General features: G+C 28.6%; 120 protein-coding genes and 1 pseudogene (2 of these 121 only partly in view). 71 read left to right on the forward strand and 50 right to left on the reverse strand.

The genetic code is table 11. The features are described from left to right. Positions 1 to 197, reverse strand: partial view of a DNA repair protein RadA gene (gene radA, locus CRV03_RS00850; protein ID WP_129083246.1) — the start only. Its footprint begins 1,153 nt before the window's first position; 197 of the gene's 1,350 nt are visible here — the first part of the coding sequence; its start codon is at positions 195 to 197; its stop codon lies beyond the left edge, outside the window. A 372-nt stretch (positions 198 to 569) separates the two neighbouring features. On the opposite strand from radA, the pseudogene CRV03_RS00855 reads away from it, so the two are divergent. The 4 genes and pseudogenes from CRV03_RS00855 to CRV03_RS00870 form a co-directional block, all read left to right on the forward strand. After that, positions 570 to 2,360, forward strand: a pseudogene (locus tag CRV03_RS00855) (methyl-accepting chemotaxis protein); the annotation flags it as partial. 84 nt (positions 2,361 to 2,444) lie between these two features. Beyond that, positions 2,445 to 3,572, forward strand: a complete 1,128-nt coding sequence (locus tag CRV03_RS00860) for a DUF3095 domain-containing protein (RefSeq protein WP_129083248.1) — start codon at positions 2,445 to 2,447, stop codon at positions 3,570 to 3,572. Then, positions 3,569 to 4,126: a YqiA/YcfP family alpha/beta fold hydrolase gene (locus CRV03_RS00865; protein WP_129083249.1), complete on the forward strand. Its 558-nt coding sequence runs from the start codon at positions 3,569 to 3,571 to the stop codon at positions 4,124 to 4,126. Before CRV03_RS00860 ends, CRV03_RS00865 begins: the two co-directional genes overlap by 4 nt. 9 nt (positions 4,127 to 4,135) lie before the next feature. After that, positions 4,136 to 4,549: a PACE efflux transporter gene (locus CRV03_RS00870; RefSeq protein ID WP_129083250.1), complete on the forward strand. Its 414-nt coding sequence runs from the start codon at positions 4,136 to 4,138 to the stop codon at positions 4,547 to 4,549. Between the two features lie 32 nt (positions 4,550 to 4,581). On the opposite strand, the gene CRV03_RS00875 is transcribed toward CRV03_RS00870, so the two are convergent. From CRV03_RS00875 to CRV03_RS00900, 6 genes are all read right to left on the reverse strand, one after another. Beyond that, the gene (locus tag CRV03_RS00875) at positions 4,582 to 5,571 is read right to left on the reverse strand and encodes a c-type cytochrome (RefSeq protein WP_129083251.1); all 990 of its coding nucleotides are present in this window, start codon (positions 5,569 to 5,571) and stop codon (positions 4,582 to 4,584) included. Positions 5,572 to 5,651: 80 nt separating this feature from the next. After that, positions 5,652 to 6,788 (reverse strand): HAMP domain-containing sensor histidine kinase, encoded by a 1,137-nt coding sequence (locus CRV03_RS00880; RefSeq protein ID WP_129083252.1) that lies wholly within the window; start codon positions 6,786 to 6,788, stop codon positions 5,652 to 5,654. Then, positions 6,772 to 7,437 (reverse strand): response regulator transcription factor, encoded by a 666-nt coding sequence (locus CRV03_RS00885; protein ID WP_129083253.1) that lies wholly within the window; start codon positions 7,435 to 7,437, stop codon positions 6,772 to 6,774. Before CRV03_RS00885 ends, CRV03_RS00880 begins: the two co-directional genes overlap by 17 nt. Further along, positions 7,434 to 8,324, reverse strand: coding sequence for a cache domain-containing protein (locus CRV03_RS00890; protein ID WP_129083254.1), 891 nt, complete (start codon positions 8,322 to 8,324; stop codon positions 7,434 to 7,436). The genes CRV03_RS00885 and CRV03_RS00890 overlap by 4 nt, the downstream gene beginning before the upstream one ends. 25 nt (positions 8,325 to 8,349) lie before the next feature. Next, positions 8,350 to 9,399 (reverse strand): signal recognition particle-docking protein FtsY, encoded by a 1,050-nt coding sequence (gene ftsY / locus CRV03_RS00895; RefSeq protein WP_129083255.1) that lies wholly within the window; start codon positions 9,397 to 9,399, stop codon positions 8,350 to 8,352. Between the two features lie 3 nt (positions 9,400 to 9,402). Then, on the reverse strand, positions 9,403 to 9,954 hold the full coding sequence (locus CRV03_RS00900) for a TlpA disulfide reductase family protein (protein WP_129083256.1): 552 nt from the start codon (positions 9,952 to 9,954) through the stop codon (positions 9,403 to 9,405). Between the two features lie 59 nt (positions 9,955 to 10,013). Here CRV03_RS00900 and CRV03_RS00905 point away from each other — a divergent pair, with 59 nt between their 5' ends. Further along, positions 10,014 to 10,550, forward strand: a complete 537-nt coding sequence (locus CRV03_RS00905) for a 5-formyltetrahydrofolate cyclo-ligase (RefSeq protein ID WP_129083257.1) — start codon at positions 10,014 to 10,016, stop codon at positions 10,548 to 10,550. A 9-nt stretch (positions 10,551 to 10,559) separates the two neighbouring features. Beyond that, positions 10,560 to 12,104, forward strand: a complete 1,545-nt coding sequence (rny, locus tag CRV03_RS00910; protein ID WP_129083258.1) for a ribonuclease Y — start codon at positions 10,560 to 10,562, stop codon at positions 12,102 to 12,104. 18 nt (positions 12,105 to 12,122) lie between these two features. Here the strand turns inward: rny and CRV03_RS00915 are convergent, their stop codons facing one another. From CRV03_RS00915 to CRV03_RS00925, 3 genes are all read right to left on the reverse strand, one after another. Continuing rightward, positions 12,123 to 12,611: a DUF2062 domain-containing protein gene (locus CRV03_RS00915; protein WP_164968589.1), complete on the reverse strand. Its 489-nt coding sequence runs from the start codon at positions 12,609 to 12,611 to the stop codon at positions 12,123 to 12,125. Positions 12,612 to 12,703: 92 nt separating this feature from the next. After that, on the reverse strand, positions 12,704 to 13,306 hold the full coding sequence (locus CRV03_RS00920) for a hypothetical protein (RefSeq protein WP_129083260.1): 603 nt from the start codon (positions 13,304 to 13,306) through the stop codon (positions 12,704 to 12,706). Between the two features lie 71 nt (positions 13,307 to 13,377). Then, positions 13,378 to 13,947, reverse strand: coding sequence for a hypothetical protein (locus CRV03_RS00925; protein ID WP_129083261.1), 570 nt, complete (start codon positions 13,945 to 13,947; stop codon positions 13,378 to 13,380). Between the two features lie 117 nt (positions 13,948 to 14,064). Here CRV03_RS00925 and rsmD point away from each other — a divergent pair, with 117 nt between their 5' ends. The 3 genes from rsmD (at position 14,065) to CRV03_RS00940 (ending at position 17,271) form a co-directional block, all read left to right on the forward strand. Next, the gene (gene rsmD / locus CRV03_RS00930) at positions 14,065 to 14,661 is read left to right on the forward strand and encodes a 16S rRNA (guanine(966)-N(2))-methyltransferase RsmD (RefSeq protein ID WP_129083262.1); all 597 of its coding nucleotides are present in this window, start codon (positions 14,065 to 14,067) and stop codon (positions 14,659 to 14,661) included. A gap of 3 nt (positions 14,662 to 14,664) precedes the next feature. Next, the gene (locus CRV03_RS00935) at positions 14,665 to 15,465 is read left to right on the forward strand and encodes an ABC transporter permease (RefSeq protein ID WP_129083263.1); all 801 of its coding nucleotides are present in this window, start codon (positions 14,665 to 14,667) and stop codon (positions 15,463 to 15,465) included. 99 nt (positions 15,466 to 15,564) lie between these two features. After that, positions 15,565 to 17,271 (forward strand): Na+/H+ antiporter NhaC family protein, encoded by a 1,707-nt coding sequence (locus tag CRV03_RS00940; protein WP_258238961.1) that lies wholly within the window; start codon positions 15,565 to 15,567, stop codon positions 17,269 to 17,271. Between the two features lie 23 nt (positions 17,272 to 17,294). On the opposite strand, the gene CRV03_RS00945 is transcribed toward CRV03_RS00940, so the two are convergent. Together CRV03_RS00945 and CRV03_RS00950 are read right to left on the reverse strand one after the other, a co-directional pair. Continuing rightward, on the reverse strand, positions 17,295 to 18,116 hold the full coding sequence (locus tag CRV03_RS00945) for an SDR family NAD(P)-dependent oxidoreductase (protein ID WP_129083265.1): 822 nt from the start codon (positions 18,114 to 18,116) through the stop codon (positions 17,295 to 17,297). A 95-nt stretch (positions 18,117 to 18,211) separates the two neighbouring features. Beyond that, positions 18,212 to 20,473 carry an EAL domain-containing protein gene (locus CRV03_RS00950; protein WP_129083266.1) on the reverse strand — a complete coding sequence of 754 codons (2,262 nt, stop codon included), beginning with the start codon at positions 20,471 to 20,473 and terminating at the stop codon, positions 18,212 to 18,214. Between the two features lie 142 nt (positions 20,474 to 20,615). Between CRV03_RS00950 and CRV03_RS00955 the strand changes: the two genes are divergently transcribed. After that, on the forward strand, positions 20,616 to 21,386 hold the full coding sequence (locus CRV03_RS00955) for a TIGR02757 family protein (protein ID WP_129083267.1): 771 nt from the start codon (positions 20,616 to 20,618) through the stop codon (positions 21,384 to 21,386). Here the strand turns inward: CRV03_RS00955 and CRV03_RS00960 are convergent. The 4 genes from CRV03_RS00960 to abc-f are packed head-to-tail and all read right to left on the reverse strand — an operon-like array spanning position 21,351 to position 26,174. Continuing rightward, positions 21,351 to 22,445: a glycoside hydrolase family 3 N-terminal domain-containing protein gene (locus CRV03_RS00960; protein ID WP_129083268.1), complete on the reverse strand. Its 1,095-nt coding sequence runs from the start codon at positions 22,443 to 22,445 to the stop codon at positions 21,351 to 21,353. The genes CRV03_RS00955 and CRV03_RS00960 overlap by 36 nt on opposite strands. Then, on the reverse strand, positions 22,429 to 23,691 hold the full coding sequence (locus CRV03_RS00965; protein WP_129083269.1) for a GGDEF domain-containing protein: 1,263 nt from the start codon (positions 23,689 to 23,691) through the stop codon (positions 22,429 to 22,431). Before CRV03_RS00965 ends, CRV03_RS00960 begins: the two co-directional genes overlap by 17 nt. Before the next feature lie 32 nt (positions 23,692 to 23,723). Beyond that, entirely contained in the window at positions 23,724 to 24,167 is a 444-nt protein-coding gene (locus tag CRV03_RS00970) for a GatB/YqeY domain-containing protein (protein ID WP_129083270.1), read from the reverse strand. Positions 24,168 to 24,218: 51 nt separating this feature from the next. Then, positions 24,219 to 26,174: a ribosomal protection-like ABC-F family protein gene (abc-f, locus tag CRV03_RS00975; RefSeq protein WP_129083271.1), complete on the reverse strand. Its 1,956-nt coding sequence runs from the start codon at positions 26,172 to 26,174 to the stop codon at positions 24,219 to 24,221. A gap of 176 nt (positions 26,175 to 26,350) precedes the next feature. Between abc-f and CRV03_RS00980 the strand changes: the two genes are divergently transcribed. The 3 genes from CRV03_RS00980 (at position 26,351) to CRV03_RS00990 (ending at position 29,360) form a co-directional block, all read left to right on the forward strand. Continuing rightward, on the forward strand, positions 26,351 to 27,133 hold the full coding sequence (locus CRV03_RS00980) for an AraC family transcriptional regulator (protein ID WP_129083272.1): 783 nt from the start codon (positions 26,351 to 26,353) through the stop codon (positions 27,131 to 27,133). Positions 27,134 to 27,228: 95 nt separating this feature from the next. Beyond that, entirely contained in the window at positions 27,229 to 28,044 is an 816-nt protein-coding gene (locus tag CRV03_RS00985) for a FecR domain-containing protein (protein ID WP_129083273.1), read from the forward strand. Positions 28,045 to 28,058: 14 nt separating this feature from the next. Then, a complete protein-coding gene (locus tag CRV03_RS00990; RefSeq protein WP_164968590.1) occupies positions 28,059 to 29,360 on the forward strand; it encodes a porin family protein in 1,302 nt (433 codons plus the stop codon). Here the strand turns inward: CRV03_RS00990 and CRV03_RS00995 are convergent. The 4 genes from CRV03_RS00995 to CRV03_RS01010 are packed head-to-tail and all read right to left on the reverse strand — an operon-like array spanning position 29,357 to position 35,999. Beyond that, complete coding sequence (locus tag CRV03_RS00995; protein ID WP_258238962.1) at positions 29,357 to 31,537, reverse strand: CHASE2 domain-containing protein; 2,181 nt, start codon at positions 31,535 to 31,537, stop codon at positions 29,357 to 29,359. The genes CRV03_RS00990 and CRV03_RS00995 overlap by 4 nt on opposite strands. Then, on the reverse strand, positions 31,537 to 33,885 hold the full coding sequence (locus CRV03_RS01000; RefSeq protein WP_129083276.1) for an HD domain-containing phosphohydrolase: 2,349 nt from the start codon (positions 33,883 to 33,885) through the stop codon (positions 31,537 to 31,539). Before CRV03_RS01000 ends, CRV03_RS00995 begins: the two co-directional genes overlap by 1 nt. A gap of 52 nt (positions 33,886 to 33,937) precedes the next feature. After that, complete coding sequence (locus CRV03_RS01005; protein WP_129083277.1) at positions 33,938 to 34,822, reverse strand: cation diffusion facilitator family transporter; 885 nt, start codon at positions 34,820 to 34,822, stop codon at positions 33,938 to 33,940. A 1-nt stretch (position 34,823) separates the two neighbouring features. Continuing rightward, positions 34,824 to 35,999 (reverse strand): pyridoxal phosphate-dependent aminotransferase, encoded by a 1,176-nt coding sequence (locus CRV03_RS01010; RefSeq protein WP_129083278.1) that lies wholly within the window; start codon positions 35,997 to 35,999, stop codon positions 34,824 to 34,826. A gap of 30 nt (positions 36,000 to 36,029) precedes the next feature. Between CRV03_RS01010 and CRV03_RS01015 the strand changes: the two genes are divergently transcribed. Beyond that, a complete protein-coding gene (locus CRV03_RS01015; protein WP_129083279.1) occupies positions 36,030 to 36,671 on the forward strand; it encodes a M48 family metallopeptidase in 642 nt (213 codons plus the stop codon). On the opposite strand, the gene CRV03_RS01020 is transcribed toward CRV03_RS01015, so the two are convergent. After that, positions 36,655 to 37,071 carry a DUF721 domain-containing protein gene (locus CRV03_RS01020; protein WP_129083280.1) on the reverse strand — a complete coding sequence of 139 codons (417 nt, stop codon included), beginning with the start codon at positions 37,069 to 37,071 and terminating at the stop codon, positions 36,655 to 36,657. The two genes, CRV03_RS01015 and CRV03_RS01020, sit on opposite strands and share 17 nt — an antisense overlap. 98 nt (positions 37,072 to 37,169) lie before the next feature. On the opposite strand from CRV03_RS01020, the gene nadB reads away from it, so the two are divergent. The 3 genes from nadB to guaA all read left to right on the forward strand — a co-directional run bounded on the left by nadB (position 37,170) and on the right by guaA (position 41,683). Then, on the forward strand, positions 37,170 to 38,618 hold the full coding sequence (gene nadB / locus CRV03_RS01025) for an L-aspartate oxidase (RefSeq protein WP_129083281.1): 1,449 nt from the start codon (positions 37,170 to 37,172) through the stop codon (positions 38,616 to 38,618). A 2-nt stretch (positions 38,619 to 38,620) separates the two neighbouring features. Then, positions 38,621 to 40,015: a sodium:proton antiporter NhaD gene (gene nhaD, locus CRV03_RS01030; protein WP_129083282.1), complete on the forward strand. Its 1,395-nt coding sequence runs from the start codon at positions 38,621 to 38,623 to the stop codon at positions 40,013 to 40,015. A 132-nt stretch (positions 40,016 to 40,147) separates the two neighbouring features. Next, entirely contained in the window at positions 40,148 to 41,683 is a 1,536-nt protein-coding gene (guaA, locus tag CRV03_RS01035) for a glutamine-hydrolyzing GMP synthase (protein ID WP_129083283.1), read from the forward strand. Positions 41,684 to 41,842: 159 nt separating this feature from the next. Here guaA and CRV03_RS01040 read toward each other — a convergent pair whose 3' ends face one another. Then, the gene (locus CRV03_RS01040; RefSeq protein ID WP_129083284.1) at positions 41,843 to 42,013 is read right to left on the reverse strand and encodes a phage integrase N-terminal SAM-like domain-containing protein; all 171 of its coding nucleotides are present in this window, start codon (positions 42,011 to 42,013) and stop codon (positions 41,843 to 41,845) included. Positions 42,014 to 42,323: 310 nt separating this feature from the next. Between CRV03_RS01040 and CRV03_RS01045 the strand changes: the two genes are divergently transcribed. The 12 genes from CRV03_RS01045 to CRV03_RS01100 all read left to right on the forward strand — a co-directional run bounded on the left by CRV03_RS01045 (position 42,324) and on the right by CRV03_RS01100 (position 52,024). Then, the gene (locus tag CRV03_RS01045) at positions 42,324 to 43,598 is read left to right on the forward strand and encodes a hypothetical protein (protein WP_129083285.1); all 1,275 of its coding nucleotides are present in this window, start codon (positions 42,324 to 42,326) and stop codon (positions 43,596 to 43,598) included. Between the two features lie 143 nt (positions 43,599 to 43,741). Beyond that, complete coding sequence (locus tag CRV03_RS01050; RefSeq protein ID WP_129083286.1) at positions 43,742 to 43,987, forward strand: type II toxin-antitoxin system Phd/YefM family antitoxin; 246 nt, start codon at positions 43,742 to 43,744, stop codon at positions 43,985 to 43,987. Then, positions 43,981 to 44,250, forward strand: a complete 270-nt coding sequence (locus CRV03_RS01055) for a Txe/YoeB family addiction module toxin (protein ID WP_129083287.1) — start codon at positions 43,981 to 43,983, stop codon at positions 44,248 to 44,250. Before CRV03_RS01050 ends, CRV03_RS01055 begins: the two co-directional genes overlap by 7 nt. A 36-nt stretch (positions 44,251 to 44,286) precedes the next feature. Further along, positions 44,287 to 44,913 carry a pseudouridine synthase gene (locus CRV03_RS01060; RefSeq protein WP_129083288.1) on the forward strand — a complete coding sequence of 209 codons (627 nt, stop codon included), beginning with the start codon at positions 44,287 to 44,289 and terminating at the stop codon, positions 44,911 to 44,913. A 35-nt stretch (positions 44,914 to 44,948) separates the two neighbouring features. Beyond that, positions 44,949 to 45,461 (forward strand): hypothetical protein, encoded by a 513-nt coding sequence (locus tag CRV03_RS01065; protein WP_129083289.1) that lies wholly within the window; start codon positions 44,949 to 44,951, stop codon positions 45,459 to 45,461. Between the two features lie 13 nt (positions 45,462 to 45,474). Beyond that, positions 45,475 to 46,419 carry an NAD(P)-dependent oxidoreductase gene (locus CRV03_RS01070; protein ID WP_258238963.1) on the forward strand — a complete coding sequence of 315 codons (945 nt, stop codon included), beginning with the start codon at positions 45,475 to 45,477 and terminating at the stop codon, positions 46,417 to 46,419. Between the two features lie 100 nt (positions 46,420 to 46,519). After that, a complete protein-coding gene (locus CRV03_RS01075) occupies positions 46,520 to 46,912 on the forward strand; it encodes a hypothetical protein (RefSeq protein WP_129083290.1) in 393 nt (130 codons plus the stop codon). Positions 46,913 to 46,968: 56 nt separating this feature from the next. Continuing rightward, a complete protein-coding gene (locus tag CRV03_RS01080; RefSeq protein WP_258238964.1) occupies positions 46,969 to 47,286 on the forward strand; it encodes a hypothetical protein in 318 nt (105 codons plus the stop codon). Between the two features lie 4 nt (positions 47,287 to 47,290). Next, entirely contained in the window at positions 47,291 to 49,801 is a 2,511-nt protein-coding gene (gene hrpB / locus CRV03_RS01085) for an ATP-dependent helicase HrpB (RefSeq protein WP_164968591.1), read from the forward strand. A 45-nt stretch (positions 49,802 to 49,846) separates the two neighbouring features. Continuing rightward, the gene (pnuC, locus tag CRV03_RS01090; protein ID WP_129083293.1) at positions 49,847 to 50,425 is read left to right on the forward strand and encodes a nicotinamide riboside transporter PnuC; all 579 of its coding nucleotides are present in this window, start codon (positions 49,847 to 49,849) and stop codon (positions 50,423 to 50,425) included. After that, entirely contained in the window at positions 50,397 to 51,179 is a 783-nt protein-coding gene (locus tag CRV03_RS01095) for a choline kinase family protein (protein ID WP_129083294.1), read from the forward strand. Before pnuC ends, CRV03_RS01095 begins: the two co-directional genes overlap by 29 nt. Then, the gene (locus CRV03_RS01100; protein WP_258238965.1) at positions 51,164 to 52,024 is read left to right on the forward strand and encodes a DMT family transporter; all 861 of its coding nucleotides are present in this window, start codon (positions 51,164 to 51,166) and stop codon (positions 52,022 to 52,024) included. Before CRV03_RS01095 ends, CRV03_RS01100 begins: the two co-directional genes overlap by 16 nt. Before the next feature lie 38 nt (positions 52,025 to 52,062). Here the strand turns inward: CRV03_RS01100 and CRV03_RS01105 are convergent, their stop codons facing one another. Beyond that, positions 52,063 to 52,281 carry a cold-shock protein gene (locus CRV03_RS01105; RefSeq protein WP_129083295.1) on the reverse strand — a complete coding sequence of 73 codons (219 nt, stop codon included), beginning with the start codon at positions 52,279 to 52,281 and terminating at the stop codon, positions 52,063 to 52,065. A gap of 225 nt (positions 52,282 to 52,506) precedes the next feature. On the opposite strand from CRV03_RS01105, the gene CRV03_RS01110 reads away from it, so the two are divergent. Both CRV03_RS01110 and CRV03_RS01115 read left to right on the forward strand, forming a co-directional pair. Continuing rightward, positions 52,507 to 53,073, forward strand: a complete 567-nt coding sequence (locus CRV03_RS01110) for a pentapeptide repeat-containing protein (RefSeq protein WP_129083296.1) — start codon at positions 52,507 to 52,509, stop codon at positions 53,071 to 53,073. Positions 53,074 to 53,114: 41 nt separating this feature from the next. After that, positions 53,115 to 53,570, forward strand: a complete 456-nt coding sequence (locus tag CRV03_RS01115) for a cupin domain-containing protein (protein WP_129083297.1) — start codon at positions 53,115 to 53,117, stop codon at positions 53,568 to 53,570. Positions 53,571 to 53,596: 26 nt separating this feature from the next. On the opposite strand, the gene CRV03_RS01120 is transcribed toward CRV03_RS01115, so the two are convergent. Beyond that, complete coding sequence (locus CRV03_RS01120; protein WP_129083298.1) at positions 53,597 to 54,601, reverse strand: AraC family transcriptional regulator ligand-binding domain-containing protein; 1,005 nt, start codon at positions 54,599 to 54,601, stop codon at positions 53,597 to 53,599. An 82-nt stretch (positions 54,602 to 54,683) separates the two neighbouring features. Here CRV03_RS01120 and CRV03_RS14350 point away from each other — a divergent pair, with 82 nt between their 5' ends. Beyond that, entirely contained in the window at positions 54,684 to 55,112 is a 429-nt protein-coding gene (locus tag CRV03_RS14350) for a CopD family protein (RefSeq protein WP_129083299.1), read from the forward strand. Here CRV03_RS14350 and CRV03_RS01130 read toward each other — a convergent pair. Both CRV03_RS01130 and CRV03_RS01135 read right to left on the reverse strand, forming a co-directional pair. Beyond that, on the reverse strand, positions 55,099 to 55,491 hold the full coding sequence (locus tag CRV03_RS01130; protein ID WP_129083300.1) for a hypothetical protein: 393 nt from the start codon (positions 55,489 to 55,491) through the stop codon (positions 55,099 to 55,101). The two genes, CRV03_RS14350 and CRV03_RS01130, sit on opposite strands and share 14 nt — an antisense overlap. 121 nt (positions 55,492 to 55,612) lie before the next feature. Next, complete coding sequence (locus CRV03_RS01135) at positions 55,613 to 57,241, reverse strand: autotransporter outer membrane beta-barrel domain-containing protein (protein ID WP_129083301.1); 1,629 nt, start codon at positions 57,239 to 57,241, stop codon at positions 55,613 to 55,615. Between the two features lie 158 nt (positions 57,242 to 57,399). Between CRV03_RS01135 and CRV03_RS01140 the strand changes: the two genes are divergently transcribed. Continuing rightward, positions 57,400 to 58,092 (forward strand): alpha/beta fold hydrolase, encoded by a 693-nt coding sequence (locus CRV03_RS01140; protein WP_129083302.1) that lies wholly within the window; start codon positions 57,400 to 57,402, stop codon positions 58,090 to 58,092. Between the two features lie 13 nt (positions 58,093 to 58,105). After that, positions 58,106 to 59,344 (forward strand): DEAD/DEAH box helicase, encoded by a 1,239-nt coding sequence (locus CRV03_RS01145; protein WP_129083303.1) that lies wholly within the window; start codon positions 58,106 to 58,108, stop codon positions 59,342 to 59,344. A 9-nt stretch (positions 59,345 to 59,353) separates the two neighbouring features. Here the strand turns inward: CRV03_RS01145 and CRV03_RS01150 are convergent, their stop codons facing one another. Genes CRV03_RS01150 through CRV03_RS01170 form a run of 5 tightly spaced genes read right to left on the reverse strand, consistent with a single transcriptional unit; the run spans position 59,354 to position 64,104 of the window. Then, positions 59,354 to 59,641 carry a peptidylprolyl isomerase gene (locus tag CRV03_RS01150; RefSeq protein ID WP_129083304.1) on the reverse strand — a complete coding sequence of 96 codons (288 nt, stop codon included), beginning with the start codon at positions 59,639 to 59,641 and terminating at the stop codon, positions 59,354 to 59,356. Positions 59,642 to 59,688: 47 nt separating this feature from the next. Beyond that, positions 59,689 to 60,477, reverse strand: coding sequence for a CbbQ/NirQ/NorQ/GpvN family protein (locus tag CRV03_RS01155; RefSeq protein ID WP_129083305.1), 789 nt, complete (start codon positions 60,475 to 60,477; stop codon positions 59,689 to 59,691). 1 nt (position 60,478) lies between these two features. Beyond that, complete coding sequence (locus CRV03_RS01160) at positions 60,479 to 62,257, reverse strand: nitric oxide reductase activation protein NorD (protein ID WP_129083306.1); 1,779 nt, start codon at positions 62,255 to 62,257, stop codon at positions 60,479 to 60,481. A gap of 9 nt (positions 62,258 to 62,266) precedes the next feature. Beyond that, positions 62,267 to 63,652, reverse strand: coding sequence for a cbb3-type cytochrome c oxidase subunit I (locus CRV03_RS01165; protein WP_129083307.1), 1,386 nt, complete (start codon positions 63,650 to 63,652; stop codon positions 62,267 to 62,269). 5 nt (positions 63,653 to 63,657) lie between these two features. Next, the gene (locus tag CRV03_RS01170; RefSeq protein WP_129083308.1) at positions 63,658 to 64,104 is read right to left on the reverse strand and encodes a cytochrome c; all 447 of its coding nucleotides are present in this window, start codon (positions 64,102 to 64,104) and stop codon (positions 63,658 to 63,660) included. Positions 64,105 to 64,248: 144 nt separating this feature from the next. Between CRV03_RS01170 and CRV03_RS01175 the strand changes: the two genes are divergently transcribed. The 4 genes from CRV03_RS01175 (at position 64,249) to CRV03_RS01190 (ending at position 67,224) form a co-directional block, all read left to right on the forward strand. Beyond that, entirely contained in the window at positions 64,249 to 64,662 is a 414-nt protein-coding gene (locus tag CRV03_RS01175) for an Rrf2 family transcriptional regulator (RefSeq protein ID WP_129083309.1), read from the forward strand. A gap of 33 nt (positions 64,663 to 64,695) precedes the next feature. Continuing rightward, complete coding sequence (locus CRV03_RS01180) at positions 64,696 to 65,787, forward strand: PQQ-dependent sugar dehydrogenase (RefSeq protein ID WP_129083310.1); 1,092 nt, start codon at positions 64,696 to 64,698, stop codon at positions 65,785 to 65,787. A gap of 98 nt (positions 65,788 to 65,885) precedes the next feature. Continuing rightward, positions 65,886 to 66,446, forward strand: coding sequence for a DJ-1/PfpI family protein (locus CRV03_RS01185; RefSeq protein ID WP_258238967.1), 561 nt, complete (start codon positions 65,886 to 65,888; stop codon positions 66,444 to 66,446). Between the two features lie 43 nt (positions 66,447 to 66,489). Continuing rightward, the gene (locus CRV03_RS01190; RefSeq protein ID WP_129083312.1) at positions 66,490 to 67,224 is read left to right on the forward strand and encodes an IclR family transcriptional regulator; all 735 of its coding nucleotides are present in this window, start codon (positions 66,490 to 66,492) and stop codon (positions 67,222 to 67,224) included. 6 nt (positions 67,225 to 67,230) lie between these two features. Here the strand turns inward: CRV03_RS01190 and CRV03_RS01195 are convergent, their stop codons facing one another. The 3 genes from CRV03_RS01195 to CRV03_RS01205 all read right to left on the reverse strand — a co-directional run bounded on the left by CRV03_RS01195 (position 67,231) and on the right by CRV03_RS01205 (position 69,364). Beyond that, positions 67,231 to 68,082 (reverse strand): YitT family protein, encoded by an 852-nt coding sequence (locus CRV03_RS01195; RefSeq protein ID WP_129083313.1) that lies wholly within the window; start codon positions 68,080 to 68,082, stop codon positions 67,231 to 67,233. Between the two features lie 86 nt (positions 68,083 to 68,168). Then, positions 68,169 to 69,047 carry a hypothetical protein gene (locus CRV03_RS01200; RefSeq protein WP_129083314.1) on the reverse strand — a complete coding sequence of 293 codons (879 nt, stop codon included), beginning with the start codon at positions 69,045 to 69,047 and terminating at the stop codon, positions 68,169 to 68,171. 116 nt (positions 69,048 to 69,163) lie between these two features. After that, positions 69,164 to 69,364, reverse strand: coding sequence for a DUF2892 domain-containing protein (locus CRV03_RS01205; RefSeq protein ID WP_129083315.1), 201 nt, complete (start codon positions 69,362 to 69,364; stop codon positions 69,164 to 69,166). 148 nt (positions 69,365 to 69,512) lie between these two features. On the opposite strand from CRV03_RS01205, the gene CRV03_RS01210 reads away from it, so the two are divergent. Beyond that, positions 69,513 to 69,800, forward strand: a complete 288-nt coding sequence (locus CRV03_RS01210) for a hypothetical protein (RefSeq protein ID WP_129083316.1) — start codon at positions 69,513 to 69,515, stop codon at positions 69,798 to 69,800. A gap of 21 nt (positions 69,801 to 69,821) precedes the next feature. Here CRV03_RS01210 and sfsA read toward each other — a convergent pair whose 3' ends face one another. Continuing rightward, entirely contained in the window at positions 69,822 to 70,526 is a 705-nt protein-coding gene (gene sfsA, locus CRV03_RS01215; RefSeq protein ID WP_129083317.1) for a DNA/RNA nuclease SfsA, read from the reverse strand. A gap of 88 nt (positions 70,527 to 70,614) precedes the next feature. Here sfsA and CRV03_RS01220 point away from each other — a divergent pair, with 88 nt between their 5' ends. The 5 genes from CRV03_RS01220 (at position 70,615) to CRV03_RS01240 (ending at position 74,534) form a co-directional block, all read left to right on the forward strand. Next, positions 70,615 to 71,100: an RNase H family protein gene (locus tag CRV03_RS01220; protein WP_129083318.1), complete on the forward strand. Its 486-nt coding sequence runs from the start codon at positions 70,615 to 70,617 to the stop codon at positions 71,098 to 71,100. Next, positions 71,097 to 71,576: a transcription elongation factor GreA gene (greA, locus tag CRV03_RS01225; protein WP_129083319.1), complete on the forward strand. Its 480-nt coding sequence runs from the start codon at positions 71,097 to 71,099 to the stop codon at positions 71,574 to 71,576. Before CRV03_RS01220 ends, greA begins: the two co-directional genes overlap by 4 nt. Continuing rightward, entirely contained in the window at positions 71,563 to 72,474 is a 912-nt protein-coding gene (locus CRV03_RS01230) for a class I SAM-dependent methyltransferase (RefSeq protein ID WP_129083320.1), read from the forward strand. Before greA ends, CRV03_RS01230 begins: the two co-directional genes overlap by 14 nt. Before the next feature lie 46 nt (positions 72,475 to 72,520). Beyond that, the gene (locus CRV03_RS01235) at positions 72,521 to 73,762 is read left to right on the forward strand and encodes an OFA family MFS transporter (protein ID WP_129083321.1); all 1,242 of its coding nucleotides are present in this window, start codon (positions 72,521 to 72,523) and stop codon (positions 73,760 to 73,762) included. A 64-nt stretch (positions 73,763 to 73,826) separates the two neighbouring features. Further along, the gene (locus CRV03_RS01240; protein WP_129083322.1) at positions 73,827 to 74,534 is read left to right on the forward strand and encodes a ZIP family metal transporter; all 708 of its coding nucleotides are present in this window, start codon (positions 73,827 to 73,829) and stop codon (positions 74,532 to 74,534) included. A gap of 14 nt (positions 74,535 to 74,548) precedes the next feature. On the opposite strand, the gene CRV03_RS01245 is transcribed toward CRV03_RS01240, so the two are convergent. From CRV03_RS01245 to CRV03_RS01255, 3 genes are all read right to left on the reverse strand, one after another. Continuing rightward, complete coding sequence (locus CRV03_RS01245; protein ID WP_258238968.1) at positions 74,549 to 76,933, reverse strand: bifunctional diguanylate cyclase/phosphodiesterase; 2,385 nt, start codon at positions 76,931 to 76,933, stop codon at positions 74,549 to 74,551. A 286-nt stretch (positions 76,934 to 77,219) separates the two neighbouring features. Next, positions 77,220 to 77,900 (reverse strand): SDR family NAD(P)-dependent oxidoreductase, encoded by a 681-nt coding sequence (locus CRV03_RS01250; RefSeq protein WP_258238969.1) that lies wholly within the window; start codon positions 77,898 to 77,900, stop codon positions 77,220 to 77,222. Continuing rightward, a complete protein-coding gene (locus CRV03_RS01255; protein ID WP_129083324.1) occupies positions 77,900 to 78,409 on the reverse strand; it encodes a hypothetical protein in 510 nt (169 codons plus the stop codon). The genes CRV03_RS01250 and CRV03_RS01255 overlap by 1 nt, the downstream gene beginning before the upstream one ends. A gap of 82 nt (positions 78,410 to 78,491) precedes the next feature. On the opposite strand from CRV03_RS01255, the gene CRV03_RS01260 reads away from it, so the two are divergent. Next, a complete protein-coding gene (locus tag CRV03_RS01260; RefSeq protein ID WP_129083325.1) occupies positions 78,492 to 79,649 on the forward strand; it encodes a hypothetical protein in 1,158 nt (385 codons plus the stop codon). On the opposite strand, the gene CRV03_RS01265 is transcribed toward CRV03_RS01260, so the two are convergent. Then, entirely contained in the window at positions 79,626 to 81,257 is a 1,632-nt protein-coding gene (locus CRV03_RS01265; RefSeq protein ID WP_129083326.1) for a murein L,D-transpeptidase, read from the reverse strand. The two genes, CRV03_RS01260 and CRV03_RS01265, sit on opposite strands and share 24 nt — an antisense overlap. Before the next feature lie 166 nt (positions 81,258 to 81,423). On the opposite strand from CRV03_RS01265, the gene CRV03_RS01270 reads away from it, so the two are divergent. After that, positions 81,424 to 82,077 carry a hypothetical protein gene (locus tag CRV03_RS01270; protein ID WP_129083327.1) on the forward strand — a complete coding sequence of 218 codons (654 nt, stop codon included), beginning with the start codon at positions 81,424 to 81,426 and terminating at the stop codon, positions 82,075 to 82,077. On the opposite strand, the gene CRV03_RS01275 is transcribed toward CRV03_RS01270, so the two are convergent. Beyond that, positions 82,074 to 82,727: a tRNA-uridine aminocarboxypropyltransferase gene (locus CRV03_RS01275; RefSeq protein ID WP_129083328.1), complete on the reverse strand. Its 654-nt coding sequence runs from the start codon at positions 82,725 to 82,727 to the stop codon at positions 82,074 to 82,076. The two genes, CRV03_RS01270 and CRV03_RS01275, sit on opposite strands and share 4 nt — an antisense overlap. Before the next feature lie 110 nt (positions 82,728 to 82,837). On the opposite strand from CRV03_RS01275, the gene proV reads away from it, so the two are divergent. From proV to CRV03_RS01295, 4 genes are all read left to right on the forward strand, one after another. Further along, complete coding sequence (gene proV, locus CRV03_RS01280) at positions 82,838 to 84,055, forward strand: glycine betaine/L-proline ABC transporter ATP-binding protein ProV (RefSeq protein ID WP_129083329.1); 1,218 nt, start codon at positions 82,838 to 82,840, stop codon at positions 84,053 to 84,055. Next, positions 84,048 to 85,061 (forward strand): glycine betaine/L-proline ABC transporter permease ProW, encoded by a 1,014-nt coding sequence (gene proW, locus CRV03_RS01285; RefSeq protein ID WP_129083330.1) that lies wholly within the window; start codon positions 84,048 to 84,050, stop codon positions 85,059 to 85,061. The genes proV and proW overlap by 8 nt, the downstream gene beginning before the upstream one ends. Positions 85,062 to 85,071: 10 nt before the next feature. Next, positions 85,072 to 86,049, forward strand: a complete 978-nt coding sequence (proX, locus tag CRV03_RS01290) for a glycine betaine/L-proline ABC transporter substrate-binding protein ProX (protein ID WP_129083331.1) — start codon at positions 85,072 to 85,074, stop codon at positions 86,047 to 86,049. Positions 86,050 to 86,129: 80 nt separating this feature from the next. Beyond that, positions 86,130 to 86,468 (forward strand): MerR family transcriptional regulator, encoded by a 339-nt coding sequence (locus CRV03_RS01295; RefSeq protein WP_129083332.1) that lies wholly within the window; start codon positions 86,130 to 86,132, stop codon positions 86,466 to 86,468. 3 nt (positions 86,469 to 86,471) lie between these two features. Here the strand turns inward: CRV03_RS01295 and CRV03_RS01300 are convergent, their stop codons facing one another. Together CRV03_RS01300 and CRV03_RS01305 are read right to left on the reverse strand one after the other, a co-directional pair. Further along, positions 86,472 to 86,993 carry a HugZ family protein gene (locus tag CRV03_RS01300; protein ID WP_129083333.1) on the reverse strand — a complete coding sequence of 174 codons (522 nt, stop codon included), beginning with the start codon at positions 86,991 to 86,993 and terminating at the stop codon, positions 86,472 to 86,474. Further along, positions 86,942 to 87,991: a hemolysin family protein gene (locus CRV03_RS01305; protein WP_129083334.1), complete on the reverse strand. Its 1,050-nt coding sequence runs from the start codon at positions 87,989 to 87,991 to the stop codon at positions 86,942 to 86,944. Before CRV03_RS01305 ends, CRV03_RS01300 begins: the two co-directional genes overlap by 52 nt. Before the next feature lie 175 nt (positions 87,992 to 88,166). On the opposite strand from CRV03_RS01305, the gene CRV03_RS01310 reads away from it, so the two are divergent. Then, on the forward strand, positions 88,167 to 88,529 hold the full coding sequence (locus tag CRV03_RS01310) for a hypothetical protein (protein WP_129083335.1): 363 nt from the start codon (positions 88,167 to 88,169) through the stop codon (positions 88,527 to 88,529). A gap of 32 nt (positions 88,530 to 88,561) precedes the next feature. On the opposite strand, the gene uvrA is transcribed toward CRV03_RS01310, so the two are convergent. After that, positions 88,562 to 91,375, reverse strand: a complete 2,814-nt coding sequence (gene uvrA, locus CRV03_RS01315) for an excinuclease ABC subunit UvrA (protein WP_129083336.1) — start codon at positions 91,373 to 91,375, stop codon at positions 88,562 to 88,564. Positions 91,376 to 91,524: 149 nt separating this feature from the next. Between uvrA and CRV03_RS01320 the strand changes: the two genes are divergently transcribed. Next, entirely contained in the window at positions 91,525 to 92,238 is a 714-nt protein-coding gene (locus tag CRV03_RS01320) for a metallophosphoesterase (RefSeq protein ID WP_129083337.1), read from the forward strand. A 63-nt stretch (positions 92,239 to 92,301) separates the two neighbouring features. Then, positions 92,302 to 94,842 carry an aconitate hydratase AcnA gene (acnA, locus tag CRV03_RS01325; RefSeq protein ID WP_164968592.1) on the forward strand — a complete coding sequence of 847 codons (2,541 nt, stop codon included), beginning with the start codon at positions 92,302 to 92,304 and terminating at the stop codon, positions 94,840 to 94,842. On the opposite strand, the gene CRV03_RS01330 is transcribed toward acnA, so the two are convergent. The 7 genes from CRV03_RS01330 to CRV03_RS01360 all read right to left on the reverse strand — a co-directional run bounded on the left by CRV03_RS01330 (position 94,835) and on the right by CRV03_RS01360 (position 100,974). After that, complete coding sequence (locus CRV03_RS01330; protein ID WP_129083339.1) at positions 94,835 to 95,569, reverse strand: sulfite exporter TauE/SafE family protein; 735 nt, start codon at positions 95,567 to 95,569, stop codon at positions 94,835 to 94,837. The genes acnA and CRV03_RS01330 overlap by 8 nt on opposite strands. A 3-nt stretch (positions 95,570 to 95,572) precedes the next feature. Next, on the reverse strand, positions 95,573 to 96,286 hold the full coding sequence (cysE, locus tag CRV03_RS01335) for a serine O-acetyltransferase (protein WP_375137083.1): 714 nt from the start codon (positions 96,284 to 96,286) through the stop codon (positions 95,573 to 95,575). Positions 96,287 to 96,347: 61 nt separating this feature from the next. Further along, on the reverse strand, positions 96,348 to 98,153 hold the full coding sequence (speA, locus tag CRV03_RS01340) for a biosynthetic arginine decarboxylase (protein WP_258238970.1): 1,806 nt from the start codon (positions 98,151 to 98,153) through the stop codon (positions 96,348 to 96,350). 2 nt (positions 98,154 to 98,155) lie between these two features. Beyond that, positions 98,156 to 99,373: a histidine--tRNA ligase gene (gene hisS / locus CRV03_RS01345; RefSeq protein ID WP_129083342.1), complete on the reverse strand. Its 1,218-nt coding sequence runs from the start codon at positions 99,371 to 99,373 to the stop codon at positions 98,156 to 98,158. Continuing rightward, positions 99,366 to 99,932 carry a dTMP kinase gene (tmk, locus tag CRV03_RS01350; protein ID WP_129083343.1) on the reverse strand — a complete coding sequence of 189 codons (567 nt, stop codon included), beginning with the start codon at positions 99,930 to 99,932 and terminating at the stop codon, positions 99,366 to 99,368. The genes hisS and tmk overlap by 8 nt, the downstream gene beginning before the upstream one ends. Further along, a complete protein-coding gene (gene coaD, locus CRV03_RS01355; RefSeq protein WP_129083344.1) occupies positions 99,923 to 100,417 on the reverse strand; it encodes a pantetheine-phosphate adenylyltransferase in 495 nt (164 codons plus the stop codon). The genes tmk and coaD overlap by 10 nt, the downstream gene beginning before the upstream one ends. 2 nt (positions 100,418 to 100,419) lie before the next feature. Beyond that, entirely contained in the window at positions 100,420 to 100,974 is a 555-nt protein-coding gene (locus CRV03_RS01360; RefSeq protein WP_129083345.1) for a UbiX family flavin prenyltransferase, read from the reverse strand. Positions 100,975 to 101,199: 225 nt separating this feature from the next. Between CRV03_RS01360 and CRV03_RS01365 the strand changes: the two genes are divergently transcribed. From CRV03_RS01365 to CRV03_RS01450, 18 genes are all read left to right on the forward strand, one after another. Continuing rightward, the gene (locus CRV03_RS01365; protein ID WP_129083346.1) at positions 101,200 to 101,841 is read left to right on the forward strand and encodes a recombinase family protein; all 642 of its coding nucleotides are present in this window, start codon (positions 101,200 to 101,202) and stop codon (positions 101,839 to 101,841) included. 24 nt (positions 101,842 to 101,865) lie between these two features. After that, the gene (locus CRV03_RS01370; protein ID WP_129083347.1) at positions 101,866 to 102,528 is read left to right on the forward strand and encodes an HPP family protein; all 663 of its coding nucleotides are present in this window, start codon (positions 101,866 to 101,868) and stop codon (positions 102,526 to 102,528) included. Positions 102,529 to 102,601: 73 nt separating this feature from the next. Beyond that, positions 102,602 to 103,201 carry a hypothetical protein gene (locus CRV03_RS01375; RefSeq protein ID WP_129083348.1) on the forward strand — a complete coding sequence of 200 codons (600 nt, stop codon included), beginning with the start codon at positions 102,602 to 102,604 and terminating at the stop codon, positions 103,199 to 103,201. Positions 103,202 to 103,284: 83 nt separating this feature from the next. After that, on the forward strand, positions 103,285 to 103,734 hold the full coding sequence (gene rplI, locus CRV03_RS01380; protein ID WP_129083349.1) for a 50S ribosomal protein L9: 450 nt from the start codon (positions 103,285 to 103,287) through the stop codon (positions 103,732 to 103,734). Continuing rightward, positions 103,734 to 104,270: an ATP-dependent protease subunit HslV gene (hslV, locus tag CRV03_RS01385; RefSeq protein ID WP_129083350.1), complete on the forward strand. Its 537-nt coding sequence runs from the start codon at positions 103,734 to 103,736 to the stop codon at positions 104,268 to 104,270. The genes rplI and hslV overlap by 1 nt, the downstream gene beginning before the upstream one ends. Before the next feature lie 6 nt (positions 104,271 to 104,276). Further along, positions 104,277 to 105,605, forward strand: a complete 1,329-nt coding sequence (hslU, locus tag CRV03_RS01390) for an HslU--HslV peptidase ATPase subunit (protein ID WP_129083351.1) — start codon at positions 104,277 to 104,279, stop codon at positions 105,603 to 105,605. Positions 105,606 to 105,680: 75 nt separating this feature from the next. Continuing rightward, the gene (locus CRV03_RS01395) at positions 105,681 to 105,986 is read left to right on the forward strand and encodes a hypothetical protein (RefSeq protein WP_129083352.1); all 306 of its coding nucleotides are present in this window, start codon (positions 105,681 to 105,683) and stop codon (positions 105,984 to 105,986) included. Between the two features lie 2 nt (positions 105,987 to 105,988). Beyond that, complete coding sequence (locus tag CRV03_RS01400; RefSeq protein WP_309109181.1) at positions 105,989 to 106,771, forward strand: TatD family hydrolase; 783 nt, start codon at positions 105,989 to 105,991, stop codon at positions 106,769 to 106,771. 37 nt (positions 106,772 to 106,808) lie between these two features. After that, on the forward strand, positions 106,809 to 108,209 hold the full coding sequence (locus CRV03_RS01405) for a lytic transglycosylase domain-containing protein (RefSeq protein WP_129083354.1): 1,401 nt from the start codon (positions 106,809 to 106,811) through the stop codon (positions 108,207 to 108,209). Then, entirely contained in the window at positions 108,196 to 109,002 is an 807-nt protein-coding gene (locus CRV03_RS01410; protein WP_309109178.1) for a septal ring lytic transglycosylase RlpA family protein, read from the forward strand. Before CRV03_RS01405 ends, CRV03_RS01410 begins: the two co-directional genes overlap by 14 nt. 9 nt (positions 109,003 to 109,011) lie before the next feature. Continuing rightward, complete coding sequence (gene hisB, locus CRV03_RS01415) at positions 109,012 to 109,584, forward strand: imidazoleglycerol-phosphate dehydratase HisB (protein WP_129083355.1); 573 nt, start codon at positions 109,012 to 109,014, stop codon at positions 109,582 to 109,584. Next, on the forward strand, positions 109,581 to 110,078 hold the full coding sequence (locus tag CRV03_RS01420) for an HAD family hydrolase (RefSeq protein ID WP_129083356.1): 498 nt from the start codon (positions 109,581 to 109,583) through the stop codon (positions 110,076 to 110,078). The genes hisB and CRV03_RS01420 overlap by 4 nt, the downstream gene beginning before the upstream one ends. Continuing rightward, the gene (locus tag CRV03_RS01425; protein ID WP_129083357.1) at positions 110,069 to 110,599 is read left to right on the forward strand and encodes a hypothetical protein; all 531 of its coding nucleotides are present in this window, start codon (positions 110,069 to 110,071) and stop codon (positions 110,597 to 110,599) included. The genes CRV03_RS01420 and CRV03_RS01425 overlap by 10 nt, the downstream gene beginning before the upstream one ends. Positions 110,600 to 110,613: 14 nt before the next feature. Continuing rightward, complete coding sequence (locus CRV03_RS01430; RefSeq protein ID WP_129083358.1) at positions 110,614 to 111,102, forward strand: LptA/OstA family protein; 489 nt, start codon at positions 110,614 to 110,616, stop codon at positions 111,100 to 111,102. Then, positions 111,102 to 111,704 carry a ribosome biogenesis GTP-binding protein YihA/YsxC gene (gene yihA / locus CRV03_RS01435; protein WP_129083359.1) on the forward strand — a complete coding sequence of 201 codons (603 nt, stop codon included), beginning with the start codon at positions 111,102 to 111,104 and terminating at the stop codon, positions 111,702 to 111,704. Before CRV03_RS01430 ends, yihA begins: the two co-directional genes overlap by 1 nt. Beyond that, positions 111,694 to 112,155 carry an N-acetyltransferase gene (locus CRV03_RS01440; protein WP_129083360.1) on the forward strand — a complete coding sequence of 154 codons (462 nt, stop codon included), beginning with the start codon at positions 111,694 to 111,696 and terminating at the stop codon, positions 112,153 to 112,155. The genes yihA and CRV03_RS01440 overlap by 11 nt, the downstream gene beginning before the upstream one ends. Continuing rightward, positions 112,152 to 114,275 (forward strand): ATP-binding protein, encoded by a 2,124-nt coding sequence (locus tag CRV03_RS01445; protein ID WP_129083361.1) that lies wholly within the window; start codon positions 112,152 to 112,154, stop codon positions 114,273 to 114,275. The genes CRV03_RS01440 and CRV03_RS01445 overlap by 4 nt, the downstream gene beginning before the upstream one ends. Before the next feature lie 81 nt (positions 114,276 to 114,356). Beyond that, a protein-coding gene (locus tag CRV03_RS01450) for a hypothetical protein (RefSeq protein ID WP_129083362.1) crosses the window boundary here: on the forward strand, positions 114,357 to 115,343 show its 5' portion. The gene runs 15 nt beyond the window's last position; the window shows 987 of its 1,002 coding nt (coding positions 1-987); it begins with the start codon at positions 114,357 to 114,359; its stop codon lies off the right edge, out of view.

Genomic DNA, 115,343 nt, shown 5'->3' on the forward strand with positions numbered 1-115,343 from the left:
TGTTTAATATCTGTAATAGGAGTTGCTTTAGAACTTGTGTTTATAACTTTAGAAGTTTGTTTTAAAACTTCTTGTTGTTCTTGGTTTAATTCCATAAAACTATCCCATGACCCACAGTTAGGGCATTTGCCAAGCCACTTTGTACTTTGTTCTCCACATGCTTGACACTCAAAAAGTGATGTTTTCTTTTTTGCCATTAGTAATTCCTTCTTAAATCTAAATGCAATTATAGTTAAGTTTTTTTAAGAAAAGAAAAAATATTTCAAACTGTAATAAAAAAAGTATTAATGTTATTAATTAAACAAAATTGTTATTAAAATAAATATGTAACATAATAGTAATTTTTTGCAAGCTTATAAATCAAATTATTATTGAAAAATTAAGTAAAAATTTATTTACTTTTAAAAAATTTGTTTATATTATGTTACGTATAAGAAGGAGTGATGATGTTTAAAAGTATTAAGTTGAAATTGATGGCGCTAGTTATTCTTCCAGTAACAATAGCAATATTAATTACCACTGTTATTACTATTAACTTAACGTATAAGAATAGTGGTAAGACAATTCAAGAGTTTGATAGTTCTATTGTTGGGGAAAAGAAAGAACTATTAAAGAATCAAATATTGACTGCATATACAATAATTGATTCTATTGTAAAGAACTCTACAGATAAAGAAGAGGCAAAAGCAAAAGTTATTGATGTTATTTCAAAAGCTAGATTTTTAAATGGTAGTGGGTACTTTTTTGCTTATGAAAAAATTGGTAATGATTACTATTTTGGTTTTCATGGAACAAAGCCTGAATTAAACGGTAAAAAAACAGATGTAATGAAACCAGATATTAAAGGTTTTGCATTTAGAAAAGCTTTAATTGACACAGGTAAAGATGATTCCAAATTTGTTGAATACTATTATAAAAAGCCAAAGACTGATGAAGTACTAAAGAAAATGGCATTTTCTAAATATATTGAAGAATTAAATTGGACTATTGTTACAGGTATTTACGTAGATGACATTGAAAAGAAGATTGCAAGAATAGAAAAGGGAATTGATGATGATGTAAACTCTTTAATTTATACTCTTGTTAGTATTATCATTGTAATTGTGCTTATTTTAATTGCAGTTGTTTCGTATATTTCAAAAATCTCTATTGTTGACCCTCTAGAGACGTTTGAAAGAGGACTATTATCATTTTTATCATTCTTAAATAAAGAGAAAGATGATGTTGAACTTATAGAAGTTACAACGAAAGATGAAATAGGAAAAATGACTGTAAAAATCAATGAAAACATCAAAAAGATTAGAGAAACAATCAAACAAGATGAAAGAGTAATTGAAGATGTTTCAAGAATCGTAAGTGAAGTTAGTGCTGGAATGTTAACAAAAAGAGTTGAGGCAAAAACTTCAAATACAGTAATAAGTGAGTTAACAAACAATTTAAATGAAATGATTGCAAGTTTAAATAGTACAATTTCTCATACAATTGATGTATTAAAAGCATATGAAAAAAGAGACTTTACTAAGCAAACTTCTTTATCATGTAAAGGGCAGTTATGTTCACTTATGAGTGGAGTTGACAATCTTGGTAAAGAGATTTCACATATGTTACAAGAGAATCTAGATACAGCAAATATGTTAAATAGTAGTTCTGATAATCTAACTTCAAATATGGAGAGATTAACAGTAAGTGCAAATCAACAAGCGGCTTCTTTAGAAGAGAGTGCAGCAGCCTTAGAAGAGATTACTCAAACTATGAGAGAAAATACAAATAATATAAATGAGTTATCAGCAAACTCAGTTTCTCTAAGAAATGAAGTAAATAAAGGTAAAGAGTTATCTAAACAAACTAGTTCTTCTATGGAGTCTATTAACTCACAAGTTGAAGCTATTATTGAATCAATTACTATTATTGATCAAATCGCTTTCCAAACAAATATTCTTTCACTTAATGCAGCTGTTGAAGCTGCTACTGCTGGTGAAGCAGGAAAAGGCTTTGCAGTTGTTGCAGGTGAAGTAAGAAACTTAGCAAATAGGTCGGCTGAAGCAGCTAAAGAGATTAAAGATTTAGTTGAAAGTGCAACTGCAAGTACAAACGATGGAAGAAAAATTGTTCAATCTATGTACGAAGGTTATGAGCAACTTAACAGCAATATTTTAAATACAACAAGTATTGTTGACACCGTTACAACTAACTCAAAAGAGCAAATGCTTGGAATTGAGCAAATTAATAGTGCAGTTTCACAACTTGATAAAACTACACAAGAGAATGCAGAGATTGCTTCTGAAACAAATGATGTTGTTAAAAATGTTAAACAAATGGCAACTGAAGTTGTAGAAGAAGTTAGACGATCTAAATTCTAAAAGAAAAGGGCTTTCCTTTTCTTTTGATACTTCTTTATAATTGATATTCTTGTAAAATATTATATTAATTAAAAGAAGTAAATTATGAATGATAACTTTTACAAAGATTTAAAACTACTAAAAGATTTTTCTAAAATCTCCGACACTTCTGTTTATAAAAAACTCCCTGATTCTTGGTATGTTCTCGTAAGTGATGTAACAAACTCAACAAAACAGATTCAAGAAGGTAAATATAAGCAGATAAACATGGTTGGAGCCTTAACTATTATCTCAATATTAAATTTAAGAGAGAACCTTGATATTCCTTATATTTTTGGTGGAGATGGCTCTTTTTTACTTATTCCAAAATCTTTATTAGACGAATCAAAGCAAGCACTTTTAGCTGTAAAAGATTTAGCAAAAACTTCTTATGGTTTAGATTTAAGAGTAGGTGTTGTTCCTGTAAAAAAGATATATGAACTAGAAAAAAGTTTATATATTGCAAAATATGAAGTTTCAAAGGATTATTATCAATCAATAATAAAAGGCGGAGGTTTAGATTTAAGTGATAAACTTCTTAAGCAAAATGAAGATTTTTATATAAAAGATAAAAAAGATGAAAAATTTGTTTTAGATATATCTGGCTTAGAGTGTAGATGGGAAGCTATAAAAACACCCAAAGATGAAAATTTAACAATTTTAATTAAAGCTTTTGATGAAAGTTTATATGATACGGTTTTAGAAAAACTTGATGAGATTTTAGGTTCTAATGAAAAAAGAAACCCTATTTTAAAAGAGAGCTTGATTTTAAGTTTTCAAGATAAAAATCTTGATATTGAAGCTTCGTTATTTTCACAAAGTTTTTTAGGTAAGTTCTTAATAAGACAAAAGTTGAAGTTACTAAATCTTATTGGAAAACTTTTAATGAGATTTGATATTGATAAGTGGGGAAGATACAAACAAAGAATAGTTTCCACAACAGATAATGAAAAGTTTGATGATATGCTAAGAATGGTAGTTTCTACAAGTTTTAAGCAAACAAAACTTTTAGAAGAGTATTTACAAAAAGAGCAGGAAAAGAAAAAGCTAGTTTATGGAATACATAAATCTGACTCATCTTTGATGACTTGCTTAATCTTTGAAAGACATGGAAAACATGTACACTTTGTAGATGGTTCAAATGGTGGTTATGCATTAGCAGCTAAACAGTTAAAATTAGGAGAACAAAAATGACAATTATTTATATCCATGGCTTTGCAAGTAGTGGACAAGGAGGAAAAGCATCTTTATTTAGAGAGTATTTTGAAGAAGAGTTAATTGCTCCATCATTATCTCATATTCCAAAACTTGCAATTGATACTTTAGAGCAGTTAATAGAAATATTATTAGAAAAAGATGAAACTGTAGGTTTAGTAGGTTCTTCTTTAGGTGGATATTATTCAATATATTTAGCTAATAAATATGATTTAAAAGCTGTATTAATTAATCCAGCAATCTATCCATACAAAACTTTAGATAAAGTTGGTATAACAATGAACTATTATGATGGTTCTTCTTTTGAAGTAACAAATGAACATATCCAAACACTAAAAGGTTTAGAAGTTCAAGAAGTTCAATCACAAGAAAATTTTATGACTTTATTACAAACAGAAGATGAAGTATTAGATTATAGTGAAGCAGCTGAAAAATTATCAGAGTCAGAACTTGTAATAGAAGAGGGTGGAGATCACTCTTTTGAAAATATAGAGAGTTATTTTAGAAAGATATATTCTTTTTTAGATAGTTAGAATAATAATATGAGTTTTAAAGAGAGGTTGATTCACTCTATACTGTTTGAGATTTTGTTAGTTATAATTTTTACTCTTATTCTCAAACTTATTACAAAAGATAATATTACAACAGTTTTTACTTTAACTATTTCTCTTACAGCAATAGCTGTGATATGGAACTTTATTTATAACTGGATTTTTGATAAGTTTGTTACTGGACCAAGGGAAGATAGAAGTTTTAAAACAAGATGTATCCATGCAATTCTTTTTGAGTTTGGATTATTGTTCCCTACAATTCCTGTAATTGCTTATTCTTTGAAGATAGGGATTATTGAAGCATTTATTTTAGATATAGGTTTTGTAGCATTTGTTTTAGTATTTACTGTTATTTATAATTATATCTACGATAGAGTTAGATTAGTTTTTATCAAAAGTAGTTAAGAAGTTAAAACTTCTTAACTCTTTTGGAGTATTTATTTTATAATTTTTCCATATGGTCCAAATTTATGGTCAAAGTTTTCCATATTTGGTCTATAAACATCTGGAGCTTTTACAACATCATCTGGGAAATCTGAAGTTCTGTTGATTTTCTCAGGTCTATAGTGACTATCTTGGTTCATATATGCTGCTACATCATAAGACTCTTTATCTGTTAAGATTGGGTTCTCTTTTGTTGCACCTAATGGCATATTTGCTTTAATAAAGTCTGCTGCTTTTAGGATTCTATACATTCCTGCACCTTTATTATATGTATCATCTGTACCCCATAATGCAGGGAACATATAACCATTTGCTAAACCTTCATTTTTAACACCTAAACCATCTGCACCATGACAAGAAGCACAGTGTTTTGTATAAACTTTTTTACCATTTTCTACATCTGCTTTAGTTGTTTTAACCATTTTTCTATCTACTTTAGTAAGTCTTCTTCCATCAACTTTAGCTCCACCTACAGGATAACCTTGACTTAGGAAGTGCATATAAGCTTTCATAGCTTTCATCTCTTTACCTTCAGCAGGAAGAGGGTAACCATTCATACTTCTTTGCATACAACCATTGATTCTAGCAGTTAAAGTACCAATTCCATCCTCTCTTGGTCTATATTGTGGAAACTCACCATAAGTTCCAATAAAAGGAGCTGAATATTTTTTTGTACCAGCATCTAAGTGGCAGTTTTGACATGAGTTATTATTTCCAGCAAATCTCATACTCATATCTTCTACTTCAGGTCCAATATATTTATATGTATGAACAATAAGCTCTTTACCATATCTTACTAACTTACCATAATCATTGTCTGGTAGTTTGTCTATATCTGGAACTTTGTATTCCATCTTTGGTTTTTCAAAACCTCTATCACTTCTTTTTTGTAACTCTTTTTTATCAAAAGCTAAAGCATTTGAAGAAAACAGTGTTGCAATCAGTGTTGAAACAAGAATAAGTTTTTTGTTGTTAAGTTTCATAAGTAACTCCTTTTTAAATCTGCATAATTGTACAAATATAAAGTTACTTTTATGTTTACTTTTAATAATATAGTTTAAGTTTAATTAAAGAAATTGTATTTAAAAATTGTTCCATCTTCTTTTGTAGATTCTAAGAAAATATCTATATTATTTATTTTACAAATATTTTTTACAATATTTAGTCCAATACCAAAACCTCCCTTTATATGGTTCTCTTTTTGGTATCTATCAAAGATATTTTTCTTGTTTTTTATAGGTGGTGCAAAGTTTCTTACACTAAATACTATTTGTTCATTTTCTTTAAATAAGTTAATAGTTATATCTGTGTCATTAAATGAATACTTAATAGCATTTGAAAGAGTGTTATCTATTATTCTTAATAAATGTGTTCTATTTATTAAAAGTGTTAAGTTATCTTCTATATTTAATTTTAAATTTATATTTTTAGGATTTGCTATACTTTCAAATTGGTCTACTCTTTGTTTTAAAAGATATGAAAAGTCTATTTGCTCTTTATTGTATTTAACTGTTTTTTCTTTTATTAAGTATTCAATATCTTCATATACTAAAAATAGATTTTTTGTTGCATTTATTGACCTTTGAAGTTCTTTTGAACTCTTGTTCTCTTCTTTACTTTCTAACATCTCTAAATTTAGCTGGATAATTCCAAGGGGTGTTTTAAGTTCATGCATTGCATCATTAAAAAAAGCATCTAAATATTCATTTGCTTTTTTATATGGTTCAATACTTGCTTTAATGATTAAATAAATAGAGATAAATATAAAAAGACCAATACATATAGATAAGATAAGTATTTTTAAATAAACCTCTTCATAGGAAATTTTTTTTGAAACCTTTAGATATTTTGCCTTTAATCTATTACTTGATAATTCAACTTCTAGACTTAAAAGCTTTGAGTTTTCATCTAAGTTTAGATTTCTTGTTTTGTAAATAATTTGTTTTTTATCTGTTAATAAAGTTGCTTCATATTTAAAAGATTTTGGAAAAATAAAAGTATCACTTTTTGAGTTTGAAAAGTCATAGATAGTTCTTTGTACTTTTTGAGCATACTCAATAAGAACTCTATTTTGATTGTTTTTATAACTTTCAAGTTCTAAGTTTGTATAAAAATATGTGGGAATAGCAATAAAGATAAAGAATATCGCAGTATAAAAAAGAGATATTTTTAATATAAAGTTTTTACTCTTCTCTATCAATTTTATATCCTATACCTCTTTGGTTAACAATAAACTCTTTAGAGGTTTTATCTCTAATTTTTTTAATACAAACCCTAATATCAGCTTCACAAATATATTTATCATCCCATACTTCACTTCGAAGAGTTTCTATACTTATGTATTGATTTTTGTTTGAAACTAAACAAAAAACTACATCACTCTCTTTTTTTGTAAGGTTTATAACTTCACTATTTCTTCTTAGCTCTTTTTTTAAAATGTCATAGGTGAAGTCTGGTTTTAGTTTTATCTGTTCTTTTGTCTCATTTGTATAAAAAAGTTTTATAAGTTGTTCAATTCTATATTTTAACTCTTTTGGTGAAAAAGGTTTTTTAATATAATCATTACAACCAAGCTCATATCCTAAGCTTAGATTATTTATGTCTGTTAAAGAAGTTATATAAATAACAGGTGTATTGTCACCATTTTCTCTTATTGTTTTAACTAGTTCATATCCACTTAAAGTAGGAACTCTAATATCAAGAATTAGAAGGTGGTATTTGTTCTCATGGATTGCACTTAATGCTTCTTCTCCATCTTCAAAGTCATCAATATGGTAGTTTAAAGACTCTAAATACTCTTTGATACTTTGTCTATAATCTAAATCATCTTCAAGTAATAAAAGTCTCATCTTATCTTCACCTCAGAGTTAATATTCACAGTTTCATAGTCAAAACTATTGTTGATATTTATGTGTTTGTTGTTTTTTATTCCAGTTAAAATATATCCTAAATGATTGTTTTGTAAATCATAATAAGAAAAATATGCAAAAGAGAAATTCTTATTTGATATATATCCATAATCTTTTAGGCTATCAAGATTTAACTCTTCTAGGTAGTTAATATTTGTATTATTTACTAAAACATAGTTTGCTATTTCATCATTATTTTTAAGTTCATTTGCAATATTTAAATATTTTTTATTTAATAAAACAAATAGTTTATAGCCTTTTTTCTTTAGTTCTTTACTTAAATACTCAAAGTTAATTATTGCCTCAATTGAACCAATATATTTATTGTTTTCTATAATAGGTGAGATTGCTTTTATATTAAGTCTTTTTCCTAGTTCAATTGAAACAATTGGTTGTTTTAGCTCTTTTACTTTTACTAAACCTTGCCTAAATGAGGCTAGTGGAACATCTTTTATATCTATATCCCAACTTCTTAAATATGTAGTTAGGTTTTCATTATGGATTTGTACTTCAAAATTACTATCTTGTAGCTGTTTTAAACTTTTTATTTTTCTATTTACAACTTCAAAACTCTCTTCTCTATTTTGGCTTTGAAAACTATTTATTATCTCTTTATCTTCTGATAATAAAATAGCCAAAGATAGGGCATATCTTTTTTGTTCTTCAAAAAGGTTTTTTGTAGTTGTTAAAGAGTTTTCAAGATTATTTAAAAGATTATTACTATTGTTTATATTGTTTAGAAAATAAAAGATTAAGATAATAAAAAAAGAGGTGATAAAAAGTATTATAAATAAATACTTGTTAGGTTTTGAGTTTAAAGCTCTCAAGGTTCACCTCTTTAAAGAGTATTAATTATTGTTCAGTAGTGTAGATCTCATCTAATAAAGAGTCTACAAAATCATCTGGGCTGAACTCGATTAAGTCATTTTGTTTTTCTCCAACTCCTACGTAGAAAATTGGAAGTTCTAATTGATTTGAGATTGAGAATAGTGCACCACCTTTTGCAGTACCATCAAGTTTTGTTACAATAATTCCATCAACACCAACCATTTCATTAAAGGCTTTTGCTTGTGCAATTGCAGTATTACCTTGCGTTCCATCTAAAATCATAAGTTTTTGGTGAGGAGCACCTTCTTGTGCTTTACCACATACTTTTACAATCTTCTTAAGCTCATTACTTAAGTTAGTTTGTGTTTGAAGACGTCCAGCTGTATCAATAATAACATTATCAATATCTTTTGCAACAGCAGATGAAATAGTATCATATGCAACTGCACTAGCATCGTGACCTTGTTTTGTTTTGATAATTGGAACATCAATTTTTTGTGCCCAAGTTGCAAGTTGTTCAATAGCAGCAGCCCTAAATGTATCTCCTGCTCCTAAGATAACTGATTTTCCTTCATTTTTAGCCCTATTAGCAAGTTTTGCGATAGTTGTTGTTTTTCCTGCTCCATTAACTCCAATGATAAGTCTAACAAAGGGTTTAGGAAGATTTGAAAGGTCAACATCTGGTGCATGTTCAAAAAGCATTACAAGTCTGTGTCTTAACTGTTTTCTTGTAATCTCTTCAGGAAGACCATCCATTGCTTTTTCAATGATTTCGTATTCCATATCAGCTTCGATTAACATCTCTTCAATATCTTCAAAGGCAATTTTCTCTTTTCTTTGAGGAACAACTGATTTGATATTTTCAAATGTTTTTGATAAGGCTTTACTAAAGAAACCTTTTGATGAAGTCTCTTCTTTTGGCTTTTCTTTAGCTTCTTCTTTTACTTCTTCAACTTTTTCTTCAATAACTTCTTTAGGGTTTTCTTCTAAAGGAGTTTCCTTTTCTTGTTCTTGAAGAACTACTTCTTCTTCAACTTTTTCTTCTTCTTTTTTCTTTTTAAAAAAACTAAACATTAACTATTTTCCAAGTGCATTATCAATATCTAATTCCATCATCTCTTCTGGAACTACACCAACATATTTTTGTACTACTTTACCACTTGGGTCGATTAGAAACATTGTAGGAATACTCTGTACTGGACCAACTAAGTTTGCAATTTTGAAGTTATCTTCACTGTTTGTAATAGGATATCCTATTTCATACTCTTCAATAAATCTATTTAATTCTTCTTGGCTTAATAAAGTACCATCTTTCTTTCCTAAGTTAAAACCAACGATTTCAAGTTGCCCTTTATACTTCTTCTTTAAATTATTTAAGTGCGGAATTTCAGCTCTACATGGAGGACACCAAGTAGCCCAAAAGTTTAATAAAACAGCTTTACCTTGTAACTCTTGTATTGAAACTTGTTTATCTTTTACGTCAATGTTTAAACTATTTAAATCATTCGTTTGTAGTGTAAATTTTGTTTGCTTTTCTTTTATAATTTCTTTTTTTTCATCTTTTGAACCACAACCAGTAAACAAAAGTGTAACAGAAATTATTAAAAATGCTATTTTTTTAAACTGCATTTTAATTCCTTATTGGTAGAATATTTAAGGTAAGAATTTTACCCAAGTAAGGCTTAAATATGAAAGAAAATCACAAAAGTGATTTCAGAAAATCATGTATTAAAAGATTAGAGTTTTCAAGCCGCTTTTTAAAGTTATATAAAGATAAAAAGACAGTAGAGAAATTAGAAAAATTTATAGAATTATATAATTTCAAAAATATATTGTTATATATTCCAATGGATATGGAAGTAAATGTACTTCCTTTGATTAATAAGTTAAGAAAGAAACAAATTAATGTTTTTGTTCCTTTCATGTACAAGGACAGTTTTAAATTAGTAAAGTATAGATTGCCATTACAAAGAAAGAGGTTTGGTATTAGGGAACCAAATAACTCTTTTTGTGTTCATCCAAAAATAGATTTAGCCATTGTCCCAGTTGTGGGAATGGATAAAGAGTGGAAAAGAATTGGTTTTGGTAAAGGAATGTATGACAGATTTTTTTATAGGTTAGATTATAAACCTACTATTGTTTTTACTCAACTAACACTTTGTAAAGCGAATAAAACACTAAGTAATAAATACGATATTCAAGCTGATTTTGTAATTACAAATTAAGGTTTTGATATGGAATTAGTAGTAGTAGGTATTGTAGTTGCAATTATTAGTGTTGCGATTACGATATTCGTAGTAAAAAAAATAAATAAAGCAAAATTTGATATTTATATTGAACAAGCAAAGGCAAAAGCTAAAGTTATTGAACACGAGGCTAAAGTAATCTTAAAGGATGCCCAAATTAAGGCAAAAAGAGATTATGATAGAGAGTTCAAAGCTGCTAAAAGAGAGTATGACGATATGCTTTCTCAGATTGAAAGAAAAGAGAAAGAGTTAAATCATCATTTAGAGAGTGAGCTTAAAGCTATAAAAGAGCAAAAGGCTGAAATAGTTGAGAAAAATGAGAAGATCACAACTATTAAAGATGGTCTAAAAAGACAACAAAAAACTTATGATGAAAAAATTACTAAAGCTATTAAAGTTTTAGAAAATGCTTCTGGTTTAACTGTTGATGAAGCAAAAGAACTTATGCTTGAAAAAGTAAAAGAAGACAGCAGGGCTGAAATTGCTTCTATTTTTAGAAAAAGATATAAACTTGCAGAGCAAAACAGTAAAGATGAGATTAACAATATGTTCTCACAAGCTGTTACAAGATATGCAGGTGAGTTTGCAGCTGAAAGGCTTATCAATAATATCCCTATTAATGATGAAGAAACAAAAGGAAAGATTATTGGTAAAGAAGGGCGAAATATTAAAGCCCTTGAAATGTTATTAGGTGTTGATATTATTATTGATGATACACCAAATACAATTACTATTTCATCTTTTAACCTTTATAGAAGAGCAATTGCTACAAAAACTATTGAAGAGTTATTAGAAGATGGAAGAATTCAACCTGCAAGAATCGAAGAGATTTATAATAAAGTAAAAACAGAGTTTGATAATAACATCCTAAAAGAGGGTGAAGATGTAGTAATGGAGCTTGGAATTAAATCAATGCATCCAGAGCTTATCAAACTTGTGGGAAGACTAAGATATAGAGCTTCTTATGGTCAAAATGCATTAAAGCATACATTAGAAGTTGCAAATTTAGCTGGATTAGTAGCTGCACAAATGGGTGGAGATGCAATTTTAGCAAGACGTGCTGGACTTTTACATGATATTGGAAAAGCTTTAACACATGACATGCCAGGTAGTCATGTTGATTTAGGTGCTGAAATCTGTAGAAGATATGATGAACCAGATACAGTTATTAATGGTATTTATGCTCACCATGGACATGAAGAACCTATCAATGTAGAATCTGCTGCTGTATGTGCTGCTGATGCGCTAAGTGCAGCTAGACCAGGTGCTAGAAGAGAAGTATTAGAAAGCTTCTTAAAAAGAGTAGAAGAGGTTGAAAATATCTCTACTTCTAAAACAGGTGTTATTAATGCTTATGCAATTAATGCTGGACGTGAAGTAAGAGTTATAGTAAAAGCTGAGTTAGTAAATGATGATGAAGCAATTTTACTTGCAACTGAAATAGCACAAGAGATTGAAGAAAAAGTTCAATATCCTGGAGAAATAAAAGTAAATGTAATTAGAGAGCTTAGAGCTTCTTCTTACGCAAGATAGGAAAGAGTTTACTCTTTTCTATTTCTTTCTTTGTTTTTTAACACTCATAATCCAAAAATAGTTTACAAATATTGCACAAATAATACTTGAAAATACTCCAAGAACTAAAGCTCCTGTCCAAAGGGATAAAGCAATTTGTTCAAAATTATCATACATAGAATCAAAGTTAAACTCTACAGGGTTTGTATTTCCTAAAATTAAATTTCCAAGTTTATATTCAAAATAGAAAAGTGGTGGCATTGTAAAGGGATTACTAATAAATATAAGAGCAAAACTAATAGGCAAGTTTACACTAAAATAGATAGCTAAAAAAGTTGATAATACCATTTGCAAGGGCATTGGTAAGCAAGCTACAAAAATACCTATTAAAACTCCACCTACAACTTTTCTTCTAGATAGACTCCATAATTCTCTTTTATGTAAAAAATTACCAAATATTTTTAAGAATTTTTGTTCTTTTATTTTTTCGTGTGTAGGAAGTACTTTTTTTAATTTCTTTCTTGGCAAAGAAATCCTTAATTATAATATTTGGTGAATTTTATCAAAGTAATTGTATTTTTTACATTATATAAACTATTAAAACCCTAGCTTTATATAAATTAAAGGTATAAAAACAGTACTACAAGGGCTATTCCAAATAGTGTTAAATATATGCCTCTTTCTTTGAAACCATACTTTCCTTTAACCATAAAAATTGCAGAAATAGCAAGAAATAGTAAGATTACAGAATATGCAAGTGCTAAATATGACCATTTATCTTGACTTGATGATTTGTGAGCTTTTACTAAACTATTTATAAAAGTAGGGTAGCCACTAATTGAATATATAATTTCTCCAGAATTTTTATAGTAAGTAATAAACTTCATATCTTTTTTTCTTGAGATTTGATATTTGATAAATTCATTGTTGTTTTCTAGTAGTTCAAATTTATTTAATACAGATTTTTTAATAATATGAGCAGGAAGGTTTTTCTTTTGTTCATTTTCACTAAAAGCAAGAATTATTTCACTTTGTAACTCTTTTTCTTGAATATTCTTTTCAATAGTTGCATTTAAAATATACTCTTTTTCAAAAAGGTGTAAATCTCTAACTGAAAGAATAATCCCTGAAATTGAATAAACAATTGTTATACCAATAACTAAATAACCTAAGTCTCTATGCCAATTTCTAAATATGGTGGAAAGCTTTTTTTTCTTTTTCATTATAACTCCAAAAAAATATTTTTTGGAATTATATTATTAGAAGTTAAACCTAAGTTTAACAGTAAGGTATTTTATGCTTTTTTTAGCTCTTGTATTAAAAGTAGTTCTTCTTGAGTATTGATATGTTGAGTATCATCTTTTTTTAGTTTTTTAAGTTCTACTATTTCAGCTGATAACTCTTCTAATTTTAGAATTGATTCTTTAAGAGCCCCTGATAATTCACTACCTTTACCTAAATTATCTTTCTCTTCTTTAATTTCATCTGCATCTTTTATATCAGAGCCATTTACAGACTTTTTAAACTCGGCAATCATTTTTTCAAGTTCATCTAGTAAGTTTTCAATAGCTTTTACATCACCAGTTCCATTTTCTTGCTCTTCTTTTATTTTTTCAAGAATAGCTTCTTTTAACTTTTCAATCATTTCAAGTTCATCTTTTGTGAAACCAGTTTTTAATAGTGAAATAATATCTTCTACAAGTTCTCTTGTTGATTTTTCAACTTTTAGTGGTTTTATTTCTTCTTCTTTTGATTGTGTATTTGAAAGTTCATCTTTAAAGATACTATTTTCAGTTGAAGTTTCTTTTTTAGATTCATTGTTAGTAAAATAATAGTTATTTTGTGTTGCAGGTACTACAATCATAATATTTCCTTAAATAATATAGATTATTATAATAAAATTAATATTAAAAACATAATAAAACAAATGCTTAATTAACTTTTACTATAATACAAAAAAAATTTTAAAAATAAGAGTATTATGAAAAACAATAAACCAACTACAAAAATTATTGCAGGAAAATATAAAGGAAAAGTATTAGAACTACCTTCACTTGATGTTACAAGAAGTTCTAAGGCAAGATTAAAAGAGTCACTTTTTAATGTTTTACAATTTGATATTATCGATAAAGTATTTGTTGAAAGCTTCGCAGGAAGTGGAAGTATTGGACTTGAAGCCATTAGTAGAGATGCTAAGAAGGCTTATTTTGTAGAACTTGATAAAAATTCATATAGATGCTTAACAAACAATTGTAAAGCAGTAGAACCTCAAAAGTGTCAAACTTTTTTTGGAGATACATTTTCTCAAACTCCTGCTATTTTAGATAGTCTAAAAAACAGTGAAGATGAGATTGTATTATATGTTGACCCTCCCTTTGATTACAGAGATGGAATGGAAGAGATTTATGAAAAATCTTTTGATATGATTAGAAATATTGTAAATGAAAATATTTATTTAATAGTAATTGAGCATGTCTCAACTCTTGAAATTCCAGAGACTTTAGGTAAATTTACTCTTCAAAGAACTAAGAAGTTTGGTAAAAGCTCTTTATCTTATTTTGAAAGTAGTGAAGCTTAGATTATGGCAAAGGTGGCATTTGGATTACTAGTATCATTAGTTTTATTGGTATTTTTTCTGCCATTTTTTTACACTGTATCTGCTTATGAATTAAACCCTTCAAAAATACTACTTGCTCCTTCTTTTGAACATATTATGGGAACAGATAGATTAGGAAGAGATATTTTTGCAAGGGTTTTACAAGGTGGACAAACTTCACTTATAATAGGTTTTTTAAGTGCAAGTATTGCTTCACTTATAGGACTTTTTATTGGTATAAATGCTGCATTTTTTAAAGGTAAAGTTGATAAGGCAATAATTATTCTAATAGACCTTTTTCTAACTTTTCCAACTTTCTTTTTACTTCTTGCATTGGTTGCTTATATTCAAGCTTCTATTTTAGTTTTAGTAATAGTTATTTCAATAACTGGCTGGATGGGAATGGCAAGACTTATTAGAAGTGAGAGTTTTGCAATAGGAAATCAACCTTTTATCAAGATTTTGAAACTTGCAAATGTACCTAAGACAAAAATCATATTTAAATATTTTGCTCCACTTTTAGCACCTATTTTTCTTATTTCCTTTACTTTTGGAGTAGGTGGTGCAATTTTAGCTGAGTCAGGACTATCTTTTTTAGGACTTGGTGTAAATCCTCCACAAATGTCTTGGGGTAGTTTACTTAGTGATGGAAAAGCTGTTATGGATATTGCTTGGTGGGTTAGTTTCTTTCCTGGACTTATGATATTTTTAATAACTTTTTGTTTAATGCAAATATCTGATTACTTACAACAAAAATTTAATACAAAAGAGATACAAAGTACATAAAATACTTTTTTGTAGATTATTGTAATATTTTCTGAAACTTTTTTGTAACTTTCAAATAATTAATGCTATAATTCCCGACTTTTTTACTAAAGGATTACTTTGAGTAGTACTATAAAATCATTATTAATATTAGCTATTTTACCGATAGCTCTCTTTGCTGAAGGAAAAGATAATGCTGTGACTTATGGTGCTTTAACACTGCTTCCACCGTTGGTTGCAATTGTTTTAGCCTTTGTTACTAGAAATGTTATCTTCTCACTTTTTATGGGTATATTTACTGGAACATTTATGGTAAATATTGGTGGTGCAAATATCTTTGCAAGTTTCTTTAATGCATTTGTTGATATGTCTGGAAAAATGGTTGGTTCTATGGCAGATTCTTGGAATGCAGGTATTATCATGCAAGTACTTACTATTGGTGGTATGATTGCTGTTATTACTAAAATGGGTGGTCCAAGAGCAATTGCTGAAAAACTAGCTGAAAAAGCTAAAACTCCTGCAACAGCACAGTTTTATACTTGGGTAATGGGATTTTTTATCTTCTTCGATGATTATGCAAACTCTTTAGTTGTAGGTCCAATAATGAGACCAGTAACTGATAAATTAAAAATTGCTAGAGAAAAATTAGCATTTATTATTGACTCTACTGCTGCTCCTATTGCAGGATTAGCATTAATTTCAACTTGGGTTGGATATGAGCTTTCTTTAATCAAAGATGCTTATGAAACAATTGGTCAACCTGAAGTAAATGCTTTCGCTGTTTTTGTTGAAACTCTTCCTTATAGATTCTATAACATCTTAATGTTAGCATTTGTATTTATATCTGCATTATCATTAAGAGAGTTTGGTCCTATGCATACAGCAGCTAAAAGAGCTTATGAAAAAGGTGAAGTAACAAATCCAAAAACTGACTCAACACTTATGAATCAAGAAAACTCTTTCATGATGCCAAAAGAGGGAGTTAAATACTCGATTTTCAATGCAATTATTCCAATTGCAGTTTTAATCGTAGTTGCAATTGTTGGTTTTTATATCAATGGTGTAAGTGGATTAGAAGGTGATACTTTAAAAGCTGTTCAAGCTGATCCATACTCTTTTGCTTCAATTAGAGAAGCTTTTGGTGCAGCTGATGCATCTATTGTTATTTTTGAGGCAGCATTATTAGCTTCTTTAGTTGCTATTGGTATGGGATTACAACAAAAAGTATTCTCTTTACATGAAGCAATTGAAACTTGGGTTTATGGGGCAAAAGCACTTGTAATTACAGCTGTAATTTTAATCCTTGCTTGGTCTTTATCTGCTGTTATGAAAGAACTAGGAACTGCACAGTATCTTGTAACAATGTTATCTGATTCTACTCCACAGTTTATTTTACCAACTATTATTTTTGTACTTGGTTCTATTATCTCTTTCTCAACTGGAACTTCATATGGAACAATGGGTATTTTAATGCCTTTAACTATTCCATTAGCAAGTGCAATTGGAATTCATACTGGACTAGAGGGAACTGATTTACACAGTTATATTGTATTAAATGTAGGGGCTGTATTAACAGGTGCTATTTTTGGAGACCATTGTTCTCCAATCTCTGATACATCTATTTTATCATCTATGGCATCTTCTTGTAATCATATGGACCACATCTCTACGCAGTTACCATATGCGTTATTTGTAGGTTTTGTAGCGATTGTTTGTGGATATTTACCAGCAGCATTTGGTGTGTCTGTTTATGTATTGCTTCCTCTTGGATTAGCAATCATTTATTTAGTAATAAGATTCTACGGAAAACCTTATATGAACAACTAATAAAAAAGAGGGAAACCTCTTTTTTATATTCTATTTAAAAGCTTATCAAGTAAGCTTGTACTTAATACTCTTTTTGCAAAACCTAAAATATAAGTAGCCTTTGTAACATAATATCTTGGTTTTGGTTTTTGTGTCTGCATAATTTTTAATACAACATTTGCAACTGAAGTTGCTGGAAGATTAAAAGGTGTTGTATCTTTATCATTTTCAAGCCTATCTTTTAACTCTTTTTTATATGTAGGAGTAAAGAAGCTATTTTCTATATCTACATTTTGATTAAACTTTTTAAGAGCATTTTCTCTAAACTTTGAAGTTACAGGTCCTGTGTTTATTGTAGAGATATAAATATTATTATCACTAACTTCTTGTCTCATAGTATCAGCAAGTCCTTCAATAGCATATTTAGAAGCATTGTATGCACCTCTAAATTTTAGTGAAATAATTCCCAATACAGAAGAGTGCTGAATAACCTTTCCGAAGCCTTGTTTTCTAAAGATTTTCATAGCTTGGATAGTAGCTTCATGTAGTCCAAAAAGGTTTGTTTCAAACTGTTCTTTTAATGTTTCAGTTGTGATATCTTCAACAGCTCCTGGTTGTCCATATCCAGCATTGTTAAAGATAGCATCTAGTTTTTTATCTTTTTCTAAAATATATTCTAAAGCTTTTGTAATATCTTCTTTGATAGTCACATCTACTTTTAGTGCATCAAAGCCTAGCTCTTTTAGTTTTTGTACATCTTCTTTTTTTCTAGCACTTGCATAAACTTTGTAGCCGTTTTCTTTTAAAGTAAGTGCTGTTTGAAATCCTATTCCAGTGGAACATCCTGTTATAAAAATATTTTGCATTTATTGTCCAATTTTTAGTTTTAAAGAGGCATTATATCAAAAAGTGATTTTTAGTAAATGAAAGAAAAAGGCTACTTTCAAATGTAGCCTTAATTTTAGTGATAGTTTTTAATATATGCTAATAAGTCCTCTTTTTTTAGTGGTTTTGAGTATAAGTATCCTTGGAATAAGTCACAATCTAAATTTGTAAGTTTTTGTTCTTGTTCTTTTGACTCAATACCTTCTGCAACAATTAGCATATCAAAGTTTTTTCCAATAGAGATAATACTTTCTACCATACTTTCAGAGGATTTATCAAAAAGAATATCATCAATAAAGCTTTTATCAATCTTTAGTTCATCTACGGGAAGCTTTTTAAGAAGGCTTAGTGAAGAGTATCCTGTACCAAAATCATCTAAAGAGATTTTTACATTTTGTTTTTTTATCTTATTTAATAGGTTGATGATAAAATCTAAGTCTTCGATAAATACATTTTCTGTAACTTCAAGGGTGATTTTAAGTCTATCAAAATTGATTTTTTCAACTATTGCAAAAAGGTTTTCATAAAAGTTTGGTTCCATAAACTGTTTTACAGAGATATTTATAGATAACTGAAATTTTTTATTTATCTGTTTTTGAATAGTTTGGATATCACTTAAAGAAGTTTTGATAATATGCTCTCCAAGTTTTGACATTAGTCCACTTGCTTCTGCTATTTTTATAAATTGGTCAGGTGGAACAAAGCCAAGTTTTTCATTTTCCCACCTAACTAAAGCTTCTACTCCATAAAGTTCACCTTTTTTATCTATTTGTGGTTGGTATGCCATATAGATTTCACTATTTTCAACGGCAGTTTTTAGTTCATGTTCAATCAGGGATGATTTTAGATATTTATGCTTGATAGAATCTTCAAAGATACAGTAAGTATTTTTCTCTTTTTTTGCCTCATACATAGCTATATCTGCATATCTTTTTATTTCATCAAAGTTTTTTCCATCGATTGGGTATTGAGATATACCAATACTTGCTCCTAAAATAAACTGGTAATGGTCAATTGGGTAGGGCTCTGAAACTCTTTGGATAATGTCACTTGCTAGTTTTTTTATTTTATCTTTCTTTGTCTCAAATACAATAAGAATAAATTCATCTCCACTATACCTAACTAACACATCTTTTGGTTTTTTGAAGCTTTGTAGTCTTTGGGATATTTTTTTTAGTACTTCATCCCCATAGTTATGTCCATAGTTGTCATTTATACTTTTAAAGTTGTCCATATCAATAAATAGAAGACTAAAACTTTTGTTTTTGTAGGCTTTGAAGTCTTTTTCAAAGATATTTGATAGGTATAATCTATTATGCAAGTTTGTCAAGTAATCATGGGTAGCTTGATGATATAAGGCTTTTTGTTTTTGTTTTTCAAAGTTATCAATTATTCTAAATAAGTAGTATAGAACAAGCATTAAAACAAAAAAAGTAACGGCAAATATAATCGACTCTTCAATAATATCCTTATAGAAGTTTTCCATTTTATTTTGATTTACTATCCACAGTTTATATCTTTTTATATATTTTAAAGTAGATAAGACTTCACTTTTTTGGTGATGTCTAACTAGGTTGATTGAAATAGCTCTTTCTTCATTTTTTATTTCTTCAATTGAAGTTTTGTATTTCTTTTCTACACTTCTTTTTATAAGCTCAATATTTTCTTTTGGAATAGGGAAATTATATACTTCTAGCTTACTATCATCTCTGATTTCAGTTATTTGATTGTAGTAGTCTAGTTCTCTAAAGACAAGTGTTGATTTAGGAATTGTATTAAATGCTTTATTTACATTTATTCCTGCTGTCATAACCGCAATTGTGTTTCCACTTTTATCTTTTATAGCTTTTCTTATTGGTATTACTAGAGATTCTAAAACTTTATGATAATAAGTCCTTCCAATTACCATATAGTCTTTGTCTAAAGCATATTTGAAAGACTCTTTTGTCTCTTTTTTTTCTAATAAGTTTGGTAGTTTTTTAATATCTTTTAGATTGCTACTTGTAACATATAATTCTCCGTTTGCTTTTGCTAAACCAAATGCAGCAATAGGGGAGTCAAGGATTAAAAGGTTATCTAAAATCTTTCTTGATTTATCTAAAGACTTATAGTTTTCATTTTGTGTTAATTGTTCCCCTAATATATCTAGTAACATCTCTTGTTGTATAAAAGTTGAATAAATAGCAGCACTGCTTGTTTTTAAAAGAGCTTTTTGTTTTTGAATATACTCATTTTCTATATGTTTTGATGTACTGTATATTGAAGTGATTAAAATAGCTAGACCTATTATAATTAGGAAATAAAATAGTGACCATATATTTTTTTTCAAGATAGCCATAAGGTGGTCCTTTAATATAGTTATAGATTATATATTATTCCATATTTTATTACAAATAGCTTTTAGAACTTGTATATTTTTAGGCTATTTATTATCAATTTATACTTTTTTGATATGATAAACAAAAATTTCAAGAGAGATAATGAATTCAATAAAAGAACTTTTAGATAAAGAAGTTTGTAATAGAAATAATAATTGTGAGCTTTCATATGAAAGACCAGATCCACTTTTAGTAGCAAGTAGATATAAAGATGAATATATAATACTTTTATGTGCCTTGTTTGGGTATGGGAAAGCTTCATTGATAGTAAAGTTTTTAGATAGTTTAAACTTTGACTTACTAAATGAAAAAGAAGAAGTTATAGATAAAGAGCTTGAAAGTTTTTATTATAGATTTCAAAATAGTGAAGATGTAAAAACTATTTTTAGAACCTTTAGACGTATGAGACAAGAAGATAGCTTAAATGATATATTCTTTCAAAGTTACAAAAAAGAGAATAATATATTAGAAGCTCTTGATTCTCTTATTTTAAAAATACATAAAATAGCAAACTATAGTTCTCAAGGTTTCACTTTTTTAGTTTCAAGTCCATTAAAAAGAGATAAACAAGGACAGATAAAAGAGATAGGAAATGCTCCATACAAAAGATGGATGATGTACTTAAGATGGATGGTTAGAAATGATAATCTTGACTTAGGTTTGTGGAAAGGTATAGATAAAAAAGATTTAATTCTTCCCCTTGATACACACACTTTTAAAGTATCTCAAAAACTTGGATTACTTGATAGGAAAACTTACGATTTAAAATCAGCTATTTTAATTACTGAAAAGTTAAAAGAGTTTGATAATCTTGATCCTATAAAATATGATTTTGCTTTATACAGGATTGGGCAAGAAAAGATTATTGATTAGTCTATTTGATTCAATAATCTTTGAAAGGGGTATTCTCTTTTCTTCTATTAACTCATAGGTTGTATTAACTATTGTTTCAAGCTCTGTATCTCCAAGCTGATTTCCAAAGACTAAAATATTTACTCCTGAGTTAATAGCTAGTTCTAATGTCTGTTTTAAAGTATAGTGATTAGCTATTGCTTTCATCTGTAAATCATCACTTACAATAAGACCTTTAAAGTTAAGTTTCTCTCTTAAAAGTTTAGTATTTATATTATAAGATAAAGTTCCAGGATAATCTTTATCAAGATGCTTATTAAAAACATGGGCAGTCATTATAAAATCAACTTTGTTTTTGGCTATTAGTTTCTTATATGGAGTTAACTCTTTTTTGCTCCAAGTATTTGAAATATCTACAAACCCTTTGTGTGAATCAGCCTTTGAAGAACCATGCCCTGGAAAGTGTTTTAAAACAGAATATATACCATTTCTCTTTTGCTCTTCTATAAATATTTGTGCTATATCTACAACTTCTTTAGTATCTTTTGAGTATGACCTTTCAAGTTTATTTATTACATAGTTGTCTTTGTTAATATTCAAATCAACTACTGGTGCAAAGTTTAGATTAAAGCCATACTCTTTTAACTCATCTGCTAGGTTTGAGTAAATAGTTCTTATTTCATCTTTTGATTTTTTAGCAATCACTTTTGCAGTAGGGTAAGAAGTAAAACCATTATTTTTATTTAGTCTTTGAACCTTACCACCTTCTTGGTCAATAGAAATAAACATTTTATAGTCTGAATATTCTTGAATACTTGAAGTTAATGCTTTAAGTTGAGTAGGGTTTTGTATATTTTTTATTTCATTAGTTTTATAATTTTTACTAAATAAAATTATACCACCAAGGTTATATTTTTTAATATCGTTTTTTAATTGAGTATCTAAAGAAAAACTATCAAAACCTAAAATAATAGTTCTTCCTATAAGTTTTTTTATCTCTTCCTCTTTGTAGTTTTCTTTTGCAACTAAAGAAGAGAATAAAAAAGAGACTACAAAAAGAAGTTTAAATAACTGTACCATCTTCAATTATAATCTTATTTCTTCCACCTTCTTTTGCTTCATATAAAAGTACATCTGCTTTTTGAATAGCATTTTCATATGATAGGTGGTTGTTTCTAATAGCAACTCCTGCAGAGAAAGTTACATGAATCTTATCTTTTTTATAAATAAAGTCATTGTCATTGATGATTGTTTTTATTCTTTTTAAATATTTAAGAAGTTCTCTTTTTAGATTGAAGTGAACAATTGCAACAAACTCTTCACCACCATATCTTCCTACAACATCAAACTCTCTTGTGTTTTTATTTAAAACCTTTGCAAAAGTAGAAAGTATAATATCTCCTGCTTGGTGTCCATAGTTGTCATTTATTTTTTTGAAGTGGTCTAAATCAAAGAATATAATTGCATATTGTGTATTATTTCTATCAAATTCACTCTCTATTTTTTTGATAGCTTCTTCATAGGCTCCTCTAGTTAAAACACCTGTTAAGTGGTCTTTCGTACTTTTCTCTTTTGTTTTATCTAGCTCTTGTTCAAGTTTTTTTATCTTTTGTTCTAAAGCTTCAACTTCTGTTCTTCCTGAGTTTAACTTTTCTCCAACATTAGACATCTCACTTTCAATAGTTAGTGCAGCATCAATAAGTTTTGTTTGAAGTTCTGTAAGCTCTTCAAAACCAGTTGATTTTTGCATATCAATTGATTCAATTTGAGTTTTGATATTAGAAACTTCTTGTGAACCTTTTCCACTACTATGAATAGCATCATTAAAGTACTGTCCCATAAGTGTAAGTAGTTTAGCAATATCAGAAGTCTTTTGTTTAACTACTTTTTTATCAGCTTCAAATCTTTTTGTAATAAACTCTTGCATCTCTTTTTGAATATCTTCTTCAAATAATAAAGCAGGGGAGTTTCCTATTTTTATAGAGAAGTTTTTTAGGTTTTCATCTACATCAATACTAATTGATGGTGTAACTGCTTCTTGGAATAGCTTGGCTAAAGTATTTACATTGTCCTTTGATACTCTATTTAGTAAAATAGGAATCATATCTTCAAAAGTTTGTATACCTTTTGCTTCAATCTCGATTTGTTCATTTTTACTAAGTTTGCTAACTAGCTCTTTAAACTGCTCACACTCTGTAACTGACAGATTGTAAGTTTTAGAAACCTTGCAAAACTCTTTATGATATTCATTTGGAGTAGCATCAATACCTTTTTTCTTTAGGTTAATTAATGCGTCTTTTACAATGCTATTTATATTTTTTTCCATAAGTACTATTCCTAAAAGTTTTTACTACAGTTTTACCCTAATAGTTTCTTTGTCATTTCATTAATTCTTTTTCCATCAGCAACACCAGCAAGTTTTTTAGATGCAGTTCCCATAACTTTACCCATATCTTTAATTGTAGTTGCTGCTACTTCAGCAATAATCTCTTTCATTGCTGTTTCTAAGTCTTCATCTGATAATTGTTGTGGCATATACTCTTTGAAAACATCTACTTGCTCTTGCTCTTTTTCAACTAAATCTTCTCTTGATGCTTCTTTATACTGAGCAATTGCTTCTTCTCTTTGTTTAATTCCCTTTTGAATAAGCTTTAAAATATCTTCATCATTTAACTCTTTTCTTTCATCTACTTCAATTTGTTTTATCATTGTATTAATAGATCTAATTGAGTCTCTTTTTACTATGTTTTTTTCTCTCATAGCTAATTTTAAATCATCTTTTAATTTTTGTTTTAAACTCATAAAATTCCTTTATCAATTATTTATTTATCATTATATCTTAACTATTTTGAACTACTTGTTAAAACTTTCAACAAGCTCTTCAAGCTCTAGGAACCTTTCAACTTTTTGTTCATATATCTCTTCTGCTTCTTCTAGCTCTTTTGAAACAGCTACTATTCCTTTTTGTTCATAGCAAGAAGGATTTGCAAGACATTCATTTATCTTTTCTATTTGCTCTTCAAGCTCTTCTATCTCTTTTGGTAAAGAGTCATAATCTCTTTGGTCTTTATATGATAGTTTTGTTTGCTTTTTTTCTTTATTTGTTAATTTAGTATTTGTATTACTTTCTTGTTTTGAGTTCTCTTTTTCTAAAGACTCTAACTCTCTTAACTCTTTTTCTATTTCTAAGTACTCAGTATAAGGCTGATAGCTTTCTTCAACTAATCCATCTCCTTTAAATACAAATAGTTTTTTAGCAATTTTATCCACAAAATATCTATCGTGAGATACAAAGATAAGTGCTCCTTGGAAGTTTTGTAAATACTCTTCTAAGATGTTAATTGTAGGGATATCTAAATCATTAGTTGGCTCATCAAGGATTAAACAGTCAACATTTTTAGTAAATAAAAGAGCTAAGGCAACTCTATTTTTTTCTCCACCACTTAAAACACCAATTTTTTTGTCTAAATACTCTCTTGGGAAAAGGAAGTTTTTTAAATATCCAAATACATGCATAGTTCTTCCATCATCTAAAACAACTCTATCCCCACCATTTGGGCAGAAAGTTTCCATAAGGTTTTTAGAATCATCTAACATATCTCTTTGTTGGTCAAAGTAGCCAATATTAAAATCACCTTTTTTAAGTTTTCCACTATCAATTTCAAGTTTTTCCATAAAGATTTTAAGTAGAGTTGATTTTCCACTTCCATTTGGTCCAACAATTGCAATAGTATCTTTTTGTAAGATTCTTGTAGTAAAGTCTTTGATTAACTCTTTATCACCTAAAGTTTTATAGATATTATCTAACTCATAAAGCATTTTCTTTTTATTTCTTTGTTTCTCTTCGTTGTTAAATGCTTTTTGTTCCCTTTGTAGTTCTAGGCTCATCTTTTTAATAGCTGCAGGATTTGATTTTGCTTTTTTCTTTAAATCAAAGTATTCTGCTTTTCTTCTTTCATTTCTTTTTCTTCTAGCAGTAACCCCTCTTTGCATCCAGTGAGCTTCTCTTTTTACAAGTCGAAGAAGGTTTTCATGGTCTTTTTGCATATTCTCAAGCATTTGTTGCTTTTGTTCTAAATATGAAGAGTATCCACCATCAAATCTTTTTAGATTTCCACCTTCAACTTCTACAACTGAAGTTGCAATATTATCAATAAAATATCTATCGTGTGAAATGAAAAGTAGAGTAAAATTGTTTTTTAAAAGAAGACTCTCTAAGAACTCAACCATATAGACATCAAGGTGGTTTGTAGGCTCATCAAGGAGTAGAATATCAGGTTTTTTAAGAAGTAAACCAGCTAAACTTACTCTTCTTTGCTCTCCTCCACTTAAAAGATTTACATCTTTGTGTTCATACTGTTTTAATTGAAACTCTTTTAACACTCTTTCAATAGTATTATCTAAATCCCAAGCATTGTGGAAGTCAATAAAAGTAGCAAGTTGACTTTGTCTTTTTATTAACTCTTGATTTTCATAATCTGTTGCTAGTTTTAAAGTTAATTCTTCATACTCTTTTTTTGCATCTTTTATCTCTGCAAGTTGTGCTTCAATGGCATCTCTTACTTTAAGACCTGCTTTAAACTTTGGTTGCTGGTCAAGCATCTCTATTTTTAAAGACTTGTCAATAGATATCTCGCCATGGTCAGGTTCAACTTGATTCGTAATGATTTTAAAAAGTGTTGATTTTCCTTGTCCATTTTGACCAATTACAGCTATTCTTTGACCTTCTAGTAAAGTGAAGTTAGCATCTTTAAGTATTGTTTTTACATCATATTGCTTTGAAATGTTTTGTAAGTCTATTAACGCCATAAGCTTATATTTCTCCTAAGACTTTTTAAGTTTTAAGTCTGTTTAATAATCTATTTAAAGGTAGATATAATATCTAAAAAGTAGTTAAAATTGTATATTATGAAGCTTTGCAATAATATACTATGAGAAGAAAATAAAATTTAGTAAAATACAAAAAACAATTAATAAGTATAAAGATGGATAAATTTATATATAAAAATAGTGAATTAGGTATAACAGCATTATCAGCAAAGATGAACAAATTTTCTTATAAAAAACATGCCCATGAAGAGTATGCTCTAGGAGTGACACTTAGGGGTGTTCAAGAGTATAAGTTAGAAGGTTGGTCAAAGGCTTCTTATGCAAATGGTGTAATGCTTTTTAATCCAGAGCAAGTGCATGATGGAAAAGCAGGGCACTATAAAGAAGGTATTGATTATGTCATGCTTTATATCAAACCAGAACTATTTTTAGAAGGTGTTAATCAAAAAGATATAGTGACTTTTTCTGAGCCAATTGTTTACAAAGATAAATTGAAAGTAGATATTTTAAATTTATCAAAAGCAGTTTTAAACAACTATGATGATGCTTTGTGTAATGAGTTATATTTAGAATTAGTAGATAACTTTTCATCAAAAGAGCTTTTTTTAAATAATTATAAAAATGAAAATCAACTTATTAAAAAAGCAAAAGAGATGATATATTATGAATTAGACAATGTTTTATATTTGGAGGATATTGCAAAGAAACTAAGCCTTTCAAAGTTTGAATTTATAAGACTTTTTAAAGCAAATACAGGAATAACACCATATCAGTTTTTTCTAAATGCAAAAGTAGTTCACTCAAAAAAATATTTGGAAATCACAAAAGATATTTACGCTGCAGTAGTTGAGTTTGGTTTTACTGACCTTTCTCATTATAATCGTAATTTTAAAAAAGTATATGGACTCACTCCCTTACAGTATATCTCTCAGCTTTAAGAATAATCGTTAAATTAATTATAAAATAACCTATGAAATTTTTATTTTTTGAAAAAATTAGATAAAATAATGTATTTATTTAAAAAGGGCACAAAGTGAAAATTATAATAGGACTGATGTTACTATTTATTTCAGCTTTTGCAAACATTGGTAAAATCTCAGCAGTTGTTGGAGATGCCAATGTTAAAAGAGGAAATGATAGTATAACGGCAAAAGTGGGTGTAGTCTTGGAAGAAAAAGACACTATATACACGCAGAAAAATGCAAAAGTACAAATTGTTTTTAATGATAAAACAGTTGTTACTATTGGAAAGAACTCTGCATTAGATATAAATGAATATGTCTATGATACAAATAATCCAAAAAACTCAAAAACAGACTTGAATTTTTTTAAGGGTGCATTTAAAACAATCTCTGGAAATATAGGGAAAATAAATAGAGAGAAATTTAAACTAAGAACAAAAAATGCAACAATTGGTATTCGAGGAACTATTATTTTAGGTAATGAAGAGATTATAAGTTGTCTAAGAAATGAGATTATAATAATTAGCAATAGAACAGGTGAAAGTGTATTTGTTCCTCAAGGTCATTTTGTAGAACTATTTAAAAAGGGTGCGCCAGTTAGTAGGTTAGAAGTAAAACCATTTAATGAAGACGCTCTTGATAAATTAGATGAAGGCTTTAAACTAGAAAGAGAGCAACTTTTAAAAGCTAATCCAACTAATAAAATAAAAAGAGAAATAATACCATCTTCATTTGATAATACAATACCTATTCAAGATATAGTAGAACAACAAAGTTTTGAAGACAATAGAGATGTATTGGATGTAGATATTGATGAGAAGGTTGAAGAAATCCAAAACCAAACTCCTGTAGAAAATCAAGATCCTGTAGAGAATCAGAGCCCTTAATGATGAGATTACAAATGAAAAAAATATTAATTATAAGTTCACTTCTTTTTACTTTTGCAAATGCAAATACAAACCAAAGTTATGATAGTGCATTAAAAAGTTTTAAAGAAGGAAATTATCAAAAAGCTTATGAGATATTAGATTCTTTAGCTTATGAAAAATCAAAGAATACTCTTGTTAACTTTTATTTGGGAAGAAGTGCTTATGAACTTGGTAATTACGAGTATGCATCAAGTGTTTATGAAAGAATTTTATTTAATGAACGAAATAATGCTGAGGTTAAAATTGAGTTAGCACAAACATATTTAAAGATGAAGTTATATGAACAGGCTTTAAATGAGTTCAAGTCTGTATCTAATGAAGATATACCTCTTAATCTTAAAGAAGTAGTAAACAAAAAGATAAAATCCCTTGAATCAACTAATAAAAACTCTACTTTAAATACTTCTCTTCTATTTGGAATTATGTATGACTCAAATGTAAATTCAAGTTCGGATTCAAAAACTTTTGATATCTATAGTCCTGTTTTAGATACAAATATCACAGTTGATAATAATTCAAAAGAGCAGTCTGCTACTATTTTTCAAGTTGCAGTACCTATATTACATAGATATAGAATATCAGATGATTTTATATTAAATACAACTATAGTTCCTTTATTTATGAAGTATAATAATTTTAAAGAGAAAGATTTACATGTATTATCTTTAAATGTTAGCCCAACAGTTTATAAAAGTGATTATAGTTATTCATTGGGTGTTTTATATGATTTAGTTTATTCTGGACATGAAAAATACCAAAGTAATTATTACTTAAATCCTAGCTACAAAAAGATTTTATCTGAAGACTTACTTTATACTACCTCTTTAAAACTAGGTAAGGTTAACTATACAGGGGAAAAAGAAAGAAGTTCCAATCATTACTCTTTTTTAAACTCATTAAGATATTCAAGTGAACAATTTGGTATTTTTAACTTTAGTCTTCTTTTAGGAAAAGAGTTAAGATTATATACTGAAAGAACAGATGTATCTAGAGAATTTTATTCTTTATCTCTTCAAAATAGTTATAATATTTTTGATGACTCAATTCTTAGAACATCAATCTCTTATAAAAAAACTGATTACTTAGATGATGATATAAATTATCAATCAAAAAGAGAAAATAAAAGCTACAACTATTCTGTATCGCTTCATAAACCTATTTCTGAAAGTTTATTTTTAAAAGTGGGTGGAAAAATAATAGACCTTAACTCAAATCATGATTCATACGAATATGATAAATATATCTTAAATACAAACTTGTCTTATAGCTTTTAAGCTTTGGTATTGTGTTTATAAACTCCATCAAAATCTTTTGGTGGAGCTAACATAAACTCTTTACATCTTTTTATATATATTTTATATATCTTTTTGTTTGTTTTATTTTCATTGTTTTCTAACTTTTCAAATATCTCTAGTGCTTCTTTAAAGTTTGAGTTTTTATATAGTTCTATTGCTTTGTGGTGTAAGTCTAACTCTTCTTGTAATACTTTATCTGCATTTCCAAAATCAATAACTTGCCAAATCTCTACAGGTCTGTTTTTGCCTTTTACTTTTACATAATCTAAGAATCTAAAGATATACTCTTTTTCTAGTTTTTCTTTTGTAAAGTTTGAGATATTTAGTTTTGAATCATAATATTTACAAAGAGATTCTAATCTTGCACCTAGATTAATTGTATCTCCAATAACAGTATAGTCACTTCTTAAAGAACTTCCCATTTCTCCAACAATAGCAAGACCAGTATTTAATCCAATACCAATATCTACTAAAGGTTTATTCTCTTCTTGAAGTTTTTTATTTAGAGGTTCAAGCTCTTTTATTTGATATAAAGATGCACTTACAGCTTTATCAGCATGGTTTTTCACCTCTGCTGGAGCATTCCAGTAAGCCATAATTGCATCACCAATATATTTATCAATAGTTCCTTCATATTTTGTAATTATATTACTCATAGGTTCCATATACTGATTTAGGTATGAAATAAGTTTTTTAGCATCATTCATCTGTTCTGAGATATTTGTAAAACCTCTTACATCACTAAAAAAGACTGTTACTTCTTTTTCCATAGCTTGAAACTCATTACTATCAATATTTTTAAGAAGGTTGTCCATTACCTCTTTTGATACTTTTGATGCAAATTTCTTTTTTATAGCTTCCTCTTGCTTTATCTCATAAAAGTAGTCAAATAAGGTTGTAATAACAGCTGCAAAAATAATTGTAGCCAATGGAAAAAATATATTTAGAACAATCCCTTGGGTGAATAGAACATAATAACTAAATACTCCAAAACTACATAGTAAAAAAATAGTACCTATAGGTTTAAACCAAAAAGCAGTATAAGTAATCATAAGTACAGTGATAATAGAAAGGAAAAATATTAAAGTGATATTTGCCCCATCTATCCAAGAAGCTTTATAAATAAAATCACCTTTTATAATATTGTCAATAACGTTTGCATGAACTTCAACTCCTGGGTAAATAGATTCAAAAGGAGTCGCTCTTAAATCAAGCAATCCTGCTGCAGAAGTTCCTATAAGTGCAATTTTACCTTTTAACTCTTTTTTATCAATTTTATTTTCATAAATATCAATTGCAGAGTAGTATTTGAAATTACCTTCTTTACCTCTAAAGTTAACTAAAATTCTTCCATGCCTGTCAGTTGGAATTTGTAAATCTCCTAAAGAGATATTTTCAATTCCTTGCTCATCATAATTAACAACTACTTTATTTGTTTGAGTTATTACTCTTAAAATCTCTAAGGATAATGAAGGATAGATAACATCATCATAAGAGATAACAAGGGGTACACTTCTTACAATTCCTGAGTTATCAGGGATATTATTAAAAAAACCACTACTATAAGAGTTGTTTTGTAAAATTGGGATATTTAAGATTGTTCCATGGGCTTTAATTAAAGACTCAACTCCTAGTTGTTTATTTCTTTCAACAATTATGGCTGGTATTTCAGGTGAACCTTGAGCTAAGTGTTCTTTGTCTTCTAATTCAAAAATATACCCAAGTACTGTTGGGGTTGTAGCAACTGTTTTTGCAAACTCTAAATCATAGTTTGGAATGTTTTCTTTTTTGATATTGTATTCTTCAAATATTTTGTGGGGAGAACTATTATCTTCTTCTGCAAAAACAATATCAAAAGCTATTAGTCCTATTTCATTTTGTGTTAGGTTTTCTAATATTTTAGTAATTTTATTTCTTTGCCAAGGCCATTGACCTAGTTTACTCAACGATTTTTCATCTATGTCTATGATAATTACATTATCTGTATTTGGAATTTCACCTCTTATGTTAAAAAGAGTATCTCGTAATCTATTATCAATAGAATCAGGTAGTTTAGGCAAGAAAATATAAATTGAAGAAGAAAAAACTGCAATAATAATTGATACAAAAAAGTATAGTAAAAATTTCTTTATTGCTTTTTTTCTATATTTATTCATTAAAATAAAAGTTTACATTCATCAACTTGATAATCAAAAAGTTCTTCTTTCGCATACTTTAGTAAAACACTATTTTCATGGAAGAATTTTAAAAGCTCTCCATCTATTTCTCCATCTTTTGCCATAAAAGAGAGTATTTTAAATACTTCAGATAGTTTTTTAGCATCTTTATAAGGTCTATCATTAGATGTTAATGCTTCAAAGATATCAGCTAAAATCATAATTCTATCTTCTAAGGCTAATTGAGATTCATCTAATCCTCTTGGATATCCTTTTCCATTTAGTTTTTCATGGTGGTTTGCAGCTATATTTAATACATCTTTATATTTTTTTGGGAAAGGTAACGATGATAACATATCAAGTGAAAGCTGGGCATGATAGTTCATTATTGATTTTTCATCATTTGTAAGAGTTCCTTTTTTTATACATAGGTTAAACTCTTCATCTTCAGATAAGAAGTTTATCTCTTTTCCTTCTTTTTTGTATTTATATTGAGCTATTAATTTAACTCTTTGAACATCTTCATCTTTCATGAACTCACCACCAATATTAGCTTTTTTTAGAAACTTAATATCATCATCGAAGTTCTTGATATTTTTATCATACTCTTCTTTTGTAATTTCATTTTTAAGAAGTTTTATCTCTTCATCTCTTTTTAAAATTTCAATTCTTTCTTCTATAAACTCAATTCTATCTATCATTTTCTCTAGTTTTGTTGATTTGTCAATAACAGATTCAGGCATAGAGATTTTACCAATATCATGCATCCATGCTGCAAGTTCAATTTGTCTAAAATCATTTTCACTATAACTAACATCTTTATAGATAGTTTTATCTTCATGTATTGCTTGAGCAAGATAGTTTGCAACTTTTGCAACTCTTCCAATATGATTTCTAGTATGTTTTGATTTTGCATCAATTGCATGTGCAATAGTTGCCACAAAAGCATTTAAAAAGTCTTCTAAACTATTTATTAGAAAACTATTTGTTAAAGCCATTGCTGCTTGTGAAGCTAAGGCTTTAATTACTTTTTCATCTTCCTCATTAAAAGGAATTTTTGATTTTGAGATTTTTGTTTTGTTTATAAGTTGAAGTACTCCAATTACATCTTCTTCATGATTTACTAATGGAATTACAAGCATTGATTTTGATTCATAACCAGTTGTTTTATCAAAATCTTTAGTTCCTTGGAAGTTATACTCTTCATTATTGTAAACATCTGGAATATTGATAATTCTATTCTCTAAAGCTGCAACTACTGCAACCATACTTTTATTTTTTGAGCCATCATTTAAATATAAAGGCAAAGAATCCCATGTTAGATTATCTTTTGTTCCTCCCATAAAAATATTTAATGGATCATTTTGAACTACTTTAAACTCTAATGACTTTTTATCCCTTGATAGAATATATAGTGTACCTGCTTCACAGTGAGTTAGTTCTCTTGTAAGAGTAAGAATCATTTCAAAAAGTACACTTTTATCAAGTTCACTTGAAAGTTGAAGGTTTATATCCATAATTCTTTCAAATTTATTTTGACTTATAATATCAGACTCAATTTGTTTTGTGTCAATATGAATTATATCACCTTCGTTTAGTATTTTCCCACCATTTTTTAATATTTCATACTCATTGATTTCTTCAACCATCTTTTCAAAATATGAGGGTTTAATATGATATAAGAATATTTGTACATCATCTCTTTTTAGATTTTTTAAATCCTCTTTTAATAGCTTTGGAGTTAGATGCATACTTGTTTGAGCTAGTTGTTCTAAATAAGAAGGGAATGAACACTCTACGATAAGACATTTGATTTTACTGTTATTATTTATAGTTTCCCACATTTTAGGATTTGAGTACGTGTCACCACTTATTAGATAACCTGTATCATCATCTTTTATAATTTGATATCCATATGCACCAGCTATATGGTTAGCTTTTATTGCAGTTATCTCATAGTTTTCTATTTTTATTGTTTCATCTTCATGGATTTCAATAAACTCTAAAGCTTTTTTATTACTATTAAGAAGATTAATTTTTGTAAAATCTGGCCAAATTTTATCATTAAAAGTATGTTCTTTTAAAGAGTTTAATGTCTCTTTTGAACCATATACTTTTAGGGTCTCTTCTCTTTTTTCATAAAAGCTTTCTATAATAAAAGGTAAGTCAGTTATGTGGTCAGAGTGAGAGTGAGTAATAAAAATGTGATTTATTAAAAGAGTTTCATCGCTTAATGAGTTGATTACATTTCCAGCATCAACTACAATACTTTTAAAAACTTGAAAAGAGGTAGTTCCTTTAAGTTTTGTTTTACTACCACTTGCTCCAAGTATTTTTAAGTAGTTCATTTAAAATCCTTATGAATGAAGAAATCATTTACTTTTTTATTTTATAAGTATACTATTTTTCTTCATTGATTTCAAAGTCATCATAAGGATCCATATGAATATTTATAATCCAGTCTTTTTTAGGGTCTAGTTTTTTGATTTTATCTTCTATTTTATCAGATACTCTATGGGCATCCATAAGAGTAATTACACAATCAAATACTAAATGAACTTCTACGAAAGTTTGGCTTCCTGCTTCTCTTGTTTTAAGTAAGTGGTGTGTATTTACTTTCTCTTCATTTTTAATAATTTGAACTATCTCTTTTACTATTTCTTCATCAACAGCTCTATCAAGTAAAACTAAAACACCATCTTGAATTAGCTCATAAGCAGAATAGATAATAAAAAGTGAAATACCTCCACCAACAATTACATCAATTAGTTCAATTCCAGTGAAGTTTACTAAAATAAGAGATACAAAAACAGCTGCATTTGTATAAACATCTGTTTTATAGTGTAGGGCATCAGCTTTGATAACCATACTTCCAGTCTGTTTTGCTACACGATTTAAATAGATAACTAAACTTACTGTAATAACAATTGAAATAGTCATTACAATTAATGACATCTCTAAGTATTGTGATGTTTCACCATTGATTGCTTTTTTAATTGCTTGGTAAAGTAAAAATAGACCAGAGATACAAATAATAGTACCTTCAATAACAGAAGCTAGGGCTTCAATTTTTCCTCTTCCATAGTTAAAGTGTTTATCAGCAGGTTTTTCAGAGTTACTAATCGCAAAATAGTTGAAGATAGATACAAACATATCAAGTACAGAGTCAATGGCAGAAGCAAGAACAGCAACTGAACCACTTGCAATTCCTACTACTAATTTGATTAGTGTAAGAATTGCTGCAACGCTACTTGATACAACCGTTGCTTTTTTTTGTGGGGTCATATTAAGAGTAATTTTCCTCTACAAACTTTTTAATTCTTCTAATACCTTCTTCGATAGTAGCTAAATCAGTTGCAAAAGAGAATCTAAAGTAACCTTCTGTTCCAAATGCAAGACCTGGAACAACTGCTACACCTTCTTTTTCTAATAAATCAGCAGAGAATTTCATTGAGTCTCCACCAATTTCTTTAATGTTTACAAAAAGATAGAAAGCTCCTTGTGGTACAACACAAGAGATTCCATTGATTGCATTGAAAGATTCAACTGCAACATTTCTTCTTTTTTCAAACTCTTTTCTCATAACTTCGATATCAGCATCTGCACTTCCATCTAAGGCTGCTACTGCTGCTTGTAAAGTTACTGAGTTAACATTTGAAGTTACTTGACCTTGAAGTTTAGTCATAGCTTTTACTAATGCTTTATGAGGAGTTGCGATATATCCGTATCTCCAACCTGTCATAGCAACAGCTTTACTAATACCATTAATAGTTACTGTTCTTTGGAACATATCATCACTTACAGAAGCTACTGCTGTGAACTCTTTTCCATCATACATGATTTTTTCATACATTTCATCAGTAAATACTAAAATATCAGTACCTTTAAGTACTTCTGCTAAAGATAATAACTCTTCTTTTGAATATACTGCACCAGTTGGATTAGATGGAGTATTTAAAAGTAAGATTTTTGTTTTATCTGTAATTGCTGCTTTTAATTGTTCAGCAGTGATTTTGAACTCTGTTGAGTCGTCTGTTTCAATAAATACAGGAACTCCATCAGAGAACTTTACTTGCTCAGGATAAGTAACCCAGTATGGAGCTGGAATAATTACTTCATCACCTTCTTCGATAAGACATTGAAATAGGTTAAATAAAGAGTGTTTTGCTCCATTAGATACGATGATTTCATCTAGCTCGTAATCTAATCCGTGGTCCTTTTTTAACTTCTTGATAATTGCTTTTTTCGTTTCAATGGTACCTTCTACAGCAGTGTATTTTGTGTGACCGTCTTTGATTGCTTTGATAGCAGCTTCTTTGATAACTTCAGGTGTGTCAAAATCTGGCTCACCCGCACTAAAACTTAAAATGTCTTTACCTTGTGCTTTAAGCTCTCTTGCTAAAGCTGTAATTGCCATTGTAACTGATGGCGATAGGTTTTCCATTCTACTTGCAATTTTCATTTTATGTTTGTCCTTTAGTAAATTTAAAGTATGATTATAACTACAGTTTACTTAGAAAGTGGTCAGTTTAAGGTGATAGAAGAGTTTAAAGTTAAAATTAATTATGAAATTTATAATGTTATAGTCAAGAAGAAAATATCAAATAAACACGTATATCTCAGACTTAAAGATAAAAATCTATTAGAGATATCATCTAATAAATATTTTTCAAAATTAGATGCAGTTGATTTAATAAATAGACAAAAAGAGTGGATAGTAAATAGAAGAGATGTTTTTTTACGAAAAGAAAAAAATAAAAACAGTTATTTATTGTTTGGAAAAAGATACTCTTTAGAAGATATCAAAGAAGAAGAATTAGATAAATTATATAAAGAAAAAGCTCAAAAAATAATTCCAAAATTAGTAGAAGAGTTTGCAACTAAAATGAATCTTTATCCAACTTCAATAAAGTATAGAAAAAACAAAAGAACCTGGGGCTCTTGTAATTATAAAAATGGATTAAATTTTAATATCTTACTTACGCAGTTTCCCCTTGAAGTAATTGAATATGTAGTAATACATGAATTAGCTCATATTGAACATAAAAATCATTCAAAAGCTTTTTGGGCTTTAGTTAAAAGATATTGCAAGGATTATAAGCAAAGAGAAAAGCTTCTTAAGAGTTTTTTATAATAGCTCTTATCTCTTCTACTTTTTCATGAAGTTTTTCATCAGTAATATAGTTTGTAAAAATCCCATGTGAACGCTCTGTAAAAAAAGACTTTTCTTCCTTTTTTACTTCTTTTTTCTCTCTTTTATTTGTAACGAAAAACTTTAATTGACTCACTTCAATTAGGGGATATTTTTTTAATAGTGTATTTATTAAATCTTTGTTATACTCAAACTCCATTTTATAAACAGGATGGGTTAATACAAAATACAAGATATCAGCTTTTACATAAGCGAATTTAACACCTTTTTTTAAACTTGGTGGTAATAAATCGATAAAATCTTGAATAGTTTTTTGTGTATTAATCTTTCTGAATTCAGGACTTTTCTTAAGATGACTAAGTATTTCGTTAATTTTTTTCATACGCTAATTATAGCAGGAGTTTTATTATCTTTTAGTGGGTGTGGTTATAAAGCACCTCCAACTTATGTTGAAGACAATAAACAAGAAGTATCAAAATAATGGTTTATGACTATATTATTATAGGAACAGGTGTTGCAGGATTAAATGCTGCAAGACTGATTCCCAAAGACAAAAAAGTTTTAGTACTTTGTAAAAAATCCCCTTGGAACTGCAATACATTTTGGGCCCAAGGTGGTGTTGCTACTGCTGTCGATAAAGATGATATAGAACCACATATAAAAGATACACTTACCGCAGGAGTTAATCAAAACAGTAAAGAAGCCGTTAGGGTTTTAAGTGAAAACTCAAGGGCTTGTATTGATGATTTAATCAATGCCGGATTACAGTTTGATTTAAATGACAATGGTGAACTAGCTTTTACAAAAGAAGCAGCACATAGTAGAAATAGAATTTTACATGCAGATGGAGATGCTACAGGTAGAATGGTTCACCTGTTTTTACTTTCAACTTGTGATCATGAAATAAGAACAAATGTCGTAGTAAATGATTTACTTATTGAAGATGATATTTGTTATGGGGTTCAATTTTTCACCAATGAAACAGACCAAGAAATAGTTTATGCTCACAATACTATCATAGCAAGTGGAGGTGTTGGTTCAATATATAAATACCATACAAACTCTACTGCTATTGCAGGGGAGATTCAAGGTTTATGTGTTGAAAAAGGACTTAAACTAAAAGATATGGAGATGATGCAGTTTCATCCAACAGTTGTAAAAGGAACTCATTTTGCTAGAAAACCACTTTTAAGTGAAGCTTTAAGAGGTGAGGGTGCTTATATTGTTGATGAAAATGATAGAAGATTTTTATTTGATTATCATAAAGATGGTGAACTAGCTCCAAGAGATGTAGTTAGTAGGTCAATTTTTGATTATCATAAAAAAACAAACTCTTCTATATATTTATCATTTGATAAGTTTGAAAAAAACTTCTTCAAAAAAAGATTTCCAAATATTTACTCAAACCTAAAAGATTTAGGTTTTGAACTTCCTTTTGAGAAAGTTCCTATTTCTCCTGCTTTCCATTATGCAATGGGAGGAGTTGAGACAGATATAAATGCAAAAGTTCTAGGAATGAAAAACCTATATGCAGTTGGTGAAGTAGCTTGCAATGGAATTCATGGAGCAAATAGACTTGCATCAAACTCTTTACTTGAAGGAATTGTATTTTCTAAAATTGCAGTTGAATTGAGTTTAAAAGAAGAGTTTAAAATTGATGAAACAAAATATACAAAAAATATAAAAAAATATATAAGAAACAAAGAGATAGATAAAGAAATAAAAAACTCTTTAAGAAAACTAATGTGGGATAACGCTGCAATAGTAAGAGACAGAGATTCACTCAAAATTACACTTGAAAAAATAGATAAATTTTTAGAAGAAAATGTAGGAAGACTGCTATATTTAAGACTACTTACGGCAAAATCTATTTTAAAAGCTGCAATTGAGAGACAAGTCTCGATTGGAGCTCATTTTATTAAGGAGTAACAATGTTGAAATTGTTGATGGTGTTGGTTCTGTCATCTATAACATTATTTGCTGCAAGTGGTCCTTCGGGAGCAGGAGCAGTTGCACCTGACTTAACTATGACATGGGTTGGGTTTGCGTGTTTATTTATTTTTGTTGTCGGTTATTATTTTGTAGCAGCTGAAGAAAAGTATGAGATTGATAAAGCGAAACCTGCTTTATTTATTGGTACTTTTATGTTTATGTTAGTTGCTTTATATTATGCGCTAAATGGTCTAGACTTAGGTCTTGTACACACTGAAGCACAACACTTAATTTTAGAAATTGCAGGAATTTTCTTCTTCCTATTTGTTGCTATGACTTATATTGAGTCATTAATTCATATGGGTGTATTTGATAGATTAAAATATAATCTTGTATCTAAAGGTTATAGTTATAAGAAAATGTTCTGGGTAACTGGTTTTATCGCATTCTTCTTATCTCCTATCGCAGATAACTTAACTACTGCATTAATTCTTTCTACAGTATTAATTACAATTGAAAAAACAAGAAAAGATTTCTTAGTTCCAGGTGCTATTAATATTGTTGTTGCAGCAAATGCTGGTGGTGCTTGGTCTCCATTTGGTGATATTACTACACTTATGGCGTGGACTGCAGGTAAGGGAACATTTACAGACTTTTTATTCTTATTCCCAGCTTCTGTAACTGGTTATTTAGTAACAGCTTATTTATTAGCTAAGTTTGTTCCTGATGATAAGCCTGAATTTGATGCATCTAAAGAGAAAAAACCAGAAATGGCTGAAGGTGCTAAAGTAGTTATGGGACTTGGTGTATTTACAATCTTTTGTGCTGTAATGTCTCACCAAGTATTACACTTACCAGCTATGTGGGGTATGATGTTCGGTCTTTCTTTACTTAAAGTTTATTCTTATGGTTTAAAAAGAAAATATGGTACTGATCACTTCAATATTTTCCACTCAATGGCTAAAATTGAAAACAATACATTAATGTTCTTCTTTGGTATTTTAGCAGCAGTTGGTGCTTTATATTTCATCGGATGGTTAGGTTTAGCAGTTGTTGTTTACCAACCAGATGTATTAGGTCCAACTTGGTCAAATATCGGTGTAGGTTTCTTATCAGCTATCGTTGATAACGTACCAGTTATGTCAGCAGTACTTAAAGCTAGTCCAGAAATGGGACTTGACCAATGGATGCTTGTAACACTTACAGCAGGTGTTGGTGGTTCTATGATTTCATTTGGTTCAGCAGCAGGTGTTGGTGTAATGGGTAAATTACATGGAATTTATACTTTCGGTTCACACATGAAATTAGCGTGGACTATTGTAATTGGATACTTTGTATCTGTTGCAGTTTGGTACTTACAATACGAAGTTTTAGGTTTCTATCACATCGGATAACTACCAAATATAATTGTATGAAGGTTTTCCCTTCATACAGTTTTCTCTTTATTTTTTTCTCTCCTATTAATTAATTTCAAATCACACTTTAGATATAATCGCGGATACTTTAAAAACAAAGGAATCTGTTTAATGAAACATGTACCAATAGTTGTATTAGATTTTGGTAGTCAATATACACAAATTATTGCAAGAAAACTTAGAGAAGCAGGTGTTTATTCTGAAATTGTACCTTACAATGAAAGAATTGAAGATATTCTAGCAAGAACACCAAAGGGTATTATCCTTTCAGGTGGACCAGCTTCAGTTTACGCAAACGATGCATATCACCCAGATGAAGAGATTTTTAATCTAGGTCTTCCTATTTTAGGAATCTGTTACGGTATGCAGCTTATTTCTCAATTCTTTGGTGGAAGTGTAATTCCAGCTGATCATCATGAATATGGAAAAGCAAAATTAACTTTTGAAAGTCAAAGTGATATTTTCAAAGATACTACTGATGGACAAACTGTATGGATGTCTCACGGTGATAAAGTTGACCAACTAGCTGATGGTTTTGAAGTTATTGGTACATCTGAAAACTCTCCATTTGCAGCAATTGCAAATTTAGAAGAAAGAATTTATGCATTCCAATTCCACCCAGAAGTTTACCACTCAGAACAAGGTGCAAAAATCCTTAAAAACTTCGCAAAACATATTTGTGGTTGTGAATCAACTTGGAATATGGGTTCATTTGCTAAAGAGCAAATCAAAAAAATCCAAGATACTGTAGGAAGCAAAAAAGTACTATGTGGTGTATCAGGAGGAGTTGATTCTTCTGTTGTTGCTACACTTTTAGCTGAAGCAATTGGTGACCAACTAATTCCAGTATTTGTTGACAATGGATTATTAAGAGCAAATGAAAGAGAACAAGTTGAAGCTATGTTTAAATCTAGAGGTGTAGATTTAATCACTGTTGATGCATCGGAAGAGTTCCTTTCAAAATTAGCAGGTGTTACAGACCCTGAAACAAAAAGAAAAATCATTGGTGAAACTTTCATCAAAGTATTTGATGAAGAAGCTAAAAAACACGATGGAATCGAGTTCTTAGCACAAGGTACACTTTATACAGATGTTATTGAGTCTGTATCAGTTAAAGGACCTTCAAAAACTATCAAATCTCACCACAATGTAGGTGGATTACCTGATTGGATGACATTTGAATTAATCGAGCCATTAAGAGAAATCTTCAAAGATGAAGTAAGACTTTTAGGATTAGAGCTTGGATTACCAAAAGATATGATTGGAAGACATCCTTTCCCTGGACCAGGACTAGCTATTAGAGTTATGGGTGATGTTAATAAGCCTGATTTAGAACTTCTTAGAAAAGCTGATACTATCATGTTAGATGTATTACATGCAACTGGATTGTATGATAAAACATGGCAAGCATTTACAGTACTATTAAACGTAAAATCTGTAGGTGTTATGGGTGATAACAGAACTTACGATAACACTGTATGTGTTAGAATCGTAGAAGCTACTGATGGTATGACTGCTACATTTGCACATATTCCACATGATGTTTTAGAAACAATTTCTAGAAGAATTATCAATGAAGTTGATGGGATTAATAGAGTGGTGTACGATATCAGCTCAAAACCACCAGCAACTATCGAGTGGGAATAAAATAAAACAGTATCTTTTTAATTAATACTGCATCATAAAATAAAATTAGCGTCGGTCATTTACTACTAGTAAACTCCCTCGCTAATTTTTTTCTCTTCTTTGTCTAAATCAAAAATCTACTGCTTTATTCAAGGTTAGAATAATTTTCTAACGAAAGTTTTAAAAAGCCAATGGACTTCTTATTTCAATTTTCCCCATATCCTTTGGATGTCGTTTTTTGTGATAAAGAATATATCTTTTAGCCCAGCCAATATAACTTTGCTCTGTTTTTATACTGTAATGTTTAAATCTTATTTTATCATTCATAATGTCTAGTAGTTTCTTACCCATTTTTTACTCCTGATATATTTAACATTTTGCTAAACTATTACGATTTTTAATCAATAGTATAACATTTTGATAAGCTATTACTGATATACATTAATAGTCTAACATTGAAAATTATATCAGATATATAAATTATGATAAAAAATATTATATATAGTAATATATTATTTAAAAAAATCCTAGAAATAGCTTATTTAAGGCCTTTATATCAATTTAGTATCTTATCATAAAAAATGTAGTACTATTAGGTGATTTTATATATTATTTATATATAATGCAGTATTAATAAATAGTTAGCCTATGAAGGGAAAATATGTCAAACGAATTAGTACCACTAGAAAGTGAAATGCAAATATTATTTAAAAAGTCTTTATCAAATGTTAGAGATGAAATTAAAGATAATACCTATATTGAAGAAGCACTAAGAGTTTTACCTGCAAAAGGTTACAGAAGTGCAATAGGTTCATTTTGGAATGCAGTTGTTGATGATTTAACCAATAAGATTATTCACAGAAGTTTATCCTTATTTAATAAAACCAATAACTTTAGAAGAGAAATTAAGTCGTATGATGACTTTTATAGTAATGTTAATGATGATGAGCTTATAGACGGTGCATATAAAATTGGAGTAATTGGACTTGAAGCATCCAAAATATTAAAACATGCTAAAGAAACAAGACATATATTTTATGGTCATCCTAAAAGTTCAGAACCATCTATTATAAAAGTTTTAGCGATGTTTGAAGATTGTATTAAATATGTTTTAAATGAACCATATCCTCCAAAAATTATTGATATTAATGATTATTTAGAGACAATGAATTCTGTTGATTTTGATAGGAATGAAATTGCTGCATCTAATGCTATAGAAGAATTACCTGAAATTTATAAAAGTGAGTTAATTAATAGAATATTTCAATCGTATATTATTGATGAGACATCAACAGAATTTAGATCTAATATTGAATTCATAGCTCCTATTTTATGGAAAGTTCTACCCAAAGAACATAAAAGTCAGATTATAAGAAAGCTTGATGGAATTATTTCTGAATCTATTCAAAATAAAACCAAACGAGCATTTAAATTTGTTCAAATTGTTGATGGACAAATCTATTTATCTGCAAGTTCACGTAACTATATTATTAAACCTCTTGTCAATAATTTAAAAGATAGTTTAGATAGTTGGGAAAATGAAACAAAATATGTGAGTTTATTAAAACCTTATGCATCTTATATCCCAAATGATTTATTAAATGATTATGTTTCTGCACTTACACATTCATATGTTGGATATACTGGCAACAGTAGACAATTTGCTAGAAGTGATTTTTATGCTGATGGTGCTGTTTCAAATATTAAGGATATGTTTGCTCTATTTGATGATAATGCTTCAATCGCTTTTATTGATACAATAAAAGAAAGTAACCTATTACAAAGTAGAATACAAACACCAAGTAAATTAAATAGATTAAGAACATTAGGAAATATAATTTCTGAAAAGGTATCAACAACTTTTAATGAATCTCAGTTATTAGATAAATTAATTGATACAAATAAAGAAAAAGAATTTTTTGATGCTATTAAATAGCTAAGGCTAACAAAGCCTTGGAGAGAAATAAATTACCCTCGGCTAATTTATTTCTCAAGTCAACCGTTATCACAAAAATTATCATATATTGACAAAACGTACGATATTGAGTACAATATATAAAATAAATAAAAGGGTTAACTATGACAAGAGTTATGTCAGTAAGTCAAGTTAGGGCAGATATTTACAATGTTATGGATGAAACAGCACAAAGTCATGAGCCTATACTAATTACAGGAAAAAGAAACAATGTAGTTATGCTCTCACAAGAAGACTGGAATGCTATAGAAGAAACATTATACTTAAACTCTATCCCTAAGATGGCTTCTTCAATTCAAGAGTCAATGAATGCTTCTGATGAAGAGTTTAGTGAAGATATTGAATGGTAGAGTATAAAATACTTTATAGTAAATTAGCATTAAAAGATGCTAAAAAACTATCAAGTGCAAATTTAGACAAAAAAGCAAAAGAACTTATAAAAATCATCAAAAAAGATCCATTTCAAAAACCACCTCCTTATGAAAAGCTAGTTGGTAATCTAAGTGGTTCATATTCAAGAAGAATAAATATTCAACATAGACTTGTATATGAAGTAAGAGAACATGATAAAGTAATAAGAATATCTAGAATGTGGACACACTATGGAGAATAAGATATCAATTTTTTGCTTTGATAAAAAGAATTATAAATGACTACAATTAATCAAGAAAATTTAACAAAACAATATCAATCATCTCAAAAGCACCACCACTTCAAAATGTTCAAACCATGGGGCTGTGTAAGTCAGTTTAGACCAAAGCCTAAAAAGAGTAAGACTTTGTTGGGTGATTATTATGATTTCCCTGAGGATACTATGGCTATTGGTAGATTAGATATGGATTCAGAAGGTTTACTATTACTTACTACAGATGGTATGGCAAGTTACAAAGTACGAGATAAAAGTGTTGAGAAAGAGTACTATGTACAAGTAGATGGAATCATTACAGATGAAGCAATAGAAAAAATGCAAAATGGTCTTGAAATTGTAGTAAAAGGTAAGACATATATGACGCTTCCTTGCAAAGTAAGAAAAATAGAAGATGAACCACCTTTACCACCACGTTGTAGAAATATACGAAAGTCAAGACATGGACCAACTTCTTGGGCATCAATTATAATCAATGAAGGCAAAAACAGACAAGTAAGAAAGATGACAGCAGCAGCTGGATTTCCTACTTTAAGACTTGTAAGAGTACGAATAGGAAATATACATATCGAAAACCTCCAACCAAGTGAAGTAATAGCTTTAGACAACCTAAATGAAGCACTTACTTGATAAAATATCATTTATGATTTTAAAGGACTTTACAAATGCAAGAAAATGAACTAAAAGCTTTTATAAAACAAAACTCACACTTGATATTTGAATACACGAACAAAGAGCTCCTAAAAGATATAGGAGCTATGTCTTCTAGTTTTTTTGTAAGATTAGTTGATGAATACTTTAAAAAAGAAGACAAAAGAATCTCTTGTGATAACTTGACACCTGATATTTTAGGGTATTTTCTTATAGCAGAAGTTTTAGGAGAGGCTAAACAGGCCTTTCCTTTCTTTAGAAAAGATACTTTGACTTTAGATTATATATTTAAAGACGCAAAGGTGTATTTTAACCATGTAAAATTCACTATAGAAGATGATACCTTTTCTATTTATTTAATACAAACAAAAGCAGGGGTTACTACACTAGAAGAAGAGATTATCAAGTATTCAAAGAAGTTTCCTATGAGAATAACTGGCTTAGAAGAGTTTATAGCTAAAAATAGTGATAAAGCATTAGATGAAAGTTTAGTGAAACTAAAAGAAGATATAGAAAAGATTTTATAAAGTAGGAGTATTTGTGAAAAAGATAATACCTTTTGTAAGTGCTTGTGATGAAGAGACTACAAATCTATGGCTAGAGCATTTACAAGAACAAATGAGCGAATACAAAATAGTACTTTTTGAAGAGTTATCAGAAGAACAAAAACTATCTTCTACTGTAGCAATAGTAGCAAACCCAAATCCAAAAGACATAGCTCAACTTAAAAACCTAAAATGGATACAAAGCTTATGGGCTGGAGTTGAAAAACTTCTTCAAGACCTTTCAAACTCTTCTTTTAAAATAGTTCGTATGACTGATCCTCAACTTGCTAAAACTATGGCTGAATCAGTTTTAGCATGGAGTTTATATTTGCATAAAAATATGCCACTATATTTAAAACAACAAAAAAAAAAGCAATGGAAACAGCATATAGAAACTTTGCCAGAAGAAAGAAATATATTAGTTCTTGGTTTAGGCAATTTAGGAAAAGAAAGTGCAAAGAAACTAAAAGAGAATGGTTTTAGTGTATCAGGATGGGCAAGAAGTAAAAAAGAGATAGAAGGTGTTGAAACTTTTTATGGAAATGACGGTTTAACACAAGCTTTAAAAAGTGCTGATATCGTAGTTTGTCTTTTACCTCTTACAGATGAAACAAAAAACTTACTTGATAAGTCAAAGCTAGACTTATTGCATAAGAAAGTTTCTCTTATAAACTTTGCTAGAGGGCCAATTATAGATTATGAATACTTAGCTAAAAAATTAGATAACAAAGAACTATGTCATGCTGTTTTAGATGTATTTGATATAGAGCCACTATCAACTAGTTCTTATCTTTGGCAAAATGAAAATATAACAGTACTACCTCATATCTCAGCACCTACAAATATGAAAACAGCTTCAAAGATAGCTTTAAAAAATATTTCAGAATACTTTGAAAAGGGTATCCTTCCCACTTTTGTAGATACAAATAAAGGTTACTAAAAAGGGAATAAACCCTTCTTTAGATATAATATATTATAAAAAATAGATTCACTATTAAAATAATAAGAATAATTTATAAAATAAAATTTCAAGGAATAAAATGAAAATAGCAATACCAGTAAAAGATGAAAATTTAAGCTTTTTCCCAAATGCAGGACATACTCCTAAGTTTGCTGTATATACAATGAGTGGTTCAGGAATGTTCAAATCGTTTAATCTAGATGAAATAAAACAAAACCCTAGAAGTGATATCGACCATAGTAATCCAGAAGAAGACCATGACTGTGACCATTCACATGATGATGCTGAACATATTGAACAACACAATAAAATGGGAAGAGCTTTAAAAGAGTGTGATTATATTGTAGTTAAAAAAGCTTGTAAAAATACTGCAAAGTCATTTACAAGTGAAGGAATAAAACTTGTGAAATACAATGGTGATTCTTTTGAGTCAACTAAGATTTTAAATGAACTATCTTCAAAGTTTGTATAAACAATAAATTATAGATAAGAAAAATAGTGAAAATCTCATATCACCGTAGACGTAAAATGAAAACTAGAAGAATAGCCTTACGAGAGCTACTTGAAAGAGGAATTGAAGACCCAAAGGATTTAGCAAAAGAGCTTAATGTAACAGTTCCTACTATCAAAAGAGATTTAGAGGCTATGGAAACTATGAGTGAGGAGGATTTCACTTTTCAAAAAAGACAAACTCCCCAAGAGATACTTGATAAAAAAGATGAAATCTTGCGAATGTTAGATGATGAAGAGTACTACACAGAAAATGGCGATATAAATATAAGTAAGATAACACAAGAACTAAAGACAAGCAGAGCTACTGTTATGTCTGTATTAAATGGTGAGTGATTTATTGAACTTGCCTATCTATGATGTTTTAGATGACATCAAACAAACGCTAAATCAAAACTCAACACTTATACTAGAAGCACCACCAGGAGCTGGAAAAAGTACAGTTGTGCCAATCTCACTTTTAAAAGAGTCTTGGCTTGAAGATAGAATGATAATTATGTTAGAACCAAGACGAGTAGCTGCAAGAATGGTAGCCCAACAAATGGCAAGACTACTAGGGGAAGAAGTAGGGCAAACTGTTGGTTATCAAGTTAGGATGGATAGTTGTAAATCAAAGCAAACAAAACTTCTAGTTGTAACAGAAGCAATACTTGTGCGAAAACTACAAAGTGACCAAGCTTTAGAAGATGTAGGTTTAATTATCTTTGATGAGTTCCATGAAAGAAGTATTCATACTGATTTATCCCTTGCTTTATCTCTGCAAGTACAGGAGCTACTAAGAGAGGATTTAAAACTTCTTATTATGTCTGCAACTTTAAACTCACAAGAACTAACAAAACTATTAGGTGATGATGTTCCCACTGTAAGCTCAAAGGGTAAAAGCTATGAAGTAGAAGAGGCGTTTTTAGATGCAAATATCAAACAGCCTGATTTTAAAACTATAAATACCGTTTTATTAAATACTATACAAAAAGCAGTAAATGAAGATGATGGTGATATTTTAGTTTTTCTATCAGGAGCTAAAGAGATAAATAGTTTAGAAAAGCTTCTAAATGAAAAACTAAAAGATAGAGAAATAGAAGTCTTACCTTTGTATTCAAGTTTGAGTAAAGAGAAACAAGATAAGGCTATACTGAAGTCAAAATCAAATAAAAGAAAAATCATCCTTTCAACAAATATTGCTCAAACCTCTTTAACAATAGAGGGTGTAAAAGTAGTAATAGATACAGGTTTAGAAAAGCAATCTTTTTATAACTACTCAAATGCAATGAATCATTTAGAACAGGTTTTTATCTCACAAAACTCAGCTACTCAAAGAGCAGGTAGAGCAGGAAGACTAAGTAATGGAAAGTGCTATAAGTTATGGCATAAGGGTAAGATACTGCAAGAGTCAAGTAAACCTGAGATATTAAGGACAGATTTGAGTTCCTTTTTACTTGAGGTTTCTCTTTGGGGTGAAGATATAAGTGAACTTAAACTATTAGATACTCCTTCACAAGAAGTTTTAGAAAGTACAAGAATAGTTTTACAAGAATTAAAAATGCTTGATGAGAAAAATGAGATAACAACTATAGGTAAAAAAGCATTAGCTTTAGGAGTTCATCCTAGGTTTGCATATATGATTTTAAGAGCAAATGAAATAGGCTTTGCCTATGAGGCTTGCCTTTTAGCTTCACTTTTAGTTGAAAAAGATATCTTTAAAAGCAGTTTCCAAGATACAAATATATATTCAAGGTTTGTACACTTACATGAAAATGATATAGATAGCTCATTTATAAATAAACATAGAGCAAAAAACATTTTAGCAGGGGCAAAGTTTCTATTTAGCAAGTTAAAAGCAGTACATAGTATAGAAAAGCCAAATAAAAGAATAGATGAAGAGATTGTAGCTCTTTTAACTCTTTTTGCTTATCCTGATAGACTTGCAAAGCAAAGAGGCAAAAATGATAATAGATACAAACTATCTAATGGTAAGGGTGCAATTTTAAATAGTGAAGATACACTATTTAATGAAAGCTTTTTAGTAGTACCAAGTCTAAATGCAAAGAGCAAAGATTCATATATAAGTCTTGCATCAAGAATATCATTAGATACTATTTTAAAAGAGTTTAAAGCTGATATAAATATCAAAAAGAGTATCACCTATAACAAGGACAATAAAAAGTTTGATATAAAAGAGCAATACTTTTTTTATGAGTTAGAACTTTTTTCAAAACCTATAAATGATGAAAATCAAGACTTTTCAAGCTTGCTTTGTTCTCTTTTGAAAAAAGAGGGATTAGAGCTTTTAACTTGGAATAAGAAAGCAGAAGCCTTAAGACAAAGAATAAACTTTATAAATGAAAATAGTGATTTAGAGTTTCCAAGTTTCAAAGAAGAGGATTTAAAAGAAAATATTTTTACCTGGTTAGAGCCATATTTACACGATATCAAAACAGTAAAAGAATTAGAGTCTTTAGATACATACTCTATACTACTTGGATACATTCCTTGGGATAAACAACAATTTTTAGATACTCTTGCCCCAACTCATATAAAAGTGCCTAGTGGTTCAAATATCAAAATAGACTATAGTGATAGTGACACACCTGTTTTAGCAGTAAAGATACAAGAGATGTTTGGTATGCATGAAACTCCAAAGATACTTAACAATAAAATAGCTTTGCAAGTTCATCTTTTAAGTCCTGCATTAAGACCTATTCAAATAACTTATGATTTGAAAAGCTTTTGGGAAAATTCATATGCTGAGGTTAAAAAAGAGTTGTTTTCAAAATATAAAAAACATTATTGGCCTGATAATCCTTTTGAAGCTATTGCTACAAATAAAACTAAAAAGAATATGAAGGGATAAGATATCTTAGAATTTTTACAAACAATTATTAATTCACTAAATATGATGACTACCTATGAAGCTATAGCTATGCTTTTAGCAATAGCTTATATACTACTTGCTGTAAGACAAAGCCTTTGGTGTTGGCCTGCTGCATTTTTCTCAACACTTATTTATACAATACTATTTTTTGATGTCTCTTTACTTATGGACTCAGCTTTAAATGCATACTATCTTATCATGGCAGTTTATGGTTGGTTCTCTTGGAAATATGGTGGAAAACTACAAGAGCAAGAGCTTGAAGTATCAAGTTACGGTTTAATAAAAAATATAAAAATCATATTTGTATTAACTTTGATATCTTTAGCTTTTGGTTATGTAATGGCAAACTACACAAGTGCAGATTTTGCATATATTGACTCTTTTACAACTGTATTTGCTGTATTTACAACATATATGCTTGCAAAAAAGATATTAGAAAACTGGATTTATTGGATTGTTATTGATGTAGTTTCTATTTATATCTATATTCAAAAAGGACTTAATCTTACAGCTGTTTTATTTGTGATTTACACAGTTTTAGCCTTTGTAGCTTTTAAAAAGTGGAAAGAAGAGTATGACAAAAAAGCAACTACAACAGCATAATATCTTTGAAAATGAAAAGCTTTTAAGTCTTAAACTACTTAAAAATCAGGGCTTTTGTAATACAAACTATCTACTAAAAACTTCAAAGAAGAAATACTTAGTAAGAGTTTTTAAAAATGATTCTACAGTAAATATAAGTAGAGAGTTTGAGTTTAAAGTTCAAAAAAAAGCTTTTAATAAAGGTATAGCAGGAAAGCCACTATTTTTAGATAGAAATAAAACTTTTATGGTGTGCGAGTATTTAAAAGGAGAACATAAATATAATCTATCAAAAAAAGAACTAAAGAACTTAGTTAAAACAATAAAAAAGTTACATAGTATAAAGGTACATACAAAAGAGCTTGATTTAAAAGAAGAGTTAAAAAAATATAATCATCTAAGCAGTAAAAAAGCTAAAAAGAGTATATTAGCCTTAAATAAAGAGATAAAAAATTTAACAGCTTATAAAAAACAGCTAGTTTGCTCTCACCATGATTTAAATCCAAAAAACATACTTTTTAATAAAAACAGAATCAAATTTATTGATTGGGAATATACATCAATTAGTGATTGTTTTTTTGATTTAGCAACTATCTGTTGTGAATTTGATTTAACTAAAAAAGAAGAAAGAATTTTACTCAAAACTTATTTTAGAAAAATAGTAAAAAAAGATATAAAAAAACTTGATTGTTACAAGAATATCTATAATCAAATATGTAAATTGTGGTTTATAAGCTTAGAATATAATCAAGGAATTAAATGTCAGAAAAATTGAAATCTATAGATAGAGGTGTATTGTTTATGCTTTTAAGTTCTCTTTTTGGAGCACTTAATGGAGCAATAGCAAAAATATTATCTGATTCTATGGATCCTGTAGAGGTGGTTTTTTATAGAAACTTACTAGGAGGTTTGATTGTTTTATATAGTTTACAGAAAATAAAAGTCTCTTTTAATCCTTCAAAAATTCACCTACTTTTCTTAAGAGGACTGTTTGGTGGAACTGCAATGGTTCTTTTCTTTTATACTATTTCTACAATTCCACTTGGAGAGGCAGTTGTTTTAAATAAGACATCGCCATTTTTTGTAACTATTCTTGCATACTATCTTATGAAAGAAAAAGTTAATTTACCTACATTCTTTGCTCTTATTATAGGTTTTGTAGGAGTTATATTTATTATGAAACCCTTTGGTATAGAGATATCAATAGACCATATTTTTGGTGTTTTAAGTGGATTTTTCTCAGCTGCTGCATATGCAACTATTAAGAAAATCAAAGATATTTATGATGCTAGAGTAATCATGCTTTCTTTTATGGGTGTTGGAATGCTTATTCCTTTAGGATTGTTTTTATTTACTCCCTATGTACAGTTTCAAATACATACAGACCCTTTTATTTGGTCATTAATTGGTTTTATGGCAATTATATCTACAGGCTCACAATGGTTTTTAACAAAGGCATATAGTTTAAGCAAGGCTAGTATTATTGGGGTTGTTAGTTACACAAATATTCCATTTGCATTAGGATTTGGGGTTATGTTAGGAGATAAATTTCCTGATATTTATACGTTTGTTGGTATTGTTTTGATTGTAGTTGGGGGAATTTTAGTTAGTAAAAAGTAGATTTTATAAAGTAGCAAAAGCTACTTTATAGTTTGGTATTATAAAACAGTAACGTTTTCTGCTTGAAGACCTTTATCAGATTCACCAATTTCAAATGAAACTTCTTGACCTTCTTCTAAAGAAACTCTTCCATATCCTGGGTTGTTGATTTGTCTAAAGTGAACAAATACGTCTTTTCCACCATCTTTTTGTTCGATAAAACCGAAACCTTTTTCACTGTTGAACCATTTTACTGTTCCGTTTACTAATGTTGCCATTGTAATTCCTTTTTGTTTAAATCATTTCTAAAAGCATAATATGAGGTTCTCTATAGGTTGGATGTACTGTATAACGAAGGCTATCAATATAACGCAGACTAAAGATGTAACTCGAACCATCTTTTTTAATTGCGTGCATTATACTGTACTTTTCTGGTATTTAATCTTAAAGTAAAATTTATTTTTCAATATAATGATGATAAAATCTAAATTAAAAAGAAAAACATGTTTAAAACTGACGATTATTGGGAAGAAGAGTTTACTGAATATAAATCAAAAGAGATGTATAAAATCTATTTTGATAATTGTACATTTATAAAATGCGACTTCTCTAAAGCACTTATTCACTCTTGTAAGTTTACTGAATGTACTTTTATAAATTGTGATTTATCTTTAATTACTTTAAAGTCTTCAACTTTCAATGATGTAAAGTTTGAAAATTCAAAACTTATAGGTGTCTCATGGAGTTCTTGCCAAGAACCTTTTGATATTAGTTTTGACTCTTGTAATATTTCACAAAACTCTTTTCATCTTTTAGACTTAAGAAAAATAGTATTTAAAAACTCTCTTATTAAAGATAGTGGTTTTGAGGAATGTAACCTAGAAGGTGCCATTTTTGATAACTGTGACTTGGAGCTTTCTTCATTTATAAGTAATAGTTTAATAAAAGCAAACTTTGAGACATCAAGAAACTATTTTATAGATCCTAAATCAAATGATTTAAAAGATGCAAGTTTCTCTTTACCTGAAGCACTTAGCTTTTTATCTTTACTTCCAATCAAAATTAAATAAATTTAGATAAAATAATCTAAATAAAAATAAAGGCTAAAGTTATGAAAAAAGTTATTGAAATATCTGAAAATAAAAACTATAGTGCTGTTGATTTAGGTGATTTAAATAAACTTATGGAGTACTCTTTAATTCATCCTATAAATAAACAAGAAATAGAAGGAAAAGTATTTTTAAAAGATTCTACAAAATCAAGTGGTACTGAGATATCTTTTAACTCTTTGCCTGCAAATACAGCTCAGCCGTATTTTCATATTCATAATAAAAATGAAGAGACATATATTATTTTAAAAGGACATGGCTTTTTTCAAGTAGATGATGACTGTTTTGAAATAAAAGAGGGGAGTACAATTAGAGTTGCGCCTAAAGGTGTAAGAGGTATAAAAAACTCTTCTGATGATATTATGATTTATTTAGTAGTTCAATCAAAAGAAAACTCTTTAGAAGAACATACTACAGCTGATGGAACAAGAGTTCCTTACGAAGCAAAGTGGCAATAAGTAAAAATTATTTTCTAGTTTAGTACTTAATATTTTATACAGTCATTTGAACTTTTTTCAAGCTCTTTTTTGTATTGCTTAGGTGTTTGATTAAACCATTTTTTAAAACTTCTAAAAAAAGAGTTTGTTTCTTTATAGCATAAGTAAATAGAGATAGTAGTTGTATCAAGTCCCTTTTTTAAGTAATACAAGCAAAGTTTCTTTCTAATATCTTCAACTATATGAGAGTAACTTATTTTTTCTTTTTTTAATCTCTTTTGTAAAACTCTTGGGTGTAAATCAAGTTTTTTAGAAATAGTCTCTAAAGATATATCAAGTTCCATGATAGAAGAGAAAACAAGAGCAGATATTTTTGTTTTATAGCTTTCTTTGTTTAGATTTAAATTTAGTAGCTGTTCTAGCTCATTTTTGTAGTATTCAAATTCATTTTTATTTGCTGAAATTAGATTGATATTTTCAATATCTTTATCAAAATATATTGCATTTTCATCTTGTGAAAAGTTGACTTTTATATTTGAGATATACTTTGTATCAAATAGCTTATCTTGCATTAGATTTATATATTTGGGAACTATCTCTTTAGAACTTAATTTATTAAGTAAGTGTAAAAAAGCAAATAGATGAATAAATATTTTGTTGTGTTCAATATTTAAAAGACCTTCTTCTTTTGAGTTTGTATAAATACTTAACTTATAGTATTCATTAGTTTCTAAAAGTGTAGGTTTAATACTATTTCCTATTAGACAATAGTACGTGCTAAGAAGTTTTAAACTATGAGCTATAGAGGATGAATTTAATACTAAGTATCCTAAAATTCCTAAATCTTTTGGTTTTGCCTGTTTTGATAGTTCTATCAAGATTTCATAGCTTTTATATTCTTGAATACAAAAATTTAATAAATCATTAACTTCTTTGATATCTATTTTATTAATATTATTTTCTTTTAAATATTTTTCTTTATCAAAAATGTATTTTGATTCTAAAAGATTAGAGATTAGGTTAAAAAGTATTAAAGGAAAGTTTGCATTCAAAAAGTGCCTTTGTTCGTGAAAAGATATAAACTATATTTAGTTTTGATTGTACAATAAAAAAATTAAACAAAAAGGATTTAAAATGCACTATTATGAGTTTATAAAGGCATTTCATTTAATCAGTATTATTATTTGGTTTTCAAGTAGTATTTATCTACTAAAAACTCTTTTTTTTCATAAAAATTTACTTGAGATAAAAGAGTTGCAAATAATAAAAAAGCTAAAGCAAAAAGAGATTTTTATTTATAGATATGTTTCCTCTTTGTCTTTTGTTTTTGCCGTGATTTTTGGGATTGTATTAATTATACAGAATAGTGCTTTATTGCAAAGTGGATATTGGATATATACAAAGTTCTTTTTTATCTCTTTACTTGCCATAGCCCATCATTATATTCGTGTTTTCATGGATGAGCTATTTTCTACTAAGTTAAAATATTTTGAGTATTTGATTCTTTTTATTGTGTTAGTTTTATCAATAGTGCTTTTTCTAACTATTACTAAACTTTTTTAAAAATCATTTTATAGTTTTTATAGAAGTTTATATTTTCCATTAAAAGTAGAGCAATTACACCCATAACCCAATATAAAAACCATAATGAAATCATACCTTCAAAACTTCCTTCACTAAAGTAGTCAACTACTTGAAAGATAAGGAAAAACATAACAATAGATTTAAAAGATAAGTTTGAGTTTTTATTAAAGTCTATTAACTCATAATCTTTTAATTTAATTTTGAAAAATATGAAAGCAAGTGATAATGGGATTAATCCTAAGATAAAAAGATATTCACCTTTTATTATTTCTAATGTTTTTTCTTGTCCAAATACAAAAAAGTATGTGCTAAGGATTCCTATTAAGGCTAGTGGAAATAGTATTTTTGGGTTATTCAATTTTTTGTCCTAATTTTTATTTGGAATTCTATCAAAATAGGAATTAAAGACAAAGTTTTATTAAACCTATTTTAATTAGGATTGATATTAAAAGCTAAGCTTGATAGCTTAGCTTTTTAGGTTAAAATTTATAAGTATATTTAGCAGAGATTACATGGTTTGTGTAATCACTACCTTCTCCTTGAAAGTTGTAAGAGAAGTTAATATTCGTTAAATCATTAATATTATTTTCATATCCAATACCAAGGTCATAACTAAATCTACCATTATCAATACCTTCTGTTTCAAAAGATAAACCAGAAGCACCTTGATAAGAAGAAGATACAATATTATTATCATCTTTTAAGTCATAACCAATATTTATATTTCCAAATAGATTTGAGTTTTCATTTAGTTTATAAAATCCAAGAGCTCCTACACCTAAGATAAGCTCATTTGAAGTAAATTTATCAACCTCTAAATTTAAAGCATCAGCTCCACTTTCACTATAATTTGGAGATTCAAAATGTCTATATGTAGTTGATACTAAAGGTTGTAATAGAAGTTTTTCATTTACTCTATAATCTCTTAATAGTCTTAAATCTACAGATGCTACTTTTGAAGTATAATCAGCTTTTGCATTAGTACCCATAAACTCGATACCTCTATTACTTGTTGTATCTTGCCAAGAGTATCCTACTTGATAAAGAAGATTTGTTTTATTATCAAAAATAGGTGTGTTTCCATAAACAATTAAACTATAAACATCAATATCAGAAGTTTGAGAAACATTGTTTACTTCGACATCAGCGTTAGTATAGAAGAAACCAAATCCAATTTGTTTGTTTTCAGCATATTCCCCATCAAAACCAAATCCAATACCATAAGTATCAATATCAAAACCATTTACACCATCTTTATCATCTTGAGAACCTTTAGAACCATAAGGTTTAACCCAAATGTTCTTTTCAGATAACATCTCATCCCCAGAGTTTAGACCACCAGCATTTAGGTTTACATTTTGTCTTTGAGAAACGATATTTGAAACATTGTTAGAGATTTGATTAGAAGCAGTAAAACTTGATGTTGTAGTTTGAGGAGTAGTACTATCAACAGCTTTTGCAACTGCACTATCAGATGAAAGATTATTAATTGCAGTAATGACATTTTGCATTCTAGTATAACCACTAGAACTATCTAAAACACGTGCAGCATCTTGAGCAGGTTGTTTTCCTCCTCCTAAAATAGTAGAGTTTAAAATTGAAGAAGCTGCTTCTAGATCAGTTGTTAACGTTGTTATTATAACCCCATCTGGACCTGTCACTAAAAATTCAACAGTACCTGTTTCTGGACTAAATGAAGTCGTAACAAGATAATAAGTTGTATCTGCACTTAATACTACATCATTTAGTAATGCATGTAAACCTGTTCCCCCATCATCATTACCAACAATGAAATTATCCCCAGGATTGTCTTTGTCAAATGATGAGTATAACAATAAGTAAGGATCCCCAACGGTACCTCCAATTGTAGCAAAATCATACGTACCTGCAGTTGTAACATATATAGATTGAGCAAGGTAACTATACAGTGTTGAAGTTTGAGTAGTACCACTTGCAGATGGTCTGTAGAATTGATTTGACTCATACAGTGTTGCTGAACTTGCAGTATTTACAGCAAGAGGACCTGCATGTAAATTTTGTGTTGCTATAACTGATGAAAACAGTATAGTACTGGTCAGAAGTGATAGTTTTGTTTTTGTTGTTTTCATAATTCTTCCCTTTTTTCTTTATTATAGTAAGTGAAAGTCAAATGAAAGTCGTAATTAAATAATTTTTTAAATTTTATTATCTAATTAATTTAAAAATTAAAATTTAAAAAACCTTATTATGCTAATATATCCTTTTTATTTATGAAGGACAATATTATATGAAAGAGAAGATATATTTAATTCCTGGTCTTATGACAGATGAGAGACTATGGAGTAAGTTAACACCTTATTTAGATGAAAAATATGAATTAATACATTTACCAATACCTTATAGTGAAGATTTTGATGAAATTAATAAAATATTAGATGAACAAATAGAAGATGAAAAAATCAACTTATTAGGTTTTTCTTTAGGTGGTTATATAGCTTCATATTATGCAGTTTCAAATCCAAAAAAGATTAAAAGACTATTTTTATTAAGCTCAACTCCTAGTTCAACAGAGCAAAAAGATGTTCCACGAAGAGAGAAGAAACTAGAAGAAGCTAGAGAAGGTAAGTTTACTTCTTTAGATGAGAAAAAAGCAATTGATCTTTTAGAAGTAAAAGATGATGAAGAGTTGGTTCGTATAGTATGTGATATGTTTAACGAGCTTGGAAATGAAGCTTTTACTCCTCAACTAGCCCTTACACTAAAAAGAGAAGAGTTATTTGAAAAATTAAATGAACTTGATATACCAACATATCTTTTTTATAGTTTAGAAGATAGATTGCTAAATCATACTTCAGTAAAAGCTTTAGAAGGTGTTGAACATGATTTTAAAATTAACTATAGAGTTGGAACAAGCCATAATATCTCTTTGGAAGTTCCAAGGGAGTTAAGTTTTCATATAGAAAACTGGATGAAAATTTAAAAGGAAATAATAGATGACATTTAGTGATTTTGGTTTAAAAGAACCAATAAACAAAGCCCTTGAAAATATAGGTTTAGAAGAACCAACTCAAATTCAAGAAAAAGTAATACCTTTAGTTTTAGAAAAACTTGATGTTATGGCTAAAGCACAGACAGGAAGTGGAAAAACAGCAAGTTTTGTTCTTCCTATTTTAGAAAACTTTTTAAATAATTCATATGAAGGTAAAGCTAAAGTAAGAACTTTAGTTCTTGCTCCTACAAGAGAACTAGCACTTCAAGTATCAAAGACTTTTGAAGATTTAAGTAAATATATTAAAAGAAGACCCAAGGTTGTAACTCTTATTGGTGGAGATGATATTTCTCAACAGCTTCTAGATGTACAACAAGGAAGAGATATCGTTGTTGCTACTCCTGGAAGATTACTTGATATTATTTCTAAGAAGCAGATTAATTTATCTTTTGTAGAGTATTTAGTTCTTGATGAAGCTGATAAGATGCTTGATTTTGGTTTTCAAGAAGAGTTAGATTTATTATTAGAGCAAATTCCTTCAAAAAGACAAAACTTACTTTTCTCTGCAACTTATCCTGAAAAAGTATTAGAAATCGCTTCAAAGATTACAAAAGAGGCAAAAGAAGTTTTTCTAGAAGAGAGTCAAACTGTTGAACTTATAAATCAAAGAGCAATAAAAGTAAATAGTGAAAATTGTTCAGCTCTTTTAAGGCATTTACTTAAAAAAGAGAAGTTTGAAAAAGTATTAGTTTTTATGGCTACAAATAGAGCAGCAGATAATTTAGCAGCAAAATTTAGAAAATATGGCTTTAATGCAGAGTCTTTCCATGGGCATTTAGACCAAGAAGAGAGAAACTATACTTTAGAGGATTTTAAAAACAAAGAGATAGATATACTTTTCTCTTCTGATATTGCTGCAAGAGGTTTGCATATTGATGATATTACTTGTGTTGTAAACTATGATTTACCTAGGTCTCCTGCTGATTATGTTCATAGAATAGGAAGAACAGCAAGAGCTGGTAAAAGTGGAAATGCAATATCTTTTTTAACTTTAGAAAACTATGAGCATTTTAAACTTATAGAGAAACGTTCAAATATCAATCTTGAAAAAGAAGAGATAGAAGGTTTTGAATTAAAAGGTACACCTCAAAAGAAGAAAAAGGGTGAAGCTCCTGTAAAAGGGAAAAGAAAAAGTAAAAAAGATAAATTAAGAGAAGCTAGAGCTAAGAAAGAGAACTCATAAGGTTCTCTCTTAATTTCTAGCAAGTACTTCTATTAAGTGATATCCAAACTCTGTTTTTACAGGACCCACTACTTTATTAAGTGGAGTTTTTTTAGTGAAAACTACTTCATCAAACTCTTTTACCATATCACCTTTAAAGAAACTTCCTAAAAAACCTTTTCTTTTACCTGTCGGACATTTAGAGTACTTTTTTGCGGCTTTTTCAAATATAATATCACCTTCTATTAGTTCTTCTTTTATTTTTTGTGCAAGTTTTTTATTTCTAACTAATATATGTCTAGCTGTTGCAGATGCCATATAAGTACTCCTTTGTTTTATGGAATTTTAACATAAAGAGCTTATGTCTAATCCTTTTTTATAAAGTGCAAAGATATTAATCGTTCTAAAACATCAATGACTTCTTTATCATCACTTAGTGATTCAACTATACAATGAATACAAGCCTGGTATTCATCAAAGCCTTTTTTAATAAGTTTAGCTGCATATACTAAAAGTCTTGTGGATACTGCTTCTTGTATATCTGTATCAGTTAACTCTCTTATTTCATTTGCAATATTTACAAGTTTTGTAGCTATTTTCTCATCAATACTACTCTCTTTTATAATAATTTGCTTCTCTTCTTCTTTTTTAGGATAATCAAAACTTAAAGAGATAAATCTTTGTTTTGTACTTGGTTTCATCCCTTTTAAGATATTTTGATAACCAGGATTATAAGAGACAACTAACATAAAATCAGGATGAGCTTCTATTGTTTCACCTGTTCTATCTAAAGGAAGTACTCTTCTGTAATCTGCAAGAGAGTGTAAGATAACAGTTGTATCTTTTCTTGCTTCAATTATCTCATCAAGGTAACAAATTCCTCCATATCTAACTGCTTTTGTAAGAGGTCCATCTTGCCAATATGTACCATTTTCAGATATTAGATGTCTTCCTAATAAATCAGAAGAAGTTAAATCATCGTGGCAAACAACAGTATAGACTTCTCTATTTAGTTTTTCTCCCATTGCTTCAATAAATCTTGTTTTTCCACAACCCGTTGGACCTTTTATTAGTACTGGTAAGTTCATCTTTTCAGCAGCTAAAAAAAGTTGCGTTTCATTGTTTTGTTCTAAATAGTAAATATCCTTAGACATTTTAATCCTTTGTTAAATTCATATATATTTCTGGTAAAATTTTTGGAAGTTTTTTTACATTTCTAATTACGGTAAAACCATTTTTTCCAAAAAGGTAAGTAAGGTAGCTTTTTGCTTCTAAATCAATAGTTATGCAAAATGGTACAATTCCTTTTGCTTTTACTTCATTGATGGCTTTTTTAGTATCTTCTATTCCATATCTTCCATCATATTTATCTACATCATTTGGTTTACCATCACTTATTATTAGAAGTAATCTATTTTTTGTTTTTTGAGTTTCTAATATTTTAGTTGACTGTCTTATTGCTGCACCTAGTCTTGTGTAGTATCCTGGTTTTATGTAATCAATTCTTCCTCTTATAGTATCGTTATACTTTTCTTGGAAGTTTTTGATTAAATGAAACTTTACATCTTTGTTTTTTAATGATGAAAAGGCATATATGCTAAAGTTATCTTGTAGTCTTTCTAATGCTTCAGAAAATACAATAAGTCCATCTTTTATCATATCTATTACTCTAAGTTCGGAACTAATACCAGCTTCTGTTGATAACGAAGTATCAGCAAGAATCAGGGTACTCATATCTCTTGTATTTTTTTGAAAGCTTTCAAAAAAGTTTTGTTTATCTACACTTTTATCTTTTGAACTTTTATAATCAATCCATGTGTTTAGATTTATTTCATCACCACAATCAAGATTACTTCTTTTTATCTTATCTAGTTGCATTAAATCTAGTTCATGTTGAACCTGATTTGTTATCTTGTTCAGTCTTATAGGAAGTTTTATAGCTTTTATATTTTTTGTAAATATTGGATTTATATTAACAAAATTTTCTAAATATTTCTGTTTTTTATAGTCCCATTCATCTAATGAAAAGTTTGATTTTATAGGATACTCTTCAATTGCATCATTTTCAATATCTAAATCCATTTTTATTCTTGCGTTTAGATTTGCTTTTTTTCTTCCAATTGTTATTTCATCTAAATCCTGTGCATTGAATAGGGCATTTTCATCAAAACTATCATCTTCACTTCTATCAACATTTACTCTTTCTAAAATACTCATTAGTCCTTCAGGTAAAAATACCAAAAGCCCATCAGTTTTTGATTTATCATCAATTTTCTCAACCTTTTTTTTCATAAGTAAGGTTTCTGTTTTATCTTTTTGTTCTTTATTTCTATAAGGTTCATCTTCTTCAAATTTTTCAATAGTTTTTTTCATTTTTAAAGATGGATAAATCCACATGTAAAAAGGTTGTATTTCTAAAATATTTTTAGCACTATTTTTATCTAACTCTTTTATAAATTCTAGTTCTTCATATTGTTCAAAGATTTCATTTGAACAGTTATAATAAAACTCTTGAAAACCTTCATATTTAGATAATAGATATTTTGTTGTTTTAATATTACTAGAGATGATGTTCTTTTTATTTACATCTATATTACTCATCATTGCAATAAGCCAAAAATATAGAAGTTGATTTGATTTTTCATCTTTAAAGTATGAAATAGAAGGAGGGAGGTAAAGAGCCTCTTCATCTTGCCATGGAAGATAAAACTCTTTTCCTACTCCAGAAATCTTTTCGCTTAGACTTCTTCTTTTTTTAAAAATGGAACGTTTATCAGTTATATAAAGTTCTTTTGTTTTATCACCTCCTAAAAGGTGATAAAAAATTCTTAATGCTTTTTTATTGTCTTCAAAGAAAACCGTTTGTTCTTCAAAGTTTTTTCTTGCTTTTTTAGTAATATATTTATCCCAAACTTTTCCGATATACTCTTCCATTTTTCTTCTTTAGGCTATTGATTCTTTTGGTTCTTTTATAAAGAAACTATATAGGTAAGTTAAAAGCCCAATTACAGTCATAACTCCAAATAAAACTCTTACTTTATACACAGGAATCAGATGCTCTTGTGTTGACATAAAGTTTAGAGCTTCTCCTGATTGGGGCCATCTTTGAAGAACAATTTGCCAAACTCCAGCAACTGTTAAAGCAAGAGTTAAACCTAACATTCCTATAACCATTAGCCAAAAAGATACTCTTTCAACTTTTTGTGCTTTTAAAGAATTACCTTTTAACCTACCTCTCATTATAGGCATTGAATAAGAGATTATTGTAAATGCAATCATTATATAAGCACCAAAAAATGCTAAGTGACCGTGAGCTGCTGTTAATTGAGTACCATGTGTGTAGTAGTTTACAGGAGCTAATGTATGAATAAATCCCCAAACTCCAGCACCTAAGAAGGCAATTACAGCAGTTCCTTTTGCCCATGTAAGAGCTATTTTGTTTTCATGGAAAACTCTTCTTTGTCTTTCCATTGCAAAGGCGTATAGAACCATTAAGAAAAATGGTAATGGTTCAACAGCTGAAGCAATAGAACCCAACCATAACCAATAATCAGGAGTACCAATGTAGAAGAAGTGATGTCCTGTACCTATAATCCCTGATACTAAAGTCATTGCAATAATTAGATATAGCCATTTGTCAATATGCTCTCTATCTACCCCTGTTACTTTAATTAGAACAAAAGATAAAATAGCACCAAGGATTAATTCCCAAACACCTTCAACCCATAAGTGAACAACAAACCACCAGAAGAACTTATCTTCAGCAAGATTTGCAGGAAGATAAAATGCAAATAAGAATAAACCTGCTAGACCTAAAAGACCTGTTAATAAAACTACTGTAATAACTGTTTTTCTACCTTTTAGTACTGTCATTGCAATATTAAAAACAAAAGAAATAGCAACAATTACTATTCCTATTTTTATAATTGTAGGTTGTTCTAAGAACTCTCTTCCCATGGTAGGAAATAGATGATTATATGTAATCTCTGTTAATGTTGCATATGGAACTAGTAAATATCCAAGTATTGTAATTACACCTGCAACTGCAAATACCCAAAAGGTAATTATTGCAAGTTTTGGACTCCATAATTCTCTTTCTGATTCTTCTGGTACTAAATAGTATGCAGCTCCCATAAAAGCAAAAAGAATCAATACAATTAGTAGGTTTGTATGTACCATTCTTGCAACATTAAAAGGAATTAGAGGAAATAAGAAATCTCCATTTATATACTGTAATCCTAAAACTAAACCAAAAAGCATCTCTCCTGCTAATAGAAGTAGTGCAAAAATAAAATATGGCTTTGCAACCATTTGTGAACTATATTTCATCTGTATTATCCTTCAATGTTAGGTGGCCATTCATTATCATCAATCCTTGATGTCCAAATTAGAAAATTTGCTAAATCTTCAACTTCTTTATCTGTAAGGTTAAATTGAGGCATTTTTCTTCTATTTTTTATATCTAAAGGTTGTGAAGCCATCCATGAGCTAAGGTATGTTTTAAAAGTTTTTTCATCTTTTAATCCTCTTCTATCAAATACATTTGCAAGTTCAGGAGCATAATAAGCACCTTCTCCCATAATTGTATGGCAACCAACACAGTTGTATTTTTCCCATACATGCTTCCCATCAGCTACTGATTGTGTAAGTTTATCTTCATTTGTAAGTTCAGGAAATTTCTTTACTGTATCAACTGTAAGTCCTACAAAGAGTAATATAAAAAACAAACTTCCACCAAAGTAAATATTACGAGCCATGTTTTTCGTAATTTTTTCAGTCATTCTAACTCCTTTTTAAATTCTACCTTGAGGTAGTATTTTGGAATATTATCATTGAATATTTAAATTCTACCTTAAAGTAGAATTTAAAATGTTTTTTATGGTTTAATAGAAAATTATGTAAAATGAGAAAAGTAAAGGGAATAAATGCAACTACACAACACAACAAAATATGCAATAAGAATATTATGTTATATCGCTGATAATGGAAATGAAAAACTATATAGTGCAAAAGAGTTATCAGAGATATTAGGTATTCCTTATAAATTTTTAACAAAAATAATGATTGAACTAGTAAATGCAAAGTTTGTTAACTCAATAAAAGGTAGAGAAGGGGGATATGAACTAATAGCAGATCCTTCTAAAACTAGTATTAAAGATATTTTGGAAACATTTAAGGACTTAGAAGAAGACAATACTTGTATCTTAGGGATAGGTCATTGTGATTGTAATAACAAGTGTGCATTACATGATAAATGGGTTGAGCCTAGAGCTTTAATTAGAAAAATGTATGAAAATACTACCTTAGAAGATATCAAAGATAAAGATTTTAAGTTATAATATAAAGTATTATTAATTAAACAGGAGTTTACTATGATAAGAATTTTTGTTTTAATGGTTTTTTTATTACCAGGTATTTTGTTTTCAAATACTAATAATTTTGAATATAAATTAGAAACAGTTGTTTCTAACCTTGGTAAAGTATGGGGTATGACTTATCTAAATGAAAAAGAGGTTTTATTTACTCAAACAAATGGTGAGATAGGAATATTAAACCTAGAGAAAAAAGACATCAAATATTTATTAAATACACCAACTGTTTATCATAGAGGACAGGGTGGTTTATTGGATGTTCAAAAGAGCCCAAATTTTGAGAAAGATAGAACACTTTATTTTACATATGTAAAAGAAGTGAAGAAAAAAGGTGTAACAACTTTAGCAAAAGCAAAACTTATAAATAATGAACTTCAAGACTGGAAAGATTTACTTATAACCAAATCTGCAAGTAATACTTCAAGGCACTTTGGAAGTAGAATAACCTTTGATGAAGAAGGACACTTATATTTTACTGTTGGAGATAGAGGTGTTAGACCAAATGGACAAGACTTAACAACCCATGCAGGAACAGTTATAAGACTAAACCTTGATGGTACTATTCCTAAAGATAATCCTTTTATAGAAAATCCAAATGCCTTAGATGAAATTTACTCATATGGACATAGAAATATTCAAGGAATTTTTTATGATAAGAAAACTAAAAGATTATGGGCAATAGAACATGGTCCTAGAGGTGGAGATGAGATTAATTTAATAGAAAAGGGTAAAAACTATGGTTGGCCTGTTATCTCTTTTGGAAAAGAGTATTGGGCTCCTATTTCTGTAGGAGAAGGAACTCATAAAGCAGGTATGGAACAAGCAAAAAAGTATTTTATACCTTCTATTGCACCTAGTTCTTTAATAGTTTATTCTGGAAGACTGTTTAAAAGCCTAGAAGGAAAACTTTTATCTGGAGCACTAAAACTTACTCATCTAAATATTATAACTATGAATGAAAACAATGAGTTTGTAGAAGAAAAAAGAGTTTTAAGCGAGTATCATCAAAGAATAAGAAATGTTATAGAGTCTCCTAAAGGAGAACTTCTTCTTTCAACTGACAGTGGTAAATTTTATATTTTGACTAAGTAGTTTCATATAGTGAAACTACTTGAGATTAATATATTTTACATATATATTATTAACTCTAGTTGTATTAATATTTTCTAAACTTAATCAAGGAGTAGATGATGTCAAAAAGAATTTTAGTATTAGCAGGTGATTTTGTAGAAGATTATGAATTAATGGTTCCTTTCCAAGCACTATTAATGTTAGGTCATACTGTTGATGTAGTTTGTCCAGATAAAAAAGCAGGAGAGCAGATTAAAACTGCTATTCATGATTTTGAAGGTGATCAAACATATACAGAAAAGCCAGGACATAATTTTACATTAAATGCAACATTTGATGAAATTGATGAGACAAGTTATGATGCACTTGTAGTTCCAGGTGGTAGAGCTCCTGAGTATATTAGACTTAATCAAAGAGTATTAGAGATTGTAAAAGATTTTAACAATAAAAATAAACCAATAGCTTCAATTTGCCATGGTATTCAAGTTTTAGTTGCTGCTGATGTAGTTAAAGACAAAACTTGTTCTTGTTATCCAGCTTGTGCACCTGATTTAAATATGAAAGGTGGTACGTGGATTGATATTGGTTTTGAAGCTGCACATGTAGATGGAAATCTAGTTACTGCTGCTGCTTGGCCTGCACATCCAGCTTGGCTTGCAAAATTTAATGAACTTTTATAAAACTTGTGCAAAACTATTAAATTAGTTTTGCATAAGGACTCAAATGTCAACACAGCTACAATCTTTAACAAAAGGTTTACAAGTTTATAAAGAGATAGTAAACTATGGAAAACCTATTTTAGCTTCAACTCTTTGTGATAGATTAGATATAAATAAAAGTACTATGTCTAGGATTTTACAAACCTTAAAAGATGAAAATTATATTACTTATTTAGATAACTCAAATGAGATTATTCCAAAGTCTTTAGAGAATAAAACTACTCAAAAAACAAAGATACAAATCTTAGTAGAGAAAACAAAACCTATTTTAGAAAATGTTTATGAGCTCACAAAAGAGTGCGCTTATTTTGGGGTTTTTGATGATTATAAAGTTTTATATGTAAATCAAATTGATAAATCTAATAGGAAAATAAAAACAAGAAACAGTATAGGTCTTCAAGCTCCTTTACATACAAATGCTTTAGGTAAATCAATCTTAGCCTTTGGAAACTATGATTTAGAACTTATAAAACTAAATCAATATACTCACAATACAATTACTGATATGAGCTTTTTAGAACAGGCAATTGAAGAAGTAAAAGAGAATGGCTACTCAATTGATAATAGTGAATATCAAGACAATATGTCTTGCGTAGCAGTTCCTTTATTTAACCATGAAAATATATTAATAGGTGCGGTTGGTATTTCTGGAACTAAAGAAAGGCTTTCTATAGAAAAACTTAACTCTTTAGGAAAAGATATTTCAAGGTTAGTTGAAAGTTATAAAGTTGTTTGCTAAAGAGTGTTAGTGTCCTCGTCCTAACATCTCAGTAGCTTCTGTAATGATTAAAAATCCTTCTTCTGGGTCTGTTTCTTTAAGCATTTGTCTTAAAACTTGAAGTTTGTTTACCTCTACAATTAAAAGAATCATTCTTTTATCTTGTCCTTCAAAAAGTCCATCACCTTTTATAATAGTCCCTTCAGGTCCCAGTTGTTCAGTGATTTGTTTTTTTAATTCATCTGTTTTTTTACTTACTAGATAAACAACTTTTTTGTTTAACCTTCCTGTTAAGATGGTGTCTATTATTCTCGTTGTTACATAGATACTTACAATACTGTATAAAACTCTTGCTACATCATCAAAGATAAATAAAGAAGAAAGAATAATAAGTGAATCAATTACAAGTATTACTGTTCCTGGCTTGATTTCACTTTTTGAAGCAACTATTCTAGCAATAATAGTAGAACCACCTGCACTAGAGTTTCCTTTTATAACAAGTGCAAGTCCAACTCCAATAAAGATACCACCAAAAATAGAAGCAAGAGGCATCTCTAAAACAAAAGGTTTTAACATAATAACTTTATCAAAAAAGTCAATTGCAAGGGAGATTATTAAAATAGTGATGATAGTTCTAATAGCAAACATTTTACCAAGGTATTTCCAACCTATAAGTACTAAAGGAAGGTTAACAGCAGCTATAAGTGTACCTATTGTAAGTGGTGTTATATAGTGTAAAAGTAGGGCAAGACCTGCTGTTCCACCTGTAATTATCTTATTTGGAGAGAAGAAGCCTACTATTCCAATAGCTAGAATAATAGATGCAATAAAAATATATGCATAGTTTTTTAACTCTTGATTAAAATTGAATTCTTTCATTAATATCCTAATTTTTTAATGGAAGAATAGCAACTTTTTAGTAACAAAAAGTTTATTAGTGCAATTAATATATAATTTTTTAGTAACTATCTAGGTCTAAATTTAAGTAAATCCTCTAAATAGTTTTCATAATTATATTGATAAGTAGTTAGGTTTATTTTTATAATTAACTCTTCATGTGTATTAAAAATAACATCAATAGTATATGAAGGTTTTAAAAAAGGTGTTGTATTATACTTTGATTTTAAAGATAATACAGTTTCTCTAAGTGTCTTAAAATCTACATCTTCTATAGTATTTATATACTCAACAAGCTCTTGCTTTGTTTTTTCTATATATTTTTCCACATCATAATTATTATTTACTTTATATTTAAACTCAACATAGTCTAAATCAGGGATTGCTTTATGAATAATCTCTTTTTCATTTAATACTTTATTCTCTAGTGATAAAAGCTGTCCTGTCATTTCATTTTTATAAATTGTTTTAAATAGATTTACCTTTGATATTTTACAAACCTCATTTGGTTTTTCTTTAAAGTAAAACTCCATTCCTTCATAAATAGTTGTTAAAATAGAAGACTTATAGGCTAAACCTAAAAAGATATTATTTAGCTGTTCTTTTATTGAAAATAGAAGTATTAATATTAGTGCTGATAAAACAGGAATTACAACTGCAAGATTATTATTTGAAATAATTAAAAATGAAATAAACAAAAATATTGCAATATAGAGCTTTGAAAGGTTTTGTCTTTTTATATTTAGGTTTGCTTCAAGATTTATTCTTTTTAATTCTATTTGTGTTTTATTGATTTTACTTTTATGATATCGATTTAAAGCAATGATATTAATAATATAAACTATTAACATTGTAATTGTTAATAATATAAGCCTACTATAGTCGAAGTTATTTAATAAACTAAGTAGATTTTCTAAATCAGTAAATAGATTTTTAAGCATGTTCATTTATATATTTCCATTAAATTATTTTAAAAGCGTATTATACATTAGTTTTTTAAATAAATGAAAAATATTAAGAAAAATTAGAAGATAAAATAAAAAGTAGACCTGAGTCTACTTTTTTAATGGCTTTGTAGATTTTTAGGTGTACATTTTTTTGAGATAATACAAAGTGGACAAAAATCAACAAGTCCTGCTACTAAAGGAATAATTCCTAAGTAAAACCATGCAATACCTGTAAAATATCCAACTGCAATTAGTACTATACCAATTAGAATTCTAAACTTTCTACAAAAATTTCTAAACTTATCAAACTTGTTCATTATAAGTTCCTTTTATCTTTTTTTATAATTCTAACTTATTAAACTTAAATAAATTTTACTTATAATAATTAAAATAGTCAAGATTGATGATTTTTTAATGCTACGTTTTCTAGATATAATATTTTAATTAATTTAAAAGAGGATTTTTATGAATAAGGAACAAGTAAAAAAAGAGTTTGCGCAAGTTATTAGAAATGCAAAAATAGCAGCTGCGATTTTTTTTATACTATTAACTCCAAGTATAGTAATGATTATAAAAGGTGTTGACCAAGTATTTGGACAAGGTCAAGATTTTTGGTTCCGTGCAGGGATTGCTGGTTTTGTAATATATATGGGCTTTACAATATTCTTATGGAAATGTCCAAAGTGTAAAAAGTTTCCAGGTAGAGGATGGTTTAGAAAAGAGTGCCAAAGTTGTGGGGCTGAACTTTCATAAAGGCGTTAAGCCTTTATGTCTTTAGTTTTTAATTCCTTTATTTATACCCTTGATATTTATTTCTTCAAGGTTTATATCTGATTGATAAACTAGTACTTCAACTCCATTTGAAGTTACTTCTTCAAAATTCTCATTATATTTTTTATCTATTTCATGGGCTATTCTAAAAGGTAAGTTGTCTGTTCTTTGAATAACATAAAGCATTACAGCTCTATGACCTTCTTTTACCATATCTCTTAATTCTTCTAAATGTTTTTGACCTCTAGTTGTTTTTGCATCAGGAAAAGCAAGCGTCTCACCTAGATTTAGACTTACACTTTTGATTTCAACAAAGCATTTTTTATCGCTATCATTATTCCAAAGCAAAATATCGATTCTACTATTTTGATTTCCATACTTTTGTTCAGGTTTTAAATTATCATAACCTTGCAGTTCTTTTATTGTTCCATTCTCAATAGCTTCAATGGCAATTTTATTTGCAACACCTGTATTTGTACAAATAAGGTTTTCACCCATTTTTGTTAGTTCTAAGGTATATTTTAGTTTTCTTTTTGGATTATCATGAAAAGTAACCCAAACATCACAGTTGTCTTCAATACATGAAGTCATAGCTCCACTATTTGGCACGTGGGCTGTTATCTCTTCTCCGTTATCAAGAGTAATGTCAGCCAAAAATCTTTTGTATCTTTTTATAAGTTTTCCATGTATTAATTCTTCAAATTTCATAAAAGGCCTTTTTGTTTTTTGTATTTTATATAACTTGGCTTATTTTTTTATAAAATCTACAATATAGAAAAAGTAGCTATAATTTCCCATGGAAAAAATAAAAAAAGTTTTTGTAGATGGAAGTGTTAATCCAAAGAGTAAAGTGGGTATTGGTGCATTTTATCTTTGTGATGAGATAGAAAATTTTGATGAAAATAAAATCAAGATAAAAAAGTTTGAGGATACATCTTCAACAAAATTAGAACTAGAGTGTTTACTTTGGGCTTTGAAAACTATTGATAGTAAAGATAAACTTCTTATTTATACTGATTGTCAAAATATCTTTTCTCTTTTAAATAGAGAAAAAAAATTAAAAAAGAATAACTATTTTACTTCAACAAATAAAAAAATCAAAAATCATCTATTATATGAAGAGTTTTTTTATCTAAATGAAAAATATGATTTAGAGTTTATAAAAGTAAAAGGACATAAAAAAAGCTCACTAAAAGATGAAATTGATTTAGTTTTTTCAAAAGTAGATAAAAAAGCAAGAAAAGAGCTTAGAAATATAACTTTAGATACAATTTCAAAATGAAAGAATTAATAACAGAACAAGGCTACCAAAAGTTTGTAAGTGAATTTAATAAGCTTTTAAAAGTAGAAAAACCTCATTGGGTAAAAGAGAAAGAAATAGCAGCTCAATTTGGTGATAGAAGTGAAAATGCTGAGTATATTTCTGCAAAAGAGATGATTAGGAATATTGATAAAAGACTTAGGTTTTTAGATAGAATTATTAAAAATAGTGATGTAATTGATATAAATAAAATTCCCCATGAAAAAGTAAACTTTGGCTCTTGTGTAAAGCTTCTAAATTTAGAAACAGAAGAAGAAAAAACTTTTTGTATAGTTGGAACATATGAAACTAATCCAAATAAAAATCTAATTTCAAATAAATCTCCCCTTGGTAGAGCACTTTTAGCAAAAGAGTTAAATGAAGAGTTTGAGTTTACAATAAATAATGAAACATATGAATATGAAGTAATAGAGATAAAAAAATATGAATATAAATGATTTAGAAAATACTCTAAAAGAGAATTTAAAAAATAAAACAAAAGAGTTTAAAAGAGTTTTTCATGGTAGGGGAAACTTCTATGAAAAATTTTCTTTTTTAACAATTGATAGCATAGATAATATACTATTTACTGTCTTTTTTGAAGAGATAGAAAAAGAAGTAGAAGAAGAGCTTTTAAAACTTTTAGAGTCAATTTATGAAGAGTATGATTTTGAGTGTTTAATCCTCCAAAGAAGATATTTAAATGGTGGAGAAAATGAAGTATTAAAAGGTGTTTTACCAAAGCAGACACAAGCTATTGAACATGGTTTAAAATATCAACTAAACTTTTTAAATAAAAATATTGGGTACTTTGCAGATATGAAAAAAGGACGAGAGTTTATCTCTTCAGTTTGTAAAGGTAAAAATGTCTTAAATCTATTTTCATATACCTGTGCTTTTTCTGTAGCTTCTATAAATGCAGGAGCAAAGCAAGTAGTAAATGTAGATATGGCTAAAAATGCTTTAAATACTGGACGTGAAAATCATTCAATAAATGCTTTGGACTTAAAAAAGGTAAAATTTTTACCTTTTAATATTTTAAAATCATGGAGTAAAATAAGGAAATTTGCACCCTATGATATTATAATTATAGACCCACCTTCTTTTCAAAAAGGAAGTTTTGCAGCAACAAAAGATTATAGAAAAATAATAAGAAAACTTGATGAATTAGCATCTAAAGAATGTGTTGTTTTATCATGTTTAAATGCTCCAGAACTAGACTCAAACTTTATAAAAGAGTTGTTTAAAGAAGAAGCTTCAAGTTTTAGATTTATAAGAAAAATTGATAATTTGAGTACATTTCCTACAGATAATGAAGAAAGAAGTTTAAAAAATTTGGTTTTTGAAAAAGCTTAATATTTTTTTAGATAAAATCTGCCTACTTTAAGAACAGGGAAATCGCATGGTTGAAAAAAATCGTTGGTTAATGGCTTTAGCGGCAGTGGGTGTTCATATTTGTATTGGGTCTGTATATGCTTGGAGTGTATATGTAAACCCAATTCAAACACAAATGAACTGGACTTTGACAGATGTAACAATAGCATTTAGTATTGCTATTTTCTTCTTAGGATTAAGTGCAGCACTTATGGGAAAATTTGTTGAGAAAAATGGACCTAGAGTTTCTGCAATTATTTCTGCATCTTTATTTGCTTTAGGAACAGCTGGGTCTGGTTTAGCAATCTTGATGGAATCAAAAGCTTTATTATACTTCTTTTATGGAGTATTAGGTGGATGTGGTTTAGGTATAGGGTATATTGCTCCTGTTTCAACTTTAGTAAAATGGTTCCCTGATAAAAGAGGAATGGCAACTGGACTTGCAATTATGGGATTTGGTTTCGCTTCAGCAGTTTGGGGACCAACTATTGAAATCTTAATTGAGAAAGTTGGAATTGCTTCAACATTCTTTATTTTAGGTGCTACATACTTTGTTGTTATGTTTTCTTCAGCATTATATTTAGAAAAACCAGAAGAAGACTATTTACCTAAGAAGTTTAAAAAGAAACTAAAAGAGGGTAAAAAGAAATTAAAAAAAGACTTACAAACTTTAGGTTTAAATGAAGCAGTTAAAACACCTAGATTTTATGGTCTTTGGGTAATGTTATTTATCAATGTTACTTGTGGTATTGCAATTATTGGTGTTGCTTCACCACTTTTACAAGAAGTTATAGGAATCTCAGCAATAGCAGCTGCGGCAGCAGTTGGTTTAATGGGAATTTTTAATGGTGCAGGAAGAATATTCTGGGCTTCATTAAGTGATTATTTAACAAGACCAGTTGTTTATATTATTTTCTTTTTAACACAAGCTATTGCCTTTTATGTATTACCATCAATTACTGAGATTATGATTTTCCAAGTTGTTTTATACTTTATCATGACTTGTTATGGTGGTGGTTTTGCTTCTATTCCAGCTTATATTGGTGATATTTTTGGAACAAAAGAGCTTGGAGCTATTCATGGGTATATTTTAACTGCATGGGCAGCAGCAGGTTTAGTTGGACCACTTATTATCTCTATTGTAAAAGATATGACTGGAAGTTATTCTCAAACACTATATGTATTTGCAGGATTCTTTGTAATTGCCTTATTTGTATCAATTGCAATGTTAATAAATATCAAATCAATTCAAAAAAAACAAAAACACTAATCTAAATAAATTAAAAATAGACTCTATGATATAATGAAATATTATATTTATGGAGTCTTTTTTTATGCCTTATGAAATAATAATATTCGCTTTTCTTGCAGGTTCTACTGTTTTTATTGGTGGAATTCTTTCTTACTTCTTTGAAAAAACTGTTTTAAATAGAAAAATAAAAATTGAAATAGTTCATTTTGCCACAGCTTTTGCAACAGGAATTATGCTTGCTGCCGTTGCTTTTGTATTAGTTCCTAAAGGAATGCATAGTTTAAGTATAGGTTTTAGTATTTTAATCTTTTTACTTGGAGCTATTGTTTTTTATTTTTTAGATGATTATATTCATAAAAATAAAACTTCAATTCCTCAGTTTCTTTCTATGCTTTTAGATTTTATTCCTGAATCAATTGCCTTAGGAGCAGTGTTTATTTATGATTATAATACGGGTATCTTATTAGCTATATTTATTGCTTGTCAAAATCTACCTGAAGCTTTTACTTCTTACATAGAGTTAAGGTCTTCTGCTTTTTCAAAGCCTAAAGCTTTAACTATGTTATTTGTACTAAGTTTTACTGGTGTAGTATTCTCCTTAGTTGGTTTTTATCTTTTAAAGGACAATACAGAACTTACTTCTTCTTTGATGTTATTTGCAGCAGGTGGAATCTTATATTTAATCTTTGAAGATATAGCTCCATCAATGAAGTTAAAAAATAGTAGATTTATAGCTTTTGGAGTTAATTTAGGCTTTTTAGTGGGTATGTTAGGTGAAGCACTTTTATAGTGCTTCAAATTGTTTTATCTAAGTGAAATGAACTCTTCAGAAGGTTTTCCAATATGATAACCTTGGCAGTAATCTATATCTAGTTCATCTAAAGTTTCAACTATCTCTTGACTTTCTACAAACTCTGCAATTGTTTGTACATTTAACTCTTTTGCTAGGGTAACAATAGAGTTAACAAAGGCTTTATCTTTTTCATCTTTATTAATATTGATAATAAAATCACCATCAATTTTTAAATAATCAATAGGGAATTTTTTAATATAGTGGAATGATGAGAACCCAGAACCAAAATCATCAATAGCAAACTTGAAACCTTCTAGTTTTAGGTTATGTACAAATTTTTCAAGTAATGAGAAGTTTTTAACTGTTTCTCTCTCTGTAATTTCAAATACGATTTTTTCTTTGTCAATACTATATTTGTTTACTAAACTATTAATTTGATTTATAAAGTCATTTACTATTAAAGATTTAGGTGAAAGATTGATAAATAAAACACCTTCATAATTAGTTGTTTGTATTTTTTCAAAGGCTTTTTCTATAACCATTAAATCCATTTTATTGATTAACCCTCTAGCTTCAGCAATCTCAATAAATTCAAAGGCAGAGAATACTTTTTCATCATGTTTAATTCTCATAAGAAGTTCATGAATAACAAGGTTGTTATCATTACTTAGTCCTGGTTTAATAGGTTGGAAATATGGATAGATTTCATTGTTTTCAATAGCAGAAATAAGTAGTGCTGATTTCTCTTGGTTTATTTTTAAAATCTCAGATACATTTTGTTTTGTAGGAAGTTTGATTGAGTTTTTACCTTCATCTTTTGCTTCATACATCATATGGTCAGCAATAATAAACATCTCTTTTTGAGACGTTGTGTGCTCTGGATATACTGAAATACCAATAGAAATTGTAATTCCTACATATGTATCATCTGGAGCAAGAAGTTTTTCATTTTCAATTCTTTGAGAAATTCTTTGGGCAACTGTGTGTGCACCGTTTGCATCACACTCTGGTAGGATAATAGTAAATTCATCTCCACCATATCTTGCAACAATATCTTCATCTCTTTTTTCTTCTTCTAAGATATCAGCAATTGTTTGAAGGAATTTATCTCCAAATGCATGTCCAAAGTTATCATTTATAGGTTTAAAGTTATCACAATCAATAATCATTAAAGCAAAAGAGTAGTCATGTTTTTTTGCTCTTTTGATTTCATAAATCATCATATCATTAAATACTCTTTGGTTGAAAAGGTCTGTTAATGGGTCTCTTGCTGCATAGTATTCTAAGTCTTGTGTATATTTATTAATAGCTTTAACTGAACCAACTAAGTTAGCCATAGTTGTTAAAATAGAGTCAACAACAATATATCTAATTGGGTCTGTTGATAAAACTGATTGTAAACCAATACCTACAATTCCCCCAATTTTTGGAGTATCTAAGAATAATGATTTAGATCTATATTCAATATCTTCTCTTCTTAGGTTGTCAAGTTTTTTATCTCTATTTGCAATAATGTGTTTGATTTTAAAGTCAGTCATTCCTTCAAAGTATTCTGAAGTTTTGATTACATTATTTATATAATCCTCAAAAACAACTTTTACTTCTTCTCTAGGAACTCCTAGCCAGAAGATATCTACTTCAAACTGGTCATCATCTACTCTGAACATAGTCATTAAAGTATATGTTTCCATAATCTTATTAATTTCTAAAAGAAGGTCACAAATATACTCTCTCCAGTCTTTTACAACATCTGAAGTAATAATAAACTTATCAAGAAGTTTAATTTCAAACTCTAATAACTCTTTGTCTACAGCTACATTTTTAAGTTTCTCCGCCATAGTATCTACATTTTGAATGATTTCATTAAACTCTTTAAAATATAGGTCAATATTTTTTGAGTCAAACTGTTTGAAATCATCTACTGAGTTGATTCTTTCTACTTTTTCTTTAAATAAATCAAGGTTTTTAGTGATTTTTTTACTTGTATATCTAGAAGAAATAAAAGCAGAGATAAAAAATATAGGAGTAATAATTAAGAAGAAGATAATAAATTGAAATTTAGATTCATCAAAAATTGTATTTAAATCTTGTTTTACTTCAACTGCTCCTAAAACATCTCCTACTTTAGCATTAGCATGACACATAAGACACTCATTTGAAGCTTGAAGAGGAATGATATTTCTAGTAACATTATCTTCAAAAGATTTATACTCTTTGATATCTCCTTTTAAAACATCAACTAAAGTAGTATCTTTTTGTTTCTCTTTGATATCTCCAAAAAGTTCTTTTACTATATCTGCTCTATAAATATTGATTTCATAGTTTGTTCCCTCAAAGTTCTTTTCTAAAGAGTCAGTAAACATTTTTAAATCTTCTCTACTCCAACCCTTTCTCATAATTTGATACATAGATGAAAAAATTTGATTTGAGATTGTAGTTGAGTGTTCGATTGACTCTTTTTTGGTTAATGAGGTATGTAAATAGGTACTAAAGGAAAAGCATATTAGAAAAATTATTGCTACTAAAATAATTTTACTAGAGAAAATATAATTTTTAAATGTCTTTGTGTTCATTGGGAGCCTTATAAATGGTTGAATAATATTTTTAAAAATTATAAAATACCAAAATAACCATTATATAAAGCTTATTTATAGTTGAAGTTAATTATATAGTTTAAAGAATTTATATCTTTCTTACATCAAGAAAACTGCCACTTTCAAACTCGTTTTTTCTTTTTAATGTTTCAAATAATCTTTTTGCAGCATCTTCTGGCTTTTGAATCTCTCCATTTTTTAAGGTTTTTGCAGAAGTAAATACTTCATCATCAATATCAAATCTAATATAGTCAGTCATAGGTGTTTCAATTACACCAGGAGCAATTGCAAGAAGTTTTGTATTTACCATCTCTTTTGAATATAAGTTTAATAACATATTTAAAGATGACTTTGATAAAGAGTATGAACCCCATCCTTTAGAACCATTTTTAGAAGCTCCTGAAGAAATACCAACTACAGTATCTGTTTTTATTTTAGCTAAGATATCTAGTAACTCTTTGTTTGCAAAAACATTCAGGTTTAGAACTTCTTGTATCTCTTTTGTTGATAGTTTTGTAATCTCGCCTAACATTCCCGCATTTAAAAATACAGTATCAAGCTCTTTAATATCATTTATAAAAGCAGTAAGATTTTCTTTTATAGTTTCAAGTCTTGATAAATCAAACTCCTTAAAGGTAAAGTTTTCATTCTCTATATCAGGTTTTCTTCTACTTATTCCAAATACTTTGTAGCCTTTTTCTAAATATAACTTTGTAAGGGCTAAACCAAGACCTGAGCTACAACCTGTTATTAGTATATTTTTAATCATTATTTTAACTCCCATATATATTTTTTATCATTTTTAACTCTTGAAAAATATAGATTCCCTGCATCTCTCCATGCATCTAAAACAATACTATTTTCAAAAGAAATATCATCTCTTGTTAGAATTAATGCAGTATGTTCAAAATAATCATTTCGATTTGAAACAATTTTTTTAAATTTGAAACTTTTAAAGTTTTTATATTTTATGTATTTTAGTAAATCATTTGCGTAATGATAGCACAAACCTTTTTCCTTTAGGTTAAGATTTATTAAGGTGTTATGAATTAGTGGATGAGTATTAACTTCATAGCTTTTAGCAAGGAAAGAAGAGTATAAAATAACATTTTTAGAAAACTCTTCAGCCTCTTGTTTATCTATATGTTTAGAAGATTTACTTATAAGAGTTGATAATTTTTTAGAACTATTTGTAAACTCTTTTTTTACTAAAATATTTTTATTTGAACAAGCTGTAAAAAGTAGAATAATTGATACATAAAATATAATTTTCTTCATCTCTCTATTATAATTTTATTTTATTAAACAGACTTTACAAATGGTGTTTCTTTGGCTATAATCGTCCCAAAACTAATAAAATATGGAGAAAGAAGATAAAATCTTCTTATACAGAGTGCGTCATTTAAAAATAAGTCAAGATATAAAAAATTTAAACTTTTCAAAAATTGAAGAAAATCTATTCTTCTACAAATATGATCTACGAAATATTAAGCCACTGCTAAAATCAAATGAACAAGATGTATCAATTGAAAATATTGCAACCTTTAATAGTTTTAAGGGTGAAGTTTATGAAAATATTATTTATGAGCTACTTTTAGAGTATGCTTCAAATAATAAATTTATTAAGCAGTTCATATTAAAAGGTCCACATCAAAATAGAATTGATAGTGAGTATAAAACTGGTTTGATGATTGATAGAAGTCTTCAAATTGTTTATAAATCAAACTACAAAGATATCTCAGAGTTTGATGCACTCTTTTTTACTGATGATGCTTTATATTTTGTTGAGATGAGTACTTCTAAAAAAACAGTTAGTTTAAATAAAAGACTGGATAAAAAGTATGCGTTACTAAAACTGCTTTTCCCTCATTTACATGTACGAGCCTTAATTATTTTAACAGAAGGAACAGTAGGCTTAAAAAGATTTCCTGCTTATTGTACAATCTGGATTACAAAAGATTTAGAAGATATTGATTTTCTTAAAAAGATAGTATTCAATAGAAAGAAAAAGGGCTTTAAAACTAAGTTTACTGATGAAAAATTTATAGAAGCTTATACAATAAAGCACAAAAAATTTATTTACTTTCAAACATTAGAATGGATATTAAAAAAATCAAGACAAAACGGTGAGCAAATAGTTGATTTAAACTTTTTAAAATCAAAAAGGCTTATGAACTTCTTTGATATTTATACAAAGCTTTATGTAGGTTTTTTAAGTATAGAAGACTTTAAAAAACTAGTTCCAAGTTATGAGGCAGAGATTTTAAATATTTTTGTAACTATTGAAAAAATAAATAGTAGTGACTTTGATATTGTATATTATGTAAAAAATAAAAATGGTAAATTAAGACGAGTAAGAATTACAAAAAGAGACACTTCAATAAAAGAAAAAGAGCTTGATGGTTTTACAAATGCAGAAGTAAGATTTATGAAATATATTGTTGAAGATAAATATTTTTTAAGTCTTGATGAAATCCAAACTTTAAAGCCAAAACTAAAAAGTGGACTCAAACAATAGTTTAGATTGTATTTTATCATAGTTGTAAATATCATCTCTAAACTGTAGTTTATCATTCTCTACCCAAGCAGTTAAATATACTATATGAATAGGAATCTTTTTACTTAACTTATAATCACTCTCTTCAAGTTTCTTTACAATTTTAATATCATCTTTGTTTATAGTAAGAATATTTTCAAATAGTTCAAAGGGTTTTTCTAGTCTTATACATCCATGGGAAAGAGTTTTTTCTCTCATTTTAAAATATTGTTTTTCAGGTGTATCATGTAAATAAACAGAGTATTGATTTGGAAATAAAAACTTAACTCTTCCAAGTGGATTTGAGCCACCAGGGGTTTGTATAAATCTCATGGGAGCTTCTTTTGGTGTTCCTATTAAATCATTGTTTACATACATATTCCAATCAACTTTACTAACATCAAACTCTAAAGAGTTTACATCCCAATTTTCAAATACTTTGATATTCTCTTTTGCTAGATATTTTGAGTCTTTTGCAAGTTTTGGGATTATCTCATTTTTAACAATTGTTTGAGGAATTTTCCAATATGGATTAACTATTACCTCTGACATTTTATGACTAAAAATAGGAGTAGGGAACTTCTTTTTTCCTACTATAACATCCATTTTAAGTTGAACTTTCTTTTCTTCATATAGTTTCAATTTGTATGCTGGAATATTTATTAAAATATATCTCTCACCAAGGTTTCTTGGAAGCCATCTCATTCTTTCAAGATTAACTCTAAGAACTTTTATTTTCTCTTCAATAGGTGTGTTTAATTTATCAATAGTATTTTTCCCTATTACTCCATCTGTAATAAGACCATATCTTTTTTGAAAATTTATTACAGCTTTGAAAAGTTTTTTATCAAAATAGTATTGACAGTTTTTTACTACTTTTGCACACTCTAAGGAGTCTATATCTTTGCTTTCATATAGTCTTTGTCTTATAAATTCTATTTGTGGGTAAAAATTTCCTACTTTTAGAGGCTGTAAAATTTCAGGAGTTATTGTATATCCTCCAGTTTCTTTGATTTTTTCTAGTCTTGTAATCTCTTCTTCTAAATCATTGGCATAGGGAAAGGTATAATTTACTTGCTTTAAAGCATAGTTTATATCATCTTTTTCAATTGATGTTTTTAGTAGTTTTATATTGTTTTTTCTTACTTCATATTTTGACCATTTTGCTTTTATTTCACTCTCTTCTTCTATCTTTTCTAATTCTTCAATAAAACTTTTCCAGTTTATAAAACCTCTTGCAAGGTAGTTCATATATTGATCATAAGTTTTTGTCAAAAGAGTATCAAGTTCAATTATTTTAGTTTTTTCTAAATGGTCTCTGTGTTCTAATAAATTCTCGATTTTTTTAATATTAAATATTTTATTTACAAAAGGCTTAAGTATTTTGTCATCTTTTATCTCTTCAATTAAGTCAAAAGCAATATCTTTAATTTGATTATTTTTATCAATCCATATTGTTTGATTATTAAAATAATAATAATACTTATTGATTCTTTTATCATTGCTAGTACTAATCTCTAAAGTTGTACTACAAAGCAAGGAATTAAGTATAAAAGTAAAAATAATAAAGATAAAAAAAGGTGTTTTCATATTAAATAACCAATTTAGTTTTTTTCATTATAGGTTATTTTAACTAAATATATAAATAAAAATAAAAAAATAAAAACTAATTAAAAAATTTAATGATACATTCTGTTATGTTTAAACTAATTTTAAGAATTGTGTTAATATAATTTACTATTATAAGGAGCTTATTATGGAAGCTATAGATTTTAATACTAGGGCGTTAGATGCATATTCTAATAACTACTCTAGTGAAAAACAGAATATAAAAAGCCTTAATAGTGCTAGCCCTTCAATAGAACAAAAAAATAGTTCTATACATAATTCAGCAGTAAATGTTTCAATCTCAATGGAGAGTATGAAAGTATTTTTGAATATTAAAAGTGTTGAGCTTTCTCAGGCTAATACAAATGCTCAAAGTTCGTTGATGAATATTATTAACAATACTGAAATTTATGATTTTCTTTCTGGAAAAGAGATTGATGGTGGATTTAGTCTTGCTTCAATAGGATACGAAGGTAAGCCAATTACTGAATTATCACCAGATGAAGCAAAAGAACTAGTATCAGATGAAGGTTTTTTTGGTGTAAGTAAAACTTCTGAGAGAGTTAGTTCTTTTGTTGTTAATCTTGCAGGGAATGATATAGAAGGACTAAAAGAAGCTAGAAAAGGTATTGTTCAAGGATTTGAAGAAGCTGAGAAGATGTGGGGAGGAGAACTTCCTGAAATATCTTACAAGACACAAGAAAAAACATTAGATATAATAGATAAAAAAATAGAGGAACTGCTTAAAACAGATGCTCAAAAAGAATTAGAAGAGGGTGATACACCTAAAGAAGAAGATTAATAGGCTTTATACCTAGGGTCTTTTCTTCTTTTTAAACACTCTAATTGATATTCGACCATTTTTTTAAAAGGTTTAGTCATATTAGATAATTCTTCTTTTGTATTATTTTCTATATTTTGCTTGTTTAATAATTCAATAATATATTGAGTTGATTCTATTGTTGATAAACAATACTCATTTGGTTGTTTTTTTATTTTAAACTCTGATACTTTATCTGCATCAAAACTAAGCATTTTTAGTTTTTGTAGATTTTTACTACTTTTTATCATTTTTTTTGAACATGGCCAAGTTGAATCAATGATAAAAATTACAATATTCTTTTCTGAAGGAACCTTTTCCTTACTTAAGTTTAGACTTGTTTCACTTGGATATAACAAATAGCAATCATTAGTAGAGTCTTCTAATAAGGCATTTATCTTAGCATGATTTGTAAAGTCTATACCAATAAATAACTCAGAGTTACTTAATGTATTTTTTGTAAATTGTCCTGTTCCATTTTTTGTTTTTTTAAACTCTTTAGGGTGCATCAAAATTATAAATTTTGTTTTTGTTTCTATTTTATTTATATACTTACACATACAAGAAACGCTAGGTCTATAACATGTATAGCAAAAATCTCTTTGGTTAATATCTTTTTCAATTTTATTCATAATGTAATTTTACAAAAATATTACTAAGTTTATTGCTTTATGGTGTTTTAAGAGATATTTATACATAATAGATGTTGTAAAATTACATCTAAAATGTAATAATTAGTAAAATGGAGTTTAATATTAATTCTGATAAAAAGAAAAAATTAATCGTAAAAAATGTTTTTAAAGTATTTGGTGACGAACCTAAAAAAGCTTTAAAGATGTTAAATGATGGTTTATCAAAAGAAGAAATTTTTGATAAAACTGGTATGACAATTGGTGTCCAAGATGCGAGTTTTGAAATCTATGAAGGTGAGATATTCGTAATTATGGGACTTTCAGGCTCTGGTAAATCTACTTTAGTAAGACTTCTTAATAGACTAATTGAACCAACTTCGGGAAACATTTATATTGATGAAACTGATGTAACAAATTTAAATGATAAAGAACTAATTGATATTAGAAGAGAAAAAATATCAATGGTATTTCAATCATTTGCTTTGATGCCTCATATGAATATTATAGATAATGTTTCTTTTGGACTAGAATTAAGTGGTGTTACTAAAAACGAAAGATATGAAAAAGCAAGAAAAGCTTTAGAGCAAGTTGGCTTAGGACAACATGAACTTTCTTATCCTGATGAATTAAGTGGTGGTATGCAACAAAGAGTAGGGCTTGCAAGAGCACTAGCAAACAACCCAGATATTATGCTTATGGATGAAGCTTTTTCTGCCCTTGACCCACTTATTAGAACTGAGATGCAAGATGAGCTTATTGAGTTACAAAGTAATGAGCAAAGAACTATTGTATTTATTTCCCATGATTTAGATGAGGCAATTAGGATTGGGGATAGAATTGCAATTATGCAAAATGGTGAGATTTCTCAAATAGGTACACCGGAAGAGATTGTTAACAACCCTGCAAATGACTATATTAAATCATTTTTCAAGGGTGTTGATGTTACTTCTGTTTTAACAGCAACTCATATTGCAAAGAAAAATAATCCAACTATTATTAGAAGAGAAGGAACAGGAGTAAAAACTGCACTTCAATATCTATCTGATATGGATAAAGATTTTGGATACATTATTGAGAAAAACAATTCATATGTAGGTTTAGTTACTGTTGAGTCTTTAAAAGAGCAAAAATCAAAAGGTGGAACTCTTGAGACAGCGATAGTTGAGCAAAAAACTATAAACTGCGAAACAGCAATTAGTGATTTTATTAGTGATATTGCGGAAGCTTCTTTCCCTGTTGCAATAGTTGATGATAATAACAGATATAAAGGAAGTATCTCAAAAGCGATGCTTTTAAGAGTTTTAGATGAAGGAGTTGATAATGAGTAATGATCCATGGGGTAATGCTTCAACTGCTCAAGAAAATAAAGAGTCATCAGTTGATTGGTCTCAAACAACAACAGTAGAAGAAGAGACAAAAAGTTTTGATTTTTTAAACCCTTTTGAAGAGGCTTTAATTCCTTTTGATACTTGGACAAATGATGCAATTGATTGGACAGTAGAAAACTTTAGAGAGTTCTTTCTTGCTACAAAGGTGCCAATTGATATTGTTTTAAAATCAATAGAATCTTTTTTACTATTTTTAAATCCATATGTAGTAATTCTATTTTTTGTATTACTTGCATTGCAGTTCTCTTCTAAAAAGATGGCTCTTGGTACTTTAGTATCATTTTTTATAATTGGTTTTATTGGGGCTTGGGAAGAAGCAATGGTTACACTTGCATTAGTTATAACGGCTGTAGTCTTCTCTTTAATTATAGGAATCCCTCTTGGAATTTGGAGTGCGAAAAGTGACACTGCAAATAAAATAGTACGTCCAATTCTTGATGCAATGCAAACAACTCCTGCCTTTGTATATTTAATTCCTATTGTAATGCTATTTGGAATTGGTAATGTACCAGGAGTTATTGTAACTATTATTTTTGCATTACCACCATTAATAAGACTTACAAACTTAGGTATTAGACAAGTACCAGAGGATTTAATTGAAGCCTCTAGGTCTTTTGGAGCTAGTTCTATGCAAATGTTATTTAAAGTTCAAATTCCTGTTGCCATGCCTACAATTATGGCAGGAATCAATCAAACTCTAATGTTAGCCTTATCGATGGTTGTTATTGCATCTATGATTGCAGTTGGAGGTTTAGGTCAGATGGTTTTAAGAGGTATTGGAAGACTTGATGTTGGACTTGCAGCGGTAGGTGGTTTAGGTATCGTTTTACTTGCTGTTATTTTAGATAGATTAACTCAAGCAATGGGACAAAAAGATAAAACTGATAAAACAAAATGGTTTGAAAAAGGTCCAGTAGGCTTTTTCTATAAATTACTAAAAAAATAAGGAGAATTATATGTTTGGTAAAAAATTAATTATTACAGGATTAGCTTCACTTGCGGTAGCTACTTCTTTATTTGGTGCAAAAGTTCATGTTTTAAAATCAACAATTGCAGAAGAAGTTTTTCAAACACTTGTTGTAACTGAAGTTTTAAAAAAGATGGGACATGAAGTAGTAGGTGTAAATGAAGTTAACTATGATATCGCTTTTCAAACTATTGCAAATAATGCAAATAGTGAAGATGTATACTTTTTAGCTTCAATGTGGGACCCATTACATAACTCAAAGTTAGAAGCAGTTGGTGGAGACTCTAAAATTACAAAATATAATAAGTTTATTCTAAACTGTGCTCAAGGGTATTTAATAGACAAAAAAACAGCTCAAAAACATAATATCAAATATGTAAATGATTTAAAAGACCCTAAAATAGCAAAACTTTTTGACCACGATAATGATGGAAAAGCAGATTTAAGTGGATGTAATGCAGGTTGGGGATGTGAGAAAGTTATTGAACATCAATTAGATGCTTATGGTTTAAGAGATACTGTTGAACATAATCAAGGAGAGTATTCTGCTCTTATTGCTGATACAATTGCAAACTATAAAACTGGTAAATCAATTCTTTATTATACGTGGACTCCATACTGGGTTTCTGGTAAGTTAGTTCCTGGTAAAGATGTTGTATTTTTACAAGTAACTCATAGTGCAAACCCAAATACAGATTCTACTAAGTTACCAAATGGTGCAGATTATGGATTTAATATTAATCATCAAAGAATCGTTGCAAATGCTAGTGTAAAAACAAATCACAAAGATATTGCAAAACTATTTAATACAATTAAAATAGATGTAAATGATATCTCTGGACAAAATATGCTTATGGCAAATGGTCAAAACAAAGAAAAAGATATTAAAAGACATGCTAAGGTTTGGTTAGAGAAAAATCAAGCAAAAATCGATTCTTGGATTAAAGAAGCTAAAGCAGCTAAATAACTGATTAATAGGGCTTTTTATCCCTATTAATTTCTTTTTAAATAAAAAGATTTATAATTCGTTTAAAAAAAGGATATTTATTGGCTTTACTTGATAATGCTAAAGATGTTTTACCTTTAAGTAGTATTGCTGAGTTACTAACTGCAAAAGTTAGAACACTTAAAATGTATGAAGATAAAGGTCTTTTACCTCCTAAAAAAACTCATAAAAAATTATATTCAATTAGTGATGTAAAAATTATTGCGTTTGTTCACTATTTAGCAAGTGTTAAAAAAATAAATGCAAATGGAATTAAGTATATTACTGAAATGTTAGAGAATAACATGGATGAAAAAAATAGAGCTGATTTCTTAGAATTAATAGAACAAAGACTAGAAAAGCTTTCTGGAGTAGATGTAACAGACGTAGAAGTTATATAACTTCTACTTTTGATGTCCTTTTGAACTTTTTCTATTCACTAGTTCAAATATATCTTTTTTCTCAAGATTATAAGCTTTTCCAAAACCTAAAATAGCTTCCCCTGAAACAACTTCAAACTCAAAAAAACTAAAATCTTTCATATCTTTTAACATAGAAACAGTACTTCCATGTTTATCTTCAAATAAAGAGATTAATTCATTAAATTCATCTGTGTCTCGAGATAGCTTTTTTGTAGAACATTGATAAACAACTCTTTTTCTAGCAAAAATATTTTCACAACTTTGTTCATCTTCAATAAAAAAGATTGAGCTATTTTTATTTTTTGTTAGATTATGTGAGTGTTTAGCCATAGTACTAAGGTAAACGTAAAACTTATTGTCTTTTAGTATAAATGGAGCATAACTTGTAAATGGTAAGTTATGCTCATCTAATGAAGAGATTACTAAACTTTTGAATTCAGAAAGGAACTCTTTTATGCTTCTTTCGATGCTCTTTCCTTTCTTTTTGCTTTCATTTTGTTTAATGCAAGTCTTCTCATATCTGCAGTTGTATCAAGCTCATCCATGATTTCTAAACCAAGAAGAGTTTCAATACAATCTTCTAAAGTAATAATACCTTCTGTTTGGTCATAGTTATCAAGAACAATAAACATATGCTCTTTTTTCTGAATGAACTTGCTAAGTGCTTTTCCTACAGGAATATTCTCATTTAATGCAAAAACAGGTTTCATAATAGATTCCATTGTTGCACTTTTATCTCTAATAGCTTGTTTGAAAAGCTTTTTAGTAAGAACTACCCCTACAATATTGTCAACTGTTTCATCATATATTGGAACTCTTGAAAACTTATAAGTTCTTTTATCTTCTAAAATATCTTTTATGATAGAGTCTTTATTAATTGCATACATAACTGATCTTGGTGTTAAAATATCTTTGATTTTAATGTCATTTAATGTTAGAGTATTCTCAATAATATCTGACTCTAAATCTCCAATAACACCTTCTTCTTCACTTAATAAAGTCGTGTGAATTAACTCTTCTCTAGAAATTGAATCGCTGTTGTCTTTTCCTTTTATCTTTTTAGTAACAAACTGAGTTGCTACAATAATAGGATAAGTAATAATTACAAAGAACTTAATAATTCTTGCAGCAACAGGAGCTAATTGTTTCCAATAAACTGCACCAATTGTTTTAGGAATGATTTCTGCAAAGAATAAAATTGCAAATGTTAGTACCACTGATACAATCATTACTAATGTTTTGTCACCGCTGAATACATTTTGTGCTTGTACACCAATCGCAGTAGCACCTAAAGTGTTTGCAATAGTGTTAAGAATTAAAATTGAAGCAATCGAACTGTCAATATCTGTTTTTAAAGTCTTAAGAAGTTTACCTGCGTCAGGATTTTTTTCTTCTAAAACAGAAATATACGAAAAGTTAGTTGAAAGAATCACAGACTCTAAAACTGAACATAAAAAAGAAACGCCAATTACGGCTATAAAGAGGATAATTAAAAGTTCCATTTTGAACCTTTAAACTGTAGTAAGCTACGCCTCTGGGAACTATCTTCCAATAATTACTCCTTTGTTTGATTAAAATTAACAGCATATAATACCAAAATATATCTTTAAAGTATTCTTTTTTGACAAAAATTCAAAATTTTTTGTATAATTAGTTATATGCAATGAGGAGGCAATCATGGAATATGGATTAATCCCAAAAATTGACCAAGCTGCTCAGAATAATCAATTATTAGTTCAGCAGGTTCAACCTTCTAATGAAATTGCAAAACTTAAAGAAGGAAACGAACCTAAAGAGGTTATTCGTGAAGAGTTCTTAAAAGCAAAAGAGAGTGAAGAAACTTCTTCAACAGACGTAAAAGTTAACTCTGTACCGTATCAAGAAGTTGTCCTTACAAATTTAAACTTTGGTTTTAATAACCAATCAAAAGATTTTTATGTAAAAGCTATAAGAGGTGAGGCTGAAAATCAGTATCCTACTGATGAGATGATGAGATTAAAAGCCTACTTGATTTCTCAAGCCAAAGAAGAAACAGCTTAAGAAGCTGTATAAGCTTCAAGCTGTTTCTTATATTAAGAGTTTATCTCTTTATCTAAATAATATCCAGTATATGATTTTGTTTTTTTATGGTTTGCTGCTAGTTGTTCTGGTGTCCCTTCTGCAACAATTTGTCCACCTTTACTACCACCTTCAGGACCCATATCAATAACCCAGTCAGAGTTTTTGATAATATCAAGGTTGTGCTCAATAACTAATACCGAGTTTCCTACTTCAACTAAGTGGTGTAATACTTTTGTCAGTCTATCAACATCGGCAAAGTGTAAACCAGTAGTTGGTTCATCTAGTACATAAAGAGTATTTCCAGTGTCTTTTTTACTTAACTCTTTTGACAGTTTGATTCTTTGAGCTTCTCCACCTGAAAGTGTAACTGCATTTTGTCCTAAAGTAATATATCCAAGTCCAACATCTGATAGTGTTTGTAATTTTGCTTTTATTTTAGGCACTTTTACAAAGAATTCTAAAGCTTCATCTACACTCATATTAAGTACATCAGAGATATTTTTACCTTTGTATAAAATCTCTAAAGTTTGTGCATTATATCTTCTACCTTGGCAATCATCACATTTAACCATGATATCTGGTAAGAAGTGCATCTCAATTTTGATTTCACCTTCACCTTGGCACTTCTCACATCTTCCACCTTTTACATTAAATGAGAATCTACCAATTTTGTATCCTCTAAGGCTTGCTTCTTTAGTTTTAGAAAATAGTGTTCTAATCTCATCCATTAAACCTGTATATGTCGCTGGGTTACTTCTTGGTGTTCTTCCAATAGGTGATTGGTCAAGGTAAATAACTTTATCAAGCTTTTCTAATCCTTCAATCTCTACTCCATCAATTTTCTTAACTTTTTTTGCATGGTTTAATAACTCTTTTGCAACAGGAAGTAGGGTTTGTAAAATAAGTGAAGATTTACCAGAACCAGAAACACCTGTAATTGATACAAGATTCTTAAGAGGAAGTTCAACACTTAGATTCTCAATATTATTGATATTTACATTATGAATTTTAATAAACTCTTCTTGTGGTCTATTGTGTAGATAATCAATTTTCTTTTTACCACTTACATATTGAGCAGTTAAAGTTTTAGCTTTGTTCATCTGTTTTAATGTTCCAGCAAAAACAATTTCTCCACCAAATTTACCTGCATTTGGACCAATATCTACAATATAATCTGCAGCTTCAATAGTCTCTTTATCATGCTCAACTACAATTACTGTATTACCTTTTTCTTGCAAGGCTTTTAGTGTTTTGATAAGTTTACTTGTATCTCTTTCATGTAAACCAATTGATGGCTCATCAAGCACATACATAACTCCTGTAAGTCCTGAACCAATTTGTGAGGCAACTCTAATTCTTTGAGCTTCTCCACCTGAAATTGTTCTTGCATCTCTTCCTAAAGTTATATATCCTAAACCTACATCATATAAGAAGAAGATTCTCTCTTTTATCTCTTTTAAAATAGGAGCTGAAATCATCTTTTCTTGGTCAGAGAAGTATTCAAAGTTTTTTTCATCTTGGAAAAACTTGTGTGCTTCTTCAATTGGTTTATTTATAACATCTGCAATAGTTTTATTTGCTACAAAAACACTTTGAGCTGAAGGCTTAAGTCTATTTCCTCCACAGTCTGAACAAACTTTTTCAGTCATAAATTCAGCCATCTCTTTTTCATCTTTAATCATGTCATAGGCAATTTTTACAATACCTTCCCACTTTCTAGTTAGACTATGTCTTTTCCAAGTGAACTTAGCTTCTTCAACTCCACCATGTAAAATTGATTTTTGTTGATGTTCTGGTAACTCTTTAAATGGAATAGTTATATCAATACCTGCACCTTCACAATAAGCCATAAGCATCTTGAAGTAATAACCTTTATTAAAGCCATAAATAATTTTAATAGCTCCATCTTCTAGTGGTAGCTCATCATTTACTACTTTTTTCATATCTAAAGCATATCTAATACCTAAACCATCACAAGAAGAACAAGCACCTTTTGGTGAGTTAAAAGAGAATGATAAAGGTTCTAATGGCTCAAAAGATATTTTACAATCAAAACAAGCCATATGTTCAGAGTAGTGAATGTGTTTTTCTGTTCCAACTTGCTCATGGTTCATAACTTCAACTTCAAGTTCCCCAAAAGACTCTTTTAAACCCTTTTCAACATCTTGAGCGATTCTGTCTTTATTTTCCTCTTTTACTACAACTCTATCTATTACAACTTTGATTGTGTGCATTTTGTTTTTTTCTAGCTCAATATCTTCATCAAGTCTAGCCATAACACCATCAATCATAGCTCTTACATAACCTTTACCTCTTAATGATTCTAGTAAGTCTGCAAAGGTTCCTTTTTTTCTATTGATTAATGGAGCTAAGATAACAATTTTTGAGTTATCTGGTAGTTTTAATACTTGTTCAATAACATCAGAAGCTGACATTTGAGAAATAGGTTCTCCACATTTATGACAGTGTTGTTTTCCTACTCTTGCATATAAAAGTCTAAAGTAATCATATACTTCAGTAATAGTACCAACTGTAGACCTTGGGTTTTTAGAAGTTGTTTTTTGATCAATAGCAATTGCAGGTGTTAAACCTTCTATTCTTTCAACATCAGGTTTTCCTACTTTATCTAAGAATTGTCTAGCATAAGCAGAAAGTGATTCAATATATCTTCTTTGACCTTCAGCATATAAAGTATCAAAAGCTAAAGTAGACTTACCAGAACCAGAAAGTCCAGTGAAAACTACTAATTTATTTTTCGGAATCTCTAAATTTATATTTTTTAAATTATTTTCTTTGGCATTAAATATTTTGATTTTATCTTGCATAGTATTCCAATATCCGTTAAATTTTTAAGTGGGCATTATACCAAATAAAAATGAAACTAGATATAGATAAAATGTTAGTTAATAAAATTTCTCTCTTCTTTAGGTTAAAGTAATTATTATATAGATTATTTCTCTCTTAGGAAGTTATTATGACATATATTATTGGTGATGTTCACGGTGAGTTTGATGATTTAATACTATTGGCTAAAAAACTTCCTATACATAGTGAACTTATGTTTGTAGGTGATATTGTTGATAGGGGTGCAAAATCAAATGAAGTAATAAAGTATATACGAGATAATAAATACAAATGTGTATTAGGAAATCATGAAAAGATGATGATTGATTACAGTAAATACTTTATAAAAGAGTATCCTAATATTCCATTTACAGGTTTTGTAGATACTTGGATAAAAAATGGAGGTAAAGAGACTTTAGAGTCATATAACTTAATAGCAGTAGACAAATATGATGGAAAACTAATTTGTAATAAAAATGATGAAGGATTTGATCAATACAAAGAAGACATTAAATGGTTAAAGACTTTACCTTTATATATAAAACTAAATGAAAATAAAAATAATAAGCCAATAGTTATATCCCATGCTTCTTTTGCAGATGTTTGGCATTTAGCAGAGTTTGATATGAACCAAGAGATAGTAGAACAATATGCTTTATGGAATAGAAAGCCTCCCAAAGAAGATTGTACTATTTTTAATATATATGGACATACTCCTATTTCCAAAGTAGATACAAGTAAACACTATATAAATGTAGATACTGGATGTTGTTACAAAAAAGAAGAAGCTTTGGGTAAGTTAAGTGCATATTGTATAGAAACAAATGAAGTCATATCTGTCTAACTAGTTTTTTAATACTTTTGATTATAATAGTAATATATTATTGTTATATTAGGGAAAAAAGAGTTGGATAAATATATAAATAGTTTCGAAATACAAAATGAGACATTTTATTACTATGATATAAAAGCTGTAATAGAAGAGAATAAAAGTTTAAAAAAACTACCAGTTGTTCTAAAAATACTTTTAGAGGCAAATTTAAGAAATGCAAATAGTGAAAATGAATTTTTAGAAATAATCAAAATCTTTGAAAAGAAAGAAAGAAAAGAGATTAGTTTATATCCTTCAAGGGTCATAATGCAAGATTATACAGGAGTATCTGTACTTGTTGACCTAGCTTCAATAAGAGACTCTTTTAAAAATCTAGGAAAGAATGTAGAAGAAGTAAACCCTAAAATAATGGTTGATTTAGTTGTTGACCACTCTTTAGATATATATACAGATAAAGAAGAGTATAGCTTTGATAGTAATATAGAAAAAGAGTATGAATTAAATAAAGAGAAATATCAGTTTATAAAATGGGCACAAAATAATTTTGATAAGTTAAGGGTAGTTCCACCAGGGTCTGGTATATGTCATCAAGTAAACTTAGAGTATCTATCTACTATTTTACACTTAAAAAGAATCAAAGATAAAAACTTTATATATCCAGAAACTTTAATAGGGACAGACTCCCATGCGCCTATGATTAACTCTTTAGGAGTATTAGGCTGGAAAGTAAATGAAACTCAAGCAAAAACATCAATACTTGGAATGCCAGTATCTTTAGTTTTACCACAAGTAGTAGGAGTGAATATACATGGTAAGTTAAAAGAAGGAGTTACTTCTTCTGATTTAGTATTAACATTAACAAGTAAACTTAAAGAGTATGATATAAAAGGAAAGCTTGTAGAGTTTCATGGTGAGGGATTAAAACATTTAACTTTAGAGGATAGATCTACTATAGCAAATATGGCACCAGAGTATGAGGCTATTTGTTCATTTTTTACTATAGATGATAAAACAGTAGACTACTTTAATAAAACAAGGGATAATGAAGACTATGGTTATTTGTTAAAAGAGTACTTACAAAGACAAGAGCTTTTTTATAGTGATGAGGTATTAGAGTTTGATGAAATCATAGATTTTGACTTAGAAGAGTTAGAACCTGCAATTGCTGGACCAAATAAAGCTCATTCACATATAAAAGTAGATGAACTAAAAGAACAACAGATTAATAAAAGTGGTTCATATTTAAAAGATTTAGATGTGGTTGTTGCTTCTATTACCTCTTGTACTACAACATCTAATCCATATCTAATATTACACGCAGCACTAGTAGCAAAAAAAGCTTATGAGTTTGGGCTACATACAAAAGAGCATGTAAAGACATCTTTTTCTCCTGGGTCTTTAGCAATCAAAGAGTTTTTGAAAAAGCTAGATTTACTTAAATATTTAGAGCATCTAGGTTTTTATATTTCAGGTTATGCCTGTGAGAACTTTGGAAATTTAGAAGATAAATATGAGTTTGATATTAAAGATAATAAACTAGATGTATGCTCTTTAACTTCGGGAAATAAGAATTTTGAAAAGAGACTTCATCCTTTAATTAACTATAACTATCTATCATCACCTTCTTTAGTAGTTATTTACTCTATAGTTGGTTCTACAAAGTTTGATTTGTTTGAGGATGTAATAAGTACTATAGATGATAAAGATATATATCTTAAAGACTTGTGGCCTAGTTCTAAAGAAGTAGGGGATTACATGAGTGAGTTAGATTACACCTTATATAAAGATATATACAAAGACATTTTTAAAGGAAATGAATTTTGGCAAAGCTTAGAAGTAGAAGATAGTAAAAACTATAAATGGAATGAAAACTCTACATATATACAAGGTTCTTTATTTTATGAAGAAAAAGAAGAGGATAGCTTAAATATACAAGGAGCTAGAATACTAGCAATGTTTGATGATGAAATAAGTATTGAACAGATTTCTCCTATGGGACAAATTCCTTTATACTCTACAGCCTCAAAGTATTTAGAACAAAAAGCAGTTAAATCTTTTGAATATAATACCTTTGGAAGTAGAAAGGCAAATGCAGAGCTTATAACAAGAGGACTATTTGAACATCCAAAGCTAAAAAATAAAATGGTATCAAAAGAGGGTGCTTATACCTTTGATTATGAGAATAATGAAATTGTCTCTATCTATGAAAAGTCACAAAAGTTTAAAGAGATAAAAAAGCCACTTATTGTTATTGCAGGAGAAAACTTTGGTAAGGGTGAGCAAAAAGAGTGGGCTACTAAAGGAATGAATCTTCTTGGCGTAAAAGCAGTTATTACAAAATCTTTTGATGAGAAGTATAGAAAGGATTTAATCTCTTATGGAGTATTACCTTTAGAGTTTATAGATGATGATATTGAATCTTTAAAACTAAAAGGTGATGAGAACTTCTCTTTTGAAATGGATACTTTAAAAGTAGAGGGAAAACTAAAAGCTTATATAAATAGAGGATTTGATGAGGTACAAATTACTTTAAAAATAAAAATTGATACTAGTTTAGAGTTGAAGTATTACAAAAATGGAGGAGTTTTTCCATTTTTGTTTAATAGTTTTAGATAGTTTTATAAACCATAGATATAAAAATCACAATATATAAAAGTAGAATATACTTTTTATATGATGTTGATTTTATACTATTTTTTAGTTTTATTCCAAAATAAACACCAATAAGTGAAGCTATACCAACAGTTGCACCTTCTTGAAATAGCATTTGATTATTTACTGTTAGTGATGTAAATCCTGCAACTGATGAGAAGATAACAAAAAATAATCCCAATGATGTAGCTTTTTTTAAATCATAGTTTAAAAATCTTACAAGTAGGGGAGTTAAAAGAATTGAACCACCAACACCTATACTCATAGCAATAGCTCCAATTAAGGCTCCAATAATAAATAAAAAGAATTTGTTACTACTTTTCTTTTCTTCTTCATTGAATTCAGCAGGAGACTTAAAAATAGAGATTATAGAGTAAAGTAAAATAGCTATGAAAACATATTGTAAAGTTTCATTTGAAAAGTTTGTGATAATAAAACCACTTTGTAAACCTCCAAAAAAGCCTCCAATACCGATGATTAAACCATCTTTTAAAACATTTTTAGCTTTTTTAGAGTTTAGAAATGAACCATAAATCGAAGAAAAAACCATTTGCATAATAGAAATAGCAACAGCTTCTTTCATAATAAAACCAGCAAATAGAAGCATAGGAACAAGAACCATTCCTCCACCAACACCGAAAAATCCTGAGATAAATCCTGTCATGGCTCCAAATGCTAAAAGTTCATACATTTTTTACTTCTTTATTGAGTTCATTGCGTTAATAAATCTATTATAATCTTCTTCTAGTTTTTTATCTTTATCACTTACATCAATCCCATCTTCTTCTTTTAGAGCTTCTTCTAAAATATGAATTCTTTCAATAAGATATTTAAACATTTCTTTATTGATATCTGGTAAATCATCATGGGCAAGCTTGCAATTCTTTTTATCTTTTTTGATAATCTTAGCTGGAACTCCAACTGCTGTAGAGTTTTTAGGAACATCGCAAACTACAACTGAGTTTGCACCAACTTTAGAGTTTTTATCAATGATGATATTTCCTAATACTTTAGCTCCACTTCCAATAACTGCATTAGCCCTAATAGTAGGGTGACGTTTTCCTTTATCAAGACTAACTCCACCTAATGTTACACCTTGATAAATAAGAACATCCTCTTCTATAACAGTAGTAGCACCAATAACAACCCCAATAGCATGGTCAATAAATACTCTTCTTCCAATAGTAGCAGCTGGGTGAATATCTGTCTTAGTTAGAAGAGAACCTAATCCAACTAAAGCTCTAGCTGTTTTTGTCCAACCTTTATTATAAAGTCTATTTGCAATTCTATGATTAACTATAGCCCAAACTCCAGGGTAGTTGAAAAATAGTTCAAAGCTAGAGTTTAAAGCAGGGTCATTTTGTTTAGGAACAGAAAAATCTTCTTTGATTTGCTTCCATAAAGATATTTTCTTTTGTTCATTTAAAATATGTGTTTTTATTTTTTCATGTATATTTTGTTCATTTTTTTCAGTCATTATAACTCCATGCAGTTTTTAGATAGCTATTTTCATGTAAATATTTTTCTAAAATTTTATAAGTATTTTTATCTAAATTCTTTTCTAAAATATTCTTGATATCATTAGTGTCATAATCAATATCTTCTAAAATATCAATAATCTTTTGTGATTCAATAATCTTTTCTAGTTTTAATTCGTTGTTTTGAAAAACAACATTTACTTCAGTTGGATGAGAGAATAGGTTATGTCTCATTCCTAATGTATCTTGATAAGCACCAACATTAAAAAATGCAAGGTAATACTCTTCTTTTTCTAAATTAACATTATGTAAATATAAAGGTTTGTTTGCATTAAACTCTATTTCTCCATCACTATCACAAGTAATATCCCATAAAGAAGCACTTCTTGTAGGCTTTTTATCTAAATGAGTAATTGGCATAATAGGAAATTCTTGGTCTATTCCCCAAAAATCAGGAAGTGATTGGAAAATAGAGAAGTTTAATAGATATTTTTCTTGAATTTTATTATCAATTCTTTTTAACTCTTCATAATCCTCAACTTCTAGTAAGCAAATAGATTTTTTAATAATTAGTTGTGCTAGTATTTCTGCATTACTTCTATCTTGTAAATCAATATACCCTAAATCAAAAAGTTTTAATAAAGACTCTAAATGATCCATACTATCGTGCATATACTCTAAAGCAGTTCTTCTATTTATATCTTCATATAGTGCGTTTAATTCTTCAATTAAAGGAGGGTTAACTTCTTTTAATCTTAAGTTGTTTTCTTCATACTCTGCTGAGAATAGTTCTAAAACAGGTGTTATTAAAACCGTACTATTTGCAGAAATAAATCTTCCTGATTCTGTGAAAATATTTGGTTCTTCTACACCTTTTTGTTTAGCAATATTTTTAAGTGTAAAGATAACATCATTTGCAAACTCTTGTAAATGATACTCTGTTGTTCTATGGTATTGAGAATATTCAACAGCTAAACCACCACCAATATTAATAGCACTTAGGTTTTTAGCACCCATGTTTTTAAGTTCAGCATATATATGACCTGACTCTTTTAAAGCTTTTTTTAGTGGCTTAATAGTTGTCATTGCAGAACCAATATGGAAATGAATCATTGTTAAACAATGAAGTAAGTTATTTGCTTTTAGTAGTTCATATGCTTCTAAAATCTCTGTAGAACTAAGCCCAAACTTTGAGTCAATTCCTCCTGATTTTGCCCATGCTCCGTCACCACTATTAAATAGCCTAACTCTAATTCCTACATTTGGTGTTGGTAAAGATGTCTCTTTTTCTACTTCTAACATCATTTCAAGTTCAGTTAAACCTTCAATGATAATAGTGATATTATGACCCATTTTTTTAGCAATAAACGCAATATGAATCATCTCTTTATCTTTAAATCCATTTATAGTAATAGGTGCACCATGTTTATTATAAGTCATGGCTAAGATAAGCTCTGCTTTACTTCCAGCTTCTAAACCATAACCAAACTCTTCTCCTGATTTTATAAGAGGTAGCAAAAAGTTTGGTAATTGGTTTACTTTTAAAGGAAAAACTGCGTTGAATTTTCCTTTATAGTCATACTCTTTTATAGCATTATTATATAATGTAAACAGTTTTGTAATCTGTTTTTTAGTTAGATGTGGAAATCTAAGTAGTAAAGGACCTTTGAAGTCTTGTGCTCTAATGTCTCTTACTATATCTACAAGTGCAGGCTTTGATGCATGATTTATTTTTGCTAAACCATCTTCAATAAAAAAGTTATCATCAGCCCAAACATCTATACCATAATTTTCCAATATTAAAAGTCCTCAATCTTAATAGTTTTTTCTTCTTGTGTTTCGATATTTTTTACATAAATAGTGTTATCATTTAGTTCATTTTCACCAATTAAAGCAACTATATTTGCTCCTTGCTTTTCTGCAAGTTTAAAGTGCTTCCCAAAACCTCTTGATGTATATTCCATAATAGTTTTTGTAGTTTTTCTTTTTTCATTTACAACTTTAGATACTAAGTTTAATGCTTTATCATCCATTGCACCTACATAAACTATATCCTCTTTTTGTTCTTTCATTTTTACAAGTTCTAGTAATCTTTCAATACCAATTGCAAATCCAATACCAGGAGTTTCTCTTCCACCAAGGAATTCAACAAGTTTGTCATATCTTCCTCCTCCTGCAATTGCACTTTGTGCTCCAATCTCATTTGAAGTAAACTCAAATGCAGTTTGAGAGTAATAATCTAAACCTCTAACTAGGTTTGTATCTATCTCATATTCAATGCCATTAAAGTCTAAAATCTCTTTTAGTTTTTCAAAATCAGTGTCGCATTTTTCACAAAGATTATTAGTGATTTTAGGAGCATTGTATAATAGTTTTTGACAGTTTTCATTTTTACAGTCTAAAACTCTAATCGGATTTGTCTCAATCCTTCTATTACAGTCTTCACAAAGATCATCTTTAAAACTTGTTAAATGCTTAACTAGGTTTTCTCTATACGTTGGCATACAAGTTGGACAACCAAGAGAATTAAGTTGTAAAGTAAACTTAATTTCAAAGAAATCAAGGATATCTTTTAACATCATAATAATGTTTGCATCTTCATAAACAGAAGCTTGACCAAACACTTCACAACCAAATTGGTGGAACTGTCTTAGTCTTCCTTTTTGAGGTCTTTCATATCTAAACATTGGTCCATAGTAAAACCACTTATATGTTCCCCCAGCTCTATCAAATTTATTTTGAACAAAACTTCTAACAACACCAGCAGTTCCCTCAGGTCTTAAACATACGTCATTTTCACCTTTGTCAATGAATTGATACATTTCTTTATTTACAATATCAGAGCTTTCTCCTACAGATCTTTTAAAAAGGGCTGTTTCTTCTAGTATAGGAGTCTCAAGATATGAAAAACCATAGTTCTTTGCAATTCTTGATGCATTTTCAATAAAGTATGTAAAGTACTTACTATCTTCACCTAAAATGTCATTCATTCCTCTTAAACTTTGAATATTAGCCATTAATAAATCCTTCTATCTTTTGTGAAATTTCTTCGATGCTTAGGCTTGCATCAATATAAATATGATTTAAATTTAACATCTCTACTGTTTTTTTCATTCTATCTTGAATATCAAGTAAGTAATCAATACCCCTTGATTCTATAGAGTCATTTGTTTTTCCACTTAATCTTTTTGTTAATTCTTCTTTTGATAATTCAAGTAAGATAACATGACTAGGTAGTGTATTTTGTGTTGCTATAAGGTTTAAGCTTGTAACAACTTCTAAAGGTAACTCTTTAGCATAAGAGATACCACTAATTACACTTCTATCACTTACAACCATCTTCCCTTCGTTAGGCTTAATAACTTGTTCTATATGTTCAGCTCTATCTGCAAGAAATAAAAACATTTCAGCAGTTTTACTTGTCGCTTCACCATTTAAAGCCATTGCTCTTAGTTTTAAACCTATTTCTGTTCCACCTGGTTCTTTTGTAAATACCGCTTCTTTGTGGTTCTTTTTCAAAATATCAAGTTGAGTTGATTTACCAGCTGTATCAACTCCTTCAATTACTACATACATTTTAATACCTCGTCTGGAACAAGATGACAGAACTTACCATCAAACCTAATGATTTCTCTTACAATTGTTGAAGAAACAAAGGCATTTTCTAATGTTGGCATTAGATAAAGTGTTTCTAGTTTTTTATTGATTGATGAGTTTGCATAACCCATTTGTAATTCATATTCAAAATCTGAAACAGCTCTAAGCCCTCTAATAATAGTATGTACTTCAAGCTCTGTTGCTAAATCAACTAATAAAGTATCAAAACCAATAACTCTAACTGTTTCCATATCTTTAGTTGCAGCTTTTGCAAACTCAACCCTTTGTTCATGGGAAAACATTGGACCTTTTCTTTCGCTTTTTGCAACTGCAATAACAACTTCATCAAAGATATTTGTAGCTCTTCTTATAATATCCATATGACCGTTTGTAATTGGGTCAAAAGTCCCACTATAAATAGCTTTTCTATAAGAGTCAATAGGTTTTTTAATTTTTTCTGTCATCGTTATTCCCATCTTTTATATAAATTGTGGTCAATTTTTAATAAATCAAACCATTTTCCTATCATAAAGTCTTCCATCATTTCTAGACTATCCTGCTTAGAATAGTATGCAAGTGTAGGAGGAGCAATAGTTACACCTAGTTTTGAAAGTTTTAGCATATTCTCCAAAGCAATTGAAGAGTAAGGCATTTCTCTAGGGGCTAAGATAATATCTCTATTCTCTTTTAGCATAACTGTAAATGCTCTAGTGATTAAATTATCACTAATTCCAACAGCACATTTTGCAAGAGTATTCATAGAACAAGGAAGAATAATCATCTTGTCCGTTTTAAACGAACCCGATGAGATAGGGGCTTCTATTTGAGTTTCTTTATAGATAAATGAGTTTTCTCTTTCATTTATCAAATCTTTTATATTTATGTTTTCTTCAAGTTTTAAAGCTTTTTTTGCGCTCTTAGAGATAACTGCATGTACTTCTACATTGCTAGGAAGATTTTGTATTAATTTTAAACCTAGTCTAGAACCACTAGCACCAGTTATAGCAACAACTAATTTCATTTAAAACCTTTTTTGATTTTTAGAAGAAATAAATGTTATCAAAAATTCACTTTATTTTCAAAAAGAGCCGTAAAAATACATCAAAAAATTATTGAAAAATGTATGAAGATTAATCTAATATTAAGCATTGTTTATATATCATTTTGTATAACTATTTTATATCTTTTATTTTACAGAATGTTAGCTAAAAAATATAAAATAATACTTTTTGTTAAAGGAAATAAGATGTCTAGAATTTTAAGTTTTGTAAGAGTTAATAACAACAATGAAGTTTATACTAAATCGCAAAGAGAAGGTATTAAAAATTATGTAGAAAAAAACAATATTTCTATTTCAGAAAATGTGGAAATTGAAATCGATACTCCTGACCAAGAAAGAAATATTTTGGATTTTTTAAAAAACTGTGAGTCTTCATCTACTCTTTTAATTTATGATTTAAATGTTTTTGGAAGAACAATTGAAACTATTTTAGAAGTAGTGAAATTTCTTTTATCAAATAAAATTAGAATAATTGTTGTTAAACAAAATCTTGATTTAATTGATGATAAAGATATGTTAACTCAGATGATTCTTGGTGTTATCTCAATGACAATTGGATTAGAAAAAGAGTTAATGAGTTTAAGAACAAAAGAAGCATTAACTGCAAAGAAATTAAAAGGTGAACATTTAGGTAAACCAAAAGGAACAATTCAAAAATCTAAGTTTGATAAACAAAGAGATAAAATTGAAGAGTTATTAGCTGTTGGATTATCTGTTAGAAAAATAGCAAAACTTTTAGGATATAATAATCACATAGGTTTAAATAACTATGTAAAGAAAAGAAATATTAGAAATAATCTTCCTAACACTTTAGACATCGCTAGTTAAATTGGAAGGTGAAAGAAGAGTGATATGTTTGCAATTTACAATAAGGGTGGCTTAAACTTTAGAAGTACTATAGATAATCTTTATTCTATGTCAAATGTTGAGTCATTAGCAGAAGCAAGAAATAATACAGAAGAGGGTTTACCTAAAGACCATAGTATTAAAGAAAAGAATAAAGAGCAAGGGGAAAATAAAAAATCCTTTGAGCAACATTTAGAAAAAGATGCTGCAAATACTTATAAAGAGATTGCGAACATTGATACAAAAGAACCCATTTTTCATATCAGTGATTTGATGAGAACTGATGTTATTACATTAGAGTCTAACAACACAGTAAGTGAAGCATATGAAATTATGGAAGAAAATGAAATAAGACAAATTCCTATCTTAGATGAACAAACAAAAAAAATCATTGGAATGGTAACTCATAAAGTACTTTTAGATTATATTTTTGATGATTTAGAGTACGCAGAACATAACTCACAAAAAACATTAGACAATTTAGAATTAAGAGAAGTTATAACAGCTCATCCTGTAACTGATATTAGAAGGGTTGCAAAAGTAATGGTTGACTTTTCTTTAACTGCAATTCCAGTTGTAGATGAAAATGACAATATCAAAGGAATTGTTTCAAGGGCAAATATTTTAAAAGCTGTTGCAAATACTCCTCCTTTACAGATTTGGGGATAGGTCTTCAATCTATTTGATTGACAAATTTTACAGTTTTTCTTATAATAGATAAAACAAAAATGAAAGGAAAATGATGATTGGTTCTGTTTCTTCAGTATCAGATGTATCAATGCCAAGTTATGGTGTTAATGAAATTTTATCTGGATTAAGCTCTGATGAGTATAGTACTATTAGATCAGTTCTTTCAAACTATGATTCTTCAAATCTTACAAGTGAAGATGCATTTGAAATAACTCAAGCCTTTGAAGAAGCTAATATTCAACCTTCAAGACAAATGTCTAACTTTATGGATAGCTTAGGTTTTGATGCTCAACAAATAGGACAACTTGCAAGTGTTTTACCTCAGAATGTTCAAGCTTCAAATCCATCTAACTCTTTAGATGAATTTAAAAAAGAGGAAGAGGCTTTAACTATTGCATTAAAAGATTTACTTCTAGAAAACAATGACAATAATGAAACACCATCTTTTTCTAAAGAACAAGTCGAAGATTTTGCAAGTAAAATTGCAGCCTTAAAAGATGATACAAAAGAATCAGTAAAACAGATGATTGAGAATCTAAGTTCTCAAAGTTCTTCTTTAACACAAACTCAAACACAAAATATAGTTCAAAACTCATTAAGTCATATTTTAAGTGACTCTAACAACTACAACTCTTTTTCTATTTACGCATAGAAGAAACTCTAAAAATTATTAGATTAATTCTCACTTCAAATAACTTATAGTAAAATATTCAACTTTTTGAAAATGGAGAAATTATGAAAGTATTATTATTAAAAGACGTTAAGGGAACTGGAAAAGAAGGTGATGTAGTTGAAGTTAAAGACGGATATGGTAAGAATTTTTTAATTGGAAAAGGTCTTGCTCTTCTTGCTACAAATGAAGTTCTTAATAAATACAAAGCGCAACAAAGAAAATTAGCAGAGATTGAAGCACAAGAGATTGCTGAAGCTAAAGAGCTTTCTGAGAAATTAAACTCTACAAAATTAACTATTAAACATAAAATTGGTGCAAATGGACACTTAATTGGTTCTGTTACTAATAAAGAGATTAGTGAAGAGTTAAAAACTCAATTTGATATTGAACTTGATAAAAAAGCATTAACATTAAAATCAAAAATCAAAGCAGAAGGTATTTTTGAAGTTGATTGTAAATTAGGTCATGGAATTCATGGTACTTTAAAAGTGGATATTATAGGAGTTCAATAGTGTTTGACGCAACTACGATACTTGCATATAAAGGACAAGGACAAGCTGTAATTGGTGGAGATGGTCAAGTTACTTTTGGAAATACTGTATTAAAAGGTAATGCTACAAAAATAAGAAGACTATATAAAGACCAAATACTAGCAGGATTTGCAGGAAGTACTGCTGATGCTTTTAATCTTTTTGATATGTTTGAAACTCATTTAGAATCAACAAAGGGTGATTTACTTAAAGCTGTTGTTGCTTTCTCTAAAGAGTGGAGAAAAGATAAGGTTTTAAGAAGACTAGAAGCAATGATGATTGTTTTAAATAAAGACCATATTTTTATTCTTTCAGGAACTGGTGATGTTGTTGAACCAGAAGATGGAAGTATTGCTTCAATTGGAAGTGGTGGAAACTTTGCAATTTCAGCAGCACGTGCTTTAGCAAAACACTCTGAGCTTAAACCAGTTGATTTAGTAAAAGAGTCACTAATGATTGCTGGGGAACTTTGTATATATACAAATCAAAATATTAAAATATTAGAGATAGAGGATTAATATATAATGGATATGACACCTAAAGAGATTGTAAATTTTTTAGATGATTATGTAATTGGTCAAAAGAATGCTAAAAAAACAATCGCATTGGCATTAAGAAATAGATATAGAAGAATGAAAGTTGAACCAGAACTTCAAGAAGAGATTATGCCAAAAAATATTCTAATGATTGGAAGTACTGGTGTAGGTAAAACTGAAATTGCTAGAAGACTTTCAAAAATGATGGGATTACCATTTATTAAAGTAGAAGCATCAAAATATACAGAAGTTGGTTTTGTAGGAAGAGATGTTGAGTCTATGGTTAGGGATTTAGTTTTTGAATCAATCAATTTAGTTACAAAAGAGTTTGAAGAAAAAATTAAAGATAAAATAGACCAAGAGATTAATAAGCAAATTATTGAAATATTAGTTCCACCTTTACCTGAAAGTGCAACTGATAGTGCAAGAGAATCATTTATTAAAACATATAATAAGATGGAAGAAAAACTTCTTGCTGGTGAATTAGATGATAAAAAAATTGAAATAGAAGTTCCTAAAAAAGCTCATGTTGAAATTATTGATTCATCAATGCCTATGGATATGACTTCTATGCAAGAAAGCTTAAATAAAATGCTTGGTGGACTTAATAAAGAGAAAATCAAAAAAGAAGTAACTATTAAAGATGCTAAAGTTTTATTAAAAGATGTTGCAAGTGAAAGTTTACTTGACCAAGAAGCAATTAAAATTGAAGCAATTAAAAGAGCAGAAAATGGTGGTATTATTTTCTTAGATGAGATTGATAAAATTGCAACAGGTTCAAAAGCTCAAAATCAAGACCCATCAAAAGAGGGTGTTCAAAGAGACTTACTTCCAATAGTTGAAGGAAGTTCAGTTCATACTAAATTTGGTCAAATAAAAACTGATCATATTCTGTTTATAGCAGCTGGAGCATTCCATGTTTCTAAACCTAGTGACTTATTACCAGAGTTACAAGGAAGATTCCCTTTAAGAGTTGAGTTAGAAAACTTAAATGAAGATGCACTTTATCAGATTTTAACAAATACTAAAAACTCACTGCTTAGACAATATAAAGCATTACTTGCTGTTGAAGATGTTGAATTAGACTTTGATGATGAAGCAATTCATGCCTTTGCTAAGTATTCAGTTAGTGCAAATGAAAAAACAGAGGATATTGGAGCAAGAAGACTTCATACTGTAATAGAAAAAGTTATAGAAGATATCTCTTTTGAAGCAGATACAAAAGCAGGTGAAAAAATTATTATTACAAAAGAATTAGTTGAAGAGAAACTAGATGATATTGTAGATAATGAAGATACAGCGCGGTATATTTTATAAAATTTATTAAATATATTTTAAAAGTTTAACTTTATTTTTGATAAAATGAATTAAATTGTAAATTGGAGTAAGTCAATGAAAATCGTAACATTTAAAGAAATTGAAGAATCATTAATTGATAGTAAACATACAGTTGAGCATTTTCAAAGTGGTTGTAGTGGTGATGCTCAAGTGGCAATCTTAGATATAGATACTATATTTGATTTTGAAGAAAACAAACATGAGGCTTGTGGTGAAGAGTTTATCTCAATTGCTATTGTTGATGATGAAGGTGATTTTGATGCCTTTAAAAACTTTGGTATTGATTCTTGGATTAAAGGAAGTGACTTACAAGATTTAAACTCATTATTAAACTTAATTGAAAAAAGGCATTTCTCATAATAATAGATTCTCACTGTCACTTAGACAATAGCCAGTATTACGACGATATTGATGAAGTAATAGTTCGTGCACTAGAAAATGGAATTAAAGGTTTTTTAATTCCAGGTGCAGACTTAAATGACCTTCCAAGAGCTCAAAAACTAGCAGAAAAATATGATGAAGTTTTTTTCTCAGCAGGTGTTCACCCTTATGATATAGAACAGTATGATAGAAAGGTTTTAGAAGAGTATATTTCGCACCCTAAATGTATAGCAGTAGGTGAGTGTGGTTTAGACTATTTTAGACTTCCTGAAGATGAGACTGAAAAAAAAGAAAATGTACAGCTACAAAAAGAAGTATTTATTGATCAAATTGAGTTTGCAAAAAAAGTAAATAAACCTTTGATTGTACATATTAGAGAAGCTTCAAATGATTCTAGAATGATTTTAGAAGAGTACAATGCAAAAGAAGTTGGTGGAGTACTACACTGCTTTAATGCAAGTGAGCATTTGTTGCCATTAGCTAAGCATAATTTCTATTTTGGAATAGGTGGAGTTTTAACATTTAAAAATGCTAGAAAACTAGTTGAAGTGTTACCAAAGATTCCATTAGAAAAACTTATTTTAGAGACAGATTGTCCATACTTAACTCCTCATCCACATAGAGGAAAAAGAAATGAGCCTTATTATACAACTTTTGTGGCGCAGAAAGTTTCAGAGCTTTTAAATATGCCATTAGAAAAAGTAGAGAAGCTTACTGTAGATAATACCAAAGCATTATTTAAGCAGTTTTCTAAAATAATTTAGATAAAATATTACCTATTTCATAAAAATAGGATAATATTTGAATAAAGTTTTCTCTCTTATATTAGTTTTCTCACTATACTCTTACGCATCATTAATTGGATCAAGTTACTCTCAAAGAGATTTACAAATCTTAGAAGAGTTAGATATAACACCTTCTTTTATTAGTGATTATAAACTTCAAAGAGTTTACTCTCAATACCAAAGTAAATACAACTCAAGTAGTTATGTAGAAAAATTAAATGAAGCCTCTTTATTTGTACCAAAAATCAAAGAAATTTTAAAAGAAGAGGGAATCCCTGACGTATTTATTTATATGGCAATGGCTGAATCAAACTTTACTATGGATGCAAAATCTAGAGTAAGGGCAACTGGTTTATGGCAATTTATGAGTGCAACGGGAAGAAGATATGGCTTAGAAAATGATTTATATGTAGATGAAAGAATGGATTTAATCAAGTCTACAAAAGCAGCAGCTGATTACTTAAATAGATTACATAGATTATTTGATAAGTGGTACTTAGCAGCAATTGCATATAACTGTGGGGAAGGTAGAGTTATTGAAGCAATTACACGAGCTACAATTGACCTTTATGTAGAACAAAACCCAAAAATGAAATATGATAAGAGAATATTAGAGTATAGAAATACTATTAGAGCTTATCAAGAAAAAAGAGTTAGATTTAAAGAGATTAGAAAAATTTATAATGTTGTTAAAAAATGGGATATAAAGCCTGATATTAACGACTTACTAACTGTTCAAAATAAAATTAGCAGACAATATATTCCAAGTGAGAGTAGAAGCTATATTAGAAAAATCATCTCTTTAGCGATGATGAAATCTCAAAGTTTTATTAGAGATGAAGAAAACTCTCATCTTTTAAATATGGGAATTTCAACTACAGTTGCAACTGTTCCAGTTAAAGGTGGATTACACCTAAGAAATATAGCAAACTCAATTGGAATGAGTTATGAAGAGTTATTAGAACTAAATAAACATATCAAACAATCAATTATTCCACCTACTAAAAAAGTATATGAGATAAATATTCCATATAGTAGGTTAAGTAGGTTTAATGAAGCAAAAGACAGTATTAAAGACACTAAGTTTTTAGTTCATATTGTAAGAAGTGGAGATACTTTATATGGTCTTTCAAGAAAATATAAAATTCCATATAGTCTTATTAAAGATTACAATAATTTAAAGTCAAATATGCTTTCTTTAAAGCAAAAGATTATTTTGCCAATTCCTAAAGATATGTTAGGAAAAATTAAATTTTCAAATGATAGATATAGAACTGGTAAAAAGTATACTGTAAAGAGTGGAGACTCTTTATATTCTATTGCAAAAAGATATAAAATTAAAGTAGAAAAATTAAAAAGAGATAATAATCTAAAAACATCACTTTTAAGAATTGGAGATAAAATTGTTATCAGGTAAGTCAATAAAAACAACACTATTTTTAGGAGCTTGTGCATCTATTTTTTTAACTGGATGTTCAACGAAAACTACATCAGATTCATACATACCTTATTATGGAAAGACTGAAAAGAAAAAGACATTTAAGCCTTTAGGTGATCAAGCGATTAAAAACTCTAAGGCAATGCATAGAGCTACAATGAGACCTTATAAGGTTCATGGAAAATGGTATTACCCAACTTTAGCAAAGGTTGGAGATACTCAAAGAGGTATTGCATCTTGGTATGGACCAAACTTTCATGCAAAACTTACTTCAAATGGTGAAATGTATGATATGTATGCAATGACTGCAGCACATAAAACTTTACCAATGAACTCTATGGTAAAAGTAGACAACTTAGAAAATGGAAAGTCAGTAGTTGTAAGAATCAATGATAGAGGACCTTTTATTACTGGAAGAATTATTGACCTTTCAAATAAAGCAGCCCATGCAATTGATATGGTAGGGAAAGGTACTGCAAGTGTTAAAATTGAAGTACTAGGTTTCAATGCAAAGATTGCTACTACTAAAGAAGAGAAACAAGAAACAGCAACTGTTGGAAGATATTATGTTCAAGTTGGAGCTTTCAGCAGATTAGAGGGTGCAAAAATTACAAAAAGAAAGTTTGAGCTAATCCTTGAAGATGGATATAATGTTATAATTAAAAAAAGTGATTTAAATAGAGTTTGGATTAGTGGCTTTAGATCAGAGCAAGAAGCCCAAGACTTTAAAGAAGCAAATGGTCTAAGTGGTGCACCAATTATTGCAAAATAGGAATATAGTATGACAGAGATAAATAGAAAAACAAAAGAAACAGATATTAAATGTAAAGTAGATACTCAAGGTAATGGAAAATCAAATATAAATACTGGAGTAGGTTTTTTTGACCATATGCTAGAAGCTTTATCAAAACATAGTGGAATTGATATTGATTTATCTTGTGATGGAGATTTACATATTGATGCTCACCATACGGTAGAGGATTGTGGTATTGTTTTAGGTAAAGCACTTAAAGATGAAATTTTTCCTATTGAAAATGTAGAAAGATATGGAAATGCAACTGTAGTTATGGATGAAGCTGCAACTATATGTGCTTTAGATTTATCAAATAGACCATTTTTAGTTTATGAAGTTAATTTAAGTGGAAAAGTAGGTGAGTTTGATGTAGAACTTGCAGAAGAGTTTTTTCATGCTTTAGTTATGAACGCAGGTCTTACTTGTCATATTATAAATGAAAGAGGAAGAAATAAACACCACATTTTAGAAGCTAGTTTCAAAGCTTTTGCAGTTGCATTAAGAAGAGCAATGGCAAGAAATGAAAAACTAGGAGTTCCTAGTACAAAAGGTGTTTTATGATTGAGTTAATTGTTCTTGATGTTGATGGAACATTAACAAATGGACAAATAACATACACTAATAGTGGCGATGAGCTTAAATCATTTGATGTTGCAGATGGTTTAGCAATTGCTACGTGGACAAAAAAGCTTGGTAAAAAAGCAGCAATTATTACTGGAAGAAACTCTAAAATAGTTGAAACTAGAGCAAAAGATTTAAATATTACGCATCTTCATCAAGGTATTCATAATAAAGATGAAGTTTTAGAAAATATTTTAAAAGAAGAAAACTTATCTTGGAACCAAGTTGCAGCTATTGGTGATGATTTAAATGACTATAAAATGCTTAAAAAAGCTGGTCTTTCATTTACTCCTGCAAATGGTTCAAAATATATTGAAGATGTAGTAAATATAAGATGTGAAGCATATGGTGGAAGTGGTGCAGTAAAAGAGATGATTGAATATATCATTAAAGAAGATGGAATTGAAGAGGAATATGTAAACTCATGGTTATAAGAGCATTTGTTTTAATTCTTCTAGTTTTATCAGTAACTAGCTACTTTATACCAGTCGAAAATGTAATTAAAAAAGATAATGAAGTAGAAACTCCTTTATTAGTATTTAATGATTCTACAATGTATACACTAACAACTGATAGTATGAATAGAATTGTTTATGCAAAAGAAGTTTATAGATTTGAAAAAAGAGATGTAATGCATGAAGGTGCATTAACTTTAAAAAACTTTGATAGTAAAAACAACTATGTGACAGATGTTTTATACTCTGATATTATTGTAAAAAGAGAAGATATCTATAAGTTCTTTAAAAATGTGAGATTTAAAAGAGAAGATTTTATCTCTTTAAATACAGATGAACTTTTTTATAATGCAAAAGAAGAGATTGTAACAAATACTCTTCCTTTTAATGGTAATTACTATAATAATACTATTAAAGGTGACAATCTATATTTAGATATGAAGAGTTATTTTATGAAATCAAATAATACACATTTTGAAATAGATATGAAGAATAAATAAAGGAATATAATTTAATGAAACTATTATTAAAACTAGCACTTGCTTCAACTTTAGTTTTCGCAAATGCAAATACAGAAAAACTTATTATAGATGCTAAAAATTTTGAAACAGATGATAAAAAAGGTATCTCTATTTTTACAGGTAATGTAAAACTAAAGATGGCAAAAGATAGGCTAAACGCAAATAAATTAGAAGTTTATATGAAACCAAAGTCTCAAGGACAAAATTTAGAGCCTTTAAAATATATTGCAACAGGAAATGTAAGTTTTACAATTTTTTCAAATGGTAAGCACTATAAAGGAAAAGGAAATAAAGTTATCTATGACCCAAAGAAACTAGAGTATACAGTTCTTGGAAAAGGTTACTTAAATGAAGTAACAGAAGATAGAAAACTTTATGGTGAGAAAATTTTCATTAATCAAGAAACAGGAAATGCTAAAGTTAGCGGAACAGATAATAAACCAGTTAGGTTTATTTTAAATATAGATAGTGGTAAAAAATAATGAAAATAGTAGATGCACAATTTTTAACTTCAGCACAAAGTATAACAGACTCTCCAGCTCCTGATAGAGCAGAAGTTGCTTTTTTAGGTAGATCTAATGTTGGTAAATCTTCATTATTAAATACTTTAACAAATAGAAAAGGTTTAGCAAAATCTTCTTCAACACCAGGAAAAACTCAACTTATTAATTATTTTGAGATTAAATTTAAAACAGGCAATGAAGAGTTACCATATCTTTATGCAAGATTTGTAGATTTACCAGGTTTTGGTTATGCAAAGGTTTCAAAAAGTTTAAAAAGAGACTGGAATAAAAACTTAACTGGATACTTAGAAGAAAGACCATGTTTACAGATTTTTGTTCATTTAGTTGATGCTAGACATACTGATTTAGCTATTGATAAAAATGTTGATGAGTTTTTAGGAACAATTAAAAGAGGGGATCAAATTATTATTCATGCTTTTACAAAGATTGACAAATTAAAGCAAAATGATTTACAAAAGCTAAAAAGAGCTTACCCTGATGGAATCTTTATTTCAAACTTGAAAAAAAGAGGTTTAGAACAACTTCAAAATAAAATTACAGGATATCTATTTGGAAATTAAATTTTTTAAACCTGATGTTACTCATATTGCCACAATGCAAGCTCTTGTAAAAGAAGAGGTTGAAAATGGAAATATTCTTTTACGAACAGAAGATGAAATGGCTAATACTATTAGAGCATATACTGTTGTAGAAGTAGACGGAGTAATGGCAGGATTTACAGCTTTACATATTCACTCTGCAAGATTAGCAGAAGTTAGAAGTTTAGTTGTATCTAAAAATTTTAGAGGTTTAAAACTAGGGCAAAAACTTGTTCAAGCCTGTATAGAAGAGGGTAGAAAATATAAGCTACAACAAATACTTTCTTTAACTTATGAAGAAGGTTTTTTCAAAAGTTTAGGTTTTGTAACTATTGAAAAAGAAGATATTCCTGAACATAAAATCTGGGCAGATTGCATTAGATGTAAACACTTCCCAGTATGTAATGAAATAGCAATGGTTTATGACCTATGAAAAAAATACTGTTTTTAATATTTGGCCTTAGTGTTATTTTATTAAAAGCAGACACTTCTGTTCTAAATAAAACTGATTTAGTAAAACTCACAAAAGAAGAAAAACTTTTCCTAATCGAAAAAGAGATTAGATGTGTAGCAACAAAAAACTGGCCACCTTTTAATTTTGAAGAAAATGGACAGCTTATTGGTATTTCACACGATTTTTGGCAACTTATAAAGAATAAAACACTTATTGACTCTAAATGTAAGCCTGTAAATAGCTTTCAAGAGGCTATGGAGCTTATAAAAGACAAAAGTGCAGATGTAGCTTTATCTTCAGCTGTAACGGAAAATAAACTCTATTATGGAAGGTTTTCTAAACCTTATGTCTCTTACCCAATTGCAATTGCTACAACTTTAGATAAACAATATATTTCAAATACTGAATCTTTAAACAACAAAAAAGTAGCAGTAGGTAAATTTTATAGTACTTATCAAATCTTAAAAAGTAAATATCCAAAGATAGAGTTTGTTGAAGTAGATGATAATATCGAAGCCTTAAAACTTTTATCAAGGGGTGAAGTTTATGCTGTAGTTGATATTTTACCTGTATTGTCTCTTATTATTGCAGATTATGGGTTTAAAAATATCAAGATAAGTGGAACAACTGAGTTTAATTTTGATGTTAGATTTATGGTTAGAAGTGATTATGAAAAGCTAATTCCTATTATAAATAAAGGAATAGAATCAATTACTCAAAAAGAATCAAGTGAGATTAAAAATAGATGGCTTTCTGTTAGACTTGAAAGTGTAGTTGATTTTTCAAGATTCTGGGAAATAGGTTTTATTGGTCTTTTAGTTCTTGTGATTTTATTTTATAGACAATATATTTTAAATAGACATAATAAAAAACTTCAAGAGGCAAATGAAGAGATTGAAAAGAAGACAAAAGAGTTAGAATCTAAAACAAATCAATTAGCAAAACAAAAAGAGCTTTTTGAAAAGATATATCATGAGTCTACAGACGGTATTTTTTTAATGCTTTTAGATACTAAAGAGATTATTGATTGTAATGATGCCACATTAAAAGTTTTAAAGTATAAAAATAAACAAGAGTTTTTAGGTTTAGGAATTGCAGACTTGTTTCCTACAAAACAGCCAAGTGGTTTATCTTCTGTTTTTAATATCTATAAAATGCTTGATACTGCTATTGAAAAGGGTTCAAACTCTTTTGAATTTGTATTTAAAAATAAAAGAAATAAAAATATCTGGCTTGAAGTTGTTTTAACAACAATTACAATTGATGATAAAAACTTAATACATGTTGTTTTAAGAGATATTGATAAAAGAAAAGAGATGGAAGAAGAGTTAAATATATTAACTCATAACTTAGAAGATAAAGTAAAACAAGAAGTTAAGAAAAATGAAGAGAAGACAAAGCAGCTATTACAACAAAGCAGACTTGCTCAAATGGGTGAAATGATCTCTATGATTGCTCACCAATGGAGACAGCCTTTAACAGCTATTTCTGCTACTACAAACAACTTATTACTTAGAATGATGATAAAAGATAGACCAAATGATGAAGAACTAAAAAGAGAAATCTCTTTAATCTCTGATTATTCTCAACACTTATCAAATACTATTGATGACTTTAGAAACTTCTTTAAAAGTGATAAACAAAAGACAAATACAACTTTAGAGAATATTGTTTCAAACTCTATTAACATTGTTAGAAACTCTTTAGAGGGGAACAATATTAAACTTACAGTTGATTTTGATTGTTATGAGTCTATTAATGTTTTTGCTTCTGAAGTAAATCAAGTTATTTTAAACCTAATTAAAAATGCTGAAGATGCTATTTTAGAAAACAAAATATCAAATGGAGAGATTAAGATATCAACTTCTTGCGAAGATGAGTTTTGTTATATAGAGATTAGTGATAATGGTGGAGGAATTCCAGCTAATATTATGGAAAAAGTATTTGATCCATACTTTTCTACTAAAAAGTCTAAAGAGGGAACAGGTTTAGGTCTTTATATGAGTAAGATAATCATTAATGACCATTGTAAAGGTCAACTATCTATAAAAAACAATTCTGAAGGAGCTGTTTTTACAGTTAAAATCCCATTGTCTTAAAAGTGATTTTCTTTTAATATAAAAGAATATATAATCAAAAAAAATATTATTAAAGATATAATTGATTATAAAGGTTAAGCTGTGGAAATCTCACTTGATACACAAATGTTTTCTCAAACAACTTATTCAAAGAAAGAGAAAACTACTTCAGAAGATTCATTTTCTTCATATTTAAAAACTACTCAAGAAATCTCTTCTAATATGTCAGAAGAAGAACAAAAACAGTTTGAAGAAAAAAATGCACTTGGAATCCAACGTTACAATACTTGGTTTAAAAATGATAACGGACACTATTTTGATGGTACAGTTTTGCAAAGAGATGAAAACCTAAGAAATGATTTTATAGAGTATATATCAGGAATGGATGACCGTGAATTTTTGATGTTAAACGTTAATCTTTGGTCTTCTTTTTCAAGTGGGCTAGTAGAAGATGAAAATGGAAATATAGTTTCTGGAAACCCTCCTAAAAATGTAAAAGAAGAGTTTTCTTCTTTGGGTTCTATTAAAAGATACTTTGAAGATGAAATAGATACCTTGGAACAAAATGCACAAAAATTTGGAGGAGATCCAAGTGAGATGATTAATCTTCTTTCAGATGTATTATCTTTTTTTAAAGGTAATAGTGTAGAAGATGATGATACAAGCTCTAAAAAAGAAGAAACAGCCCAAAAAGAAGAAGAGAATATTGAAGAAACAAAAGCATTGTATGAAGATATTTTATCTCTTTTAAAAACTGGCTTTACAACTTCTGAACTTGAAACAATTCAAAAACTTTTAATAGAGTTAAAAGAGAAAAGCAAAGAGGGCAACTACTCTAAAAGTGAAGTAGAAGAGATGTTAAGTAATGCAGAAAAAGAGATTGCAAAACTGCAAAAAAGGGTTAGTGGTGAAGTTGTTATAAAAAACAATGAAAATAGTTTAAGTAGTGAAGAAAACTCTTTAGACGAAGACTCAAAAAACTTCCTTCAAAGAATAGAAAAAGCAATGAAAACAATTGATACTTTAGCACTATCTAAAGATATAAGAGAAAATAGTGCTAAAGAGTCTGAAATTTTGCAGATGATAAAC

The sequence above is a fragment of the Arcobacter sp. F155 genome, assembly GCF_004116455.1.
Lineage (GTDB): Bacteria > Campylobacterota > Campylobacteria > Campylobacterales > Arcobacteraceae > Halarcobacter.

What these genes read in the sequence shown, in the direction of transcription:
- abc-f (WP_129083271.1), bottom strand. Translation starts at nt 26,174, where the DNA reads ATGGCGTTAATAGACTTACAAAACATTTCAAAGCAATATGATGTAAAA.
- CRV03_RS01055 (WP_129083287.1), top strand. Translation starts at nt 43,981, where the DNA reads ATGGTAGAGTATAAAATACTTTATAGTAAATTAGCATTAAAAGATGCT.
- CRV03_RS00935 (WP_129083263.1), top strand. Translation starts at nt 14,665, where the DNA reads ATGGCAAAGGTGGCATTTGGATTACTAGTATCATTAGTTTTATTGGTA.
- CRV03_RS01190 (WP_129083312.1), top strand. Translation starts at nt 66,490, where the DNA reads ATGTCAACACAGCTACAATCTTTAACAAAAGGTTTACAAGTTTATAAA.
- CRV03_RS00995 (WP_258238962.1), bottom strand. Translation starts at nt 31,537, where the DNA reads ATGAATAAATATAGAAAAAAAGCAATAAAGAAATTTTTACTATACTTT.
- CRV03_RS01105 (WP_129083295.1), bottom strand. Translation starts at nt 52,281, where the DNA reads ATGGCAACATTAGTAAACGGAACAGTAAAATGGTTCAACAGTGAAAAA.
- guaA (WP_129083283.1), top strand. Translation starts at nt 40,148, where the DNA reads ATGAAACATGTACCAATAGTTGTATTAGATTTTGGTAGTCAATATACA.
- CRV03_RS01370 (WP_129083347.1), top strand. Translation starts at nt 101,866, where the DNA reads ATGTTTGCAATTTACAATAAGGGTGGCTTAAACTTTAGAAGTACTATA.
- CRV03_RS00885 (WP_129083253.1), bottom strand. Translation starts at nt 7,437, where the DNA reads ATGAGACTTTTATTACTTGAAGATGATTTAGATTATAGACAAAGTATC.
- CRV03_RS01050 (WP_129083286.1), top strand. Translation starts at nt 43,742, where the DNA reads ATGACAAGAGTTATGTCAGTAAGTCAAGTTAGGGCAGATATTTACAAT.
- CRV03_RS00960 (WP_129083268.1), bottom strand. Translation starts at nt 22,445, where the DNA reads ATGGTACAGTTATTTAAACTTCTTTTTGTAGTCTCTTTTTTATTCTCT.
- CRV03_RS01015 (WP_129083279.1), top strand. Translation starts at nt 36,030, where the DNA reads ATGATTATAACTACAGTTTACTTAGAAAGTGGTCAGTTTAAGGTGATA.
- CRV03_RS01065 (WP_129083289.1), top strand. Translation starts at nt 44,949, where the DNA reads ATGCAAGAAAATGAACTAAAAGCTTTTATAAAACAAAACTCACACTTG.
- CRV03_RS00990 (WP_164968590.1), top strand. Translation starts at nt 28,059, where the DNA reads ATGAAAAAAATATTAATTATAAGTTCACTTCTTTTTACTTTTGCAAAT.
- CRV03_RS00860 (WP_129083248.1), top strand. Translation starts at nt 2,445, where the DNA reads ATGAATGATAACTTTTACAAAGATTTAAAACTACTAAAAGATTTTTCT.
- CRV03_RS01305 (WP_129083334.1), bottom strand. Translation starts at nt 87,991, where the DNA reads ATGGAACTTTTAATTATCCTCTTTATAGCCGTAATTGGCGTTTCTTTT.
- CRV03_RS01005 (WP_129083277.1), bottom strand. Translation starts at nt 34,822, where the DNA reads ATGACCCCACAAAAAAAAGCAACGGTTGTATCAAGTAGCGTTGCAGCA.
- CRV03_RS01205 (WP_129083315.1), bottom strand. Translation starts at nt 69,364, where the DNA reads ATGAACAAGTTTGATAAGTTTAGAAATTTTTGTAGAAAGTTTAGAATT.
- CRV03_RS01330 (WP_129083339.1), bottom strand. Translation starts at nt 95,569, where the DNA reads ATGTATGAACTTTTAGCATTTGGAGCCATGACAGGATTTATCTCAGGA.
- uvrA (WP_129083336.1), bottom strand. Translation starts at nt 91,375, where the DNA reads ATGCAAGATAAAATCAAAATATTTAATGCCAAAGAAAATAATTTAAAA.
- proV (WP_129083329.1), top strand. Translation starts at nt 82,838, where the DNA reads ATGGAGTTTAATATTAATTCTGATAAAAAGAAAAAATTAATCGTAAAA.
- rsmD (WP_129083262.1), top strand. Translation starts at nt 14,065, where the DNA reads ATGAAAAACAATAAACCAACTACAAAAATTATTGCAGGAAAATATAAA.
- CRV03_RS01255 (WP_129083324.1), bottom strand. Translation starts at nt 78,409, where the DNA reads ATGAAGAAAATTATATTTTATGTATCAATTATTCTACTTTTTACAGCT.
- CRV03_RS01220 (WP_129083318.1), top strand. Translation starts at nt 70,615, where the DNA reads ATGGAAAAAATAAAAAAAGTTTTTGTAGATGGAAGTGTTAATCCAAAG.
- CRV03_RS01110 (WP_129083296.1), top strand. Translation starts at nt 52,507, where the DNA reads ATGTTTAAAACTGACGATTATTGGGAAGAAGAGTTTACTGAATATAAA.
- CRV03_RS01185 (WP_258238967.1), top strand. Translation starts at nt 65,886, where the DNA reads ATGTCAAAAAGAATTTTAGTATTAGCAGGTGATTTTGTAGAAGATTAT.
- CRV03_RS01075 (WP_129083290.1), top strand. Translation starts at nt 46,520, where the DNA reads ATGAAAATAGCAATACCAGTAAAAGATGAAAATTTAAGCTTTTTCCCA.
- CRV03_RS01260 (WP_129083325.1), top strand. Translation starts at nt 78,492, where the DNA reads ATGGAGAAAGAAGATAAAATCTTCTTATACAGAGTGCGTCATTTAAAA.
- proW (WP_129083330.1), top strand. Translation starts at nt 84,048, where the DNA reads ATGAGTAATGATCCATGGGGTAATGCTTCAACTGCTCAAGAAAATAAA.
- CRV03_RS00870 (WP_129083250.1), top strand. Translation starts at nt 4,136, where the DNA reads ATGAGTTTTAAAGAGAGGTTGATTCACTCTATACTGTTTGAGATTTTG.
- CRV03_RS01155 (WP_129083305.1), bottom strand. Translation starts at nt 60,477, where the DNA reads ATGTCTAAGGATATTTACTATTTAGAACAAAACAATGAAACGCAACTT.
- CRV03_RS01160 (WP_129083306.1), bottom strand. Translation starts at nt 62,257, where the DNA reads ATGGAAGAGTATATCGGAAAAGTTTGGGATAAATATATTACTAAAAAA.
- CRV03_RS00970 (WP_129083270.1), bottom strand. Translation starts at nt 24,167, where the DNA reads ATGAGTTTAAAACAAAAATTAAAAGATGATTTAAAATTAGCTATGAGA.
- CRV03_RS01045 (WP_129083285.1), top strand. Translation starts at nt 42,324, where the DNA reads ATGTCAAACGAATTAGTACCACTAGAAAGTGAAATGCAAATATTATTT.
- yihA (WP_129083359.1), top strand. Translation starts at nt 111,102, where the DNA reads ATGAAAATAGTAGATGCACAATTTTTAACTTCAGCACAAAGTATAACA.
- CRV03_RS01180 (WP_129083310.1), top strand. Translation starts at nt 64,696, where the DNA reads ATGATAAGAATTTTTGTTTTAATGGTTTTTTTATTACCAGGTATTTTG.
- CRV03_RS01230 (WP_129083320.1), top strand. Translation starts at nt 71,563, where the DNA reads ATGAATATAAATGATTTAGAAAATACTCTAAAAGAGAATTTAAAAAAT.
- CRV03_RS00965 (WP_129083269.1), bottom strand. Translation starts at nt 23,691, where the DNA reads ATGGAAAAAAATATAAATAGCATTGTAAAAGACGCATTAATTAACCTA.
- CRV03_RS01265 (WP_129083326.1), bottom strand. Translation starts at nt 81,257, where the DNA reads ATGAAAACACCTTTTTTTATCTTTATTATTTTTACTTTTATACTTAAT.
- CRV03_RS00875 (WP_129083251.1), bottom strand. Translation starts at nt 5,571, where the DNA reads ATGAAACTTAACAACAAAAAACTTATTCTTGTTTCAACACTGATTGCA.
- hisS (WP_129083342.1), bottom strand. Translation starts at nt 99,373, where the DNA reads ATGGCTAATATTCAAAGTTTAAGAGGAATGAATGACATTTTAGGTGAA.
- CRV03_RS01115 (WP_129083297.1), top strand. Translation starts at nt 53,115, where the DNA reads ATGAAAAAAGTTATTGAAATATCTGAAAATAAAAACTATAGTGCTGTT.
- CRV03_RS01365 (WP_129083346.1), top strand. Translation starts at nt 101,200, where the DNA reads ATGTCTAGAATTTTAAGTTTTGTAAGAGTTAATAACAACAATGAAGTT.
- CRV03_RS00920 (WP_129083260.1), bottom strand. Translation starts at nt 13,306, where the DNA reads ATGAAAAAGAAAAAAAAGCTTTCCACCATATTTAGAAATTGGCATAGA.
- CRV03_RS00905 (WP_129083257.1), top strand. Translation starts at nt 10,014, where the DNA reads ATGAAAGAAAATCACAAAAGTGATTTCAGAAAATCATGTATTAAAAGA.
- CRV03_RS01150 (WP_129083304.1), bottom strand. Translation starts at nt 59,641, where the DNA reads ATGGCATCTGCAACAGCTAGACATATATTAGTTAGAAATAAAAAACTT.
- CRV03_RS01060 (WP_129083288.1), top strand. Translation starts at nt 44,287, where the DNA reads ATGACTACAATTAATCAAGAAAATTTAACAAAACAATATCAATCATCT.
- tmk (WP_129083343.1), bottom strand. Translation starts at nt 99,932, where the DNA reads ATGTATGTAGTAATTGAAGGAGTTGATACAGCTGGTAAATCAACTCAA.
- nadB (WP_129083281.1), top strand. Translation starts at nt 37,170, where the DNA reads ATGGTTTATGACTATATTATTATAGGAACAGGTGTTGCAGGATTAAAT.
- CRV03_RS01360 (WP_129083345.1), bottom strand. Translation starts at nt 100,974, where the DNA reads ATGAAATTAGTTGTTGCTATAACTGGTGCTAGTGGTTCTAGACTAGGT.
- CRV03_RS01095 (WP_129083294.1), top strand. Translation starts at nt 50,397, where the DNA reads ATGACAAAAAAGCAACTACAACAGCATAATATCTTTGAAAATGAAAAG.
- CRV03_RS01420 (WP_129083356.1), top strand. Translation starts at nt 109,581, where the DNA reads ATGATTGAGTTAATTGTTCTTGATGTTGATGGAACATTAACAAATGGA.
- CRV03_RS01170 (WP_129083308.1), bottom strand. Translation starts at nt 64,104, where the DNA reads ATGACTGAAAAAATTACGAAAAACATGGCTCGTAATATTTACTTTGGT.
- CRV03_RS00955 (WP_129083267.1), top strand. Translation starts at nt 20,616, where the DNA reads ATGAATTCAATAAAAGAACTTTTAGATAAAGAAGTTTGTAATAGAAAT.
- proX (WP_129083331.1), top strand. Translation starts at nt 85,072, where the DNA reads ATGTTTGGTAAAAAATTAATTATTACAGGATTAGCTTCACTTGCGGTA.
- CRV03_RS01310 (WP_129083335.1), top strand. Translation starts at nt 88,167, where the DNA reads ATGGAATATGGATTAATCCCAAAAATTGACCAAGCTGCTCAGAATAAT.
- CRV03_RS01270 (WP_129083327.1), top strand. Translation starts at nt 81,424, where the DNA reads ATGGAAGCTATAGATTTTAATACTAGGGCGTTAGATGCATATTCTAAT.
- nhaD (WP_129083282.1), top strand. Translation starts at nt 38,621, where the DNA reads ATGTTGAAATTGTTGATGGTGTTGGTTCTGTCATCTATAACATTATTT.
- CRV03_RS01395 (WP_129083352.1), top strand. Translation starts at nt 105,681, where the DNA reads ATGAAAATCGTAACATTTAAAGAAATTGAAGAATCATTAATTGATAGT.
- CRV03_RS01245 (WP_258238968.1), bottom strand. Translation starts at nt 76,933, where the DNA reads ATGAGAAAGGGTTGGAGTAGAGAAGATTTAAAAATGTTTACTGACTCT.
- sfsA (WP_129083317.1), bottom strand. Translation starts at nt 70,526, where the DNA reads ATGAAATTTGAAGAATTAATACATGGAAAACTTATAAAAAGATACAAA.
- CRV03_RS01445 (WP_129083361.1), top strand. Translation starts at nt 112,152, where the DNA reads ATGAAAAAAATACTGTTTTTAATATTTGGCCTTAGTGTTATTTTATTA.
- hisB (WP_129083355.1), top strand. Translation starts at nt 109,012, where the DNA reads ATGACAGAGATAAATAGAAAAACAAAAGAAACAGATATTAAATGTAAA.
- CRV03_RS00865 (WP_129083249.1), top strand. Translation starts at nt 3,569, where the DNA reads ATGACAATTATTTATATCCATGGCTTTGCAAGTAGTGGACAAGGAGGA.
- CRV03_RS00980 (WP_129083272.1), top strand. Translation starts at nt 26,351, where the DNA reads ATGGATAAATTTATATATAAAAATAGTGAATTAGGTATAACAGCATTA.
- CRV03_RS01135 (WP_129083301.1), bottom strand. Translation starts at nt 57,241, where the DNA reads ATGAAAACAACAAAAACAAAACTATCACTTCTGACCAGTACTATACTG.
- pnuC (WP_129083293.1), top strand. Translation starts at nt 49,847, where the DNA reads ATGACTACCTATGAAGCTATAGCTATGCTTTTAGCAATAGCTTATATA.
- ftsY (WP_129083255.1), bottom strand. Translation starts at nt 9,399, where the DNA reads ATGTTTAGTTTTTTTAAAAAGAAAAAAGAAGAAGAAAAAGTTGAAGAA.
- CRV03_RS01010 (WP_129083278.1), bottom strand. Translation starts at nt 35,999, where the DNA reads ATGAAAATTGCAAGTAGAATGGAAAACCTATCGCCATCAGTTACAATG.
- CRV03_RS01000 (WP_129083276.1), bottom strand. Translation starts at nt 33,885, where the DNA reads ATGAACTACTTAAAAATACTTGGAGCAAGTGGTAGTAAAACAAAACTT.
- CRV03_RS01375 (WP_129083348.1), top strand. Translation starts at nt 102,602, where the DNA reads ATGATTGGTTCTGTTTCTTCAGTATCAGATGTATCAATGCCAAGTTAT.
- CRV03_RS01145 (WP_129083303.1), top strand. Translation starts at nt 58,106, where the DNA reads ATGACATTTAGTGATTTTGGTTTAAAAGAACCAATAAACAAAGCCCTT.
- CRV03_RS01040 (WP_129083284.1), bottom strand. Translation starts at nt 42,013, where the DNA reads ATGGGTAAGAAACTACTAGACATTATGAATGATAAAATAAGATTTAAA.
- CRV03_RS01175 (WP_129083309.1), top strand. Translation starts at nt 64,249, where the DNA reads ATGCAACTACACAACACAACAAAATATGCAATAAGAATATTATGTTAT.
- CRV03_RS01020 (WP_129083280.1), bottom strand. Translation starts at nt 37,071, where the DNA reads ATGAAAAAAATTAACGAAATACTTAGTCATCTTAAGAAAAGTCCTGAA.
- CRV03_RS01210 (WP_129083316.1), top strand. Translation starts at nt 69,513, where the DNA reads ATGAATAAGGAACAAGTAAAAAAAGAGTTTGCGCAAGTTATTAGAAAT.
- CRV03_RS01320 (WP_129083337.1), top strand. Translation starts at nt 91,525, where the DNA reads ATGACATATATTATTGGTGATGTTCACGGTGAGTTTGATGATTTAATA.
- CRV03_RS01235 (WP_129083321.1), top strand. Translation starts at nt 72,521, where the DNA reads ATGGTTGAAAAAAATCGTTGGTTAATGGCTTTAGCGGCAGTGGGTGTT.
- CRV03_RS01200 (WP_129083314.1), bottom strand. Translation starts at nt 69,047, where the DNA reads ATGAACATGCTTAAAAATCTATTTACTGATTTAGAAAATCTACTTAGT.
- CRV03_RS01250 (WP_258238969.1), bottom strand. Translation starts at nt 77,900, where the DNA reads ATGATTAAAAATATACTAATAACAGGTTGTAGCTCAGGTCTTGGTTTA.
- CRV03_RS00900 (WP_129083256.1), bottom strand. Translation starts at nt 9,954, where the DNA reads ATGCAGTTTAAAAAAATAGCATTTTTAATAATTTCTGTTACACTTTTG.
- CRV03_RS01100 (WP_258238965.1), top strand. Translation starts at nt 51,164, where the DNA reads ATGTCAGAAAAATTGAAATCTATAGATAGAGGTGTATTGTTTATGCTT.
- CRV03_RS14350 (WP_129083299.1), top strand. Translation starts at nt 54,684, where the DNA reads ATGCACTATTATGAGTTTATAAAGGCATTTCATTTAATCAGTATTATT.
- CRV03_RS01425 (WP_129083357.1), top strand. Translation starts at nt 110,069, where the DNA reads ATGGTTATAAGAGCATTTGTTTTAATTCTTCTAGTTTTATCAGTAACT.
- greA (WP_129083319.1), top strand. Translation starts at nt 71,097, where the DNA reads ATGAAAGAATTAATAACAGAACAAGGCTACCAAAAGTTTGTAAGTGAA.
- hslU (WP_129083351.1), top strand. Translation starts at nt 104,277, where the DNA reads ATGGATATGACACCTAAAGAGATTGTAAATTTTTTAGATGATTATGTA.
- rny (WP_129083258.1), top strand. Translation starts at nt 10,560, where the DNA reads ATGGAATTAGTAGTAGTAGGTATTGTAGTTGCAATTATTAGTGTTGCG.
- CRV03_RS01165 (WP_129083307.1), bottom strand. Translation starts at nt 63,652, where the DNA reads ATGAAATATAGTTCACAAATGGTTGCAAAGCCATATTTTATTTTTGCA.
- CRV03_RS00945 (WP_129083265.1), bottom strand. Translation starts at nt 18,116, where the DNA reads ATGCAAAATATTTTTATAACAGGATGTTCCACTGGAATAGGATTTCAA.
- CRV03_RS01195 (WP_129083313.1), bottom strand. Translation starts at nt 68,082, where the DNA reads ATGAAAGAATTCAATTTTAATCAAGAGTTAAAAAACTATGCATATATT.
- coaD (WP_129083344.1), bottom strand. Translation starts at nt 100,417, where the DNA reads ATGACAGAAAAAATTAAAAAACCTATTGACTCTTATAGAAAAGCTATT.
- CRV03_RS00950 (WP_129083266.1), bottom strand. Translation starts at nt 20,473, where the DNA reads ATGGCTATCTTGAAAAAAAATATATGGTCACTATTTTATTTCCTAATT.
- CRV03_RS00925 (WP_129083261.1), bottom strand. Translation starts at nt 13,947, where the DNA reads ATGATTGTAGTACCTGCAACACAAAATAACTATTATTTTACTAACAAT.
- CRV03_RS01140 (WP_129083302.1), top strand. Translation starts at nt 57,400, where the DNA reads ATGAAAGAGAAGATATATTTAATTCCTGGTCTTATGACAGATGAGAGA.
- CRV03_RS01430 (WP_129083358.1), top strand. Translation starts at nt 110,614, where the DNA reads ATGAAACTATTATTAAAACTAGCACTTGCTTCAACTTTAGTTTTCGCA.
- CRV03_RS01080 (WP_258238964.1), top strand. Translation starts at nt 46,969, where the DNA reads ATGAAAACTAGAAGAATAGCCTTACGAGAGCTACTTGAAAGAGGAATT.
- rplI (WP_129083349.1), top strand. Translation starts at nt 103,285, where the DNA reads ATGAAAGTATTATTATTAAAAGACGTTAAGGGAACTGGAAAAGAAGGT.
- CRV03_RS01275 (WP_129083328.1), bottom strand. Translation starts at nt 82,727, where the DNA reads ATGAATAAAATTGAAAAAGATATTAACCAAAGAGATTTTTGCTATACA.
- CRV03_RS01240 (WP_129083322.1), top strand. Translation starts at nt 73,827, where the DNA reads ATGCCTTATGAAATAATAATATTCGCTTTTCTTGCAGGTTCTACTGTT.